102 protein-coding genes and 1 tRNA gene are annotated in these 111,978 nt (G+C 62.4%); 38 read left to right on the forward strand and 65 right to left on the reverse strand.

Annotation, left to right across the window (positions count from 1 at the left end):
- Positions 1–115 precede the first annotated feature (115 nt).
- From PCO31010_RS24365 to PCO31010_RS24420, 12 genes are all read right to left on the reverse strand, one after another.
- Complete coding sequence (locus PCO31010_RS24365; protein WP_150666538.1) at positions 116–1,171, reverse strand: porin; 1,056 nt, start codon at positions 1,169–1,171, stop codon at positions 116–118.
- A gap of 67 nt (positions 1,172–1,238) precedes the next feature.
- Positions 1,239–2,222 (reverse strand): XdhC family protein, encoded by a 984-nt coding sequence (locus PCO31010_RS24370; protein WP_150666539.1) that lies wholly within the window; start codon positions 2,220–2,222, stop codon positions 1,239–1,241.
- Positions 2,222–4,423, reverse strand: coding sequence for a xanthine dehydrogenase family protein molybdopterin-binding subunit (locus PCO31010_RS24375; protein ID WP_246184766.1), 2,202 nt, complete (start codon positions 4,421–4,423; stop codon positions 2,222–2,224). Before PCO31010_RS24375 ends, PCO31010_RS24370 begins: the two co-directional genes overlap by 1 nt.
- Before the next feature lie 76 nt (positions 4,424–4,499).
- Entirely contained in the window at positions 4,500–4,943 is a 444-nt protein-coding gene (locus tag PCO31010_RS24380; protein ID WP_150575938.1) for a (2Fe-2S)-binding protein, read from the reverse strand.
- Positions 4,944–5,220: 277 nt separating this feature from the next.
- Positions 5,221–6,162 (reverse strand): AraC family transcriptional regulator, encoded by a 942-nt coding sequence (locus PCO31010_RS24385; RefSeq protein WP_150666541.1) that lies wholly within the window; start codon positions 6,160–6,162, stop codon positions 5,221–5,223.
- 205 nt (positions 6,163–6,367) lie between these two features.
- The gene (locus PCO31010_RS24390; RefSeq protein ID WP_150666542.1) at positions 6,368–7,003 is read right to left on the reverse strand and encodes a HutD/Ves family protein; all 636 of its coding nucleotides are present in this window, start codon (positions 7,001–7,003) and stop codon (positions 6,368–6,370) included.
- A gap of 22 nt (positions 7,004–7,025) precedes the next feature.
- Positions 7,026–8,294 carry a glutamate-5-semialdehyde dehydrogenase gene (locus tag PCO31010_RS24395; RefSeq protein ID WP_150666543.1) on the reverse strand — a complete coding sequence of 423 codons (1,269 nt, stop codon included), beginning with the start codon at positions 8,292–8,294 and terminating at the stop codon, positions 7,026–7,028.
- A 91-nt stretch (positions 8,295–8,385) separates the two neighbouring features.
- Positions 8,386–9,465 (reverse strand): DNA polymerase III subunit delta, encoded by a 1,080-nt coding sequence (holA, locus tag PCO31010_RS24400; protein ID WP_150666544.1) that lies wholly within the window; start codon positions 9,463–9,465, stop codon positions 8,386–8,388.
- Between the two features lie 53 nt (positions 9,466–9,518).
- Positions 9,519–10,034, reverse strand: a complete 516-nt coding sequence (locus PCO31010_RS24405) for an LPS-assembly lipoprotein LptE (RefSeq protein ID WP_174985140.1) — start codon at positions 10,032–10,034, stop codon at positions 9,519–9,521.
- A gap of 110 nt (positions 10,035–10,144) precedes the next feature.
- Positions 10,145–12,736, reverse strand: a complete 2,592-nt coding sequence (leuS, locus tag PCO31010_RS24410) for a leucine--tRNA ligase (RefSeq protein ID WP_150666546.1) — start codon at positions 12,734–12,736, stop codon at positions 10,145–10,147.
- A gap of 326 nt (positions 12,737–13,062) precedes the next feature.
- The gene (dapB, locus tag PCO31010_RS24415) at positions 13,063–13,860 is read right to left on the reverse strand and encodes a 4-hydroxy-tetrahydrodipicolinate reductase (protein WP_039401415.1); all 798 of its coding nucleotides are present in this window, start codon (positions 13,858–13,860) and stop codon (positions 13,063–13,065) included.
- A 42-nt stretch (positions 13,861–13,902) separates the two neighbouring features.
- A complete protein-coding gene (locus PCO31010_RS24420) occupies positions 13,903–14,538 on the reverse strand; it encodes an outer membrane protein assembly factor BamE (RefSeq protein ID WP_246184762.1) in 636 nt (211 codons plus the stop codon).
- A 249-nt stretch (positions 14,539–14,787) separates the two neighbouring features.
- Between PCO31010_RS24420 and fur the strand changes: the two genes are divergently transcribed.
- Together fur and PCO31010_RS24430 are read left to right on the forward strand one after the other, a co-directional pair.
- Positions 14,788–15,219 carry a ferric iron uptake transcriptional regulator gene (fur, locus tag PCO31010_RS24425; RefSeq protein WP_039393197.1) on the forward strand — a complete coding sequence of 144 codons (432 nt, stop codon included), beginning with the start codon at positions 14,788–14,790 and terminating at the stop codon, positions 15,217–15,219.
- A 171-nt stretch (positions 15,220–15,390) separates the two neighbouring features.
- On the forward strand, positions 15,391–16,245 hold the full coding sequence (locus PCO31010_RS24430; RefSeq protein WP_150666547.1) for a GumC domain-containing protein: 855 nt from the start codon (positions 15,391–15,393) through the stop codon (positions 16,243–16,245).
- Positions 16,246–16,356: 111 nt separating this feature from the next.
- Here PCO31010_RS24430 and gap read toward each other — a convergent pair whose 3' ends face one another.
- On the reverse strand, positions 16,357–17,367 hold the full coding sequence (gene gap, locus PCO31010_RS24435; protein ID WP_150666548.1) for a type I glyceraldehyde-3-phosphate dehydrogenase: 1,011 nt from the start codon (positions 17,365–17,367) through the stop codon (positions 16,357–16,359).
- 28 nt (positions 17,368–17,395) lie between these two features.
- Positions 17,396–19,408, reverse strand: coding sequence for a transketolase (tkt, locus tag PCO31010_RS24440; RefSeq protein WP_150666549.1), 2,013 nt, complete (start codon positions 19,406–19,408; stop codon positions 17,396–17,398).
- A 197-nt stretch (positions 19,409–19,605) separates the two neighbouring features.
- Between tkt and PCO31010_RS24445 the strand changes: the two genes are divergently transcribed.
- The 4 genes from PCO31010_RS24445 to PCO31010_RS24460 all read left to right on the forward strand — a co-directional run bounded on the left by PCO31010_RS24445 (position 19,606) and on the right by PCO31010_RS24460 (position 22,633).
- Positions 19,606–20,556 carry a spermine/spermidine synthase domain-containing protein gene (locus PCO31010_RS24445; RefSeq protein WP_150666550.1) on the forward strand — a complete coding sequence of 317 codons (951 nt, stop codon included), beginning with the start codon at positions 19,606–19,608 and terminating at the stop codon, positions 20,554–20,556.
- A gap of 119 nt (positions 20,557–20,675) precedes the next feature.
- Complete coding sequence (locus PCO31010_RS24450; RefSeq protein ID WP_150666551.1) at positions 20,676–21,098, forward strand: VOC family protein; 423 nt, start codon at positions 20,676–20,678, stop codon at positions 21,096–21,098.
- Positions 21,099–21,212: 114 nt separating this feature from the next.
- Complete coding sequence (locus PCO31010_RS24455) at positions 21,213–21,950, forward strand: 16S rRNA (uracil(1498)-N(3))-methyltransferase (RefSeq protein ID WP_150666552.1); 738 nt, start codon at positions 21,213–21,215, stop codon at positions 21,948–21,950.
- A 50-nt stretch (positions 21,951–22,000) separates the two neighbouring features.
- The gene (locus PCO31010_RS24460; RefSeq protein WP_150666553.1) at positions 22,001–22,633 is read left to right on the forward strand and encodes a YidB family protein; all 633 of its coding nucleotides are present in this window, start codon (positions 22,001–22,003) and stop codon (positions 22,631–22,633) included.
- A 128-nt stretch (positions 22,634–22,761) separates the two neighbouring features.
- Here the strand turns inward: PCO31010_RS24460 and PCO31010_RS24465 are convergent, their stop codons facing one another.
- From PCO31010_RS24465 to PCO31010_RS24475, 3 genes are all read right to left on the reverse strand, one after another.
- A complete protein-coding gene (locus PCO31010_RS24465) occupies positions 22,762–23,310 on the reverse strand; it encodes a barstar family protein (RefSeq protein WP_039393221.1) in 549 nt (182 codons plus the stop codon).
- 7 nt (positions 23,311–23,317) lie between these two features.
- On the reverse strand, positions 23,318–23,713 hold the full coding sequence (locus tag PCO31010_RS24470; protein WP_150662207.1) for a guanyl-specific ribonuclease: 396 nt from the start codon (positions 23,711–23,713) through the stop codon (positions 23,318–23,320).
- A 359-nt stretch (positions 23,714–24,072) separates the two neighbouring features.
- A complete protein-coding gene (locus PCO31010_RS24475; protein ID WP_150666554.1) occupies positions 24,073–26,376 on the reverse strand; it encodes an NADP-dependent malic enzyme in 2,304 nt (767 codons plus the stop codon).
- A 329-nt stretch (positions 26,377–26,705) separates the two neighbouring features.
- On the opposite strand from PCO31010_RS24475, the gene thiL reads away from it, so the two are divergent.
- From thiL to PCO31010_RS24490, 3 genes are read left to right on the forward strand one after another with little or no spacing between them, the layout of a single operon-like run.
- Entirely contained in the window at positions 26,706–27,707 is a 1,002-nt protein-coding gene (gene thiL / locus PCO31010_RS24480) for a thiamine-phosphate kinase (protein WP_150666555.1), read from the forward strand.
- The gene (locus PCO31010_RS24485; RefSeq protein WP_150666556.1) at positions 27,704–28,225 is read left to right on the forward strand and encodes a phosphatidylglycerophosphatase A family protein; all 522 of its coding nucleotides are present in this window, start codon (positions 27,704–27,706) and stop codon (positions 28,223–28,225) included. The genes thiL and PCO31010_RS24485 overlap by 4 nt, the downstream gene beginning before the upstream one ends.
- Positions 28,226–28,245: 20 nt before the next feature.
- The gene (locus tag PCO31010_RS24490) at positions 28,246–28,749 is read left to right on the forward strand and encodes a CinA family protein (protein WP_150666557.1); all 504 of its coding nucleotides are present in this window, start codon (positions 28,246–28,248) and stop codon (positions 28,747–28,749) included.
- Between the two features lie 111 nt (positions 28,750–28,860).
- On the opposite strand, the gene pyrF is transcribed toward PCO31010_RS24490, so the two are convergent.
- Entirely contained in the window at positions 28,861–29,673 is an 813-nt protein-coding gene (gene pyrF, locus PCO31010_RS24495; RefSeq protein WP_150666558.1) for an orotidine-5'-phosphate decarboxylase, read from the reverse strand.
- A 161-nt stretch (positions 29,674–29,834) separates the two neighbouring features.
- On the reverse strand, positions 29,835–30,797 hold the full coding sequence (gene corA / locus PCO31010_RS24500; protein ID WP_150666559.1) for a magnesium/cobalt transporter CorA: 963 nt from the start codon (positions 30,795–30,797) through the stop codon (positions 29,835–29,837).
- Between the two features lie 338 nt (positions 30,798–31,135).
- On the opposite strand from corA, the gene PCO31010_RS24505 reads away from it, so the two are divergent.
- The gene (locus tag PCO31010_RS24505) at positions 31,136–32,011 is read left to right on the forward strand and encodes a mechanosensitive ion channel family protein (RefSeq protein ID WP_150666560.1); all 876 of its coding nucleotides are present in this window, start codon (positions 31,136–31,138) and stop codon (positions 32,009–32,011) included.
- Between the two features lie 64 nt (positions 32,012–32,075).
- Here PCO31010_RS24505 and mtgA read toward each other — a convergent pair whose 3' ends face one another.
- The 7 genes from mtgA to mpl all read right to left on the reverse strand — a co-directional run bounded on the left by mtgA (position 32,076) and on the right by mpl (position 40,096).
- The gene (gene mtgA / locus PCO31010_RS24510) at positions 32,076–32,834 is read right to left on the reverse strand and encodes a monofunctional biosynthetic peptidoglycan transglycosylase (RefSeq protein WP_150666561.1); all 759 of its coding nucleotides are present in this window, start codon (positions 32,832–32,834) and stop codon (positions 32,076–32,078) included.
- An 8-nt stretch (positions 32,835–32,842) separates the two neighbouring features.
- Positions 32,843–33,715, reverse strand: coding sequence for a shikimate dehydrogenase (gene aroE / locus PCO31010_RS24515; RefSeq protein ID WP_150666562.1), 873 nt, complete (start codon positions 33,713–33,715; stop codon positions 32,843–32,845).
- Positions 33,716–33,801: 86 nt separating this feature from the next.
- Positions 33,802–34,698 carry a lipid A hydroxylase LpxO gene (gene lpxO, locus PCO31010_RS24520; RefSeq protein WP_150666563.1) on the reverse strand — a complete coding sequence of 299 codons (897 nt, stop codon included), beginning with the start codon at positions 34,696–34,698 and terminating at the stop codon, positions 33,802–33,804.
- Between the two features lie 108 nt (positions 34,699–34,806).
- Complete coding sequence (locus PCO31010_RS24525) at positions 34,807–35,766, reverse strand: energy transducer TonB (RefSeq protein ID WP_246184763.1); 960 nt, start codon at positions 35,764–35,766, stop codon at positions 34,807–34,809.
- Positions 35,760–37,964 (reverse strand): ribonuclease catalytic domain-containing protein, encoded by a 2,205-nt coding sequence (locus PCO31010_RS24530; RefSeq protein WP_150666564.1) that lies wholly within the window; start codon positions 37,962–37,964, stop codon positions 35,760–35,762. The genes PCO31010_RS24525 and PCO31010_RS24530 overlap by 7 nt, the downstream gene beginning before the upstream one ends.
- Before the next feature lie 77 nt (positions 37,965–38,041).
- Entirely contained in the window at positions 38,042–38,653 is a 612-nt protein-coding gene (locus tag PCO31010_RS24535) for a YqiA/YcfP family alpha/beta fold hydrolase (protein ID WP_150666565.1), read from the reverse strand.
- A gap of 60 nt (positions 38,654–38,713) precedes the next feature.
- The gene (gene mpl, locus PCO31010_RS24540; RefSeq protein ID WP_150666566.1) at positions 38,714–40,096 is read right to left on the reverse strand and encodes a UDP-N-acetylmuramate:L-alanyl-gamma-D-glutamyl-meso-diaminopimelate ligase; all 1,383 of its coding nucleotides are present in this window, start codon (positions 40,094–40,096) and stop codon (positions 38,714–38,716) included.
- A gap of 119 nt (positions 40,097–40,215) precedes the next feature.
- Here mpl and PCO31010_RS24545 point away from each other — a divergent pair, with 119 nt between their 5' ends.
- The 10 genes from PCO31010_RS24545 (at position 40,216) to PCO31010_RS24590 (ending at position 48,416) form a co-directional block, all read left to right on the forward strand.
- Positions 40,216–40,872, forward strand: a complete 657-nt coding sequence (locus PCO31010_RS24545) for a UDP-N-acetylmuramate--alanine ligase (RefSeq protein WP_150666567.1) — start codon at positions 40,216–40,218, stop codon at positions 40,870–40,872.
- A 143-nt stretch (positions 40,873–41,015) separates the two neighbouring features.
- Positions 41,016–41,540, forward strand: coding sequence for a TlpA family protein disulfide reductase (locus PCO31010_RS24550; RefSeq protein WP_150666568.1), 525 nt, complete (start codon positions 41,016–41,018; stop codon positions 41,538–41,540).
- Positions 41,541–41,686: 146 nt separating this feature from the next.
- Positions 41,687–42,133, forward strand: a complete 447-nt coding sequence (gene aroQ, locus PCO31010_RS24555; protein ID WP_039393255.1) for a type II 3-dehydroquinate dehydratase — start codon at positions 41,687–41,689, stop codon at positions 42,131–42,133.
- 70 nt (positions 42,134–42,203) lie between these two features.
- Entirely contained in the window at positions 42,204–42,665 is a 462-nt protein-coding gene (accB, locus tag PCO31010_RS24560) for an acetyl-CoA carboxylase biotin carboxyl carrier protein (protein WP_039393257.1), read from the forward strand.
- 97 nt (positions 42,666–42,762) lie between these two features.
- Entirely contained in the window at positions 42,763–44,124 is a 1,362-nt protein-coding gene (gene accC, locus PCO31010_RS24565) for an acetyl-CoA carboxylase biotin carboxylase subunit (RefSeq protein ID WP_150575909.1), read from the forward strand.
- Between the two features lie 27 nt (positions 44,125–44,151).
- Positions 44,152–45,057 carry a 50S ribosomal protein L11 methyltransferase gene (gene prmA / locus PCO31010_RS24570; protein WP_150666569.1) on the forward strand — a complete coding sequence of 302 codons (906 nt, stop codon included), beginning with the start codon at positions 44,152–44,154 and terminating at the stop codon, positions 45,055–45,057.
- A gap of 69 nt (positions 45,058–45,126) precedes the next feature.
- Positions 45,127–46,197 carry a DUF3426 domain-containing protein gene (locus PCO31010_RS24575; RefSeq protein WP_150666570.1) on the forward strand — a complete coding sequence of 357 codons (1,071 nt, stop codon included), beginning with the start codon at positions 45,127–45,129 and terminating at the stop codon, positions 46,195–46,197.
- 32 nt (positions 46,198–46,229) lie between these two features.
- Positions 46,230–46,730 (forward strand): thiol peroxidase, encoded by a 501-nt coding sequence (tpx, locus tag PCO31010_RS24580; RefSeq protein WP_150666571.1) that lies wholly within the window; start codon positions 46,230–46,232, stop codon positions 46,728–46,730.
- Positions 46,731–46,981: 251 nt separating this feature from the next.
- Positions 46,982–47,917: a carbohydrate kinase family protein gene (locus tag PCO31010_RS24585; RefSeq protein WP_039393270.1), complete on the forward strand. Its 936-nt coding sequence runs from the start codon at positions 46,982–46,984 to the stop codon at positions 47,915–47,917.
- Between the two features lie 19 nt (positions 47,918–47,936).
- The gene (locus PCO31010_RS24590; protein WP_150666572.1) at positions 47,937–48,416 is read left to right on the forward strand and encodes an outer membrane lipoprotein; all 480 of its coding nucleotides are present in this window, start codon (positions 47,937–47,939) and stop codon (positions 48,414–48,416) included.
- Positions 48,417–48,581: 165 nt separating this feature from the next.
- Here the strand turns inward: PCO31010_RS24590 and PCO31010_RS24595 are convergent, their stop codons facing one another.
- The 3 genes from PCO31010_RS24595 to PCO31010_RS24605 all read right to left on the reverse strand — a co-directional run bounded on the left by PCO31010_RS24595 (position 48,582) and on the right by PCO31010_RS24605 (position 51,160).
- On the reverse strand, positions 48,582–49,220 hold the full coding sequence (locus PCO31010_RS24595) for a histone H1-like DNA-binding protein (RefSeq protein WP_150666573.1): 639 nt from the start codon (positions 49,218–49,220) through the stop codon (positions 48,582–48,584).
- A 24-nt stretch (positions 49,221–49,244) separates the two neighbouring features.
- On the reverse strand, positions 49,245–49,550 hold the full coding sequence (locus tag PCO31010_RS24600) for a hypothetical protein (protein WP_150575904.1): 306 nt from the start codon (positions 49,548–49,550) through the stop codon (positions 49,245–49,247).
- Positions 49,551–50,017: 467 nt separating this feature from the next.
- Entirely contained in the window at positions 50,018–51,160 is a 1,143-nt protein-coding gene (locus PCO31010_RS24605) for a ribonucleotide-diphosphate reductase subunit beta (protein ID WP_150666574.1), read from the reverse strand.
- 589 nt (positions 51,161–51,749) lie between these two features.
- On the opposite strand from PCO31010_RS24605, the gene PCO31010_RS24610 reads away from it, so the two are divergent.
- Complete coding sequence (locus tag PCO31010_RS24610; protein WP_150666575.1) at positions 51,750–52,712, forward strand: aldose epimerase family protein; 963 nt, start codon at positions 51,750–51,752, stop codon at positions 52,710–52,712.
- Between the two features lie 115 nt (positions 52,713–52,827).
- Here PCO31010_RS24610 and PCO31010_RS24615 read toward each other — a convergent pair whose 3' ends face one another.
- The 5 genes from PCO31010_RS24615 to PCO31010_RS24635 form a co-directional block, all read right to left on the reverse strand.
- Positions 52,828–55,779: a ribonucleoside-diphosphate reductase subunit alpha gene (locus PCO31010_RS24615; RefSeq protein WP_150666576.1), complete on the reverse strand. Its 2,952-nt coding sequence runs from the start codon at positions 55,777–55,779 to the stop codon at positions 52,828–52,830.
- A gap of 374 nt (positions 55,780–56,153) precedes the next feature.
- Positions 56,154–56,753 carry a 1,6-anhydro-N-acetylmuramyl-L-alanine amidase AmpD gene (gene ampD, locus PCO31010_RS24620; RefSeq protein ID WP_150666577.1) on the reverse strand — a complete coding sequence of 200 codons (600 nt, stop codon included), beginning with the start codon at positions 56,751–56,753 and terminating at the stop codon, positions 56,154–56,156.
- A 507-nt stretch (positions 56,754–57,260) separates the two neighbouring features.
- Entirely contained in the window at positions 57,261–57,773 is a 513-nt protein-coding gene (locus PCO31010_RS24625; RefSeq protein ID WP_150666612.1) for a DUF1269 domain-containing protein, read from the reverse strand.
- A 231-nt stretch (positions 57,774–58,004) separates the two neighbouring features.
- Positions 58,005–58,301 (reverse strand): PP0621 family protein, encoded by a 297-nt coding sequence (locus tag PCO31010_RS24630; protein ID WP_039393289.1) that lies wholly within the window; start codon positions 58,299–58,301, stop codon positions 58,005–58,007.
- 6 nt (positions 58,302–58,307) lie between these two features.
- Positions 58,308–59,192 carry a cytochrome C assembly family protein gene (locus tag PCO31010_RS24635; RefSeq protein ID WP_039393291.1) on the reverse strand — a complete coding sequence of 295 codons (885 nt, stop codon included), beginning with the start codon at positions 59,190–59,192 and terminating at the stop codon, positions 58,308–58,310.
- A gap of 111 nt (positions 59,193–59,303) precedes the next feature.
- Here PCO31010_RS24635 and ffh point away from each other — a divergent pair, with 111 nt between their 5' ends.
- Positions 59,304–60,668 carry a signal recognition particle protein gene (gene ffh, locus PCO31010_RS24640; RefSeq protein ID WP_150666578.1) on the forward strand — a complete coding sequence of 455 codons (1,365 nt, stop codon included), beginning with the start codon at positions 59,304–59,306 and terminating at the stop codon, positions 60,666–60,668.
- Positions 60,669–60,775: 107 nt separating this feature from the next.
- Positions 60,776–61,324, forward strand: coding sequence for a hypoxanthine-guanine phosphoribosyltransferase (locus PCO31010_RS24645; RefSeq protein ID WP_046289850.1), 549 nt, complete (start codon positions 60,776–60,778; stop codon positions 61,322–61,324).
- A gap of 114 nt (positions 61,325–61,438) precedes the next feature.
- Here the strand turns inward: PCO31010_RS24645 and PCO31010_RS24650 are convergent, their stop codons facing one another.
- The gene (locus PCO31010_RS24650) at positions 61,439–62,032 is read right to left on the reverse strand and encodes a MarC family protein (RefSeq protein ID WP_150666579.1); all 594 of its coding nucleotides are present in this window, start codon (positions 62,030–62,032) and stop codon (positions 61,439–61,441) included.
- A gap of 147 nt (positions 62,033–62,179) precedes the next feature.
- Positions 62,180–63,919 (reverse strand): proline--tRNA ligase, encoded by a 1,740-nt coding sequence (locus tag PCO31010_RS24655; protein ID WP_150666580.1) that lies wholly within the window; start codon positions 63,917–63,919, stop codon positions 62,180–62,182.
- Between the two features lie 226 nt (positions 63,920–64,145).
- Between PCO31010_RS24655 and PCO31010_RS24660 the strand changes: the two genes are divergently transcribed.
- Complete coding sequence (locus PCO31010_RS24660) at positions 64,146–64,832, forward strand: RNA pyrophosphohydrolase (RefSeq protein WP_150666581.1); 687 nt, start codon at positions 64,146–64,148, stop codon at positions 64,830–64,832.
- 85 nt (positions 64,833–64,917) lie between these two features.
- Entirely contained in the window at positions 64,918–65,493 is a 576-nt protein-coding gene (locus PCO31010_RS24665; RefSeq protein WP_150666582.1) for a CNP1-like family protein, read from the forward strand.
- A 110-nt stretch (positions 65,494–65,603) separates the two neighbouring features.
- Here PCO31010_RS24665 and proB read toward each other — a convergent pair whose 3' ends face one another.
- The 4 genes from proB to rplU all read right to left on the reverse strand — a co-directional run bounded on the left by proB (position 65,604) and on the right by rplU (position 68,800).
- Positions 65,604–66,737, reverse strand: a complete 1,134-nt coding sequence (gene proB / locus PCO31010_RS24670) for a glutamate 5-kinase (RefSeq protein WP_150666583.1) — start codon at positions 66,735–66,737, stop codon at positions 65,604–65,606.
- A 184-nt stretch (positions 66,738–66,921) separates the two neighbouring features.
- Positions 66,922–68,052, reverse strand: a complete 1,131-nt coding sequence (gene cgtA, locus PCO31010_RS24675; RefSeq protein ID WP_150666584.1) for an Obg family GTPase CgtA — start codon at positions 68,050–68,052, stop codon at positions 66,922–66,924.
- Positions 68,053–68,199: 147 nt separating this feature from the next.
- The gene (gene rpmA, locus PCO31010_RS24680) at positions 68,200–68,460 is read right to left on the reverse strand and encodes a 50S ribosomal protein L27 (RefSeq protein WP_039393311.1); all 261 of its coding nucleotides are present in this window, start codon (positions 68,458–68,460) and stop codon (positions 68,200–68,202) included.
- 28 nt (positions 68,461–68,488) lie between these two features.
- Complete coding sequence (gene rplU / locus PCO31010_RS24685; RefSeq protein ID WP_039393314.1) at positions 68,489–68,800, reverse strand: 50S ribosomal protein L21; 312 nt, start codon at positions 68,798–68,800, stop codon at positions 68,489–68,491.
- Positions 68,801–69,127: 327 nt separating this feature from the next.
- Between rplU and PCO31010_RS24690 the strand changes: the two genes are divergently transcribed.
- Together PCO31010_RS24690 and PCO31010_RS24695 are read left to right on the forward strand one after the other, a co-directional pair.
- Entirely contained in the window at positions 69,128–70,057 is a 930-nt protein-coding gene (locus PCO31010_RS24690) for a polyprenyl synthetase family protein (protein WP_233327767.1), read from the forward strand.
- A 19-nt stretch (positions 70,058–70,076) separates the two neighbouring features.
- Positions 70,077–70,153, forward strand: a tRNA-Pro gene (locus PCO31010_RS24695).
- 190 nt (positions 70,154–70,343) lie between these two features.
- Here PCO31010_RS24695 and PCO31010_RS27105 read toward each other — a convergent pair.
- Entirely contained in the window at positions 70,344–70,469 is a 126-nt protein-coding gene (locus PCO31010_RS27105) for a hypothetical protein (protein WP_257125707.1), read from the reverse strand.
- On the opposite strand from PCO31010_RS27105, the gene PCO31010_RS24700 reads away from it, so the two are divergent.
- The 7 genes from PCO31010_RS24700 (at position 70,468) to yacG (ending at position 76,880) form a co-directional block, all read left to right on the forward strand.
- Complete coding sequence (locus PCO31010_RS24700; RefSeq protein ID WP_246184764.1) at positions 70,468–71,673, forward strand: HlyC/CorC family transporter; 1,206 nt, start codon at positions 70,468–70,470, stop codon at positions 71,671–71,673. The two genes, PCO31010_RS27105 and PCO31010_RS24700, sit on opposite strands and share 2 nt — an antisense overlap.
- 141 nt (positions 71,674–71,814) lie before the next feature.
- A complete protein-coding gene (locus PCO31010_RS24705; RefSeq protein ID WP_150666586.1) occupies positions 71,815–72,969 on the forward strand; it encodes a GspE/PulE family protein in 1,155 nt (384 codons plus the stop codon).
- Between the two features lie 86 nt (positions 72,970–73,055).
- A complete protein-coding gene (locus tag PCO31010_RS24710; RefSeq protein WP_174985143.1) occupies positions 73,056–74,282 on the forward strand; it encodes a type II secretion system F family protein in 1,227 nt (408 codons plus the stop codon).
- Positions 74,279–75,139: a prepilin peptidase gene (locus tag PCO31010_RS24715; RefSeq protein WP_150666588.1), complete on the forward strand. Its 861-nt coding sequence runs from the start codon at positions 74,279–74,281 to the stop codon at positions 75,137–75,139. Before PCO31010_RS24710 ends, PCO31010_RS24715 begins: the two co-directional genes overlap by 4 nt.
- The gene (gene coaE / locus PCO31010_RS24720; protein WP_150666589.1) at positions 75,136–75,750 is read left to right on the forward strand and encodes a dephospho-CoA kinase; all 615 of its coding nucleotides are present in this window, start codon (positions 75,136–75,138) and stop codon (positions 75,748–75,750) included. The genes PCO31010_RS24715 and coaE overlap by 4 nt, the downstream gene beginning before the upstream one ends.
- Before the next feature lie 175 nt (positions 75,751–75,925).
- Positions 75,926–76,681: a cell division protein ZapD gene (zapD, locus tag PCO31010_RS24725; protein WP_039393327.1), complete on the forward strand. Its 756-nt coding sequence runs from the start codon at positions 75,926–75,928 to the stop codon at positions 76,679–76,681.
- A gap of 4 nt (positions 76,682–76,685) precedes the next feature.
- Positions 76,686–76,880 carry a DNA gyrase inhibitor YacG gene (gene yacG, locus PCO31010_RS24730; protein ID WP_150666590.1) on the forward strand — a complete coding sequence of 65 codons (195 nt, stop codon included), beginning with the start codon at positions 76,686–76,688 and terminating at the stop codon, positions 76,878–76,880.
- Between the two features lie 136 nt (positions 76,881–77,016).
- Here yacG and PCO31010_RS24735 read toward each other — a convergent pair whose 3' ends face one another.
- The 4 genes from PCO31010_RS24735 to secA all read right to left on the reverse strand — a co-directional run bounded on the left by PCO31010_RS24735 (position 77,017) and on the right by secA (position 82,885).
- Positions 77,017–77,451 carry an NUDIX domain-containing protein gene (locus PCO31010_RS24735; RefSeq protein ID WP_150666591.1) on the reverse strand — a complete coding sequence of 145 codons (435 nt, stop codon included), beginning with the start codon at positions 77,449–77,451 and terminating at the stop codon, positions 77,017–77,019.
- 79 nt (positions 77,452–77,530) lie between these two features.
- Entirely contained in the window at positions 77,531–78,412 is an 882-nt protein-coding gene (locus PCO31010_RS24740; RefSeq protein WP_046289863.1) for an ATP-binding protein, read from the reverse strand.
- Between the two features lie 251 nt (positions 78,413–78,663).
- Positions 78,664–79,893, reverse strand: a complete 1,230-nt coding sequence (gene argJ, locus PCO31010_RS24745; RefSeq protein ID WP_039393336.1) for a bifunctional glutamate N-acetyltransferase/amino-acid acetyltransferase ArgJ — start codon at positions 79,891–79,893, stop codon at positions 78,664–78,666.
- Between the two features lie 181 nt (positions 79,894–80,074).
- Positions 80,075–82,885, reverse strand: a complete 2,811-nt coding sequence (gene secA, locus PCO31010_RS24750; RefSeq protein WP_150666592.1) for a preprotein translocase subunit SecA — start codon at positions 82,883–82,885, stop codon at positions 80,075–80,077.
- 305 nt (positions 82,886–83,190) lie between these two features.
- Here secA and PCO31010_RS24755 point away from each other — a divergent pair, with 305 nt between their 5' ends.
- Positions 83,191–83,658, forward strand: coding sequence for a DciA family protein (locus PCO31010_RS24755; RefSeq protein WP_150666593.1), 468 nt, complete (start codon positions 83,191–83,193; stop codon positions 83,656–83,658).
- 115 nt (positions 83,659–83,773) lie between these two features.
- On the opposite strand, the gene lpxC is transcribed toward PCO31010_RS24755, so the two are convergent.
- From lpxC to coq7, 17 genes are all read right to left on the reverse strand, one after another.
- Positions 83,774–84,688, reverse strand: coding sequence for a UDP-3-O-acyl-N-acetylglucosamine deacetylase (lpxC, locus tag PCO31010_RS24760; protein ID WP_150666594.1), 915 nt, complete (start codon positions 84,686–84,688; stop codon positions 83,774–83,776).
- 559 nt (positions 84,689–85,247) lie between these two features.
- Positions 85,248–86,438: a cell division protein FtsZ gene (ftsZ, locus tag PCO31010_RS24765; RefSeq protein ID WP_150666595.1), complete on the reverse strand. Its 1,191-nt coding sequence runs from the start codon at positions 86,436–86,438 to the stop codon at positions 85,248–85,250.
- A gap of 117 nt (positions 86,439–86,555) precedes the next feature.
- Entirely contained in the window at positions 86,556–87,788 is a 1,233-nt protein-coding gene (gene ftsA, locus PCO31010_RS24770; RefSeq protein WP_010806905.1) for a cell division protein FtsA, read from the reverse strand.
- A gap of 22 nt (positions 87,789–87,810) precedes the next feature.
- Positions 87,811–88,644: a cell division protein FtsQ/DivIB gene (locus PCO31010_RS24775; RefSeq protein WP_150666596.1), complete on the reverse strand. Its 834-nt coding sequence runs from the start codon at positions 88,642–88,644 to the stop codon at positions 87,811–87,813.
- 47 nt (positions 88,645–88,691) lie between these two features.
- Entirely contained in the window at positions 88,692–89,675 is a 984-nt protein-coding gene (locus PCO31010_RS24780; RefSeq protein WP_150666597.1) for a D-alanine--D-alanine ligase, read from the reverse strand.
- A 1-nt stretch (position 89,676) separates the two neighbouring features.
- Positions 89,677–91,086 carry a UDP-N-acetylmuramate--L-alanine ligase gene (gene murC, locus PCO31010_RS24785; RefSeq protein ID WP_150575877.1) on the reverse strand — a complete coding sequence of 470 codons (1,410 nt, stop codon included), beginning with the start codon at positions 91,084–91,086 and terminating at the stop codon, positions 89,677–89,679.
- A 1-nt stretch (position 91,087) separates the two neighbouring features.
- The gene (gene murG, locus PCO31010_RS24790) at positions 91,088–92,191 is read right to left on the reverse strand and encodes an undecaprenyldiphospho-muramoylpentapeptide beta-N-acetylglucosaminyltransferase (protein WP_150666598.1); all 1,104 of its coding nucleotides are present in this window, start codon (positions 92,189–92,191) and stop codon (positions 91,088–91,090) included.
- Positions 92,188–93,456 (reverse strand): putative lipid II flippase FtsW, encoded by a 1,269-nt coding sequence (gene ftsW / locus PCO31010_RS24795; protein WP_150666599.1) that lies wholly within the window; start codon positions 93,454–93,456, stop codon positions 92,188–92,190. The genes murG and ftsW overlap by 4 nt, the downstream gene beginning before the upstream one ends.
- Complete coding sequence (gene murD, locus PCO31010_RS24800; protein WP_150666600.1) at positions 93,453–94,979, reverse strand: UDP-N-acetylmuramoyl-L-alanine--D-glutamate ligase; 1,527 nt, start codon at positions 94,977–94,979, stop codon at positions 93,453–93,455. Before murD ends, ftsW begins: the two co-directional genes overlap by 4 nt.
- 209 nt (positions 94,980–95,188) lie before the next feature.
- Positions 95,189–96,358, reverse strand: coding sequence for a phospho-N-acetylmuramoyl-pentapeptide-transferase (gene mraY, locus PCO31010_RS24805; protein ID WP_150666601.1), 1,170 nt, complete (start codon positions 96,356–96,358; stop codon positions 95,189–95,191).
- A 15-nt stretch (positions 96,359–96,373) separates the two neighbouring features.
- Complete coding sequence (locus PCO31010_RS24810) at positions 96,374–97,798, reverse strand: UDP-N-acetylmuramoyl-tripeptide--D-alanyl-D-alanine ligase (RefSeq protein ID WP_246184765.1); 1,425 nt, start codon at positions 97,796–97,798, stop codon at positions 96,374–96,376.
- Positions 97,795–99,333, reverse strand: coding sequence for a UDP-N-acetylmuramoyl-L-alanyl-D-glutamate--2,6-diaminopimelate ligase (locus PCO31010_RS24815; protein WP_150666614.1), 1,539 nt, complete (start codon positions 99,331–99,333; stop codon positions 97,795–97,797). The genes PCO31010_RS24810 and PCO31010_RS24815 overlap by 4 nt, the downstream gene beginning before the upstream one ends.
- A 32-nt stretch (positions 99,334–99,365) precedes the next feature.
- Positions 99,366–101,141 (reverse strand): peptidoglycan D,D-transpeptidase FtsI family protein, encoded by a 1,776-nt coding sequence (locus PCO31010_RS24820; RefSeq protein ID WP_150666602.1) that lies wholly within the window; start codon positions 101,139–101,141, stop codon positions 99,366–99,368.
- Positions 101,138–101,482 (reverse strand): cell division protein FtsL, encoded by a 345-nt coding sequence (ftsL, locus tag PCO31010_RS24825; protein ID WP_150666603.1) that lies wholly within the window; start codon positions 101,480–101,482, stop codon positions 101,138–101,140. Before ftsL ends, PCO31010_RS24820 begins: the two co-directional genes overlap by 4 nt.
- Positions 101,479–102,432, reverse strand: coding sequence for a 16S rRNA (cytosine(1402)-N(4))-methyltransferase RsmH (rsmH, locus tag PCO31010_RS24830; protein WP_150666604.1), 954 nt, complete (start codon positions 102,430–102,432; stop codon positions 101,479–101,481). The genes ftsL and rsmH overlap by 4 nt, the downstream gene beginning before the upstream one ends.
- Before the next feature lie 22 nt (positions 102,433–102,454).
- Positions 102,455–102,883, reverse strand: coding sequence for a division/cell wall cluster transcriptional repressor MraZ (gene mraZ / locus PCO31010_RS24835; RefSeq protein WP_010806918.1), 429 nt, complete (start codon positions 102,881–102,883; stop codon positions 102,455–102,457).
- A 420-nt stretch (positions 102,884–103,303) separates the two neighbouring features.
- A complete protein-coding gene (coq7, locus tag PCO31010_RS24840) occupies positions 103,304–103,951 on the reverse strand; it encodes a 2-polyprenyl-3-methyl-6-methoxy-1,4-benzoquinone monooxygenase (RefSeq protein WP_150666605.1) in 648 nt (215 codons plus the stop codon).
- A 318-nt stretch (positions 103,952–104,269) separates the two neighbouring features.
- Between coq7 and PCO31010_RS24845 the strand changes: the two genes are divergently transcribed.
- Positions 104,270–105,427: a porin gene (locus PCO31010_RS24845; protein WP_150666606.1), complete on the forward strand. Its 1,158-nt coding sequence runs from the start codon at positions 104,270–104,272 to the stop codon at positions 105,425–105,427.
- A 184-nt stretch (positions 105,428–105,611) separates the two neighbouring features.
- A complete protein-coding gene (locus PCO31010_RS24850) occupies positions 105,612–106,091 on the forward strand; it encodes a MarR family winged helix-turn-helix transcriptional regulator (protein WP_039393362.1) in 480 nt (159 codons plus the stop codon).
- 37 nt (positions 106,092–106,128) lie between these two features.
- Here the strand turns inward: PCO31010_RS24850 and PCO31010_RS24855 are convergent, their stop codons facing one another.
- Complete coding sequence (locus PCO31010_RS24855; RefSeq protein WP_150666607.1) at positions 106,129–107,262, reverse strand: aminopeptidase; 1,134 nt, start codon at positions 107,260–107,262, stop codon at positions 106,129–106,131.
- Positions 107,263–107,336: 74 nt separating this feature from the next.
- Positions 107,337–109,412, reverse strand: a complete 2,076-nt coding sequence (locus PCO31010_RS24860) for a molybdopterin-containing oxidoreductase family protein (protein WP_150666608.1) — start codon at positions 109,410–109,412, stop codon at positions 107,337–107,339.
- Between the two features lie 214 nt (positions 109,413–109,626).
- Between PCO31010_RS24860 and PCO31010_RS24865 the strand changes: the two genes are divergently transcribed.
- A complete protein-coding gene (locus tag PCO31010_RS24865) occupies positions 109,627–110,823 on the forward strand; it encodes a M20 aminoacylase family protein (protein WP_150666615.1) in 1,197 nt (398 codons plus the stop codon).
- Positions 110,824–110,909: 86 nt separating this feature from the next.
- Here the strand turns inward: PCO31010_RS24865 and PCO31010_RS24870 are convergent, their stop codons facing one another.
- Entirely contained in the window at positions 110,910–111,752 is an 843-nt protein-coding gene (locus PCO31010_RS24870; RefSeq protein ID WP_150666609.1) for a DUF3047 domain-containing protein, read from the reverse strand.
- Positions 111,753–111,978 lie beyond the last annotated feature (226 nt).

Genomic DNA, 111,978 nt, shown 5'->3' on the forward strand with positions numbered 1-111,978 from the left:
TCCTCGCCCCATTCGGGGCGCTGAGAAGCAACTTTACCTCTAGTTTTGACCTGTTCGGATATTCCGGGGACACGTCATTTCGGTGCCCTTTTTTCTTTGCGCGGCAGGCGTCGGATCAGAAGTAGTGCGACAGCCCCACTGCCACGCCGAGCTGATTGCTACCCGGCACGATGCTCATACCGTAACCGGTCACACCCAGATTCGAGCCGTTCTGATTACGCGAGAAGCCGACTTCGGCAAACAGCTGCGTGCGCTTGGAGAGCAGATATGCCGCGTTCGCCGCCAGCAGATACGGATGCTGATTCGTCGACGTGATGTTGTTGTAGAAGATCGCGCCCGAGAGAATCACCTCCGTCACCGGACGATACTGCAACCCGGCGAAGTACAACTCGTTGCGGGCGGCCACCCCCGGCACATTGCTCTGATACCACTGATAACCGACGTAGGGTTTGAAGTTGCCGATCGCGTAACTCGCACCGGCGGCCACGCGTTGTGTCGTGTTGCCCTGCGTTGCGATGGCCGTGCCCTGCTGCTGGTCGTACACGAGTGAGACATTCAACGGCCCGTTGGCGTACCCTACCGACACGCTGTATTCCTTGCCCACGCGCCACTCGCCCGGCACCTGTCCGCCGTTGGCGATGGTGGCGTCGTAGCCCGTCGAGAACAACCCCGCGACCTTGAAGCCGTTGAAGTTGCCCGCGTACTTGATCGAGTTATCCGCCTTACCCGCGAACTGCGCGTCGAGTGCGGGCAACGCGTAGCTGTAATAGCCGAGCGGGTCGAGTTCGAGGAACGCGTCATAAATCAGATTCTTCTGACGGCCAACGGTCAGCGCGCCCCATTCGTTCTGCAACCCCACGTAGGCCTGACGACCGAACATCCGCCCGCCCTGCTGCAACACACCGTTGTTGAGGTTGAAGCCGGACTCCAGCTGCATGATGGCCTTGAGGCCGCCGCCGAGATCTTCCGATCCCTTGAAGCCGAAGCGATTCTGCACCTGCGATCCGTTGCTCGCGCGCACGACCGATTGTTTGCTGCCGTTCGCGCCGACACCGGCGTTGCTGAGATATTCGACGCTATTGTCGAGAATCCCGTAGATCTGCAACCCGTCCGCCTTGACGCCGCCTGCCGCGAGCGTCAGTGCCATTGCCATCCAAACCTTGCGTTTCATGACATTCCCTTATTTATATTGGACTACGAATTACATTTGAAACACCGATTGCAAGTACGGCACACTCTCACGCCGCCCTGTCACATGGATGCACCTCGGCCCCATGCCTGACACCATTACGTAACGCCGTCATCTGCGCCAGAATCGCCAGCGCAATCTCGGGCGGCGTGCGCGAGCCGAGCGGCAAGCCAACGGGCCCGTGCAATCGTGCGATCTGCGTGGTGGTCAGATCGAACATCGCCAGCCGTTCGCGCCGCGACGCCTGATTGCGATGCGAGCCGATCGCACCGACATAGAACGCCTCCGACTTCAGCGCTTCGAGCAGCGCCATGTCGTCGAGTTTGGGATCGTGTGTGAGGGCCACGATGGCCGTATTGCCGTCGGGACGCAGGCGCACGATGAGGTCGTCCGGCATCTCCTTCGTGCGCGTGACGTGCGCATGTGTCTCATGCTCGGTGTCATGAATATCGCGTGGGTCGCAGATCACGATCTGATAGCCGAGCGGCAATGCCATGTGCACGAGATGCTGCGTCAGTTGTCCGTCGCCGATCACGATGATTCGCCAGCGTGGCCCGAACGGAACCGACAGCCGGGTCGGCGTATAGGCGAACGCCGCCGGTTGACCGACGCCATGCACGCGCGCCTGCCCGGTGCGCAAATCGAGTTCGCGAACCCCGAGACGTCCGGCCGCGATGGCCGAGCGCATGGCGTCGAGTTCGCTGCGCGGCGTGACGCATTCGACGACGAGTTCCAGCGTGCCGCCGCACGGCAGCCCGAACCGGTGCGCTTCGTCGGCACTGAGGCCGTACGTCTGCACATGCGGACGCAATCCCGGGCGAAAGCCGCCCGCAACCTTCGCGAGCAGATCGTCCTCGATGCAACCGCCCGAGACCGATCCGGCGACGCGTCCGCGCGGGGTGAGCGCCATCATCGCGCCGACCGGCCGCGGTGCCGAGCCCCAGGTGCGGGCGACGGTCGCGAGCAGCACGTCGTCGCCCTGCGACTGCCAGTGCGCGATGGCGTCCAGCACCTCGGCATCGACGCCGTCCATTACCCTTGCCCCTTGCCGATATCGTCAACCGTGGCCGCCCGACTCAGCGCGCGCGCTTCGGTCACCGTTTGCGGCAGCGGCATCGAACGCGGTCGCACGCCCGTCGCGCGACGGATTGCCTGCGCGACCGCCGGTGCCATCGGCGGCAGCGACACTTCGCCACAGCCTTGCGGCGGACGATCGCTCGGCAGAATCACCGTCTCGACTTTCGGCATCTCCGTGAGATACAGCAGCGGGTAGTCGCCGAAATTGCTCTGTTCGACGCCACCCTTCGCGAACGTGATCTGACTCTTGAACGTGTTCGTCAACGCGAACCCGATACCACCTTCGATGTTCGCGCGGATGAGGTTCGGATTGATCGCGCGACCGCAGTCGACGCCGCACACCACGCGTTCGACCTTGAAGCGATCGCCCACGACACGCAGCTCCACCGCCACGGCGACATACGTCGAGAACGCTGCGCCGCGTCCCGTGTAAGTGCAATAGCCGAAGCCACGATGCACGCCCGCTTTCGCCTTCGTCCGCCATCCGGCCGCCCTCTCCGTCTCTTCGACAACACGTGTAGCGAGCGGATCGTGCTTGAGCAAACGCTTGCGATACTCAATCGACTCGACGCCTGCGGCGTCCGCCATCTCGTCGATGAAGCTTTCGAGAAAGAACACGCTCGATGTCGAGCCGACCGAGCGCATGAAGCTCACGGGAATATTCGGCTGCGGCACGTCGATGCCTTCGACGCGCAGATTCGGCACGGCGTAGACCAGGTCGTACAGGCCGTCGAGCATGGTCTCGTCGTAACCCGCCTTCTCGTAGTGATCCTTCTTGATGACGTTGTACATCGACTGCCCGGCCACGCGCAGGTGCATGGCTTTGGGCAGGCCATCGTCACCGAGCACGGCCTGAAAGCGTCCCGATGCGCAGGGCCTATAGAAGCCGTGACGGATATCGTCCTCGCGCGAGCGGATCACTTTGACGGGACGCCCCACGGCCGCCGACGCCACCGCCGCATGAATCACGAAGTCAGGCACGTACTTGCGTCCGAAGCTACCGCCAAGGAACGTCGTATGGACCGTGACCTTCTCAGGCGGCAGCTTGAAGATGCCGCCCAGCGCCCAGCGCACTTTGTCCTGTCCCTGAATCGGGCCCCACACTTCGATCTCGCCTTTGTCGCGACGCACGTGCACGGTGGCGTTCACCGGCTCCATCGTCGCGTGGACGATGTACGGCGTGTGGTATTCGCCCGTCACCACTTTGCCGCCTGCGGCGATCAGTGCGGGGGCGTCGCCGATGTTCGTGGCGACACCGCCCTTCGCTTTGACGAGTGCCTCGCGGCGCTGCGACAGGATCGTCGTGCTGTCGGCTGCGGGACCGGCTTTCCATTCGACGTCGAGCGCGTCGCAGGCTTTCTTCGCACGCCAGTAATCGTCGGCCACGACGATGACAGCGTCCTTCGCCAGCACCACATCGTGCACGCCTTTGCGTGTCTTGATCTCGTCGCGATTGCGCACGGATACCGGTGTGCCGCCTGACGTCGGGGCCATGAGAATGGCACCGATGAGCATGTCCGGTACCTTCACGTCGATGCCGAAGACAGCCGAGCCGTCGACCTTCGATGGCGTATCCAGACGAGAGACGGCTTTGCCGATCAGCGAATGTGCGGCCTCGTTCTTCAGACGCGGATGCGGATTGAGGGGCTGCTTTGCCGCCTCAGCCACCAGCTCGCCATAGCCAAGCGAACGGCCCGACTGCGGATGCATCACACGACCGTCGCGCGTCACGCAGTTGGTCGTGCGAACGCCGAACCGGCGAGCCGCAACCGCGACGAGCGCCTCGCGCGCCTGCGCTCCGGCAATCCGCAGTCGCTCGTAGAACAGCGTCGCCGACATCGACGCGCCGACGAACTGTTGTAACGCTTCGTTCGCGGCGGCCGTGCGGTACGCGTCGCGTGCAGTCACGAACTCGACGCGCACGCGTCGCCAGTCGGCGTCCAGTTCGTCCGCCAACACTTGCGGCAAGCCCGTGTACACGCCCTGCCCGACTTCGCACTGCGAGAGTCCGAGCACCGTCGTGCCGTCGGCGTCGATGCGAATCCAGTCGTTGATCTCGACGAGATGGCCGTCTCCTGCTTCGGCAGCGCGGACCTCAGGGCTTGTCAGCCACGACGCGGAAATGGGGATCAGCAGGCTGCCAGCGGCGAGCGACATGCCCTTGAGCCACTGGCGGCGCGACGACGAAGCGGGCGCCGTGAGGGACGTGTCGTTCACGGAGGATGCCGTGCGCTCAGCGCTTTGCTGCGTCATGGATCGCCTCCCGGATGCGGTGATAGGTCGCGCAACGGCAGAGGTTGGTCATCGCCTCGTCGATCTGCGCGTCGGTCGGATGCGGATGCTTGTCGAGCAGTGCGGCAGCCGCCATCACCATGCCGGACTGGCAGTAGCCACACTGCGGCACGTCTTTGGCTATCCACGCCTGCTGGATCGGATGCGAGCGCGCGGGCGACAACGCTTCGATGGTCGTAATGCGCTTGCCTGCGACGGCGGAGACCGGCAACACGCACGTGCGCGTGGCCACGCCTTCGAGGTGCACGGTGCACGCGCCGCACGCCCCGATGCCGCATCCGTACTTCGTTCCGGTCAGCCCCGCGGCATCGCGGATGACCCACAGCAAAGGCGTGTCGTCCTCTCCGTCGAAGACGAAAGGTCGCCCGTTGAGTTGGAATTCCATTGACTCTCCCGTTGTGACTGCCGTGTGCGACGGTGACGCTCGCAGCACGGGCAGATGGCGAGTGAATTCTCACAACGAGGAAATTGCCGGACAACGGCCGCCCGGCCCGAAAAGGATGCCGTTCGTCCAGAGACGGGAAAACCCTTGTGCAACCGTCGATCTCACACAGACGTCGATCCCCGGCAGCCGTCAGCCGCATGCAGACGTCATGCACAACGCGCGCAAACGGCGCGCGCGACGGAACGCATTAAAGGGAGGAAGAAGCGACTACTGCGGCCTAATGACCCAGTTCGCAGCTGCGCAGGTACTCGCGCGGCGGCAAGCCGTAGCATCGGCGAAAGGCGCGTGTGAAGGCCTTTTCCGAGGCGTAACCGACCGCCTCCGCGACATCGGAGATCCGCGCGCCTGCACCCGACAGATGCTCCGCCGCCAGGTACATGCGATGGGTGGTGAGGTAGGTCATCGGCGATTCGCCGACGAGCTCGCGAAAACGCAGACAGAACTTCGAGCGCGACATGCCCGCGATGGCGGCGAGTTGCTCGACCGTCCACGAGCGCTGCGGCGTTTCGTGCATGGATGCGATGGCGCGCCCCAGTTGCGGATCGGTCATGCCGCGCAGCCAGTGGGTGCTGGCGCTGCCGCAGGCTTCGAGATACGCCCGCAGGATCTGCACGAACAAGACGTCGGCCAGGCGTGCTACGACAACTCGCCATCCCGCACCTCGCTGCATCGACGCTTCGATAAATCCCGCGATGGTGTTCGTCAGCAACGCGGGCACGGCCGGGTCGCCTGCGCGAATATGGATCAGGGGCGGCAGCGACGCCAGTAGCGGGTTGCGCAGCCGGTCGCGGAACATCACCACGCCGGTGTAGAGATCGCTGACGGGACCGTCCCCGCCCGCACGGAACGCCAGCGGCGTGTCCAGACGCGGCTCGATGCCCTGCGCCGACATCATCTCCTCGAAGACTATCGGCGGTTCGTCCGGTGACGAACACATCACGTGCTCGTGCCCATGCGGCAACAGCACGCAGTCGCCCGGCTCGACACGCACCGGTGTCATGCCCGCCACGATCAGGTAGAACGGCGCTCCCATCGCCATGCGAAACGGTGCGCCGTCGAGCGCCGGTTTGCGCAGCGACCACGGCGCACCGAACGTGAAGCGGCCAGTGACGACCGCGTCCGCGCGCAAGTCGCTCAGCACGTCGCTTAGCGGATCCATCGCGCCCTGCCTCGCGCAGGATGATCGTTTCGTCGTTTCATGGGTGGAACTTCGATTTATATATGAATTACGTCGAAGTATGCCGTTTTACTGCGCGGAAAAATATCGGGTTTGACCTGAGGGCGGTCGAGATGGGTGAAATACGGGGAAGGGACACCGAAATGGGCCCGTGCGGTCGAGCCTTCGACGCACAGGCCGCTGACGCTCAGCGACGGGCGAGCGTCGTCAGGAAGACATCGGTCGAGGGTGCGCCAGCGCGCAGTTCGCAGACGTGAGTCGCGTCGAAAGCTTCGGTGGCGTTCATTTCGTCGAGACGAAGGGCATGGCCTGCGCAGACGCTCACCGTCCGGCCGTCATGGAACGTCACATGCACTTGTCCATGCGCGCAGTAGAGGAACGCGAGCGCGTCGGCCGTTACAGGCAGCGCCCACGTCAGCGCATCGCCGTCGAGACGATGTTGCGTCAGCGTGTGCTGCCAGCCGTCGCGTCGCGTCATGACGTTGAAGTCGTCGATGGGCACGCCGTCCGCCTCAAGCGCCGGTGTGCTGCTCACCGCGAGTTCTCCGCCGAAAGCATACGGCGCCGTGCGTGTCGTCAGCGTGACGTCCGGACGCCCTTCCACATTGAGCGTCAGCGTGCCGCCGCGAACGATCGCCAGCGACCGGTCGATGCCCGCGAACACCGAGAACGGTCCGGGTACGGCGACCGTCGCCGTGCTGATACGCCAGTCGAAGCCGTCTTCGCCGGGGCGACGCGCCACCGCCAGTTCCGTCGTCACGCCCTGACCGTTCTTCCACGGCATCTTCAGAAAATCGGCCGGGCCGAGTGCTTGCAGTTTCATGCGACTACGCCTTCGTTCGCGATCATTGACGCACTTCGCCGTGTCCGAACACGACGTACTTCAGACTCGTCAGCCCTTCGAGGCCGACCGGGCCGCGTGCGTGCAGTTTGTCGTTGGAGATGCCGATCTCCGCGCCCAGACCGAATTCGAAACCGTCGGCAAAACGCGTGCTGGCGTTAATCATCACGCTCGCCGAATCGACCTCGCGCAGGAATTGCATGGCGTCGGAGTAGTTCTCCGTCACGATGGCGTCGGTGTGGTGCGAGCCGTAACGGTTGATGTGGGCGATGGCGGGTGCCATGCCGTCGACGATCTTGATCGCCAACACCGGCGCGAGATATTCCGTCGACCAGTCTTCCTCGGTCGCAGCCATCGCGCCGCTCACACCGGCTGCGGTCAGTGCGGCGAGCGTACGTTCGCAACCGCGCAGCTCGACCTGCTTGCTCTGGAACATGCGGGCGATGGCAGGCAGTTGATCGATGGCCTGCTGATCGACGAGCAATGTCTCCATCGTGTTGCACGTACCGTAGCGATGCGTCTTGGCGTTCTCGCAGATCGCGAGTGCCTTGACCGGGTCGGCGCGGCCGTCGACATAGACGTGGCAGATGCCGTCGAGATGCTTGATCATCGGCACGCGCGCGTCCTGCATCAGGCGCGCGATCAGGCTCTTCCCGCCGCGCGGCACGATCACGTCGACATACTCGGTCATGGTGATGAGTTCGCCCACCGCAGCGCGGTCCGGCGTGCTCACGACTTGCACGGCGTCGCCGGGCAGGCCCGTGGACGCGAGCGCCTGAGCGATAAGCGCCGCCAGCGCCGTGTTGCTTTCAATGGCTTCCGAGCCGCCGCGCAGAATGGTGGCGTTGCCCGACTTGAGGCACAGCGCCGCAGCGTCGATGGTGACGTTCGGACGTGACTCGTAAATGATGCCGATCACGCCTAGCGGTACGCGCATCTGACCGACCTGAATGCCGCTCGGTTGCACACGCACGTTGCTGATCTCTCCGATGGGATCGGACAGCCCGGCAATCTGGCGCAGGCCTTCGATCATGGTGCGCAACGCCTTGTCCGACAGCGTAAGACGGTCGATGAAGGCGGCGTCCTGGCCATTGGCGCGCGCGCGCTCGAGGTCGCGACGGTTCACGTCCTGCAACTTCGCGCCGTCGCGTTCGATGGCGTCGGCAATGGCGAGCAAGGCGCGGTTCTTGGCGGCAGTGTCGGCACGCGCCATGGCGCGCGATGCTTCGCGGGCGCGCTGGCCCAGCGATTGCATGTAGGCTTTGATGTCCATATCGTGGTTCTGAGAATTCGGGATATCGAGATGTCAGGATGCCGGGCGCGGTGAGCGGCATTGCCGCCGTGGCCGGACGCGTTGAGCGATTTTAGGCGTGTGCTGGGCGCGCGGCGCGAGTGGCGCGCGCCACCGGCGGTCGCTCACCGGCGAGCAGCAGGCCGAGTTGCAGCATGCCGTCCCACGGATCGCTTGGCAGACCTTCAGCGCGCAGACCCTTGACCTGACGATCCAGACGCGCTGCTAGTTGCAAGGCTTGCGCGAGCATCGGGGCCGTGACACGCCCCACGGCCTGCTCCATCAGCCGTTCACGCGGGCCCCAGACCCGGTATTCGCGTAGCAGCACACCAAGCGGTTTGCCCGACGCCATGCCGCGAGTGATCTTGGCGAGCGTGCGCACCTCTTCGGTGAGCGCCCACAGCACGAGCGGCGCAGCCTCGCCTTCTCCGCGCAGCCCGTCGAGCATGCGCACCAGCCGCGCAACATCGCCCGAGAGCACCGCTTCGCTGAGCTTGAAAACATCGTAACGCGCCACATTGAGCACGGCATCCTGCACCTGCTCGAACGCGAGCGCGCCCGCCGGGTACAGCAAACCGAGCTTCTGAATTTCCTGATGCGCCGCGAGCAGATTGCCTTCGACGCGATCGGCAATGAATTGCAGGACACGTCGTCCCGGCTCACCGGCTTCGACCCGTTGCCCTTGAGCGGAAAGACGCTGCGCAATCCAGTCAGGCAAACGCGCACGATCGACCGGATCGACCTTGACCGTCACACCGGCCCGGTCGAGTGACGTGAACCAATCGGATTTGCTTGCCGTGGCGTCGAGCCGGGGCAGCGTAATGATGGTCAGCACATCGCTGTTGGCCGCGTCGGCGTGCGCCTTGAGCGCCGCACCGCCGTCCTTGCCCGGCTTGCCGCCGGGGATGCGCAACTCGATGAGCTTTTTGTCGCCGAACAGCGACATCGACTGTCCTGCGTTGGCGAGCGCGCCCCAATCGAAGCTGCGCTCGACGCTGAGTACGTCGCGTTCGGTATAGCCGCCCGCACGCGCCGCTGCACGCACGCGGTCCACCGCCTCCTGCACGAGCAGGCTCTCGTCGCCGTAGATCGTGTAGATCGGCGAGAGCGTCTTGGCGAGGTGCGCGTCGAGCGCGTCGGGGCGCAATTGCATGGCGGCGGTGTGGCTTTCCTTAACGGACGTCTGTAGTGCTGCGGGTCCGGTGATTACTCTTCCGGCTTCGCTTCCGGCATGGATTTCACAGCTTCCATACGGCGGATGATCTGATCGACGGCGTCCTTCTGCATGTCGCGATTGAGCAAAGCCGCTTCGGTGTCGCGTGCGGTCGTCTCGTTATCGCTGTAGGGCAGGTTACGCACCAGGCGGATCGTGGTCAGCGGAATGATCGGCCGACCGTCCGGCGTCACGAGCTGGAACGTATAGGCGCTGCGCATTTCGTACTCGCGCGCCTGACCGTTCGAATCCAGACTCACGGCCGTACGCGTGTTCGTGATGTTCACGATCTCCAGTCGCGCATCGGCATCCTTCGGCTCGGTCACAACAACCGTGCCCTTGCTGCCGTAGCGGATGTAGCGCGAAATATCGACCGACATCTGACCGCCGCCCGAAATGTACAGACGATGGAATGCGTACTCGCTCGCGCCGCGCAGCTGGAAGCCGCACGCCGACAACGTCAGTGCGCAACCCAGCAGCGCGATCCAGCCGAAAATCCTGCGCGTCACACCGACGCCTCGTAGCCCGGAAGTCATTTGCACGTGATGTGCCCTCTTCTCACCAAACGTCATCAACCGACTGGGGCGGCAACCACCGCCCCCGCATTCTCTGATCGCGCTCAGACCACCACGTTCACCAGACGGCCCGGCACGACGATCACCTTCTTCACCGGCTTGCCTTCGCCGAACTTGGCGGTCATTTCGTGTGCGAGCGCGGCTTGTTCGATGGCTTCGCGCGAAGCGTCCTTCGCCACGCGCACCGCGCCACGCACCTTGCCTGCCACTTGCAGCACGAGTTCGATTTCGTCCTGCACCAGTGCGGCCTCATCGACTTCCGGCCACGACGCGTCGAGCAGGTCGCCCGATTGCGCGGCATAGCCCAGTTCGACCCACAGACCGTGCGTGACGTGCGGCACCACCGGGTACAGCACGCGCAGCAGAATGCCGTAGCACTCGCGCACCGCGCCGGCACCCGCCGCGCCCTTGTCGCTCTCGATCGCGTTGAGCATCTTCATCGCTGCCGACACCACCGTGTTGTACTGCACGCGCTGGTAGTCGTAGTTGGCCTGCTTGAGCACGCTGTGAATCTCGAGACGCAGCGCCTGAGCGGCCGGATTGCTCGTATCGATGGCAGCATCCGTCTGACGCAGCAACGCCGCTTGCGACTGACCGAAGCCCCACAGACGACGCAGGAAGCGGCTCGCGCCTTCCACGCCCGCGCCCGACCATTCGAGTTGCTGCTCCGGCGGGGCCGCGAACATCACGAACAGACGCGCCGTATCGGCACCGTACTGATCGATCAGCGACTGCGGATCCACACCGTTGTTCTTCGACTTCGACATCTTCTCGATGCCGCCGAGCGTCACGTCTGCGCCGTCAGCCTTCGACGTGGCGCCCGCCGGGCGGCCCTTGTCGTCGAACTGCACCTGAACGTCGAGCGGGTTGAACCACGTCTTCTTGCCCGACGTGTCTTCGCGGTAGAACGTTTCGTTGAGCACCATGCCCTGCGTGAGCAGGTTCTGCGCCGGTTCCTTGAAGCTCACGAGGCCCAGATCGCGCATGACCTTGGTCCAGAAGCGCGAGTAGAGCAAGTGCAGAATCGCGTGCTCGATACCGCCGATGTACTGATCCATCGGCATCCAGTAATTGGTGCGCTCGTCGACCATGGTCTCGGCGTCCGGGCAGGCGTAGCGCGAGAAGTACCACGACGAATCCACGAACGTGTCCATCGTATCCGTCTCGCGACGTGCGGGCTTGCCGCACTTCGGGCAATCGCACTTGAGGAACGCTTCGGACTTGGCGAGCGGGTTGCCGGTGCCGTCCGGCACGAGGTCTTCCGGCAGCACCACCGGCAGATCCTTTTCCGGGACCGGCACAGCACCGCAGGTGTCGCAATGGATGATCGGGATCGGCGTGCCCCAGTAGCGCTGACGCGAGATGCCCCAGTCGCGCAGGCGGAACGTCACCTGCTTGTCGCCAGCGTCCTTCGCCTTGAGATCGGCGGCGATGGCATCGATGGCGGCCGCGAAGGCCAGACCGTCGTACTTGCCGCTATTGATCAGCGTGCCTTCCTTCTCGCCGTACCAGGCTTGCCAGGCGTCGGTCGAATACGTCTCGCCTTGCACGGCGACGACCTGCTTGATCGGCAGGTTGTACTTACGGGCGAACGCGAAGTCGCGCTCATCATGCGCCGGGACGCCCATCACAGCGCCTTCGCCGTAACCCATCAGCACGTAGTTGCCGATCCAGACTTCAACCTTGTCGCCCGTGAGCGGATGCGTGACGAAGAAGCCCGTCGGCATGCCCTTCTTTTCCATCGTGGCGATATCGGCCTCGGCCACGCCACCCTGCTTGCATTCGGCAATGAATGCCTGCAAGTCGGGGCGATCGGCCGCCAGACGCGTCGCCAGCGGGTGCTCGGCCGCGATTGCGGCGAAGGTCACGCCCATGATCGTGTCGGCGCGCGTGGTGAATACGCGCAGCAGCTTTTGCTCGCCGTCGAGTTCGTATGGGAAGCCGAAGTTCACGCCGAAGCTCTTGCCGATCCAGTTCTGTTGCATCACCTTCACGCGCTCGGGCCAGCCGAGGTCGTCCAGGTCGCCGAGCAATTCGTCGGCGTATTCGGTGATGCGCATGTAATACATCGGGATTTCGCGCTTCTCGACGAGCGCGCCCGAACGCCAGCCACGGCCGTCGATCACCTGCTCGTTGGCGAGCACGGTCTGATCGATCGGATCCCAGTTCACGGTGCCCGTCTTCAGATAGACGACGCCCTTCTCCAGCATCTTGAGGAACAGCCACTGGTTCCAGCGGTAATACTCGGGCTTGCAGGTGGCGACTTCGCGCGACCAGTCGATCGCGAGACCCATCGCCTGCATCTGCTTCTTCATGTAGTCGATGTTGTCGTACGTCCACTTGGCCGGCGGCACGCCGTTGGCCATAGCCGCGTTTTCCGCCGGCATGCCGAACGCATCCCAACCCATCGGCATCAGCACGTTATAGCCGCGCATGCGCATCTGACGGTACATCACGTCGTTGATGGTGTAGTTGCGCACGTGACCCATATGCAGCTTGCCCGACGGATACGGCAGCATCGAGACGCAATAGAATTTCTGTTTGTCCGCGCGCTCAGTGGTCTTGTAGGCATCGATCGCCTGCCAGTGAGACTGGGCGGAGGCTTCGACGTCGGCGGGAACGTATTTTTCTTGCATGATGGGTCGGCGGATAGGATTCGGCTCGGTGTCGGCCCGGCTGGTACGCGTCATCGGGATGCGCGGTACGCAGGAAATATGGGGCAGATCCGGGGAAAACGATGATTATAACGCCGCCGGAAGTGGATTCGGCGTGACGTTGGCGAGGGGATGTGACCTTTGCGTCACTTTCGCTTCCGATCCGGCAGGTCTGTCGTATGACCGCCGGTGGAGCGCGCCGCCATGGCGGCATCCGGGACCGGCCTGCGGTGCCTGAGTCTGTACAAGCTGACGCCCTTGGCGCACTCAGGCCAGCACCGCTGGCCGCCCGGTGGAACCTATGCCGATCAACGTAGGCCCAGCACGTCCTGCATGTCGAACAGACCGGTCTTGTGCTGTGCGAGGAAACGCGCCGCACGCAGCGAACCTTGCGCGTACGAGAGGCGGCTCGACGACTTGTGCGTGATTTCGATACGCTCGCCGATCCCGGCGAACAGCACTGTGTGATCGCCGACGATATCGCCCCCGCGCACCGTCGCGAAACCGATCGTCGACGGATCGCGTTCGCCGGTCACGCCTTCACGGCCATAGATCGCACATTCCTTCAAATCGCGGCCCAGCGCTTCGGCCACCACTTCGCCCATGCGCAGCGCCGTGCCCGACGGGGCATCGACCTTGTGGCGATGATGGGCTTCGATGATCTCGATGTCATAGCCGGTATTGAGGATTTTCGCGGCGATTTCGAGCAGCTTGAACGTCGCATTCACGCCCACGCTCATGTTCGGCGCGAACACGACGGCGACCTGTTCCGCGCCCTTTGCCAGAAGTGCCTTGTCTTCTTCCGAGAAACCGGTCGTGCCGACGATCATCTTCACGCCGTGCTTTTGCGCGGCCGCCAGATGCATCAGCGTGCCTTCCGGGCGCGTAAAGTCGATCAGGTATTCGGCATTGGCCAGAGCAGCGTCGAGATCGGCGGTGATCTTCACGCCGGTGTCGCGGCCGAGGAACGCGCCAGCGTCGATACCGAGCGCCGGGCTGCCTTCACGGTCGAGTGCGCCGACCAGTTCGGCGTCGTCTGCCGCGAGCACGGTTTCGATCAGCATCCGGCCCATACGGCCGGAGGCCCCTGCAATCGCAATCTTCATCATGGTGAGTCTTTCGTCGTCTTTCTACCGGCTTTCAGCCGCTTACTGGGGCATCGAGAAGAGACCGCCACCGGAGGTCACGCGCGGCGACGGGACCAGTCCCGTGCCCGAGGCCGTGCCGGCCGGGCTGGGCGTACTGGTGCTCGATGCCGGCGTGCTCGGTTGCGCCGTCGGTGCGGGCTTGGCTGCGGCCGCAACATTGGCGGCGGCATCCGTCGAGACGGTCGCCACATCGGTCGGTGCAGGTGCTGCCGTCGGTGCCGTTGCGGCGGCGTCCGGCGACGGTGCGGCGGCTTCGGCAGCCGCAGCGCTCGCCGTCGACGGTGCAGGCGCATCCGTCTTCACGGTCTTGCCCTTCTGGCCGTCGATTTCCTGCACCAGCTGGTACTCGGTCGGCAGATTTTCGCCGCCTTCCCAACGTGCCAGCGTGTCGCCTTCGAAGTACACCTTCAGGTGACGTTCCTGAACGATCGACGCGTTGCCGCGCTTGAAGTAGAAGACGTAATCCCAGCGATTCGCATGGAAGATGTCGGCCAGCAGCGGCGTACCGAGCAACTGGCGGACCTGATCGCGCGTCATGCCTGCCTTGAGCTGCTCATAGGCTTCCTTCGAGACGAAGTTGCCCTGAACGATGTTAATTCGATACGGCGTGACCACGCCGATGACCTTGTCGGTCATGCTGTCATACGTCGAGCAGCCAGCCAGGGCAAGGAATGCCGCGGCTGCGCAGACGGAGAACGGAAGGGAGAGATAACGACGCAAATCTGACTCGCTTTCAAAAAGATCGAACTTGAATCCGGCACGCCGGGCGCGCCGCCACATCGCCCCCGTTGACGGCACAACCGTCCCGTTTGCCCCGGTTTGCGCCCGGGCAAGGCAAAAAGGCATTATTATTGGGGCTGTATTGTACTCTAGGGACGTAGAGCGATGCCGAATCCCGCCGATTTGAAAAATATCGGACTGAAAGCCACGCTTCCGCGCCTCAAGATTCTGGAAATCTTCCAGAACAGTGAGGTGCGCCACTTGACCGCTGAAGACGTATATCGTCATCTGCTCGGAGAAAATCTCGATATCGGCCTGGCCACGGTTTACCGTGTCCTGACCCAGTTCGAGCAAGCCGGGCTATTGTCGCGCAGCAACTTTGAATCCGGCAAGGCCGTTTTCGAACTCAACGAAGGCCATCACCACGATCACCTCGTGTGCATGGACTGCGGACGCGTCGAGGAATTCTTCGATGCCGAGATCGAACGCCGCCAGAAGCTGATCGCCAAGGAGCGCGGCTTCGCACTCCAGGAGCATTCGCTGGCCATGTACGGCAGTTGCACGAAGGATCCGTGCCCCCACCGTCAAAAAAATTAAAAAGAAGTTTGTCAAAATGCCCTCTTTTCGAGGGCATTTTCGGATTTCGCCCTTTCCTTGCATCTTTTGAACCAAGCGCTGCCGCCCACCGTCGTAGCATAGCGGCCGCATTTTTTTCGAATAGAACGCTTTTCGCACACGCGCAATCTCGCAGCACGGCCACACCCTCCTATGAACCACGAAGAGATGCCCACTGATATGGCACAAAGCGAAGAAAACGATGTTTCCCTCGCAGATGTTTGGAGATTTATCCGCGAAAACCTGAAGCCGATTCTTGGCCTGGCGGTAATTGGCACGGTGCTTGGCATCGGCAGCACGTTTGTCGTTCAGAAGCAGTGGGAAGGCAAAGTTACGCTTCAGGTCGGCCGGTCGGCCGGCTCGCCGGTGGCAGGCCCGGACGGCCCGCTCATCGAATCGGTTCAGCAGACGGTCGGTCGCGTGCTGCTCAGCGCATTTCGCGATGGCGTTGCCGGGGAAGTCTATCCGCAATTGAAGGCGAACACAGATGCGCTGCACAAGACCGTCGTCTGGAAAAACCTCAAGGCACGGATGGTGACCGGTACCGTCTATGTCGAAATCTCGGCACGCGGCACATCGATCGAACAGGCGGAACAAGCCCTTCAGCTCGCGTCTAACCAGATCATCACCGAGCACGCAGCAATCCTCGACCGTGCGCGAACCCTGCCCAAGCAGCAGCTCGGCGTGATCGACGCAGCGATTGAAGCCAACACCAAGGCGCAGGCAGATCTGAATACTGCGTTGGCCAATTCGAAGAATACGGATTCCGTCATGGCGCTGAGCGCGCTGCAGAGCAGCCGCGCTGAACGTGCAACGCTCAATGACAGCCGATATCGCGTGTCGCAGCTCCTCGCACCGGATCAGTCGTACAACACGCGCATCGTCAGTGCGATCCGTGTGGACGAAGAACCTGCCTTCCCTCGCAAGGTGTTCTTCGGTCTCGGCGGCCTGGCCCTGGGCGTGATCGCCGGTGTTATTGTCGGCCTGTCGCGCAAGCGCAGCACCTGAGTCGCAAGCCAAGGTACGGGGACTGGCAATGCCACGCTCCGCACATCCGGCACGCCAATAAAAAAGCCGCTGTCTCCCGACAGCGGCTTTTTTGACTTCTGATACCGGCGATTACTTCGCAGCCATCAGCGCGACGGTCGTGTCGAGCATGCGGTTCGAGAAGCCCCACTCGTTGTCGTACCACGAGCTGACCTTCACCAGACGACCCGACACCTTCGTCAGCGTGCCGTCGAAGTTCGACGACGCCGGGTTGTGGTTGAAGTCGACCGACACCAGCGGTGCCGTGTTGTACGTAGCGATGGCCTTCAGCGGGCCTTCGGCGGCTTCCTTCAGGATCGCGTTGACTTCATCGACCGTCGTGTCGCGCTTAGCGATGAACGACAGGTCAACGATCGACACGTTGATCGTCGGGACGCGAATGGCGTAGCCGTCGAGCTTGCCGTTGAGTTCCGGCAGCACCAGGCCGACGGCGGAAGCTGCACCCGTCTTCGTCGGGATCATGCTCATCGTGGCCGAACGGGCGCGACGCAGGTCTTCGTGATAGACGTCCGTCAGCACCTGGTCGTTCGTGTAGGCGTGAACGGTCGTCATCAGGCCCGTTTCCAGACCGATCTTGTCGTGCAGCGGCTTGACCAGCGGTGCCAGGCAGTTCGTGGTGCACGAAGCGTTCGAGATGACCGTGTCGGTCGACTTGAGCACACCTTCGTTCACGCCGAACACGACCGTCGCGTCTACATCCTTGCCGCCCGGGGCCGAGATGATGACCTTCTTCGCACCGCCCTTCAGGTGAGCGCTGGCCTTTTCCTTCGTGGTGAAGAAGCCGGTGCACTCGAGCACGACGTCGACGTTCAGCTCGCCCCACGGCAGTTCGGCCGGGTTGCGGTTGGCCAGCACGCGGATCTTGTCGCCGTTGACGATCATGAAGTCGCCATCGACGGACACGGTGCCCGGGAACTTGCCGTGCGCCGTGTCGTATTGCGTGAGGTGGGCGTTCGTCTGTGCATTGCCGAGATCGTTGATGGCAACGATTTCGATGTCGTGCTTCTTGCCACCTTCGTAGTGGGCACGCAGTACGTTGCGGCCGATACGGCCGTAGCCGTTAATAGCGACGCGAATGGTCATGGGGGTATCTCCGTAAGGTCTAACGAAATCAGCCAAGCACGGACTTTGCCGTCGCGACCACATGGTCGACGGTGAAGCCGAAGTGTTTGAACAGCACGCCGGCCGGAGCCGACTCGCCAAAGGTATCGATGCCGACCACGCCGCCTTCCAGGCCGACGTACTTATGCCAGAAAGCCGTCACGCCGGCTTCCACGGCCACACGCGGCACGCCGCGCGGCAGCACGCTCTCGCGGTAGGCCTTGTCCTGACGATCGAACACATTGGTCGACGGCATGGACACGACACGTGCGGCAATCCCTTCGGCCGCCAGCGCTTCGGCGCCCTTGAGCGCCAGATCCATTTCCGAGCCGGTCGCGATCAGGATGATCTGCGGATTGGCTACGTCGCGCAGCACGTAGCCGCCACGACGGATATCGGCGATCTGCGCATCGCTGCGCGAGACGAACGGCAAATTCTGACGGCTCAGCACCAGGCTCGACGGACCGTCGTGACGCTCCACCGCAGCCACCCAAGCAGCCGCCGTTTCCGTCGTATCGCACGGACGCCACAGATCCATTTGCGGAATCAGGCGCAGGCTCGAGACATGCTCGATCGACTGGTGCGTCGGGCCGTCTTCGCCCAGACCGATCGAATCGTGCGTGAACACGAAGATCGAACGCAGCTTCATGAGCGCCGCCATACGCAGCGCATTGCGGCTGTAGTCGGAGAAGGTCAGGAACGTGCCGCCGAACGGGATGTAACCACCGTGCAGCGCAATGCCGTTCATGATGGCGCTCATGCCGAACTCGCGCACACCATAGTTGATGTGATTGCCGAACTGCACGCCGTCTGCATTGGCGCGTACCGCCTTGCTGGCCTTCCAGTTCGTGAGGTTCGAGCCGGTCAGGTCGGCCGAGCCGCCAAGGAATTCCGGCAGCACCGCAGCGAGCCCTTCGATGGCGAGTTGCGACGCCTTACGCGTTGCTACCGTCTCGGCCTTTTCATTGGTCTTGGCGATGAGGGCGGCAGCGGCCGCCTTAAAGTCGCCGGGCAGTTCGCCCTTCATGCGGCGCTCGAACTCGGCAGCTTCCGCCGGGAACTGGCCACGATAGGCAGCGAAACGTTCGTTCCACGCGGCTTCGGCCTTCTGACCGGCCGCCTTGGCGTCCCATGCGGCATAGACGTCGGCCGGCACTTCGAACGGCGGCAGATTCCAGCCGAGCGCGGCGCGCGTCGCGGCGATTTCATCGGCACCCAGCGGCGCGCCGTGCACGTCGTGACCGCCTTCCTTGTTCGGTGCACCCTTGCCGATCAGCGTCTTGCAGCAGATCAGCGTCGGGCGATCGGACTTCTTGGCTTGCGCGATAGCCGCGTCGACCGCATCGGCGTTATGACCGTCGATACCGCGAATCACGTTCCAGCCATAGGCTTCGAAACGCTTCGGCGTATCGTCGGCAAACCAGTATTCGACGTCGCCATCGATCGAGATGCCGTTGTCGTCGTACAGCGCGATGAGCTTGTTCAGACGCAGCGTGCCCGCGAGCGAGCAGGCTTCGTGCGAGATGCCTTCCATCAGGCAGCCATCGCCGAGGAACGCATACGTATAGTGATCGACGATGTCGTTGCCCGGACGGTTGAATTCCTTGGCGAGCAGCGCTTCGGCGAGTGCGAAACCGACAGCATTCGTGATGCCCTGACCCAGCGGGCCCGTGGTCGTCTCGACGCCCGGCGTGATGCCCACTTCCGGGTGACCCGGCGTCTTGCTGTGCAGTTGGCGGAAGTGCTTGAGCTCTTCGATCGGCAGATCGTAACCCGTCAGATGCAACAACGAGTAGATCAGCATCGAGCCGTGGCCGTTCGACAGCACGAAGCGGTCGCGGTCGGCCCAATGCGGATTGGTGGGGTTGTGCTTGAGATGGCGGCCCCACAGAGCGACCGCGATATCGGCCATGCCCATGGGCGCGCCAGGGTGACCGGAGTTGGCCTGTTGGACCGCATCCATGGAAAGGACGCGAATAGCAGAGGCCATCAGCGCAGCCGTAGCAGGAGAGGAGTTCGTCATGGTGACCAGCCGGAAGAGCGGGCGTGCCCCGTTGCCGCGAGCTGCCGCGCGAAATTCAAATGCGGGAAAAGACCAAGATTTTACCAGAATCGCCCCCTGCCCGGGTCGTTCACGGCGAACTTCCTCAACCGGCGGGAACGTGGAATCATGCGAAGAAGTGATGCGATCGCCACAAATTAGAGGAAGTTGTCTTGCCAATGCCCGAAAAACACGACACCTCCGCCAGCCAACCCGACACCCCAGCGGGCTCGTCCGCCAAGCTGACAACGTCTTACGGGGCACCGCTCGGGCCGTGGGCGGGCTATACGTTCGCCGCGATGCCGGTGTACGCCACAACGTCACCTCATCAGCACATCGAGATCGTGGATTTGCCTGCCTTCGGCGAACTCGGGCGGGCCTATCGGCTCGATGGCCGCTTCATGGCGTCGCTGGCCGACGCCCACATCTGTCATGAGTGCATGGTGCATCCGCTGCTGCTCGCGCACGGCAACGCGCAACGCGTGCTGATCCTCGGCGGCGGGGACGGCGGCTCTGCGCGTGAAGCGTTGCGGCATGTCAGCGTGCGGGAAGTGGTCGTCGCCGAACTCGACGCGCAAGTGCCCGACGCCATCCTTCGACACATGCCCGCGCTGGCCGACGGCGCGTTCGACGACCCTCGCACCACGCTCGTCATCGGCGACGCACGGGATCTTGTCGACGCAGCACTGGCGAGCGGCGAACACTTCGACGCCATCGTCTTCGATCTCACGGAAGCCGACGGCGATGCGGCGTCGCTGCACGATGCCGCATTCTTCGCGAAAGTCCGCGACTTACTTGGTCCTCGCGGGGGCATCGCCCTGCAACTGGGGGCACCGTGGTTTGAAGGCGCGCAAGTGCGTCGCATGCTGGACGCGCTGCATTCGGTGTTCGCCTGCGTCTTGCCGATGACCGCTTATGTGCCGCTCTACGGTACGCAATGGGCGCTTGCGATGGCCAGTAATTCACTTACCGTGACCGATTTCAATGCGCTGACGACGAATCCATCGGCAACAGCGCTCCAGGGCGTGCGCCACTATTCGCCCGCCCGTCACGCTGCGCTCTTCGATATCCCGCCGGAGCTGAGTGCCGTCCTTGGCGCCATGACTCGTTACAGCACCGATCGGGGGTGATCCCACACGCCATCGCGCGCAACGGATGAAGCGGATACGCGTTCCTTGTATATTGGGAACTTGCCAAGACCGTCGGACACCCATCGATTTCGCGCCGACGGCCCCAACGGAGCAAAACCATGTCCGATCCCCGCCCATCCCACGTGCCGTGGCTCACGCCGTATCTGACCGTTCGCGATGCGCGTGCGGCCGCCACGTTCTACGAGCAGGCCTTCGGCTTTTCCGTGCATGACATGGTGGACGACGACGGCGCGGTGATGCACGTCGAAATGTTCTATCAGGGACAACTGATCCTGATGTTCGCCCCCGAAGGTGCGTTCGCGACGACCGCGCGCACGCCGCGTACCTCGGGTGTCGAAGCGCCGCAGAGCTTCTATGTCTACACGGAAGATGTCGACGCGCTCTACGCACGCGCGACCGCCGCCGGCGCCAAGGGACTGATGCTGCCGAGCGACCAGTTCTGGGGCGATCGCTTCTGCCAGTTGGAAGACCCGGACGGTTATCGTTGGGGTTTCGCCCGGCCCGTCGCCCCTCGCAGTTGAAGCGACTCCCGCGCGTCGCAACGCCGGGCGTCGGGGCACGTTGGGGTATGCTTCGATCCCCGACGCCAACACCGGCTGCCATTCCACCCTCCTCACCCACGCCTTCTCGCCCGAATGCCTCGCTTTTTCATCGATGCGCCGCTGCACGCCGACGCCCTCCTCGACCTCCCGGACACCGTTGTTCGCCACGTCCAGGTCCTGCGCCTGAAGACAGGCGACACGCTCACGCTATTCAATGGCACGGGCGGTGAATATCCAGCGGTACTGACGACGCTGGAAAAGCGTCACGCGACGGCACAACTCGGTGAGCACGACCCTCGTGAAGCTGAGCCACCCTATCGCATTACGTTGGCGCAAGGCATCGCAGGCGGCGACAAGATGGACTGGCTCATCGAGAAGGCCATCGAACTCGGCGTGACGGAAATTCAGCCGCTCGCGACGGAGCGTTCGGTCATTCGCCTCGAAGGCGAGCGCGCCGCCAAACGCGTCGCGCACTGGCAAGCGCTCGTGCAAGCCGCGTGCGAACAGTGCGGACGAAATCGGGTGCCGAAGGTGCTACCGATCCGTCCGATTACGGCGTGGCTCGGTGACCGGGATGTCATAAAGAGTGACGGATGGCGTGTGCTATTGTCACCTAGAGCGGACAGCGGATTCGATTCGCTGCCGCTGGACGCGCCGTCCGCGCCTGGCGTTCTGCTCTTCGGCCCCGAAGGTGGGCTGGCACCTCAGGAGGAAGCGCTTGCACGGCAGGTCGGATTTTCGGCCATCCGTCTTGGCGAACGCATTCTTCGGACCGAAACGGCGGGCATGGCTGTCCTCGCTGCGTTGGCCGCTCGCTGGGGCGGATGGTAAGCATCGATGATTCGAGAAAACGGCCTCACAAGCCTTAAGGAGTAATCGTCATGGGTATCCTCGACAACATTCTCGGTGGTGGGTCCGGCAATCAGGCCGGTGGCGGCGGTTTCAGCACGAAGACCATGTTGCTGATGGGCTTGCTGGCGATGATTGCCAGCCGCTCGGGTGGCGCTCAGGGTCAAGGTGGTGAAGGCGGTGGTTTGCTCGGCGGCCTCGGCGGCGCCCTTGGCGGCATGCTCGGTGGCGGCGCGGCAGGCGGTGCCGGTGGGGCGGGCGGTCTGGGTGGTTTGCTCGGCGGACTACTCGGCGGCGCGCAGTCGTCGGCGGCAGGTGCACCGGGGGCGCCGGAGGGCGGTCTGCTGGGACAACTCGGTGGATTGGGCGGACTCGCCCAGGTTCTGAACCAGGGGGGTCTCGGCGAAGCCGTTAACTCATGGGTCGGCACGGGCGCCAATCAGGCGGTCAACGCCGATCAGGTCACGCAAGCGCTCGGCCCCGGCGGTCAGTTGCAGCAATTGGCAAGCTCGGCGGGTGTCTCGGAAAGCGAAGCAGCGCAGGAGTTGTCGGATCTGCTGCCCAAGGTCGTCAACCAGTTGACGCCGAACGGCTCGCTACCGCAAGGCTCGCTGGATCTGGCTTCGCTGGCCCAGCAGTTCCTCGGTGGCAACCACACCGGCTGATTCACAACGATCGGCCGGAAATGAAAAAAGGTCCGCAGTGCGGACCTTTTTTCTTGCGTGTCGTCTACGGAAACCACGAAAAGCCTACTGATATTCGCGGACGTTTCGCGTCAGACGATACGTGAGCCTTAGGCAAACGAGTAGAAAACGCGGAAACTCACGCGACGCTCGCTCCAGAACTCGGCGGTATCGCGGAACACTTCCAGCAGAGTCTCGCGGCCATCTTTGTCGAACTTGGTGACGACCGGCAAGCCTTCCAGCACGACGACAAACCCGGGTTGCGGCCCGCAGTGGGCGACCAGATCGGTCAGACAATCATGCAACGCGTCGTAGTTCTTTCCGAAATGCTTCGGGAACAGGAACGATGTGGCGATCGTCTCCAGCACTTCCGCCTTGCTTTGTGCATGCGAACAATTGGCATAGAGGAAGTGCTGTCCGAGGCGCTCGGCCTCTGCCGCCAGTTCCGGCACGCGGAATGCACGGATCGACTGCACGATGTTCGGCCTCACGGCCTGGAAAAGACTCATATCTCCCTCTTCCGATAGGCTACGGCGATGGCCGGCCCGCGCGACAGCATGCAGGCCCAGCACCTGCTTGAACAAGTTGCCCTCGCCCGCACCGAATGGATCTGCCATAAGATCTTTCCCGCGTTCTTGTGCGAAAACCGGCTCACTCATACTGCTGTCATTCCCTTATTCGTCTAAAGCTGTTGTAGTGGTCTTGGGTGTAGTAACACGGCTCGACCGCACGTTGGTTACCGCCACAGATGATGCGCCTGGCACCTCTATTGCGGGCACCGGGAGTCGGCACCGTATATTCATGGTAATAGCCACGCGGCATTTTGGGCAGGCGCTTTTCGTAGTTCCCGAACGTGATGCCATCTTTGGCATAGGGAAACGGCCCGCCCTGGGCAATCAGCGTCAGCGTGCGCTGCGCTTCGCGAGGTAACTCGGCAACGGAGACCGTTGCTGTTTGATCCGTGACGTATGGCGCGGTTTCGCGCGCCACAGCGTTAGCCCCCAGAAAGACACTTCCCGCCGCAGTCAGTGCCACGATGCTCCGGTGAAGCCAACGTGCCATTGTCATAGCTAGCTGTCGCCCGGCGCGGCTTTGCGCTACCGGCCCGTTCTGGTGGGTGAAGCCGTAAGATTATCGCTATTGGTCATCAGAATCAATGTCGGCTTACATTTTGCAACCAAACTACTCAACAAATTCACGAAAATACAGGGATTTTCACGACAGTAAGCACACACATTGAGATATACGATGCCAAAAAATGCATCACCCGGATAACAAAACGCCGCGCCCCGAGGGGTGCGGCGTTTCATTCTTACGTCGGTTAACCGGGACGAAACCGCAGCGAACCACCGGGCGCTGACGTCAAATCTGTTGCCTCGGTCAGCGCCGCCGGCTTCGCCCGCTCAATCCGTTACGTAGGCTCAGTGCCCCTGTTGTTGCGCAGCCGCATCGGCCACGACCAGCGCCGCCATATTGATAATGCGACGCACCGTCGCCGATTCGGTCAGGATGTGCACCGGTTTGGCCGCGCCCAGCAGAATCGGCCCGATCGCCACGTTGTTACCGGCAGCGGTCTTGAGCAGATTGTAGGCAATGTTGGCGGCGTCGATATTCGGCATCACCAGCAGGTTGGCCGCACCGGTCAGCGTCGAATCCGGCATGATGCGCGCGCGCAGCTCCGGGTCCAATGCGCAGTCACCGTGCATTTCGCCATCAACCTCCAGTTCTGGTGCACGCTCCTGCAGAATTGCCAGCGTTTCGCGCATCTTGCGTGCGCAATTCGCATCGCTCGTACCGAAGTTCGAATGCGACAGGAGCGCGACCTTCGGCTGGATGCCGAAACGACGGATCTCGTCGGCCGCCATCAGCGTGATTTCAGCCAGTTGCTCCGCCGTCGGGTCCTGGTTGATGTGGGTATCGACCAGGAAGAGTTGACGATTCGGCAGCACCAGCGCGTTCATCGCGCCATAGACGTTGCCGCCTTCACGCTTACCGATGACACGGTCGATAAAGTGCAAGTGACGTCCCGGCGTCGAGACCGTGCCGCAGATCATGCCATCGGCTTCGCCCTTGCTCACCAGCATGGCCGCGATCAGCGTCGTGCGGCGACGCATTTCCACGCGCGCGTAGGACGCCGTGACGCCCTTGCGATTCGTCAGACGGTGATACGTCTCCCAGTAATCGCGATAGCGCTCATCGTGTTCCGGATTGACCACGGTGAAGTCGACGCCCGGCGTGAGGCGCAGACCGTACTGCTGAATGCGATGTTCGATCACGGCCGGACGACCCACGAGCACCGGCGTTGCGACGCGCTCATCCACGAGCACTTGCACGGCGCGCAGCACGCGCTCCTCTTCGCCCTCGGCAAAGGCAATGCGCTTCTTATCGGCCGGCACACTGCGCGCCACCGAGAACAGCGGCTTCATCAGACCGCCGCTGTGATACACAAATTGCTGAAGCGACTGCGAATAGGTGTCGATGTCCGCCAGCGGACGCGTTGCCACGCCGGCCGCCATCGCGGCTTGCGCCACTGCGGTGGCGACCTTCACCAACAGACGCGGATCGAAAGGCTTCGGAATCAGGTATTCCGGGCCGAACGACAGGTTCTTGATGCCGTACGCCGAAGCCACGATATCGCTCTGCTCCTGACGCGCCAGCTCGGCGAGCGCGTTCACGGCCGCAATTTCCATCGAGCGCGTGATCGTCGTCGCACCGACGTCGATGGCGCCACGGAAAATGAACGGGAAGCACAGCACGTTGTTGACCTGGTTCGGATAGTCCGTGCGGCCCGTCGCCATCACGCAATCCGGACGCACTTCCTTCGCCAGCTCCGGCGTGATTTCCGGATTCGGGTTAGCCAGCGCAAAGATCAGCGGCTTATCGGCCATCGTCTTCACCATTTCCGGCTTCAGCACACCGGCGGCCGACAGTCCGAGGAACACGTCGGCACCACCGATCACATCAGCCAGACCGCGGGCTTCCGTCTTCTGCGAGAAGCGGATCTTCTCGGGGTCCATCAGTTCGGTACGCCCTTCGTACACAACCCCGGCCAGATCCGTCACCCAGATGTTCTCGATAGGCAGCCCCATGTCCACGAGCAGATCCAGACAGGCGAGTGCCGCCGCACCTGCGCCCGACGTCACGACCTTGACCGACGCCAGGTCCTTGTTGACGACCTTCAACCCGTTGATAAGCGCCGCCGCCACCACGATGGCCGTGCCGTGCTGATCGTCGTGGAAGACCGGAATCTTCATGCGCTCACGCAGCTTGCGCTCCACGATGAAGCACTCCGGTGCCTTGATGTCTTCGAGGTTGATCGCGCCAAACGTCGGTTCGAGCGCCGCGATGATGTCGACCAGCTTCTCCGGGTCCTTCTCCGCGATTTCGATGTCGAACACGTCGATGTTGGCGAACTTCTTGAACAGCACGCCCTTGCCTTCCATCACCGGCTTCGACGCCAGCGGCCCGATATCGCCAAGGCCCAGCACGGCCGTACCGTTCGTGATCACGCCGACCAGATTGCCGCGCGCCGTGTAGCGCGAAGCGTTGAGCGGATCTACAACGATTTCCTCACACGCGGCTGCGACGCCCGGCGAGTAAGCCAGCGCCAGATCGCGCTGGTTGAGCAACTGCTTGGTCGGCGCGATAGCGATTTTGCCGGGGGTGGGAAATTCGTGATACTCGAGCGCAGCTTCGCGCAGTTTCGGATCGATCGGCGTGGGCATGAGGGGAAGCTCTTGGCGAACAGGAGGGTCAAATTTTCAGTGCGAATTGTAGCCCTATTTATTCACGTCATTTATGCAAAAAACGGATAACGGCCACGCTCGCAATGAAGCAATTCCAGGCTGATAGTGGCGAATATTCTGTGCAAACTCAACGTTGCATTGCACCATTAGGTGCGTTTTCGGATAACGGATGAAAAACTATTAGGGTGTTGTCCGAGACCGGCATGAGAAGGCGTCTGAAAACGGGACCCAAGCCCGTTTGCTCACTTGGGAAAGCGGTCACGGCCTCTTAGAATAGGGGTTTGCGTCGTATCACTGCCTCGTTGCCCATGACTTCACATCCCGCCGCCTCGTCATCGTTGTCCGAGTTTTCTCTGATCGACCGCTTCTTTGCCGGAGCGACGCATCAGGGCGAGCATGTGACGCTCGGCATCGGCGACGACTGTGCTCTGCTGCGCCCGCCCGCGGGTGAACAACTGGCGATCTCGACTGACATGCTTGTGGAAGGTCGCCATTTTTTTGCGGACGTCGATCCCCGCGCGCTCGGCCACAAGACGCTCGCCGTGAACCTTTCGGATCTGGCCGCGATGGGCGCACGACCGCTGGGTTTCACGCTGGCGCTTGCGTTGCCCGACAGCGATCCGGCATGGCTCGGGCCGTTTGCACAAGGTCTCGCCGAACTGGCGGACCGTTACGCTTGCCCGCTCGTCGGCGGCGACACGACACGCGGCCCGCGCAATCTCTGCGTAACAGTCTTTGGCAGCGTGCCCGGCGCACAGGCGCTACGTCGGGACGCCGCGCAACCGGGGGACGACATCTGGGTCTCCGGCACGCTTGGCGATGCGCGCCTCGCGCTCGGGGCGCTGCGCGGCGAATGGTCCTTGCAGGACAGTGAACTCGCGCTCGCCCGCCGGGCGATGGATTGGCCGGAACCGCAAGTGAAGCTCGGGCTGGCATTGCGGGGCGTTGCGCGCTCCGCACTGGACATCTCGGACGGCCTGATCGGTGACCTCGGGCATATTCTCGAACGATCCTCGATGAGCGCAAGAATCGATGTCGATGCGCTCCCACGCTCGGACTTGCTCGGCACGCAGTCCTCTGACATTCAGCGGCTGTGCACGCTCGCAGGAGGAGACGACTACCAGCTTTGTTTCTGCGCCGATGCCACACAACGTGGGCGAATCGAGACGATCGGCGACGAACTCGGGATACGCGTCACTCGTATCGGTACAATAGCGATTCCCGACGCGCGCCGAACGATACTGCATCTCCATGACAATACAGGCGCGAGCGTCGCTGCCGATTTCAAAAGTTTCGACCATTTCCAATGAGCACTGATCAAACGGCCGCCGTCAATTCGGGCAGCGGCCCGCGCCGGCCGAACTCGCGTTTCCTGCTGTCGCACCCCGCACATTTGTTTTCGCTCGGCTTCGGCACGGGCTTGTCGTCGTTCGCACCGGGCACGGTAGGAACGCTTTTCGGCTGGGCCTCATATCTGGTGCTGAACCTGTATCTGACGGTGACGGGCTGGGCGGTGCTGATCGCCGCCTCCATCATCGGCGGCATCTGGATCTGCAGCTTTACCGCACGCAAGCTTGGTGTGCAAGACCCGAGCGCCGTCGTGTGGGATGAGATCGTCGCGTTCTGGATTGTGTTGCTGCTCATCACGCCCGCGAGCTTCGTCGGTCAACTGGTCGCGTTCGTGCTGTTCCGCTTCTTCGATGCAGTCAAGCCGCCGCCGATCAGCTACTTCGACCGGACCGTCAAGGGTGGTCTCGGCATCATGCTGGACGATCTGGTCGCCGCATTCTGCACGTTGCTCGTCATTGCGCTCTGGCGCTCGATCTGAATTTTTGAAGGCGTCACCCCGTGGTTTCCGAACAAAATCTTCTGGCCCAATTGTCGGTGAAAGTCGGCAACCGTCTGCGCGATGAGCGCCTGATGCTGGTAACGGCCGAATCGTGCACCGGCGGTCTCGTCGCTGCTGCCATCACCGATATTTCCGGGAGCAGCAACTGGTTCGAGCGTGGCTTCGTGACGTATTCGAATCAGGCCAAGTCCGAGATGATCGGCGTGCCGCCCGAGTTGATCGACAAGCATGGTGCGGTGAGTGAGCCCGTCGCCCGTGCCATGGCGGAAGGCGCGCTGCTCAACAGTCGCGCCCAAATTTCGCTGTCGATCACAGGCGTCGCCGGTCCCGGCGGCGGAACGGCCGACAAGCCGGTGGGGATGGTCTGCTTCGGCTGGAGCAATCGTGTCACCACCATCGTCGAGACAAAGCACTTCAAGGGCGACCGCACGCAGGTGCGCAGTCAGGCGGCGCAATACGCGCTGCGCGGCGTGATCGAGTTGCTCGACAAGGGCGAAGCGTAATTCAACGCAGCCAATAAAAAAAACAGCGCCCGCGAATTCGCGAGGCGCTGTTTTTGTTGGTGCGCGAAGATCGATTCGTCAGACACCGATCTCGCCTTGTTCGGCGACGGTTCAGCGATACGCGTTGATGCTGTCGCGCGTCTTCTGTGCGGCGGCAGCGGCAGCGGCGGCGAAGTCCTCGTCGCGGCCCGCGTAAATGATGGCACGCGACGAATTGATCATCATGCCTGCGCCATTGGCGGTACGGCCCGCGGTCACCGTCGCTTCGACGTCGCCGCCTTGCGCACCAACGCCCGGAATCAGCAGCGGCATGTCGCCGACGATGCTACGCACAGTGGCGATCTCCGCCGGGAACGTGGCGCCAACGACCAGGCCAATCTGACCGCTCGTGTTCCACGGCCCTGCCGCCAGTCGTGCCACCGTCTGATACAGCGGCTTACCGTCGACATCCAGGAATTGCAGATCGCTGCCGCCGGGGTTCGACGTCCGGCACAGGACGATCACGCCCTTGTCGGGATGCGCAAGATACGGCTCCAGCGAATCGAAGCCCATGTACGGGTTCACCGTGACGGCGTCCGCGCGATAACGCTCGAACGCTTCGCGCGCGTATTGCTCGGCGGTGCTGCCGATATCGCCGCGCTTGGCGTCGAGAATCACCGGCAGGCCCGGATGATCGGCGTGGATGTGCGCGATCAGTTGTTCGAGCTGATCTTCGGCGCGATGCGCAGCGAAATAAGCGATCTGTGGCTTGAAGGCGCTGGCATAGGGGGCGGTCGCGTCCACGATCTGACGGCAGAACTCGAAAATCGCGTCCGGTTTGCCTTGCAGATGCGCAGGGAAACGCGACGGTTCGGGGTCAAGGCCGACACACAGCAGGGAGTTGTTGCGCGTCCAGGCGGCGTTGAGAGCTTCGGTGAATGTCATGACGGGTTCCGGCGGGGTTCCGGCGGTGGTAATCCGACGGAGAGTGATTCGAGTCTGGTTCGATCCAGCAAGGCCGCCATTTTACCTGCTCGGCGGCGTGTCCCTTGCGGACCTTCCGAAAACCAGCGTTGCACTGGCCTTCGCAAAACGTCACGCGAGCATCAATCCAGCCAGCCGCGATAGCGGAAATACAGGAACGGCGCGATGGCTGACACGATCATCAGACCCAGTGCGAACGGGTAGCCGACATCCCATCGTAACTCCGGCATCATCTGGAAGTTCATGCCGTAAATACTGGCGATCAGCGTCGGCGGCAGGAAAGCAACGGCGGCCACCGAAAAGATCTTGATGATCTTATTCTGGTTGATGTTGATGAAGCCGATGGTGGCGTCCATCAGGAAGTTGATCTTGTCGAACAGGTAAGCGGTGTGATTATCGAGCGACTCGATATCGCGCATGATCTGCTTGCCTTCCTGATATTGCTCGTCCTTCAGCATGCGGGCGCGCATGAGGAACGACACCGCCCGTCGCGTATCCATGACGTTGCGGCGAATGCGCCCGTTCAAGTCTTCCTGCGCGGCAACGCTCTCGAGTGCCTTGGCGGCGTCCGCATCGGTGAGGTTTTTGCCCAGCACCCGCTTGCTGACCTCTTCGAGTGCGGCATATACCCCTTCGAGCGAATCGGCCGAATATTCGGCGTCGGTCGAGTAAAGGTCGAGCAGCACATCCATGGCATCGCGCACAGAACCGGGACGAATGCGCGCACGCATGCGCACCAGTCGAAATACCGGCAAATCTTCGTCGTGCACGGAAATCAGCAGATCCTTGACCACCACGAATGCAACAGGCACGTTACGCGACTGCTCTTCGTCGTCGAGCAGAAAATCGGTGCGGATGTGCAAGACGCCGTCATCGTCTTCGTAATATCGCGCCGAAGCCTCGATATCCGTTACTTCGTCACGCGAGGGCAGCTTGACCTTGTAGGCCTCTTCGACCCAGCGGCGTTCCTCTTCGGATTCGCTGTGGAGGTCGACCCAGACCGGCGAAACGCTGGCCAGATCGCTGGGATGGTCACAAGTCACCTGTTGCAGGCGGCCATGATGGATGACGAAGGCATTGATCAAACGGGGTTCTCCCTGCTACAAGGCGACGCCAGTGTAGCAGCCGCGCCACAGTCACGCCAATGGCGGCACACCGGTCGCCACAACACGCTCTGCGCCCCCTGTCGGCCAGCACCGGAATCGTTCGTAGGAATATTCTTAAAGTCCGCGAATTCACACGATTCGACGGCGTTCACTGGCAAGCTCAGCGAACCAATCCACGCACTTCGCGTCAACTTTGATATCGACGCATTTGTCGGCACGCATTCATTGGCGTCCATCTCGGCGCTTTCATCGACGCTTTCATCGACGTTTTTTTGCTGTTTCTCGCGGAAACGTCACCGGACAGGGAGAAATCAACCATGGCGGAAGTTACTACCCCGCTCACGTCTTTCGACGCCGTGACAGGTTTTCTGGCGGCCAACGCCGTGCACTACGGCCTGTCGTTCCTGCAAGCTGTGCTGATTCTGCTGGTCGGCTTCTGGGTCGCGAAGCGCTTGTCCCGCTTCGTTCACAAGACGCTCAGCCGCTCGCCGCATTTCGACGCCACACTCAAACCGCTGATCGAGTCAGTGGTGCTGTGGTCCGTGCGCATCATCACGATCATCGCGGTACTGGCACAGTTCGGCGTGCAGACGGCGAGCATCATTGCCGTCCTCGGCGCGGCGGGTTTGGCCATCGGTCTGGCACTGCAAGGCACGTTGCAGAACATTGCTGCGGGCACGATGCTGCTGGTGCTGCGTCCGTTCCGCAATGGTGACTATGTGACGGCCGGGTCCACCGTGGCGGGCACCGTCGAAGAGATCGGTCTGTTCACGACGACACTCACGAATGCCGATGGCATTTACGTCTGCGTGCCGAACAACCAAATCTGGGGACAGCCGATCACGAACTACAGCCGCAACGCGACCCGTCGAATGGAAATCACGGTGGGCATTGCGCTGGACGACGACCTCGACGCCGCGATGAGCGCGTTGCGCCAACACGTGTCGGACGATCAGCGTGTGCTCGACAAGCCCGCGCCCGAAATCATGGTCAAGCAGGTCAGCGACAGCGCCGTGATCGTGAACGTGCGGGTCTGGTCGTTGCTGGGCAACTACTGGGGTCTGTATTGGGATCTGCAACGTAACGTGAAGGAGACGGTCGAGGGCGTCGGTTGCTCACTGCCTTATCCGACGCGCACCGTCATGCAGGTGCCCACGCAAACCATCCCGGACGCGGCACAGCCGCGACATTGATCGCATCCGACCGATCGCGATGGGGCGGCCACCGCTGGACATCAGTAGCAATCGGTAGCAATTGCTACTGCGGCAACTCCGCCGCCCCCATCCGACGCGCAATCACCCCGGCGCGTTGCGAGAGATACGGGGAATTGCGATGCGTATCGAAGTAGCGCGGACGCGGCAACATGACCGCGAGCCGTGCAGCCTGCCACGGCGAGAGCTTCGACGCCGGAATCCCGTAGTAGTATCGCGCCGCAGCCTCCGCGCCGAACACGCCCTCGCCCCACTCCACCGAATTCAGATAGATCTCGAAGATGCGCTGCTTGTCCATCCAGAACTCAAGCATCCAGGTGATGGTAAATTCCTCGGCCTTGCGCAGGTAACTCTTCTCGCTCGACAGAAACAGATTCTTCGCCAGTTGCTGCGAGATGGTCGAGCCGCCTGCCACGATGCGTCCCTTCTTCTGATTCTTCTCCCACGCACCGAGCATCGCGTCGATTTCGTAACCGTCGTGATTGACGAAGTTGGCGTCTTCGCTAGCGATGATCGCGCGCTTCAGATTGCGCGAAATCTGGTCGTACGACACCCATTCGTGTCGAAGTGTCGCTTTCGGATCCGTCTCATGAAGCCGCGCTTCGGCGGCACGCATGAATGCCGTCGATTGCGGATTGAAGCGCACCCACCAGCCGATTTGCAGGAAGTAGTACAGCTGCGTCGCCAGCACGCCCACGATCAGCAGTGTGATGAAGTAGCCCGCCCATTGCCACGGCCCCCAGGCGCGTTTGCGACGGGTGCCGTTAGCGCGGGAAGTCCGGGATGTATGTCGCTGGGCAACCATCGGCACGATCAGCTTTTGGCGTTGAGCCGGGCACGCAGCGCTGCGCGCACAACGTCGGTCGACGGTCGCACACCGCGCCACACGGCAAACGCTTCGGCCGCCTGCTCGACGAGCATGCCCAGCCCGTCCGACGCCTTCGCCGCGCCGGAGGCCAACGCGTGCGTCATGAAGACCGTCGGCTGCGCCCCGTACATCATGTCGTACGCGAGCGAACCCGTGGCATAGGCAAGCGCAGGCAACGGCGGGACTTCGCCCTGGAGGCTGCCGGCCGTGGCGTTGATGACGACGTCGAATCCGGCGGGAACGGCATCCCAGCCACCACCGCCCAACGTCACGTTGTGACGTGCGGCCGCATCGGCAAACCGGGCGACCAGTTCATCGGCACGCGTCGCCGTGCGATTCGCGACAAAGAGCGCCGCCGGCTTCGCCTCGATCAGCGGCAGCATCGCGCCACGCGACGCGCCACCTGCACCCAGTAGCAACACACGGCGCCCGGCGAGCGTCACACCGAGCGGGCCTTCGATGTCGCGCACCAGACCGACGCCATCCGTGTTGTCGCCGGTGATGCCTTGCGCGTCGAATACCAGTGTGTTGACGGCCCCCGCCGCTTGCGCGCGTTCGGTGAGCCGATCCGCCAATGCATGGGCTTCCAGTTTGAACGGAACGGTGACGTTGGCCCCGCGCGCACCTTGTTCGATGAACGTGCGTACCGTGGCGGCAAACGCGTCGAGCGGTGCAAGCAGACGCTCGTAGACGAGTCGTTGCCCCGTCTCACGCGCAAACTCGGCGTGAATGAAAGGCGACTGGCTATGTTCGACAGGATGACCGATCACGGCGTAGCGATCGGTGGGCAAATCCCCGGCAGGCGTTTGGTTTGTCATCGTTTTCAAAGACGCGGCGCCTGGCTTTCGCTCAGGCGCCGCTGATATTCATGCAGCAGGTCATCGGCCGATACGGCGTCAGGCCGTCACCAGAGAATCCATAGCAGGATGCCTCCGAACAACGCCCATTTCACCGCATAGTACACGCTACGGTTCCACGCCTTCAGACGTTTGCCGACGATGCGAATCGAGTAAATATACTTGAACACCTTGTTCAAGCCACCGGTACGGTCGCCCGCGTCGTTCGGCGACGCTGCTGCGCCCACCAGATGACGGCCGAACCAACGGTTGATGGCCTGCGTCCAGCGGTACTTCATCGGACGCTCGACATCGCAAAACAGAATGATGCGATTCTGGCCGCTCTGGTTCTCGGCGTAGTGAATATACGTCTCATCGAACATCACGCCTTCACCATCGCGCCAACTATAACGTTGACCGTCGACATCGATGTAACAACGGTCGTCGTTCGGCGTGACCAGCCCGAGGTGATAGCGCAGCGAACCGGCGTACGGATCGCGGTGACGCACCAATCGGCTGCCATGCGGCAATTCTGCAAACATCGCCGCCTTGATCGTCGGAATCTTGCGCACGAGGTCGGTTGTGACCGGACACAGCGCTTTGGCGGACGGATGCGATTCGTCATACCACTTCAGATAGAACCGCTTCCAACCGCTTTTGAAGAACGAATTGAAGCCGACATCGTTGTACTTGTCGGACGCTTTGATACGGCTCGCGTCGAGTAACGACATCGCTTCGGCACGAATCGCTTCCCAGTTCTGACGCAATGGCTCCAGTTCAGGGAAATTGTCGGACTTCAGATAAGGCGTCGTAGGTACACGCGAAAAGGTGTACATAAAGACGTTCAGCGGTGACAGGAACGTCGAATGGTCGGACAGTTGGCGGAAAAATTTATGGCGAACCTTACCGCGGAAATGCACATACACAGCACAAGCAGCAATGATCGCCAGAACAATCCATTTCATGGCGGACTTTTCGAGATCGGGAAAACCCAGCGATTATAGAAATTTCTGAAAAGTTTCACCGACCACGATCCCAACGGGATAGCGGTCCGCTGCGGCCACACCGACGTGCTATTGCGGGTTGCCCTGCGCCGGTGCAGTGAGCGTTTGCGCCTGCACGCCCTGACGGGTAAATGTCATTCGCGTGACGATTTCGAGGATGTCATAACGCTGCCTCATCTCGGACGAGAAGTCGCCAAACGGCGCGCTGGCCTGCACGATCGCGACTGCGCGTCGATCCAGATCCCGATTGCCGGAACTGCGAGTCACCTCCACGCCGACGACGTTCCAACCGTCCTTGTGGTACCCCAGCCCGCCCCGTTGATTCACATTGAGCGTGACGATCAGCTCACCGTACAACCGGTCGTTGCCGATTTGCGGAAAGTGCTCAGTTCCGTAGCGCTCGATACGATGACGCAAACCATCGAAGTATCTGGCATACGCGACTTCGCGCGTGTTCGCCGTCACCTGACCGCGCTTGGGGCGTGTCTGATAGGCGCGCAGTTGCTTGTCGATTTCCGCCTGCAAGCGTGCGATCTGCTGGTCGACCGTCTGGTCGTCGAGTCCATGACCGCGCTGCGGCGTGTCCGCGCGATTGCGCTGCGCTTCAGGCGTGGTCGCGTACTGACTGCGTAGCTGCGAAAGCAGCTTCTCCTGCATCGCTTCAAGGTCACTCACATTGCGCTGGACCTGTGCGACGGGGGCACCATCGCGCTCGACGGCCTGCGACGGCAGTGGCGACGTGGCGCGCTCGCCGTCATGCTCCCCGCCACCGACAAGATTGGCCTGTGCGAGCGCCGTCGCTTTGTCCGGTGCGTTGGCCGACTTCGCGTTGACGAGGACGACTTCGAGGGGCGTATCTGCGCTGTGCAACCGGAAACTGTCGGGCGCAACGAAATGGACGGCCAGCGCGAGCAAATGCACCACCGCCGAAAAAATCAGGCCGGTGGCGAGCGGGTGCTCGCGCATCAGCGACCAGCCGCGACGTCGCGCCGCGGCCAGATCGCCGGAGGGTAAAGCCGGTTTCAGCACGCGGGGCTGGCCGAAGCGTCGTGCGCCCCTGCTGCCATGAGCGCAGCGGCCATCGGCGACCCGGCGTCGGACGCCGCGACCGAGTCATCGCCCCGGGCGGACACGGTGTCGCCATCGTCAGCGGCACCTTCGGCAGCCCCCGCCGCACCGAGATCGCCGTCAGACGACTCAGACGATTCGGACGAGTCGGAGCCTTCACCACCATCGGCACCGTCAGCACCACCGCTCTCGCCACCCTCGCCACCCTCTCCACCGTCACCGGCACCGCCGTCACCTTCGTCGTCATCATCCGCGAGTTCGGTCTGGCTCGCGCCGAGCACCTGCGAGATGCGCACCGAAATACTGAGTGTGACGACGTCGAACGACAGCACGTCGAGCATGATCTGCGTGCCACGCGCATGCAATCCGAGTCCCGGCACGATGAGCGTGAGGGGGATGTCGTTCAGACGAACGGTATCGCCCTTGAGCACACTCGCCTGCACCTGCGACTTGTTCTCCTGAATCAGCCAGCGCATGCACCAGTAGCGCTCCATGCGGCTCTGATGTTCGCCATAGGCCGCGTACGCCGCCTCGAAGCTCGACACCGTTGCATAGAGATCGGCATCTTTCGGCTTGAACGGCGCGGCCAGTTTGGCCGTCACGCCGTGGCGCACGCAGGCGATCAGTTGCCACTGGTTCACAAGGTCGACATAGCGACGCAGCGGCGACGTGCTCCACGCGTACTGCTCGACACCCAGCCCTTCGTGCGGGGCGGGCGACGTCTGCATACGCGTGCGGTTCACGCCGTATGCACGTTGTGCGCGGTAGATGCCCGGCACGCCGCATTCGGCCAGAAGGCGCCCCCAGCGGCTGTTCGCGAGAATCGCCATTTCGGCGACGATCAGATCGAGCGGCGCGCCACGCAGACGCTGCTTGATCGTGACGTGCTCGCCGTCGACGTAAAAATTGAAGTCGGTCTTGTTCTGCACTTCCGGACGCAGACCGTAGCCCACACGCGCAGCCTGACGCTTGTCGTACAGCGATTGCGCAAACGGCCACAGCAGACGCAGCTCTTCCTTGTGCGGATAGTCGCCGCTGCCATCGGCCAGCGTTTCTGCCGTGATGATGGCGTCGAGTTCGTTGTGGCGCAGGTTGGCGGAAATCGGCACGAGTTCTGCGCGCGTCTCGGTCGTCACGATCTCATACGTGTCGGCCTTGACCACGACATACAGCGACAGGGCCGGACGCGCGCCCCCTTCGGCGAGCGTATAAGTCTCGACCACCGAATCGGGCAGCATCGTGATCTTCTCGCCGGGCGAATAGACCGTCGACAGACGCACGCGGGCGATCTCGTCGATGGCGTCGCCGCGCGTGATGCCCAGCGCTGGTGCCGCAATGTGGATACCCACGCGCAGCAGACCGTCCGGCAGCAATTGCACCGAAAGAGCGTCGTCGATTTCGGTCGTCGTCGAATCGTCGATCGAGAACGCTTGCACGTCGGCCAACGGCAGATCGTCGGACGGCAGCGGCGTCGGCCCCACATCGGGGAAGCCGGTACCGCGCGGGAAATGTTCGTAGAGGAACGCGGCCTCGTGATAGGCGCGCGGCGACGCAATGCCACCACACGCCAGCATGACCTCGGCGTGGGTCTTGCCCAACGCAATGGCAGCCGCATCGAGCGCCTTCCATTCAAGCGCGTTCTTATCGGGACGGAACAGCAGTTGCAGCTCCTTGCCCTTGAACGCGTCCGGCAGCGAGCCGGCGATCATCTGATCGGCGTACGACTGCTGCAACTCCGCTTGCTGTTGCTTGCGCGCCAGTCCGGCCAGTGCGGCCTCAAGCTGTTCCTGCGCGGCGCGCTGATACTGACCGCGGCCTTTGCGACGGAAATAGATCGGCGACGCCTGCAAGGCCAACGCCAGCCCGGCCTGCTGCGCGACGCTCGCGCCCTCCCCGAAGTACTCGGCTGCGAGCACGGGAAACGCGAATTCGTCAGCCGGCGCGCACTCCCACAGGAAACTCATATCGATATCCTGTGCGGCAGCCTGGGCCTGCGCGATCAACTCGGCGGGCGTGGGCGACTCGAAACGTAGCAGAACGTCGCGTCCCTTGATCTTGCTGCGACGCCCGCCAGGCAACTCCACCTGATACGACTCGCCCTGCTGCGACAACACCGTGCCAGCCTTGAAGCCGCCGGATTCCTCAAAAAAAATGTTCATGAAACAGCCATCGATCGCAATAGGCGATATTGTAGCCCGCCAAACTACGGCGGTTTAGGACAGAACGGGGTAACGCGTCATTCGCCCGCGAACGGGCTTGCTGCGTCAGGCGAAGGTGGTACGTCGATGCCGGCGAAACGCAGCACGTCGTCCATATAGTTAGCGAAATCGGAAATCCCGTGGTCGCTCCCCTCGATCAGCGTGAGCTTCGCCCCCGGAAATTTCGCCACCATGTCGCGATAATCCAGTGTCTGGTCGCCGGTCGCGGCCACCAGGTAATAGCGCTCGGGGCGGGTAATCTGTGCCACGTCGATCATGCGGAGTTCGTCCAGATGGCGCGGTTCGACGACGATGGAACCACCGCCGTGCCACATCGGCTGCTCGCCGAGCCATTTACCGAGATCGTCATACGGACGCGTCGCCGGATTGAGCAGCACGGCGCGGCAACCCAGCTTTTCTGCGAGATACGTCGCGTAGTAGCCACCCAGCGAGCTACCCACGATGGTCAGCTCGTCGGGGCTCACGCCGGTCAGCAGGCGTTGCGCATCGACAACGGCGGCGAGCGGCGACGGCGGCAACTGCGGGCACGCCCAGTCGTGCCCCAGACCGAGCCGGTGCATACGGGCAGCCATCAACTGCGCCTTAAATGAACGCGGCGACGAACGGAAGCCGTGCAAATAGAGAATCATGGGAGCCCCGATAAAACCAAGTCAGTGTGCGCAAGCCACGTGTAACCGGCTTAGGCGCGCTCAGGCGCGCGCCGCCAGCGCATCAAGCAATTTCTGATGAATGCCGCCAAAGCCACCGTTACTCATCACCACGATCTGGTCACCCGGCTGCGCGGCTGCGCTCACTGCACGCACCAGCCCGTCGATGTCGCTGAACGCCTGAGCACGCGCGCCTAACGGGGCAAGCGCTTCAGTCAGATTCCAGCCGAGCGAATCCTTGCCGGACGGTGCGCCATAGCCGAACACCAGATCGGCATCGGCCAGACTCGCGGGCAGTTGTGCCTTCATCACGCCGAGCTTCATCGTGTTGGAGCGCGGTTCGAGCACCGCCAGAATGCGGGCCTTGCCCGCGCGGCGACGCAGGCCGGCCAACGTCGTCTGAATAGCGGTCGGATGATGGGCGAAGTCGTCGTAGACGGTCACGCCGGCGGCTTCACCGCGCACTTCCATACGGCGCTTCACGTTCTGGAACTTGCCCAGCGACGCGGCCCCCTGCTCCGGCGGCACGCCCACGTGACGTGCGGCAGCCAGTGCGGCGAGCGCATTCATCCGGTTGTGTTCGCCCTGAAGCGCCCATTTCACTTCCCCCGCAGCCTTCGGACCCTGATGGACCCAGAACGCCTCTTGCCCCGCAGCCAGCGTTTCGTTGGCCTCGGCCACGTGCCAGCCGTCTGCCACGCCGAAGCGTTCGACTTCGCTCCAGCAGCCGCGCGTCAGCACGCGCTCCAGCGCCGGTTCGCGACCGTTCACGATCAGACGGCCCTGCCCGGGGACAGTACGCACAAGATGATGGAATTGCGTCTCGATTGCCGTCAGATCCGGGAAGATGTCGGCGTGATCGAACTCCAGATTGTTCAGGATGGCGGTGCGCGGGTGGTAATGGACGAACTTCGAGCGCTTGTCGAAGAACGCGGTGTCGTACTCGTCCGCCTCGATGACGAAGAAATCGCTGTCGGTCAGCCGCGCCGAAATACCGAAGTTCATCGGCACGCCGCCGACGAGGAAGCCCGGGTTGTACCCGGCGTCTTCGAGAATCCACGCCAGCATCGACGTCGTGGTCGTCTTGCCGTGCGTACCGGCCACCGCCAGCACCCACTTCTTCGACAGCACGTGCTCGCCGAGCCATTGCGGGCCGGAGGTGTAAGGCAGATTCCGGTTCAGGATCTCCTCCATCAGCGGATTGCCGCGCGACACGACGTTGCCGATCACGAACAGGTCAGGCTCCAGCGAGACCTGGTCAGCGTCGAACCCTTCGATCAGGCGAATGCCCTGCGCCTCGAGCTGAGTGCTCATCGGCGGATAGACGTTGGCGTCGCAACCCGTGACGGTGTGACCGGCCTGACGCGCGAGGACTGCCAGTCCGCCCATGAACGTGCCGCAGATGCCAAGAATATGAATATGCATGGATGGGGAGCGTGGTGAGGACGGGCCGAACCCGTGCGGGAAATGGGAGTGCAGAGAAGCCAGGGGCTCCATTGTACCTGTCACGTGAACCGCAATGCCTTTCGGGTATCATCGTTTGCATGACACGCAAATCCTGGACCGACGCCCAACGTCTGCGCGAAGAAATCGCGCTGGCGGCCGCTCGCCTTATCGCCGAAGAGGGGGCCGACTACGCCTCCGCGAAGCGCAAAGCGGCCAAGCAGGTAACGGGCGAATCGCGAATTGCTGGCGAGTTACTGCCTGATAACGACCAGATCGAAGCGGAAGTCCGGGAGTACGTGCAAATGTTCCTCTCCGATACGCAACCCGCCGAGCTGGCGCACCTGCGTCAGGTCGCACTGACCGTGATGACAGAGCTGGCGCGTTACCGCCCGTTCATCACCGGTGCGGTCTATAACGGTACGGCCACTGCGCTATCCGATATCTACTTGCAGGCTTTTTGCGACAACCCCAAGGAAGTGGCCATCGACTTGCTGAACCGGGGCATCGACTACGAAGTCTCTGAAAGCCGCCATTTCAATGGCCGGGGGATGGTCGAGACGTTGAGTTTTCTGTGGCGCGAACGTCGTCAGCAGGGCGAACCTGCGGGCGTCCATCTATCGCTCTATTCGATGGACGACATGCGCGGCGCGCTCAAAGCATCCGACGGCAATGGCCGTCCGGTCCGGGTCGACGCCGACGGGCTGCGGGCGCTGATCGCGCAGGCCGATGCCGTCAGCCATGCACCGAGTCATTGAGCGGATCGTAGGCTGACGCGCATTCACAGCAAAATCACGGCACAATCACGACGAAATCACGACAAAATCGCCACTAATTCTTCGCAATTACCGTTCGTCTTTCGTTTACCGTCTTATCCCGGCACTTCCGCCTTCTATCCATCATGGCAAAACGCATCGTTATTCTGGTGATTCTGGCTCTCGTCGGGCTGGCAGGCGGATTCTGGCTCGGCCACCGCAACCAGCCGGCACCGAGCGCTTCGGACGCCGCCGTCGCTCAACTGCTCGCTACCCGCCTGCCCGACCTGAAGGGCAACGATCAGGCCATCTCTCAATGGAAGGGGAAGACGCTGGTGGTGAACTTCTGGGCGCCGTGGTGCGGGCCGTGCGTCGAGGAAATGCCCGATTTGCAGGCGCTCTCTGCCGAGTTCGGAACGAAAAACGTGCAATTTGTCGGCATCGGTATCGATACGGCTCAGAACATGATTGCGTTCGAGCAAAAGGTGAAAGTGGACTATCCGCTGCTCGTGGCAGGTTATGCCGGTACGGACCTGGCCCGCGCACTCGGCAACAAGGCGGGCGCATTGCCCTTTACTGTCGTCGTCGATCCGCAGGGCCGCGTGCATTATGAGAAGCTGGGCCGCATTACGTCGGACGAGGTCCGCACTGCGCTCAAACCACTCATCTGACCCTAACACGGTGGGAGGGGGATCCCGCGAAGCCCCGCCGGACGTGACCGGCGGTCCTCCGAGGGGCAGTCCCTATTTCGCCCCACTGGACAAAATCCACCAACTGGCGTTTAATTGCGCCCAATTTCGTGAAATTTGATTCGCCGATGCCTCACCGCATTCTCGTGCTCCACGGCCCCAACCTGAACCTGCTCGGTACTCGCGAGCCGGAGGTGTACGGTCGCACGACGCTGGCCGACATCGACTCCGCCCTTGTGGCGCAGGCCCAGACGGCGGGTGCCGAGGTGGCGACATTCCAAAGCAATCACGAAGGCGCACTGGTTGACCGGATTCAGGCGGCGCGCGGTGAGTCGATCGACTTCATCGTCATCAACCCGGCGGCCTACACCCACACGAGCGTGGCAATTCGCGACGCGTTGGCCGGGGTAGGCATCCCGTTCGTCGAAGTTCACCTCTCGAACGTTCATGCGCGCGAAGCCTTCCGGCATCACTCGTACTTTTCCGATATTGCGCAAGGTGTGATCTGCGGCCTGGGCTGGCGCGGGTATACCTACGCACTCGATTTTGCCCTGCGGCGACTCGCCGGCGGGTAGTCCTCTCACACCCCATTTCCTCTCGCGGGACGTTGCGCCCGCGTCGATACAGAATCAAGGAGCTTCCTTCATGGATTTGCGCAAACTCAAGACGTTGATCGACCTCGTGGCCGAATCGGGTATTTCCGAACTCGAAGTCACCGAAGGCGAAGGCAAGGTCCGCATCGTCAAGGCACCGCCGCAAGTGATCGCCGCCCCGATGCAGATGGCCATGCCGGCCGCCATGCCGCAAGTCGCTGCGCAAGCTCCCGTCGGATCGCCCGCCGCCGCAGCGCCTGCTGCACCGGCACTGCCGCAAGGCCACATTGTGACGTCGCCGATGGTCGGTACGTTCTACCGCGCCCCGTCGCCGGGTGCCGATCCGTTCGCGCAAGTCGGCGACTCGGTCAAGGAAGGCCAGACGCTGTGCATCATCGAAGCGATGAAGCTGCTCAACGAGATCGAGTCGGACAAGGCCGGCGTGATCAAGGAAATCCTCGTCGAGAACGGTCAGGCCGTGGAATACGGTCAACCGCTGTTCGTGATCGGCTAATGCCGGTTGTCGGACGCTCCGCCCGCAGCCTTCGGCCGCGTGGCGACATGAAGCGTCCGGCCCCGCTCCTCTCCCCTTACGGGCAGGACTGCACATAATGTTTGAAAAAATTCTCATCGCCAACCGCGGCGAAATCGCTCTGCGCGTCCAGCGCGCGTGCCGCGAGATGGGCATCAAGACCGTCGTGGTCTATTCCGAAGCCGACAAGGAAGCGAAGTACGTCAAGCTCGCCGACGAAGCGGTCTGTATCGGTCCGGCTCCCTCGCCGCTGAGCTATCTGAACATGCCTGCGCTGATCAGCGCGGCGGAAGTGACGGACGCCCAGGCGATTCACCCGGGTTACGGCTTCCTCTCCGAAAATGCCGACTTCGCCGAGCGCGTCGAGCAATCGGGCTTCACGTTCATCGGTCCGCGCCCCGAAACCATTCGCCTGATGGGCGACAAGGTGTCGGCCAAGCAGACGATGATCAAGACCGGCGTGCCGTGCGTGCCGGGCTCTGAAGGCGCGTTGCCCGACGATCCGAAGGAAATCGTGCGCATTGCACGTCAGGTCGGTTATCCGGTGATTATCAAGGCAGCAGGCGGCGGCGGTGGTCGCGGCATGCGCGTGGTGCACACGGAAGCGGCGCTCGTGAACGCGGTCAACATGACGCGCGAAGAAGCCGGTCGTGCCTTCGGCAACCCGGAAGTCTATATGGAGAAGTTCCTCGAGAACCCGCGCCATATCGAAATCCAGATTCTCGCCGACAAGCACAAGCAAGCGATCTGGCTGGGTGAGCGCGACTGCTCCATGCAGCGTCGTCACCAGAAGGTGATCGAAGAAGCTACGGCACCGCTGATCCCGCGTCGTCTGATCGAGCGCATTGGCGATCGTTGCGCCGACGCGTGCAAGAAGATGGGCTACGTCGGTGCCGGTACGTTCGAGTTCCTGTACGAGAACGGCGAGTTCTACTTCATCGAAATGAACACGCGTGTGCAGGTTGAACACCCGGTCACGGAGATGATCACGGGCGTCGACATCGTTCAGGAGCAGATTCGCATCGCGGCTGGTGAAAAGCTCGCCTACCGTCAGCGCGACATCGAGTTCCGTGGCCACGCCATCGAATGCCGTATCAACGCCGAAGATCCGTTCAAGTTCACGCCGTCGCCGGGTCGCATCACCGCCTGGCATATGCCGGGTGGCCCCGGCATCCGCGTCGACACGCACGCTTATAACGGCTACTTCGTGCCGCCGAACTACGACTCGATGATCGGCAAGCTGATCGCTTACGGCGCAACGCGCGAGCAGGCGATCCGCCGCATGCGCGTGGCCCTGTCGGAAATCGTGGTCGAAGGTATCCAGACGAACATCCCGTTGCACCGGGAACTGATGCTCGACGCCAAGTTCGTCGAAGGCGGCACGAGCATTCACTATCTGGAACACAAGCTGGCGCAGAAGTCTGCCGTCGGCGGCAATTAAGTCGTTAATTCGTAGGAATCACTCGCTATGTATCGCGAACTCGTCGTAGAAGTTGCCCGCGCCCAGGCCGAGGCCCTGTCAGACGCCCTGCTCGATCTGGGCGTGCTGTCGGTCTCCGTGGAAGACGCGGATGCCGACACGCCCGACGAGCAACCGATGTTCGGCGAGCCGGGTCTGACCCCGCCGGACACTGCGTGGCAACGCTCGCGCGTGGTCGCGCTGGTGGGGGAAGATCAGGACGCCGCCGTGCTGCTCGCGGCGGCAGTCAATGAATTGGGACTCGCCGAGTCGCCTGCCTTCACATTGCGTGACGTGGAGGAACAGGACTGGGTGCGTCTGACGCAATCGCAGTTCGAGCCGATGCAGATCGGCCAGCGGATCTGGGTCGTGCCGTCGTGGCACGACGCACCCGACACCGACGCCCTCATCCTCGAACTCGACCCTGGTCTGGCCTTCGGCACCGGTAGCCATCCGACAACGCGCCTTTGCATGGAGTGGCTCGAACAGCACGTGCAGACGGGTCAGTCGTTGCTCGACTATGGGTGCGGCTCGGGCATCCTGGCGATTCTCGCGCGCAAGTGCGGCGCCGATCCGGTCATCGGTATCGACATCGATCCGCAAGCCGTCGAATCCGCCCGCTACAACAGCGAACGCAATCACGCGCAGGTCGAATACGGTTTGCCCGACGATCTGCGTGACGGTCAGTTCAACATCGTGGTCGCCAATATTCTGTCGAATCCGCTCAAGCTGCTCGCGTCGATGTTGACGTCTCGTGTGGCCCCGGGTGGACGGCTCGCGCTGTCCGGCGTGCTGGAACGACAGGCCGATGAGGTGATCGCCGCCTACGCGCCCTATATGAAGATGTCGGTCTGGCGCGCTCACGACGGCTGGGTCTGCCTGCACGGGCAGGCTGCCACCGGGTCCGTAGATTAACCGCCCGCCCGCCGCGCTGCCGCACGCGATGCGCCCGATGCGACGAGTCCAACGAGTCCCCCGAGCCTCATGACCCAGTCCTCGCGCGTTCTCGCTACCCGCTGCCCTCACTGCCACACCGTTTTTCGCGTTGTCGCGGATCAGCTCAAGCTGCGCGACGGCCTCGTGCGTTGCGGCCACTGCCGTGAGGTGTTCGACGGACGCGCGTATCTCTGTGATCCGCCAGCCGAGGACACCCCGCCCGCATCCTCATCACCCGGCGCGACGCCGGACGCTGCGTCGGCAACCTCAACGGCAACACGCCCCTCCACGCATGAAGGTGCATCGTCATCTTCACCGTTCTCACCGTCTTCAACGTCCTCATCGTCCGCAGCCATCAGCGAAAAGCCGGTGCCGGAGATGCTGACGCCCACGGCCATCGCCGCGCTGCTCGGCTCGCCCGACGAAAGCCGCGCGCAGATGCAGCACGGCCCGGGCCGTTATATGGACGACGACGATCCGACGGTGCTTACCGCGCCGACGGCCTCGCCTTCCTTACGCGCGGAAACGCACCCCCGTTCCACCGTCGCGGACAAGCGCCCCGGCGCGGCGCGCGTGATCTGGCGCGTGCTCATGACGTTGGCCGTCATCGCGCTGCTCTGCCAATGGGCATGGATCGAGCGTGCTGCGCTCGTCGACCGTATACCGGCATTGCACGGCGTGTTCGCCGCGATCGGCCGTCCGATGCACGTGGCGGTCGGGCTGCCGCGCCAGCCGGACATGATCCAGATTTCGAGCGTGACGTTGGTGACCGACGCCATCGGCAGCAACGACGACAGCGGCGTCGCGTCGGCAGCTACCGCCAGCGACGCTTCCGCAGCACCTGCCGACGCCCCGACCGACAGCGTACCGATGACGCTCACCGTCTTCGTACGCAACGAAGCCGACTATGCACTGGCCTGGCCGTCGCTCGAACTGACGCTCTCGGATATCGACGGAAAGCCGGTCGTGCGTCGCGTTTTTTCAGCGAACGACTACGTAACCGGGGCAACCCTGCGCGATGCCGGTCTGGCACCACGCAGCGAACGCACGATTCGGTTACGATTGTCGGCGCAGGCAGCGCTAGCCAGTAATTACCGGGTGCTCGCGTTCTATCCCTGATAGCGCTGTTGCACTCAACCTAGGAGATATAGATGTCCCAAGTCACGCTCGGGGGCAACCCCATCGAAGTCGACGGCCAGTTCCCGCAAAAGGGTCAGACCGCACCGGCGCTGAAGCTGGTCAACGCAAAACTGGCAGACGTCACGCTCGACGACTTCGCTGGCAAGCGCAAAGTCCTCAACATCGTGCCGAGCCTCGACACGCCGACGTGCGCTACGTCGACCCGCAAGTTCAACGAAGCCGCCGGCAAGCTCGACAACACCGTCGTGCTCGTGATCTCGGCTGACCTGCCGTTCGCAATGAGCCGCTTCTGCGCCACCGAAGGTCTGAACAACGTCGTCACGCTCTCGACCATGCGCGGTCGCGAGTTCCTCAAGGACTACGGTGTTGCCATCACGACCGGCCCGCTCGCCGGTGTGTCGGCACGTGCTGTAGTCGTGCTCGACGCCGACAACCGCGTCGTGCACTCGGAGCTGGTGCCGGAAATCAAGAACGAACCGAATTACGACGCTGCGCTCGCCGCACTGTCCTGATCCGATCGCTGAAAATCGACTTGCCTTAATCGAGGGCTCATTGTTGGCTGGTATAAATCACCCGACATAAACCGTCTTTCATAGGCGAGTCGAACCGCATTTGCAGCATACGCAGTCTTTGTCTTACCCGAGCCGGTGCCGCCAATGCGCCGGCGCGTTTTTGTCCAGCGGCCCAAGACAGCGCGACTGGTCATCACCGTCTGCCGTCTTCTGCTGGCGCTCCCCCGCTTACTTTTCGCAAGGACTTTCCCGTGACTACCGTGATCTGCGGCTCGCTGGCCTACGACAACATCATGACGTTCGAAGGTCGCTTCGGCGAGCACATCCTGCCTGATCAGGTGCACATCCTGAACGTCAGCTTCCTCGTGCCGACAATGCGTCGCAACTTCGGCGGCTGCGCCGGCAACATCGGCTACAGCCTGCATCTGCTGGGTGGCTCGCCGGTCGTCATGGCGACGGTCGGTGAAGATGGCGCCGCGTACCTTGAGCGCTTCCAGTCGCTCGGTATGACGACGGAGTTCGTGCGCACGGTCACGGACAGCATGACGGCCAATGCGATGATCACCACCGATCTGGACAACAACCAGATCACCGCCTTTCACCCGGGGGCGATGATGTTCTCGTCGCGTAACCGCGTGGCCGATGCAAAGGGCGCCACGCTCGGCATCGTCGCACCGGACGCCTCGGACGCCATGCTCACGCACGCCGAAGGTTTCGCCGCTGCGGGCGTGCCGTTCATGTTCGATCCGGGTCAGGGCCTGCCGATTCTGTCGCCTGAGGCACTGCGTCGCATGGTGGAACTTGCCACGTATCTGGCGGTCAACGACTACGAAGCCAAGCTCCTCTGCACGAAGACCGGATGGTCGATGGAAGATCTCCAGTCGCGTGTCGAGGCACTTGTCGTCACGCGCGGAGAACACGGGGCCCAGATCTTCGCCGGCGGCAAGCAACACGACATTCCTGCCGTGCCCGCCAAGCGTGTCGTCGACCCGACCGGATGCGGCGACGCGTTCCGTGGCGGTTTGCTGTATGGCATCGAAAAGGGCCTCGACTGGCCGACGACCGGCCGCCTGGCCAGCCTGATGGGTTCGCTCAAGATTGCCGAGCAGGGTCCGCAGACGTATGCACCGACGCGCTCGGAAATCGAAGCGCAATATGAAGAAGCGTTCGGCCACCGCTTCGAATGATTTGACGAAAGGCATAACGATGGCACGACTCACCACACCGCTAATCATCCTCGCCGCTGCGGCGTCGCTCACACTGTCCGCCTGCACGGCGTTCGGCCCGAGCAACTCGGCAAGCGTCTACAACAGCCGTCAGGCGCAACGCGAACAGGTCGTGCGAATGGGCACGGTCGAATCGGTGCGTCCGGTCACGATCGATAGCAGCAACGGTGACCCGGGCATTCTGGGCATCGCCGGTGGCGGCGCGCTCGGCGCCATTGGCGGCAGCGCCATCGGTGGCGGTCGCGGTTCGATTGCGACGGGCATCGTCGGGGGTATTCTCGGTGCGGTGGCCGGTCAGGCCATCGAGAGCCGCGTGAGCAAGAAGGCCGGTCTCGAGATCACCGTGCGTCTGGACAACGGTGAATTGCGCGCGATTACTCAGGATGCCGACGAGGCATTCCAGCCGGGTCAGCGCGTGCGCCTGCTCTCGAGCGGCGGCGTGACGCGTGTAACGCACTAAGGCGACACGTCACACCGAAAAAATGGGCGACTTCGGGTCGCCCATTTTTGTTTGGCCATGAAAAAACCCGCTGTGACGATCACTCATCACAGCGGGTTTCGGACCGGGTAGGCCTACCCGATCAGAAGACACCTAAGTGCCTTGGTTCCTGCATCGGCACTCGGATTACGGACGGCTGCCGGTCGGGAACGGCCATGCCGCTGCCGGGTTCAGTGCCGTCTTCGGTGCAGCAGCGGGTGCTGCGGCCGGAGCAGCAGCAGGCTTAGCGGCAACCTTCTTGACGGCCGGCTTCTTCGCAGCAGGCTTCTTCGCGGCAGGCTTCGCAGCGGCCTTCTTCGCAGCAGGCTTAGCAGCAGCCTTCTTTGCAGCAGGCTTCTTGGCAGCAGCCTTCTTCGCAGCCGGCTTCTTGGCAGCAACTGCCTTCTTCGCGGCCGGCTTCTTGGCAGCAACCTTCTTCACCGCTGCTTTCTTGGCGGCCGGCTTCTTGGCGGCAACCTTCTTCACTGCTGCCTTCTTGGCAACCGGCTTCTTGGCGGCAACCTTCTTCACCGCTGCCTTCTTGGCGACCGGCTTCTTAGCGGCAACCTTCTTCACCGCTGCCTTCTTGGCGACCGGCTTCTTGGCGGCAACCTTCTTTGCTGCCGGCTTCTTAGCGGCAACAGCCTTCTTCGCTACCGGCTTCTTGGCAGCGACAGCCTTCTTCGCTACCGGCTTCTTGGCGGCGGCCTTCTTTGCAACGGGCTTCTTGGCGACAGCTTTCTTAGCCGCCGGCTTCTTGGCAACAGCCTTCTTAATCGTAGCCATGACAAAACTCCTTAACGTGAGAGATCACTCAAACGAAACTACCTGAGAAGGAAACCCGACCACCGTGCGGGAACCGCCGGCGAGCGGGCTATTCATCGGCGTACGCATCGAACTACGACCGCTTACGCTAATGAATTCGGCGCTGCGCGCATGACGCTGACCGTATGTGGTCACGCGCGCAAAAAAATTGCCGGCGACATTGCCGCCAGCAATTCGATTGTCTTGAGAAAGGGGGATCGCCAGATTCTTCGGGGGGTAGCTTGCCTGTCCCGTCATCGGGATGGAGGAGATTGCGATAGCGGATAAGCGATACAGCTTGCTATGCACCAAGGTTTTTACGCTCCGTAACTACCAGCTCTCTGTCGCGGGAGGAAAGCAGTGAGTGCTTTCGTGTGTTCATCGAGACTGCAATTTATTTGAGCGAATAATAATTCTTTTGTGATGCGATGTTAATACTTTGTGCGTAAAAAAGCGCACATCAATCGTAACGAAGAAGTCAATCTGTTGTATTTGATGCACATCACACTCGCATGTCGATGCGTGCGATGCGTGTGTTCGATGTCTTCGACGTGCTCTGCTGTGTCTTCGACATGCGCTTCACTGCAATCTCTGAAGCGATCTCCGAAGCCAACTTCGAAGCGAGAACTTCAACGTGCGAGTGAGGATGATGTGTGTGACCGACGCCTCTTCTTCGTCTTCTCTTGCATCAGTCACGCGTGCCGGGCACGCACACACCACCCTCTCGAAACCCGCATGGATGCTCGCTTTGCGCGACGCATCCATTTTTCACTCAATGCTTAGTCCCAGCTCAGTGCGCCACCGGTCTGGTACTCGATCACTCGCGTTTCGAAGAAGTTTCGTTCCTTCTTCAGGTCGATCATTTCGCTCATCCACGGGAACGGATTCTCTTCGTTCGGGTAGAGCGCTTCGAGACCGATCTGTGCGCAACGACGATTCGCGATGAAGCGCAGGTAGCTCTTGAACATGCCCGCGTTCAGACCGAGCACGCCGCGCGGCATCGTGTCTTCTGCGTAGCGATACTCAAGCTCGACTGCCTTCTTGAACAGCTCGCGAATCTCTTCGCGGAATTCCGGCGTCCACAGATTCGGGTTTTCCAGCTTCACCTGGTTGATCAGGTCGATGCCGAAGTTGCAGTGCATCGACTCGTCGCGCAGGATGTACTGATACTGCTCCGCAGCACCGGTCATCTTGTTCTGACGGCCCAGCGCCAGAATCTGCGTGAAGCCCACGTAGAAGAACAGACCTTCCATGATGCAGGCGAACACGATCAGCGAACGCAGCAGCTTCTGGTCAGCTTCCTGCGTACCTGTCTTGAACGACGGATCGGCCACCACTTCAATGAACGGCAGAAGGAATTCGTCCTTGTCGCGGATCGACGCCACTTCGTGATACGCGTTGAAGATCTCGGCTTCGTCCAGACCCAGGCTTTCGACGATGTACTGATAGGCGTGCGTGTGGATCGCTTCTTCAAACGCCTGACGCAGCAGGAACTGACGGCACTCCGGCGCAGTGATGTGGCGATAGGTGCCCAACACGATATTGTTCGCGGCAAGCGAGTCGGCCGTCACGAAGAAGCCGAGGTTGCGCTTGATGATGCGGCGCTCGTCTTCGGTCAGACCGTTCGGGTCCTTCCACAAGGCGATGTCGCGCGACATGTTGATTTCCTGCGGCATCCAGTGGTTCGCGCAACCGGCAAGGTACTTTTCCCAGGCCCACTTGTACTTGAACGGCACCAGTTGGTTCACGTCCGTCGTGCCGTTGATCACGCGCTTGTCCGAGGCGCTCACGCGGCGCGTCGACTGCGAGGCGATCGTGTGCGGCGCGTCGTCTTGCGTGCCCAGAATGTTCGATGCAGGCGCAGCCGGTGCTGCGGCAGGTGCCGGTTTGGCGGTAGAGGTCTCTTCTTCCCAGTTCAGCATAGGGTCTCGGTCCGTTCAGGTTGATGCGAAACACGTTTGGTACGCGTATCGCCGAAGTGACAGATCAGCCGTTCGCGCACGAAGGCCGACGAAAAAATTGCGATATTGCTGCCGTCAATCAGAGGACGACGACGAAAAATCCGCGAGTGGCAATGCTTGGTATTGGGGGTAAAGCAGATTCGCTTTCGCGCTAATTTGAATGACAACGTCGATGATGACTCCGGTCCCGAGGCTGCAATCTTTGTCTTGCAACATCATGATCTCCCGACGTCGATCGAATGACTCCAATTTAGCACAATACCGTCACGCATTCCAGTCCATCGACACCATATATTGTGTCGTGTCATGCCGCCACCACAATACCTAGTGTTTGCGAGCATACCGTCGTCACGTGACGCGCGGCCTTGCGGGACCGGCATCTTGCCACGAAACGACGCCGCACGACAGCGTTTGCAGTGCATCAAAATGACGCGCGGCCGCATTGGCGTATCCTGTGCGGCAAGCGCCAGAGCGTCGCGGACCGGAACACAAGATTGCGGCGCGCGCCACTGCCACCACCTCCCCGGCGCCAACGAAGGAGATACTGACGATGACATCCCCACGCGCCGACGGCGCACAGGCCCCGGCCAACGAACCGGGTCCGACACCGCTCACCCTCACCCCCGGCAAACCGATCCGCCTCGCCAGAGGTGCGCTCATCGCCGAAGTGCAGCCGGGTTGCGGCGCGCGCCTGTCGCGTCTGGCGCGTCGCGACACCCGCGGCGACCTGTTCGACTACCTCGTACCGCTCGGCAATGAGCCATTTTCCTCGGACGAATGGCCCAAGGCCGGTGCGTTCCCAATGCTGCCGTATACCAATATGTTGCGCGACGACACGCTGCACTGGCGCGGTAGCACCATCACCGTTCACGAGACGCCCGCCACGTCGAGTTCGTTGCATGGCTGGGGGCTGCGACGCGCGTGGGAGGTCGTCGACGAAAGCACGCATTGCTGCGTGCTGCAACTCGACAGCCCCGCGCAGCCCGAATGGCCCTGGCACTATCAGGCGTACCTTTCGGTGACGCTCGACGAGCAAGGCGTCGACATGCAGCTCTCGCTCACCAACCTCTCGGCGCAGGACATGCCCGCAGGGCTCGGCCTGCACCCGTACTTTCGCTGGCCCGCCGGCGCGCGCGTGGCGTTCGAGTCCGAGGCGCTGTGGCGCTCGCCGTCGGAGGACATTCGCTGGCCGAGCGAGCAACGCGTGCACGTCGGGCAGATGGAAGTGGTGTCGGTCGGCGGTGGCCTGGATACGGGCGGACGTTCGACCTGGTTTGCCGAAGTCCCCACCGAGTCGGGACGCTTCGACGCCCGCATCGACTACGCTGGCGGGCTGCGCAGCGCCACCGTGCGTAGCGACGATGCGACCTGGCTCGTCCTGCACTCGCCCGCTGGCCGCCCCTATCTCTGTCTGGAGCCGTCGACGCATCGCGTGGGCGAGTTCGACACCGACCACGTAGTGCTCGCTCACGGTCAGACGCTCGATCTGTCGATGCGCATCGATCTGGCCTGATCCGAAAACACACGTTAGCCGCAGCCAAAGAAAAACCCCGTCGCCCTTTCGGATCGACGGGGTTTTCCCGAAGACGCGAGCCGCATGTGACATGCGGCACCGCATCACAAACAACTTACTGGCAAGCCTCGCACTCTTCGAAGCCCGGGTCGCCCGGACGCATCGTGCAGACGGCGCCTTCGGCTTCCGGCATCGGCTGCGCCAGCGGCGAGGTCGGCTCGGCCGAGAAGCCACCCGACACGCCACCCGAGCTCGGCACTGCGTTCAGTGCGCCGTGGCTGACCGTCGACTTCTCGACGTGCGTTGCGGCCATCGTACGGAGGTAGTACGTGGTCTTCAGTGCACGCGTCCAGGCCAGCTTGTACGTCTCGTCAAGCTTCTTGCCCGACGCACCCGCCATATAGATGTTGAGCGACTGCGCCTGATCGATCCACTTCTGACGACGCGACGCTGCTTCGACCAGCCACTTCGGCTCAACTTCGAACGCCGTGGCGTAGATCTCGCGCAGGTCGGCCGGCACACGGTCGATACGGGCAAGCGAACCGTCGAAGTACTTCAGGTCGGCGACCATCACTTCGTCCCACAGACCGCGGGCCTTCAGGTCACGCACCAGGTACTCGTTGACCACCGTGAATTCGCCCGACAGGTTCGACTTCACGTACAGGTTCTGGAACGTCGGTTCGATACAGGCCGACACGCCGATGATGTTCGAGATGGTGGCCGTCGGAGCGATAGCCACGCAGTTCGAGTTGCGCATACCGTGCGCGGCAATGTGCTTGCGCAGGCTGTCCCACTCGAGCGTGCTCGACAGATCGACGTCGACGTAACCGCCGCGCTCTTCCATCAGGAGCTTGAGCGAGTCCTGCGGCAGGATGCCGCGATCCCACAGCGAGCCCTTGTACGACGAGTACTGACCGCGTTCCTTCGCCAGCTCGGTCGACGCCCAGTAAGCGTAGTAGCAAACCGCTTCCATCGAACGGTCGGCGAACTCGACGGCGGCGTTCGATGCGTACGGCGTGCGCAGCAGGTGCAGGCAGTCCTGGAAGCCCATGATGCCCATGCCCACCGGACGGTGATGCAGGTTCGAGTTGCGCGCCTTCGCCACCGCGTAGTAGTTGATGTCGATGACGTTGTCGAGCATGCGCATCGCCACGCGAATAGTGCGTTGCAGCTTCTCGTGATCCAGCTCGTAACCGTTGGCCGTCTGCTTCAGGTGAGCCACGAGGTTCACCGAGCCGAGGTTACACACGGCGATTTCCGTCTCGCTCGTGTTGAGCGTGATTTCCGTGCACAGGTTCGACGAGTGCACCACGCCCACGTGTTGCTGCGGCGAGCGGATGTTGCACGGGTCCTTGAACGTGATCCACGGATGGCCGGTTTCGAACAGCATGCCCAGCATCTTGCGCCACAGCGCTTGTGCGGGCACCTTCTTGAACAGCTTGATCTCGCCGCGTGCGGCCTTCTCTTCGTAAGCCGTGTAAGCCTGTTCGAACGCGCGGCCGTACTTGTCGTGCAGATCCGGGCAGGTCGACGGCGAGAACAGCGTCCACTCCGCACCTTCCATCACGCGCTTCATGAACAGATCGGGAATCCAGTTCGCCGTGTTCATGTCGTGCGTACGGCGACGATCGTCACCCGTGTTCTTGCGCAGTTCCAGGAATTCTTCGATGTCCAGGTGCCACGTTTCCAGGTAGGCGCAGACCGCGCCCTTGCGCTTGCCACCCTGGTTCACGGCTACGGCCGTGTCGTTGACCACCTTGAGGAACGGCACCACGCCCTGGCTCTTTCCGTTCGTGCCCTTGATGTGCGAGCCGAGTGCGCGAACCTGCGTCCAGTCGTTGCCCAGACCACCGGCGAACTTCGACAGCAGTGCGTTTTCCTTGAGCGCTTCGTAAATGCCTTCCAGATCGTCCGAGACGGTCGTCAGATAGCACGACGAGAGCTGCGAGCGACGCGTGCCCGAGTTGAACAGCGTCGGCGTGGAGCTCATGAAGTCGAAGCTCGACAGGATCTGATAGAACTCGATCGCACGCGCTTCGCGCTCGACTTCGTTCAGTGCCAGACCCATGGCCACACGCATGTAGAACGCCTGCGGCATTTCGATGCGATGGCTATCGATATGCAGGAAGTAGCGGTCGTACAGCGTTTGCAGGCCGAGGTAGTTGAATTGCAGGTCGCGGTTGGCGTCGAGCGCGGCGGCCAGCTTGCCCAGATCGAACGAGAGCAGTTGCTCGTCGAGCAGTTCGGCGTCAACGCCTTGCTTGATGAAACGCGGGAAGTATTCGATGTAACGCGCAGCCATCTGGCCCTGCGGCACTTCTTCGCCGAGGATTTCGCGGCGGATCGTGTGCATCAGGATACGTGCGGTGACCTGGCTGTATGCCGGTTCCTTCTCGATCAGGGTACGCGAGGCGAGGATCGCCGAATCGTAGACCTGCGACAGCGGCACGCCGTCGTACAGGTTCTTGATGGTCTCGGCCAGAATCGGCTCGGCGGTGACTTCACTGCCGAGATTGTCGCAGGCTGCGTTCACCACGCCGCGCAGTGCCGCCATGTCGAGCGGGCGCGTCACACCGTTGTCGGTGACATTGAGCACCGGGGCGTCGGGCGTTGCCGCCTCTTGCGTGGTCTCGCCAGCGTGAGCGCGCTCTTGCGAACGCTTCTCGCGGTACAGCACATAGGCGCGGGCGACGTTGTGCTCGCCTTCACGCATCAGCGCGAGTTCGACCTGATCCTGAATGTCTTCGATGTGGAACGTACCGCCGTTCGGGCGGCTGCGCACCAATGCGCGCACGACGTTTTCCGTCAACTGTTCCACGAGCTCGCGTACGCGCGCCGAAGCCGCACCCTGACCGCCGTTCACTGCCAGGAATGCCTTGGTCACGGCGATTGCGATCTTCGACGGCTCGAAACCCACCACCGTGCCGTTGCGTCGGATCACTTTGAAGTCGGCGTTGGTTGCCGGCTCGAATGCGCCCGTCGTCTGGGGCGCCGACGCACCCGTGCCACTGCCAGCGTTCGCGGCGGGCGTCGGGTTCGGGCGGGTGAGGTTTTCGTTAGTCTGCATGTAAAAACTCCCGTTCCAATGAGATGGTGCTGTTAGCGCACTTCCACCAGCAATACTGAGTACTGAAGTCGGCAAAAATGCGCCCTGGGGGCGCCGATGGAGCGAAGTGCTGAACACCGCACGACCGACGGACGGCCAAGGGTTCGAGGTGTCCGCTGCACGGCTTTGCTGCTGTGCCGCCCCACAAAACGCCGCAGGACAAGCACGGTATTGATGGATCTTGCTTCCCGGTCACTGACCACTATATGTAGTGGTTGGGGGCCGGATTGGCACTAAGTATAGTGGAGATGACGCACTCCGCAAACTCAAAAATTTCATTCCCGGGAAGGCCCGTCGGGTCTTCGTGTCAAGCAAAACCTGCCACCCGGTGAGGGTTAATCTGCCTTCTGAAACGGCAGCGCCTCCGGCGCCAGCGCGGCCATCCGACGCAGCCGTTGCCACTCGAAGTGCGGCCCCGGGTCCGTCTTCCGACCAGGTGCTATATCGGCATGTCCGGCCACGGCTTGAATCGGATAATGCTCACGCAAAACACGCGTAAGCGCCGCCAATGTCGCGTACTGCGCCGCCGTGAAAGGTACGTCGTCCGTCCCTTCCAATTCGACGCCGATCGAGAAATCGTTGCAGCGCGTGCGTCCCTCGAACGACGACGCCCCCGCATGCCACGCCCGCGCATCGCACGACACGTACTGTTGCAACGCACCATCGCGACGCACCAGAAAATGCGACGACACGTGCACGCCGCGAATCTCGTCGAAGAACGGATGCGCATCGTGATCGAGCCGGTTCTGGAAGAACGCCGGAATCTCGTCGCCGCCGAATTGCCCCGGCGGCAGCGAGATGTTGTGGACCACGAGCAAACCGATGGGCATACCCGGCGGACGCACGTCAAAGTTCGGCGACGGCAGGCGCTCTGCCTGCCGCACCCATCCTTCGGCGTCGAGTGTGAGCGCGGGCAGTTTGTCCGGTGCGTTCATGCGTCACCTCGCGAACGCGCGGCCGCGACGTCGACGCCGCTGCGCCACCCGAATCGACGCGTCGATGGAGACGATCGAACAGATAGCAGCGGGGCAAACGACCGGAGCGAAACGTTAGGGGACGCAGATGACTGGAGCATGACGGGCACAACGAACTCCCGTAGAGCGAGGGGTGGCATTGTAGCCCACTTGGCGTGACGTCGCCGGTGACCGGCCCGGTCGGGAAGTCCGCCGCGAGGCAGGCGAAGTCCCAGTGTCGTGTGGGACTTCGTCCGAAACAAGTCGAAAAATAAAAAGGAAATTCCCAAAGAAGAAGCCCCTCGCCTGACCTGGCCGAGAGGCTTCCGTGGGCGTGTCCACGCCCGGGGATGGCACCGCTCTCGTGTCATACAACACGGACACCATCCCGCGCCGCTCACAGGTGCGACGCTAATGGCCGTTGCCGGCCGGTAAAACGCGTTGGCACTCGCAATAACGTCACTGTCCTTGGTCTCCCTCCGTTCGATTTCAGGGGAACGCCGGAATCGCGGCCTCGATGCCCTCCATATGGGCTTCGGGGTGATGCTCCTTGAGCATCTCGCGAATCTCCTCGACGCGGCTCTCGCGCACATCCACCATCAGCAGGATCATGCCGCGCTCCAGCGGTTCACGAAACGTCTTGAGTCGCGAGTTAGGCACCGAGACACCGATCATGCTCGACACCCATGCGCCGAACAGCGCGCCGAGCGGTGCCGTCACGATCATCAACTCCCATTGGGGACGTGTGCCCACGATGGGGAAAAACGCCGCGACTGCACCGACTGCCAGACCACAGAAGCCGCCGATCACGAGCCCGGCTTCGGCGCCGTGCACGATATCGGAAGTCTGTAGCAGGTTAGCCTCGTGCAGTCCCTCCAGGTCCATTTCGTCACGTGCCATAAAGTGGATGTGACGCTCCTCGATCCGGGCGAGCAACAGATCGCTCATCGTGCGCTGGGCACTGGCCAGATCGGGAAGAAGGAAATACATCCGTCTGCGCATTAGCATGTTGCGCCCTCCTGTCGTCGCCCCGTCCGCCTGTAAGACCGTTTCGACACAGCTCGACGAATGGGGTCGGTTACTGTGTTTTAGTGCATGCGACAGGCATGCGCAAGCCGGTGCAGGCCGTGAGCGGCGATGCAAAGCGTTCGCAGGGACTCAGGGGATCGGGCGAGATGAGCAGAGATGTGCAGGGATGCGCGATCGCTGCGCGGACGGGCCGCGCAGCAGGACTCAGACGCGGTGTTCGCGCGCGAGGTAGGCGTCGCGATGCGCGGTGCTGCAAAAGTGTTTGCCGCCAGCGCCCGACAACGATTCGCTTTCGGGAAGATAGGTATCGCACTCGCTGCAACGCACCATGCGCTCGGCGGGCGGCAGCGATTGCTGGGTCGTGGTCTGGCCACCATTGCCCTGCGGCGTGCGCATGCGCTCATTTCGTTGGGGGCCTTCGGAATTGCGCTTACGCTCGTTGTGACGCATCCACCACGTCCCGGCAATAAGGAGCAACAGTAACAGCAGGATATTGCGCATCGCGCTTCAAGTCTCCGTCATGCGATGCAGCACCACCTCAAGCACGAAGCGAGAACCGACATACGCCAGCAACAGCGCCACGAACGACGCCAGAACCCAACGCAGCGCGACCTTGCCGCGCCACCCGTAAAAATGCCGCCCCAGCAGCACCGCGCCGAACATCAGCCACGACACCACCGCGAACACGGTCTTATGATCGATGCGCACCGCGCGCCCGAAGAGTGCCTCGGAGAACATCACGCCGGAGATCAGCGTCAGCGTAAGCAGTACGAACCCTGCGCCGATCAGACGGAACAGCAGCTTCTCCATCGTAAGCAGCGGCGGCAGCGTCTCAAGCCAGCGCGAGAGCCAGCCCGTCGCCTCGTTGCTGCGCGACGGATGCAGTTGCCGCTCGGCATAGATCATCAGCAATGCGTGCAACGCCGCCAGCGCGAACAGACCGTAGGCCATGTTGGCGATGATGAAGTGCGCCTTGAACACCGGATTGGCGGCAAATCCCAGAATGCGCACGTCCGGAAAGATCATCGGCAACAGACACGCGACAGCTGCCACGGGTGTGACCATCAGTCGCAGGCTCTCGAGCGGGAAAAAGAAACTCTCGATCCAGTAGATGCCGACCGAAAGCCACAACATGGCCGAGAGCATGTACGCGAAACCGAAGTGCATGCTGTCGGCGCGGAAGATCGTCTGATGCAGCAACACCCCGTGCAGCACGAGCGCGGCGAACAGCGAAAGCTGCATCGGCCAGCGCGAGGGCGTGCCCGTGACGGGCGCAGGCGCGACTTGTCCGCCCGCGAGTGCGAGCGCGGCGTCGCGCCGGTATCCTTGCCACGAACAAACCGCCAACCCGGCGTAGAGGATGGCGGTCAGCGCATACAGTAAAATAGTCATGTTTGAAGTTTACACCAGCCCATGAGGGGCGCGCTGCCGTGCTTGCCACCGCCGTCTACGGCCCGGGGGGCGGGCAACCGAGGCCGCTGAAGGTCTTACAGGATACGTTTCATGCTCGACAATCTCACTACGCGCCTTGCCAAAGTCGTCAAGACCCTGCGCGGCGAAGCCCGGCTGACCGAAGCCAACACGCAGGAAATGCTGCGCGAAGTGCGCCTCGCCCTGCTCGAGGCCGACGTCGCCCTGCCGGTGGTGCGCGATTTCATCGCCAAGGTGAAGGAAAAGGCCCTCGGTGAGGAAGTCATTTCCAGCCTGTCGCCCGGCCAGGCACTCGTCGGCGTGGTGCAGCGCGAACTGACCGCGCTGATGGGCGGCGACTACGAAGGCCGTGCCGCCGAACTCAATCTCGCCACTACCCCGCCTGCCATCATCCTGATGGCCGGTTTGCAGGGTGCAGGTAAGACGACGACCGTCGGTAAGCTCGCCAAGCTGCTGCGCGCCCAGAAGAAGAAAGTCCTCACGGTTTCCACCGACGTCTACCGCCCCGCCGCTATCGCCCAGTTGGAGACGGTCACGAAGCAGGTCGACGCCGACTTCTTCCCGTCGCAACCCGACCAGAAGCCGGTCGATATCGCCCGCGCCGCCGTGGACTGGGCACGTCGCCATCACCATGAAGTGCTGCTCGTCGATACGGCCGGCCGTCTGGGTATTGACGAAGCGATGATGCAGGAAATTAGTGCCCTGCACGCTGAGCTGAAACCGATCGAAACGCTGTTCGTCGTCGACGCCATGCTCGGCCAGGACGCCGTGAACACCGCCCGCGCCTTCAACGACGCGCTGCCGCTCACCGGCGTGGTGCTCACCAAGCTCGACGGCGATTCGCGCGGCGGTGCGGCGCTGTCGGTGCGTCACGTCACGGGCAAGCCGATCAAGTTCGTCGGTGTCGGCGAAAAGCTCGACGGCCTCGAAGTCTTCTACCCGGATCGCATGGCGAACCGGATTCTCGGCATGGGCGACATTCTCGCGCTCGTCGAGGAAGCCCAACGCGGCGTTGACGTTCAGGCCGCGCAAAAGCTCGCCGACAAGGTCAAGAAGGGTGGCGACTTCGATCTGAACGACTTCAAGGCGCAGATCGGCCAGATGAAGAAGATGGGCGGCCTGTCGTCGCTCATGGACAAGCTGCCGGCCCAATTCCAGGCCGCCGCCAGCCAGACCAATATGGATCAGGCCGAGAAGCAGGTGCGCCGCATGGAAGGCATCATCAACTCGATGACGCCCGCCGAGCGCGCCAAGCCGGAACTGATCAAGGCGAGCCGCAAGCGCCGTATCGCCGCCGGTGCGGGCGTTCAGGTGCAGGAAGTCAACCGCATGCTGAATCAGTACGATCAGATGCGCACGATGATGAAGAAACTCAAAGGCGGTGGCATGATGAAGATGATGCGCAGCATGAAGGGCATGATGCCCGGCATGCGCTGATTGAGACTCATCCGGTCGCGGTCCGGTCTGAACTACGGGCTTTCCGTATATACTCCGGGCCGCACATAGCGAAACCCCCGCAACACCGTTCCACAGGGTCGCCCCATATGAACCGCGAAGAAGCGCTCGAAGTATTCCGTAATTCCGAAGAAATCGTCTCCGCAGACGAGGTCAACCGGTCCGTCGACACCATGGCCAAAGCCATCAAGGCCGCCGTCGGCGACGACTTCCCGATGGTGCTGTCGGTCATGGGCGGCGCGGCCGTCTTCACCGGCATGCTGTTGCCGCGCCTCGACTTCCCGCTCGAATTCGACTACATCCACCTCTCGCGCTACAACAACACCACCACCGGTGGTGCGATGCAGTGGCGCGTCGCGCCGCGCGACTCGGTGCGCGACCGCGTGGTGCTCGTGCTCGACGACATTCTCGACGAAGGTGCGACGATGGCCGCGATTCGCGACCGCATTCTCGAAATGGGCGCATCGAAGTTCTACAGCGCCGTGTTGTGCGAGAAGATCCTGACAAAGGAGAAGCCGTCGCATCCGGATTTCTGCGGCTTCACCGTGCCGGATCGCTACGTCTTCGGCTGCGGCATGGACGCCAAGGGATACTGGCGCAACCTGCCTGCGATTCGCGCGCTGACGACGCCGCGCTAATCGGAATGCAACATCGTCGCCGGATTCGTCCCGCGACAAATAAGAAAGGGGCCTGTTCGCACAAGGCCCCTTTTCTTTTGTGTCGCCCGGCAGCGCCAGCCGCCTGAGCCAGCGTCAGAACTGGTGGACGAAAACTTTCACGCCCTTCAGGATCATCTCGACCGAGATCGCCACCAGAATCAGCCCCATCAGCCGTTCGAACGCCGCCACAACCCGCGAGCCCAACCATCGCTCGATACGGTCGGCAAGCAACAGCACCACCGCGCACACGGCCATCGTCACGCTGAGCGCGGTAATCCATTCGAGCATGCGACCCGGTTGCTGCGAGACGAGCAGCATGACGGTCGCGAGGGCCGACGGCCCGGCCAGCGCCGGAATCGCAAGCGGGACAATCAACGGCTCACCAGCATCCGGCAGCGAGCCGTGGTCCGGACGCGGAAAGATCATCCGCAGCGCGATCAGGAACAGCACGATACCGCCCGCGAGCTGCAACGACAGGTCGGTGAGACTCATCATGCGCAGGAATCGCTCGCCCACCAGCATGAACAACAACAGGATCGCGAACGCGATCAAGACCTCACGAACGATCACGCGTGGCCGTCGGCCCGCTGGCACGTTCTTCAGTGCATTCACGAAAATGGGGATGTTGCCGAACGGATCGGTAATCAGCAGCAACAGCACGGTGGCCGACGCGAACGTGTATTCCATACAGACGACGCCTTCAGATATGACAACGGCAGCCGCCGGGGCGACTGCCGTCAGGTAATGCGTTTGTGCCGATACGAGGCGCGCGAGACCTGAGCATCGTGCGGCGCGCTACCGGCAATTACCGGCAACGCGTCGCATGTCACTCGATCAGACCGCCTTGGCGGCGCGCACCTTGCCGGTGACGACTTCCGCCACCGAGGCGGCGTCGAGCAACTGGGCTTCCGTGTCGCGACGGCCCTGATACTCGATCTTGCCTTCCTTCAGGCCACGGTCGCCGATCACCACGCGATGCGGCACGCCGATCAGCTCCCAGTCCGCGAACATCACACCCGGACGCTCGCCACGGTCATCGAGAATCACGTCGACGCCAGCGGCCACCAGGTCTTCGTACAGCTTGTCGGCGGCAGCCCTCACGGCGTCGCTACGGTCGTAACCCATCGGGCACAGCACCACTTCGAACGGCGCAATCGATTCCGGCCAGATGATGCCGCGCTCGTCGAAGTTCTGCTCGATGGCCGCGCCGAGAATACGCGTGATGCCAATGCCGTAGCAGCCCATCTCCATCGGCGCCGGCTTGCCGTTCTCGTCGAGGAACGTGGCGTTCATCGCCTCCGAATACTTCGTCCCCAACTGGAACACGTGACCGACTTCGATGCCACGGCACAGGGCGATCTCGCCCTTGCCGTCCGGCGAGGCGTCGCCCGGCACGATGTTGCGCAGATCGGCGACGATTTCCGGTTCCGGCAGATCGCGGCCCCAGTTCACACCGGTGATGTGGAAGTCCTTCTCGTTCGCCCCCACCACGAAGTCGCTCATGTGCGCGACGCTGCGATCGACCACGAGCTTGACCGGCTTCTTCGTGCCGATCGGGCCCAGATAGCCCGGCGGCGTGCCGAACCATTCGACAATCTCGGCTTCGCTTGCGAAGCGCAGTTCGCCCAGCCCCGGCACCTTGCTCGCCTTGATCTCGTTGAGCTCGTGATCGCCACGCAGCAACAGCAGCCAAACCTGCGTGCCGGTGTCTTTGCTGTCGGTGGCCAGCACGATCGACTTGACGGTGCGTGCCAGCGGGATCGAGAGCAGCTCGGCCACGGCTTCGCACTTGGCCTTGCCCGGCGTCGCGGTCTTGGTCATGGCTTCGGCAGCGGCCGGACGCTCACCTTGCGGCGGCAGCGCTTCGGCCATCTCGACGTTGGCCGCATAGTCCGACGTCGGGCAGTAGGCAATGGCGTCTTCACCGGTCTCGGCGATCACGTGGAATTCGTGCGAGCCCGAGCCGCCGATGGAGCCGTTGTCGGCCACCACAGCGCGGAACTCCAGACCCAGGCGCGTGAAGATGCGCACGTAGGCGTCGAACATCTTTTGATACGACACTTGCAGGCCCGCGCGGTCCTTATCGAAGGAGTAGGCGTCCTTCATGATGAATTCGCGGCCACGCATCACGCCGAAACGCGGACGAATTTCGTCGCGGAACTTCGTCTGCACCTGATAGAAGTTCACCGGCAGTTGACGATAGCTCTTGATCTCGCGGCGAGCGATATCCGTCACCACTTCCTCGTGGGTCGGGCCGACGACGAAATCGCGGTCGTGACGATCTTTCAGGCGGAGCAGTTCCGGGCCGTACTTCTCCCAGCGACCCGACTCCTGCCAGAGTTCGGCCGGTTGCACGGCTGGCATGAGCAGTTCCAGCGCACCGGCGCGGTTCATTTCTTCACGGACGATGGCTTCGACCTTGCGGATCGAGCGCAGGCCGATCGGCAGGTAATCGTAGATGCCGCCGGCAACGCGGCGAATCATGCCGGCGCGCATCATCAGCTTGTGGCTGACGATTTCGGCGTCGGCGGGAGCTTCCTTGAGGGTGCCGATGAAGAAACGAGAGGCTTTCATGCAGATTTCCGGAAAAAATAGGGTCAACGGCGCACGCGACGGTTCGGTCTGATGCAGGGAAGCGGGGCCGGGACGATGCGGATTGACGCCGTGCGCCATCCTCGCACCCCCTGAGACACCCGCCGGCCGTACGCGCCGCCCCGGTTACCCGAGCCGCCGCCGGCCGCCGCGCCGGTGATTATCTGTTTATAATCGAAGCAATTTTAAAGGATTCAGGGGTGGTTGTATGCTGGACCGTGAAGGCTTTCGCCCGAACGTCGGCATCATCCTCTTAAACGCACGCAATGAAGTGTTCTGGGGCAAGCGGCTGGGCGAGCACTCCTGGCAGTTCCCGCAAGGCGGCATCAAGTACGGCGAAACGCCAGAACAGGCCATGTTCCGAGAATTGCACGAGGAAACCGGGCTAAAGCCAGAACACGTCAAAATCATCGGTCGCACACGCGACTGGCTGCGTTACGAGGTGCCGGACAAGTTCATCAAACGCGAAGTGCGCGGACATTACCGGGGCCAGAAGCAGATCTGGTTCCTGCTGCGCATGGTCGGACGCGACTGCGATATCTGCTTGCGCGCAACCGATCATCCCGAGTTCGACGCCTGGCGTTGGAACGAATACTGGGTGCCGCTCGACGCCGTGATCGAATTCAAGCGCGATGTGTATCAGCTCGCCCTGAACGAACTCTCGCGTTATCTGCGACGCTCGGCTGCACGCGCCCAGCAGGACCGGCGACGGTTTCCGCGCGCCGGTGCCCGGGTCGGCGAAATGCCACCGGGGGCTACGGATGCGTCGCACGAGCAGGAGGACAGCTACGGCGGCGGCAATTGTGGCGACAGTGACGGCAGCGACACCGCCGATCCTGCCGCCAACACCGGCACTGCCGACAGTGCCGACCTTCAGCACCGCCGGGGGCACTGAACCAGGCGGCTGACGGCCTGTCTCAACACCGGACGCGGGCACGGTTGCCCGCGTCGGCTTTTTTTGATCTCTCGACCACACTCCCATGCGTCCTTCGATTGCCCGCCGCGCCCCGCGCCTGGCCACGCTTGTCTCTCTGGCCGCTCTGGCGCTGATCGCCGCCTGCAGCAGCGTGTCCCAGCCCGTTCAGGACTTTGACGAATACATGGCGCAGCAGGAAGCCGCCAAGGGCAAGTGGAAGGAGGCGGAATACAAGATGCCGACGGCCGCGCCGCAAGACGCCGATCTGATCAGCTTCTCGACGCTGCCGAACGCCACGCTCGACTATGCCGTCGACGCGAAGTCCATCGAAGTCACCCGGGAAGACGGCGTGGTGCGCTACATCGCGGTGATCCGCAGCAAGAGCGGTGCGCGCAACGTGTCGTACGAGGGCATCCACTGCTCGTCGTTCGAATCTCGCTTGTACGCGACCGGCCGTCCAGACGGCACGTGGGCACCGGCGCGCAACAGCGAATGGCGTCCGATCAAGCCGTACGGCTCGACCGCGTATCAGGGCATTCTGTACCGCGACTTCCTCTGCCAGGACAAGACGCCCTACGGCTCCGCCAAGGACATCGTCCAGAACCTGCGCTATCCGACGACGCCCGCCGCCTATCGCTAAGTCTGTGCCGGACCGACGCCGCCGCCTCGACGGCGTCATGACGCAAAAAAACGCCGGTCACGTATCACGTGCCGGCGTTTTTCGCATCTGACGGTCTGCGCGGATGCGGATCAGCGCAGGATCAGGTTGTCGCGGTGAATCAGTTCGGGCTCGTTCGCAAAGCCCAGCACCTGTTCGATGTCGCTGCTCGGGTGACGACGAATGAGGCGCGCCTCCGAGGCACTGTAGTTGGATAGGCCGCGCGCGACCTCATGGCCCGTCTCGTCGACACATGAGATAACTTCACCTCGCGCAAACGTCCCTTCGACGTCGATCACGCCGATCGGCAGCAGGCTCTTGCCCTCTTCCATCAGCTTCTTGCACGCGCCCGCATCGATCACCACACGACCGCGCACCTGAAGGTGATCGGCCATCCATTGCTTGCGGGCCGTCAGGACCGCCGTGCGCGCCACGAGTTGCGTGCCAATGGCTTCACCACCGGCCAGACGCACCAGTACGTCCGCTTCGCGACCCGACGCGATCACGGTATGTGCGCCGCTCGTCGCTGCGCGTTTAGCCGCCAGAATCTTCGTCAGCATGCCACCACGACCGATGTTCGTGCCCGCACCGCCCGCCATCGCTTCGAGGCGCTCATCCCCGGCTTCGGCTTCGTGCACAAACTCGGCATCGGGGTCTTTGCGCGGATCGGCCGTGTAGAGGCCCGACTGGTCGGTCAGAATGACGAGCGCGTCGCCGTCGATCAGATTCGTGACCAGTGCGCCGAGCGTGTCGTTGTCGCCGAACTTGATTTCGTCGGTCACGACCGTGTCGTTCTCGTTGATGATCGGCACCACCCCCAGACGCAGCAGCGTGAGCAGCGTCGTGCGCGCGTTCAGATAGCGTTCGCGGTCGGCCAGATCGGCGTGCGTGAGAAGAATCTGTGCGGTGCGCACGCCATGCTCGGCGAAACGCGTCTCGTAGACTTGCGCGAGGCCCATCTGACCGACGGCGGCAGCCGCCTGCAATTCGTCGATGGCCTTCGGGCGCTTGGCCCAGCCCAGACGCTGCATCCCCTCCGCAATCGCGCCCGAACTCACGAGCACGACCTGCTTTGGCGGACGTCCGTCGCCCCCGTGCCGCAACGCGGCGATCTGCTGCGCCCAACGCGCAATGGCGACATCATCCAGCCCGCGACCGTCGTTGGTCACGAGACTGGAGCCCACTTTCACCACGAGCCGCTTGGCATCGGCGATGACCGAACGCATGGACCTGGATTCTCCTGCGGATGTATTGGGAAGACGAGACCACCGTGCCCGGGACGATGCCGCGCGTGCGGATCGTCTCTCATTGGGCCACAGCAGCCGGATCGCTGGCGTTGGCGCAAGGCCCGGGACCTGATGACGTTCTATACCTTACGACGTCAGCGCCAGCGTTTGAGTGATGTGGAGTTTACGCCTTTGGCGTGTCGTCCGTTGGGATTTGTGGTGCGGCGTCGGCGGGCGGCGTGGCGCTACCTGCGCGGAAACGCGGATCGGCGGCGGCGTCTTCGATCGCTTCTTCGACCGCGCCACGCTGCTGGTACAGATACTCCTGCACCGCCAGACACAACTTCTCGCAACCTTCGCCCGTCAGTGCGGAGATTTCGAAGGTCGGGCCGCTCCAGCCGTAACGCTCCTTGAAGTCGGCGACGCGCGCTTCACGCTCCGCCTCAGGCACCATGTCGACCTTGTTGAGCACCAGCCAACGCGGCTTCTGGAACAGCTCCTCGTCGTACTTCTGCAATTCGAGGACGATGGCTTTCGCGTCCGCCACCGGATCGACGCCTTCGTCGAACGGTGCGATGTCCACGATGTGCAGCAACAGACCGGTGCGCTGCAAGTGACGCAGGAACTGGTGGCCGAGGCCTGCCCCTTCGGCAGCGCCTTCGATCAGCCCCGGAATATCGGCGATCACGAAGCTACGGCCCGGCGCCGTGCGCACGACACCCAGATTGGGGTGCAACGTCGTGAACGGATAGTCTGCAACCTTCGGACGCGCGTTCGACACCGACGAGATAAACGTCGACTTGCCCGCATTGGGCATGCCGAGCAGGCCGACGTCCGCGAGCACCTTCAGCTCAAGCTGGAGCATGCGGCGCTCACCGGGCTTGCCGGGCGTCGTCTGACGCGGTGCGCGGTTCGTGCTCGATTTGAAATGGATGTTGCCCAGACCGCCTGCACCGCCCTGCGCGAGGATCACTTCCTGACCGTGTTCGGTCAGATCGGCGATGGTCTCGCCCGTGTCCATGTCAGTAATGATGGTGCCCACCGGCATACGCAGCGTGATATCGTCGCCGCCCTTGCCGTAGCAGTCCGAACCGCGACCGCGCTCACCGTCCTTCGCCAGATGCTTCTTCGAATAACGGTAGTCGATCAGGGTGTTGATGTTGCGATCCGCCACGGCGAGCACGCTGCCGCCACGACCGCCGTCGCCGCCGTCAGGTCCGCCGAACGGCACGAATTTCTCACGGCGCATCGATGCCGAGCCGTTGCCGCCGTCCCCGGCGATCACCTCGATTCGCGCTGCGTCAATGAATTTCATGTGGGTCCGTCCCGCTTAATGACCGTCCGCAGACGATCCAGAATACTGTTCGATGATCCACGCCGCGCGGCATCCAGTGCGCGCTGGCGGGAGAAACAAAAAAGGCTCCGCATGGAAGCGGAGCCTTTTGGTGGCAAAAGGCTTAGCTTACGCTGCCGCTACCACGCTAACCACTTGCTTCTTCGCTGCGCCCTTGACGGCGAACTGCACATGGCCATCGGCCAGTGCAAACAGCGTGTGGTCCTTACCGATACCGACGTTTTCGCCGGCATGCATACGAGTACCGCGTTGGCGAACGATGATGCCGCCAGCCAGGATTGCCTGACCGCCGTACACCTTCACGCCGAGGCGCTTCGACTCGGAATCGCGGCCGTTACGGGACGATCCGCCTGCTTTTTTGTGTGCCATGACTTAACTCCTTACCTAGCTCGATCGATTAGCCGTTGATGCTGTCGATACGCAGCTCGGTGTAGTTTTGGCGATGGCCTTGACGCTTTTGGTAGTGCTTGCGACGGCGCATCTTGAAAATCTTCACCTTGGGGTGACGACCCTGGGCGACAACGGTAGCCTTGACGGAAGCCCCAGTGACCAACGGCGCACCGAACTTAATCGATTCGCCCTCGCCAACGGCGAGAACCTGGTCAATGGTGATTTCAGCGCCAATGTCAGCCGGTATCTGTTCTACTTTGAGCTTTTCGCCAGCAGCAACCTTATATTGCTTACCGCCGGTTTTTATGACCGCGTACATTGTTGAACCTCACTCATAAACAAGAGAATTCTCGTGCAGACCGAGGGTCCCGAAAGGACTCCACCTACCGGTCGAACGCCCCCGCCGCAGCCCGCTTTCCGAAGTATTTTCGGACGCGGCGCAACGAATGCACGCACGAAAACGGGGAATTATACAGACTTTCTCCTTTTGCGTCAAAGACTTCCGTAACTCCAGTCATTCCGCGGCCCTGGTGCCCGAAAGTCGCCGCGCCCACTATATAATTTGGGGCGAATTTTTCCTCACCCGAGCCTTGTCTTGACTGCTTCGACTTCTGCCCAGAACGTACTGGCCGCCATCACCGACGACATGAAAGCCGTCGATACGCTTATCCGCCATCGGCTGGCCTCCGAGGTGGTCCTGATCAATCAGATCTCGGAATACATCATCAATTCGGGCGGCAAGCGGCTACGCCCTGCATTGCTGCTGCTGGTCTCCGGCGCGCTGGGCGTGACATCGCCCGCCCGCTACGAGCTGGCGGCCGTCATCGAATTCATCCACACCTCGACGCTGCTGCACGACGACGTCGTCGACGAGTCCGATCTGCGCCGCGGCAAGCAGACTGCCAATGCGCTGTTCGGCAATGCGGCGTCGGTGCTGGTCGGCGACTTCCTGTATTCGCGTTCGTTCGAGATGATGGTGAGCGTGGACAACATGCGCGTGATGCAGATCCTCGCGCGTGCGACCAACGTCATCGCCGAAGGGGAAGTGCTTCAGTTGCTGAACATGCACGACCCCGATGTGGACGAGGCGCGCTACCTTCAGGTCATCAAGTACAAGACAGCCACGCTGTTCGAAGCAGCGACGCAACTGGCGGCGGTGCTCGCCAACGCCGATGCGCAGACCGAAGCCGCCGTCTGCGAATACGGCGGCCGTCTGGGCACTGCCTTCCAATTGATGGACGACTGGCTCGACTACGCCGGCGACACCGATGCGATGGGCAAGAACGCTGGCGACGACCTGCGCGAAGGCAAACCGACGCTGCCGCTGATTCACGTTCTGCAACACGGCACGGAAGAAGAGCGCGCGCTCGTACGCGAAGCCATCGAGAATGGCGGCACCGACAAGTTCGAGCCGATCCTCGCCGCGATCAAGCGCACGGGTGCGCTCGACTACACGCTCGCACGTGCTCAGGAAGAGGCAGATGCTGCCGCACGAATTATTTCTACACTCCCCTCTTCCCATTATAAAAATAGCCTGCTAGAATTATGTTCTTACTCGATAGCGCGACGCACTTAGCGAAGTAGCAGTATCGAAGCGGGGTGTAGCTTAGCCTGGTAGAGCGCTACGTTCGGGACGTAGAGGCCGGAGGTTCGAATCCTCTCACCCCGACCAGGATTTACTTTGCTCTCAAGCAAAGCAAAAAAACCGACGGACTTGTCCGTCGGTTTTTTTATTTCTACTGCCGGATACATTCGCTACGTCCGCCCCATCGAAAAGTCGGCAGTCCGTCACATCCCTCCGATGAGATGTCGGCGTCTGGCTACGCAGCAAACCTTCCAATCCCCTCTGATATAGTGGCGACTCATTGCCACCGCCCGCGCTTAGCCGCCCCAAAACGCTTGGACGCCTTGCCCTTATGGGCGCAGATCTGCGCCGTCGCCTTCCTGATCATCTGCTCGGGATTCTTTTCCATTTCCGAGACGAGCATGATGGCGCTCAACCGCCATCGACTGAAGCACCTCGTACGCATGAACGTACACGGCGCGCGCGCGACACAGGGATTGCTCTCTCGCACGGAAGACCTGCTCTCGACCATTCTCGTCGGCAATAACGTCATCAACACGGTCGTGCCGGTGCTCACCACGTCCATCGCGGTGCGCTACTTCGGCAACGACGCCATCACGCTGTCGATCGCGACAGCAATGATCGCGCTGCTCATCATCATCTTCGCTGAGATCGGACCGAAGATCGTCGGCGCGACTTACCCCGACCGCATCGCCCTTTCCGTCAGCACGCCGCTCAAACCGATCGTGACGGCAGCGAAGCCGCTCGTGTGGGTGCTCAACACGTTCGTGCGCGGCATGCTGCGCGTGCTGCGCATCGATACGCGCACTGCGGCGAGCGAGACGCGCCTGACCACCGAAGAACTGCGCACCATCGTGCTCGAAGCTGGCAACTACATGCCGACTAAGCCACGTAGCGTGCTGCTCAATCTGCTCGATCTCGAGAACATCGCAGTCGACGACGTGATGGTGCCGCGCGCGCGCATCGAAGCGCTCGATATCTCAGCGCCCCTCGACACGATCCTCTCGCAACTCGAAACCTGTTATCACAACAAGCTACCCGTCTATGACGGCGACATCGATCGCATCGTCGGCATTCTGCCGGTGCGCCGTACGCTCTCCGCGTTGCGTCACCCGGACGATCTCACAGTCGATACGTTGCGCGCGTTGCTCGTCGAACCGTATTTCATTCCGAGCGATACCCCCGCGCTGCGACAGTTGCAGTACTTCCAGGAAAACCATCGACGCGTGGGACTCGTGGTCAACGAGTACGGCGAAGTCGAAGGGCTGGTGACGACCGAGGACATCATCGAGGAACTCATCGGCGAGTTCACGACGAGCGTACCGGGTGCCGGCGGCAGCCGTTCGGGGTGGACGGCGGACGACGATTGTCTGGTCGGCGGTGGCGTGGGTCTTCGCGATCTGAACCGGCGACTGGGACTGCATCTGCCGACCGACGGGCCGAAGACACTCAACGGCCTGATTCTCGAAGTGCTGCGCGAAATTCCCGAAGCGTCCGTCAGTCTCGAGATCGACGGCGTGCGTATGGAAATCGTGCAGATCGATAACCAGGCGATCAAAACGGTACGCCTGTTCAAACCGACGGCGCGGGCCGCGCATCACGACTAAAGCTACGCGAACGACGTGAGGCGATCACGTCGTAGCCGTTCACTGCCCGTCACCTACCGCTATTTTTCAGGTTATTCCGATTGAGATACCGCAAGGATTTGACGAGACTGAAGCCTCACCCAGCTCTCGCCGAATCCTGTCATGCCGCGTCAATCCATCGCCTCCGACGACGCCCTGCCGTCCACCACGCCACTGCAACGCCTTGAGCGAATACTGAGCGAAGCGATTCGTGCAGGCGCTTCCGATATCCATTTCGAACCGATGGCGCAGCGCTTTCGGGTACGCCTGCGTATCGATGGCCGCTTGCAAGAGCATGACGACGTTCCGCTGACAGCGCGCGACATGTTGGTCTCGCGTCTGAAGGTGCTCGCGAATCTCGACATCGCACAAAAGCGCTTGCCTCAAGACGGACGCATGGTGTGGCGCGAAGCGGGCGAACCGGTCGAGTGCCGCGTGAGTGCGCTCCCCACCCTGCACGGCGAGAAACTGGTGGTGCGCCTGCTCGATGGCGCGAAAGTCCCCCTCTCGCTTGAAGGTCTCGGTTATTCGCCGGTGCAATACCTCGCGCTCACGCAGGCGATTGCCCGGCCGCACGGCCTCATCTTGCTGACAGGCCCGACGGGCAGCGGCAAGACCGTATCGCTCTATAGTTGCCTGCGACGTCTGAACGATGCGTCGCGCAACATCGTCACCATCGAAGATCCGGTGGAAATTCGCCTGGCCGGTATCACGCAGGTCAATCTCAACGAACGCGCCGGTCTCGACTTTGCAACGGCCTTACGTGCGTTTCTGCGTCAGGATCCAGACGTCCTCGTCGTGGGCGAAATTCGCGATGCACGGACCGCCGAAATCGCCATACAGGCCGCGCAGACCGGTCACCTTGTGTTTGCCACCGTTCACGCCAACGACGCGCCAAGCACGCTCGCGCGGCTGTTCGATCTCGGCGTCGCCCCGTTCAATCTGTCGTCGACGTTGCTGCTGGTCAGCGCACAGCGCCTGCTCAGGCGACGATGCCCGGCCGGGTGCGAGCCGTCCGGCACAACGAAGACGGCAACGAACCGCACGGACACCTGCATGCGCTGTCACGGCACCGGTTTTACAGGGCGCATCGGCGCGTTTCAGGTGATGCCGATCAGCGCCACGCAGGCGATCAACATTGCACAGGCACGCAGTCCGCACGAGCTGGCGGCGCAGGCGCGCAGCGAAGGCGTCATGACGCTAAGAGAAGCCGGGTTGTGGCATGTCGATGCAGGCGCTGTCGCTCAGGAGGATGTCGATGCGACGCTGCCCGCTTGATGCCACTGAGATGCGAACGACGACACAAAGCATGCGCCACTGCCCCGCCAATGGCGACCACCGATCATGTCGGGCGTAGGTGCCGCATGACGACATCGACACATTTGCAGCGATGGCGATGGCAAGGCCGCGACGCCGACGGACGGCGTCTTCACGGAGCCGTGATCGCTCACGGCGAGGCAGCCGCCCGACTGGCGTTGCGACATCGGCATCCGCAGTTGGCCGTCACACAACTGCGTCCGCAGCGCCGCCACTCATCTGCCGCACGCACACGCCCAGCAGACGCGACCGACCTCGTGCGACGTCTTGCGACATTGCTCGGCGCAGGCGTGCCACTGAGCGCCGCCCTCGACGTGCTCGCCAGAGGTGCGCACACACGCGGCCTCAAACGGCTGGCCGCCACCATCGCCGAGGATGTCGCCCTCGGACATCCGCTCGCGCAGGCGATGGCGCATGCCAGCCGTCGGTTCAGCAGCGTCGATTGTCAGTTGATCGCGGCGGGCGAACTGAGCGGCCAGCTCGGCCCGACGCTGGCAAGGCTGAGCGCACAGTACGATCACTTGCAAAGCGTTCGCGACAAACTTCAACGCGCACTCGCCTATCCGCTGACCGTATTGGCGGTGGCCATCGCCGTCGTCATCGCGCTCCTGCAATGGGTGATTCCGGAGTTCGAACGGCTATTCGCGAGTGCTGCCGGCGGTGGCGTGCCGTTGCCGCCGTTGACCCGCTGGCTCATCGACGCCTCACGCGCGTCGCTCGACAACGGTCACTGGGTGCTGGCGAGCACAGGCGCCGCCGGACTGGTCGTCGCTGCGGGATTGCGGCGAAGTCTATCGCTGCGACGTCATCGCGACCGGCTGTTGCTGCGGCTACCCGGCGTAGGCAAGATTCTTCGGATGATGAGCGCCGCGCGATGGGCCAGAACCCTCGGCACGCTCCTTGACGCCGGCGTCGCACTGCCCGACGCCATGGACGCCGCCGCCAGCGCTTGCGGCAATCTCGTGATGCAGCGATCGGCGCACGACGTGCATCGCAAAGTGGCCCGGGGCGAGCGTCTGGCGACGGCATTGGAGGGCGACGAACACTGGCCGCTGGCCGTGGCGCAACTGGTCGTCATTGGAGAGGAATCGGGTACACTCGGGCGCATGCTCAATCAGGCCGCCGGCCTGCTCGACGAGGAAGCGTCTCATGCGCTGGTCAGTACCTGCGCAACGCTAGAACCCATGATGATTACGTTGCTCGGCCTGCTGATCGGCGGCATGGTCCTCGCCATGTACCTGCCGATGTTCCAACTCGGATACGGTGTCGCATGAACGCCATGAATGGCTACGCCGAGCTGCTTCTCGTCGACTGGCTCGCGCAACTCTCTCCCCACTGGCGTCTCGCATTGTTTGCGGTTTCCGGCGTGATTGCCGGACTGCTCATCGATGTCGTCGTGCGACGGGTGCCTGCCGCCATCGAGCGCGCATGGCTCGAAGAATTGCAGGCCGCCGAAAGCTCGGACACCCACGCCCTGCCTGCCGCATCCCCCCAGCTCTCCCCCCTTGCGCTTGCCTCGACCAGCGAGATGTCGGGCGTCGGCGCGGTCAACCTGCCCGTCGCACTGTCCGACCCCGCACCGTCGCGCCGATGGCAACTCGCGCTGCTCAGCGGCGTGCTGAGTGTCGCCATCTCCTGGCGCTTTGGGCCGACATGGCAGAGCGTCGGCGCGCTCGGACTTGTCTGGGCGCTGATCGCCCTTGCCTACATCGATCACGACACGCAGCTGCTGCCTGACATCCTCACGCTCCCACTGCTTTGGGCCGGATTGCTTTGTAACCTCGGTCATTGGTTTGCCAGCCTGCCGTCGGCCGTCATCGGCGCGGCAGCGGGCTACATGAGTCTCTGGGCGATGTATTGGGTGTACTGGTGGATACGACGTCGTGAAGGGATGGGATTCGGCGACTTCAAACTTTTCGCGGCGCTTGGTGCGTGGTTCGGCTGGACGGCGCTACCGCAAATTCTGCTCGTCGCGTGCGTGCTCGCTATTGTCATTGCGGGCAGCGCATGGCTGATGGGACGCTTACGCGGCGATCAGATGTTTCCTTTCGGCGCGTTTCTTGCGGCCGCAGGTGTCGTCACGCTCTTCGGTGGCGACAGCCTCATGCTCTGGATCGGAGGAACTCCATGACTTACGCCATCGGCCTAACCGGCGGCATCGGTAGCGGCAAGACGACCGTCGCCAATCTGTTTGCCACGCATGGCATCGCCATCATCGATACCGACGCCATCGCGCACAGCATCACCGCCCCGGGCGGTGCGGCGATGCCCGCGATCCGCCGGGACTTCGGCGATGCCTTCGTTGCACCTGACGGCTCACTCGACCGTGCGCGCATGCGCGAAGCGGTGTTCTCGGACAACGCCGCAAAAGCCCGTTTGGAGGCAATCACCCATCCGCTCATACGCACGGAGTGCGAGCGTGCTGCGGCCGAAGCCGAAGGGCCCTATCTGATTTTCGTCGTGCCGTTGTTAGTCGAGTCCGGCACATGGCGCGAGCGGGTGCAGCGCATCCTCGTTGTCGATTGCACCGAGGAGACGCAGATTGCTCGCGTCATGTCGCGCAATCGGTTCACACGCGAGCAGGTGAAGGCCATCATGGCACGTCAGGCGTCACGGGCGCAGCGACTCGCCGTGGCGGACGACATCATCGACAACGACACGCAGCAGGCACCGCTCGCCCCCCAGGTCGACCGTCTGCACGCGGCCTATCTTCAGTTCGCCAGACAGACCGGCGGCGAGTGATTTCGCGTCACGGCACATCGGAATACCGATGTCTGGAGGTATGTCGGGAGGCATTTCATGCAGGTGTCTTGCATTCGGTGCCCAATTGAGCGCCCACTCGCGTTGCAACCCGACAGATTCCCGCATTAGAATGTCGCCATTACGCTGAAAAGCGCCAACTTTTGGGCCAACGCGCTTGATCCTGTACGAATATCCGCTCAACGAACGCATTCGCACGCTGCTTCGGCTAGAAGAGCTGTTCGGGCGCTTTGCCTTTTTCGTCGGACAGGATCAGCCGCTCGATCATCACGCGGCCCTGATCACGATGTTCGAGATTGCCGACATCGCCGGTCGCACCGATCTGAAGAACGAGCTGGTCAAGGAACTCGACCGGCAACGTCAGACGCTGCAGACCTATCGCGGCAATCCCGATATCGCCTCCGACGCGCTCGAACAATTCATCGGCGAAGTCGAGCTGGCCATCGCGAACCTCAACCAGATTCCCGGCAAACCCGGCCAGCACCTGAACGACAACGAGTGGCTTGCCAGCATTCGCAGCCGTTCGGTCATTCCGGGTGGCACCTGCCGTTTCGATCTGCCGTCGTATTACGCCTGGCGTCACAACGATGCCGAGCAGCGCCGTCACGACATCGATAAGTGGATCGGCCCGCTGTTCCCGATTCGCGATGCCATCAGCATCGTGCTGGGGCTGGCGCGCGAGTCCGGCCATGCCAGCAAGGCGATGGCGCAGCAGGGCAGCTATCAGCAGATGCTCACCGGCCGCGTCTATCAACTGATGCAGGTGCGTGTCGCCGCCGACCTTCGCGTCATTCCGGAGGCCAGCGCCAACAAGTACATGCTATGGGTGCGCTTCACGACGCAGGACGGCGATCTGAAGCCGCGTCCGGTCGACAGCGACGTGCCGTTCCTGCTCACCCTCTGCAATTTGTAAGCCAATGACGAGCGTCGTGAACTGCCCGACCTGCGGCAAGAAAGTCGTCTGGAGTCCGCAAGCCAAATTCCGCCCGTTCTGCTCGGAACGCTGCAAGCAGATCGATATGGGTGCGTGGGCGGCGGAGAAGTACACCATCCCGTCCGAATCGCCGGAAGATCCCTCTCAGGAATCGCCGCTCGACCCGACACAACGCTAAGTGCTGACGGACGCGCACCGGGCGCCATAGAAAAAGCCGTTTCGACATCCATCGAAACGGCTTTTTTGCATTTCCAGGTTCAGCGGAACTGACCCGCATTCGCCTCGCCTCCGCCCTCGGAGGCGTCATACATGCGTCAGGAGCGCTGCGCCAATTCCTCGGCGAGCCACGACAGCGGCGGCAACGCAGCGGGTAGCAACGGCTCCACGCTCACCGGCGGATGCTCCCACGCGAGGGCCTGCCCTTCCTTGCCATGCGGCTCGCCCTGCCATGCCGTCACCTTGCAGAAGTGCAGACGCACATACGCATGCGGGTAGTCGTGTTCGAGGACGCGCCACGGCGCGCAGCGCTCGACCGTGACCCCCAATTCTTCGTGCAGCTCGCGAGCGAGCGCCGCCGCCACCGACTCGCCCGCTTCGAGCTTGCCGCCCGGGAACTCCCAGTAACCGGCGTACGGCTTGCCCTCGGGACGCTGCCCAAGTAGCACCGCGCCATCCGGGCGCACCATGACGCCAACGGCCACTTCCGTGACCGGACGCCCGTCCGGCGCCGTTCGTTTCGAATCTGTCATATCGCTACGCATTGCTGAATTTCGGGATCGGGCAAACCGCGGTCCGGGGCATCCCCGGACAACGCCTTCCGCCCAATCGTTACGATGCCTGTGCCGCGCCTCGCTGCTTGCCCGCCCAATCGCGCGCAAACTGGAATGCCACACGGCCCGAGCGCGAACCGCGCTCCAATGCCCAGATCAGCGCTTCCTGACGCGCGCTTTCCGTCTGATCTGCCGGCACGCCGAAGTGTTGCAGCCAGTGGCCGACGATCGTCAGGTAGTCGTCCTGCTTGAACGGGTAGAAACTCACCCACAGGCCGAAGCGCTCGGACAGCGAGATCTTCTCTTCGATCACTTCGCCCGGATGAATCTCGCCGTCGTCGGTGTGACGATAGCTCTCGTTGTCCTTCATGTACTCCGGCAACAGGTGACGGCGGTTGGACGTCGCGTAAATCAGCACGTTGTCCGACTGCGCGGCCACTGAACCGTCGAGCGCCACCTTGAGCGCCTTGTAACCCGATTCGCCGTCTTCGAACGACAGGTCGTCGCAGAACACGACGAAGCGTTCCGGACGTTGCGAAATCAAGTCGACGATGTCGCCCAGATCGGTCAGGTCGTCCTTGTCGACTTCGATCAGACGCAGCCCTTCCGACGCGTATTGATTCAGACAAGCCTTGATCAGCGACGACTTGCCGGTGCCGCGTGCGCCGGTCAGCAGCACGTTATTGGCCGGTTCGCCACGCACGAACTGACGCGTGTTTTGCTCGATCAGCGCCTTCTGACGTTCGATGTTCTGCAGGTCGCTTAGCGTAATGGAGGAGACGTGCGCGACGGGCTGCAGAAACCCGCGGCCCTGCTTCTTGCGCCAGCGAAACGCCGTGGCGACGCTCCAGTCGATCTCAGGGGTCGCCGGGGGCAGCATTGCCTCCAGCCGGGCCAGCACGCCTTCTGCGCGCGTCAGGAACTGTTCCAGTTTGTCCATGCTTCGATATCCCCGCGCCGCTCATGGGCGCTCATGTCGATGCTTCGAGGTGTTGTCGTTTCCCTTCGCTGTGCGCCGCGGTGCTTTTGCCACCCGTCCGGCAGTCCAAACGTTGTTTCCGATGGACTCGCGTGCTTCGCTCATTCACTTCCACCGGCACATGGCCGACGCCGGTCAGGCATCGGTGCCATGCGCCGACGGCCCTCGCCTCCTGTGGGAGGCCTAGACCTTCAGGGCCGTCGCGTCGGGTCTCAGGAGCGGTAATCCGCGTTGATGCTCACGTAGTCGTGCGAGAGATCGCACGTCCACAGCGTAGCGGCCGCGTCGCCGCGACCCAGCACTACGCGTACCGTAATTTCGCTTTGCTTCATCACGCGCTGACCGTCCTCTTCGCGATAGTCAGCGTTGCGGCCACCGGCGCGCGCCACCAGCACATCGTCGAGATACAGGTCGATCTTGCTGACGTCGAGGTCATTCACGCCCGCATAGCCGATGGCGGCCAGAATACGGCCCAGATTCGGATCGGATGCGAAGAACGCGGTCTTCACCAGCGGCGAATGGCCGATGGCATAAGCGATCTGACGGCACTCGGCCACGTCACGGCCACCTTCGACCGTCACGGTGATGAACTTGGTCGCGCCTTCGCCGTCGCGCACGATCAGTTGCGCCAGCTCTTGCGAGATCGACAGCAGCGCGTCGCGCAAGGCAGCGAACGCCGGGGTGTCCGTGCTGGCGATTTCCGGCAGTTCGGTCTGGCCCGTAGCGGCCACGATGAACGAATCGTTAGTGGAGGTATCGCCGTCGATGGTGATGGCGTTGAACGAGCGGTCGGCCACGTACTTCACCAGCGCGTCGAGCACCGGTTGTGCCACACGGGCGTTCGTGCCCACGAAGCCGAGCATGGTGGCCATGTTCGGCTTGATCATGCCCGCGCCCTTGCTCACCCCCGTCATCACGATCGTCTGGCCGTCGATCACGATCTGACGCGAGGCAGCCTTCGGCAGCGTGTCGGTCGTCATGATCGATTGTGCGGCTTCGAACCAGTGCGCCGGGGCAAGATTGGCGATGGCCTGCGGCAGACCGGCGACCAGACGGTCGACCGGCAGCGGCTCGAGAATCACGCCCGTCGAGAACGGCAGGATCTGGTTGCTCGAGACCGACAGCAGCTTGGCAAGCGCGTCGCAGGTCGCGCGCGTGGCCAGCATGCCCGGCTCGCCGGTGCCCGCATTGGCGTTACCCGTATTGACGACGAGCGCGCGGATACCCGCATGGGCGGCCAGATGTTCCTTGCACACCGTCACCGGGGCGGCGCAGAAGCGATTGGTCGTGAAAACGCCCGATACCGTGCTGCCGGCAGCCAGTCGCATGACCAGCACGTCCTTGCGGTTCGGTTTGCGGATATTGGCTTCGGCCCAGCCCAGTTCGACGCCCGGAACGGCGTGCAGTTGGGAGGCTTCGATCGAGGGGAAATTGACGGCCATGGGGGTTCGCCCGCGAGAGGTAAGGGTTCAAGCACCCGCCCTGGCGATGTCGGCACGACAGCCCGACGGGGCGGCGGTTGATCGGTGCGGCCGGTTTCGGGGCTTTGCGAACCCTCAAAAACCGGCGCTACAAATGACGCGGCGCCGATAAAGTGTCGGCGCCGCGTCGATCGTTCACATCTTAAGACAGTTTGCCGTGGCAGTGCTTGAATTTCTTGCCACTGCCGCACGGGCACGGGTCGTTGCGTCCGACCTTCGGCAGCATGTCGGCGCCAGCAGCTGCACCGGCTACGCCCGCAGCACCTGCTGCCTGGGCGAGTGCCGCGACCACCGGGCGACCGGCATCTTCGTCTACTTCGCCTTCGCCGCCCACGGTTTCGAGTTCGTCATGCTTGAACTCGATGTTCACCAGACCGCCTGCGTTGTCGTCGAGCGACTCCGTGGCTTGCTCAAGCTCTTCCTGCGACTGGATGCGCACGTTCATGATGACGCGCGTGACTTCCAGCTTGATGGTCTCGAGCAACTGCGCGAACAGTTCGAACGCTTCGCGCTTGTATTCCTGCTTCGGATTCTTCTGAGCGTAACCGCGCAGATGGATACCCTGACGCAGGTGATCCAGCGCCGCCAGATGCTCGCGCCAGTTCGAATCCACGCTTTGCAGCATGACCGAACGCTCGAAGCCCGAGAACGACTCGCGGCCGACCAGATCGACCTTCGCGGCATACGACGCTTCGGCCGCATCCATGACTTCCTTGAGGATGTCTTCGTCGTCGATCTCTTCTGCGCCTTCGATACGCGATTGCAGCGGCAGATCGAGCTGCCACTCTTCGCGCAGCGTCGTCTCCAGACCCTTCAGGTCCCACTGCTCTTCCACGGTGCCGACCGGCACGTAGTTGCGCACCAGATCCTCGAACACGCTCTGACGCATGCCTGCAATCGTTTCCGACACGTCCTGCGCTTCGAGCAGTTCGTTACGCTGCTGATAGATCACCTTACGCTGATCGTTCGCAACGTCGTCGTACTCCAGCAGTTGCTTACGCACGTCGAAGTTACGGGCTTCGACCTTGCGCTGCGCCGACTCGATCGAACGCGTGACGATACCCGCTTCGATAGCCTCGCCTTCCGGCATCTTCAGACGATCCATGATCGCGCGCACACGGTCGCCCGCGAAAATGCGCAGCAGCGGATCTTCCAGCGACAGATAGAAGCGCGACGAACCCGGATCGCCCTGACGACCCGAACGGCCGCGCAGCTGGTTGTCGATACGACGCGACTCGTGACGCTCGGTGCCGATGATGTGCAGACCGCCTGCGGTCTTCACCTGCTCGTGCAACCCTTGCCACTCGTCCTGCAACTGCTGGATGCGGGCGGCCTTGTCGGCGTCCGACAGGCTTTCGTCGGCTTCGATGAAACCGGATTGCTTCTCGACGTTGCCACCCAGCACGATGTCGGTACCGCGACCGGCCATGTTGGTCGCGATGGTGATCACGCCCGGACGGCCCGCCTGCGCCACGATCTCGGCTTCGCGCTGGTGCTGCTTGGCGTTGAGCACCTGATGCGGCAGCTTTTCACGCGTGAGCAGTTGCGAGAGGTATTCGGATGTTTCGATCGACGTCGTGCCCACCAGCACCGGCTGGCCGCGCTCGACGCAATCGCGAATGTCCTTGATGACAGCGTCGTACTTTTCCTTCGCCGTCTTGTAGATCTGATCCTGACGGTCGATCCGCTTCGGCTGACGATTCGTCGGGATCACCACCGTCTCGAGACGGTAGATTTCGTTGAATTCGAACGCTTCGGTATCCGCCGTACCCGTCATGCCCGAGAGCTTGGCGTACATGCGGAAGTAGTTCTGGAACGTGATCGAGGCGAGCGTCTGGTTCTCGTGCTGGATCTTGACGCGTTCCTTCGCTTCCACGGCCTGATGCAGGCCTTCGGACCAGCGACGACCAGCCATCAGACGGCCCGTGAATTCGTCGACGATCACGATCTCGTCGTTCTGCACCACGTAATGCTGGTCCTTGTGGAACAGCGTGTGCGCGCGCAATGCGGCGTACACGTGGTGCATGAGCGTGATGTTTTGCGGCGCGTACAGGCTGTCGCCCTCGGCGATCATGCCCCACTCGGCGAGCAATTGCTCCGCCTTCTCATGGCCGCGCTCGGTCAGGAATACCTGACGACCCTTCTCGTCGAGCGTGTAGTCGCCCGGCACTTCGACGCCCGTACCATCGGACTTCTCTTCGCCGATCTGACGCTCGAGCATCGCCGGCAGGCGATCCATCTTCACGTACAGTTCGGTGTGATCTTCAGCCTGACCGGAGATGATCAGCGGCGTGCGGGCTTCGTCGATCAGGATCGAGTCCACTTCGTCGACGATTGCGTAGTTGAGCGTACGCTGCACCCGCTGCTCGGTCTCGTAGACCATGTTGTCGCGCAGGTAGTCGAAGCCGAACTCGTTGTTCGTGCCGTACGTGATGTCGGCCGCGTAAGCACCTTGCTTCTGGTCGTGCGGCATCTGCGACAGGTTGATACCCACCGACAGACCCAGGAAGTTGTACAGACGCGCCATCCACTCGGCGTCACGCTGTGCCAGGTAGTCGTTGACGGTCACAACGTGCACGCCTTTGCCCGAAAGCGCATTCAGGTAGGCGGGCAGCGTGGCGACGAGCGTCTTGCCCTCGCCCGTGCGCATTTCGGCGATCTTGCCGTAGTGCAGCACCATGCCGCCGATCAGTTGAACGTCGAAGTGACGCATCTTGAGGACGCGCTTGCCCGCCTCGCGGCACACGGCAAAGGCTTCGACGAGCAACGAATCCACGCTCGCCCCCTGGGCGATACGTTGCTTGAATTCCTCAGTCTTGCCGCGCAGTTGCTCATCGCTCAGTTGGGCGATTTGCGGCTCGAGGGCGTTAATCGCCGTGACGGTTTTCTGGTACTGCTTGATGAGCCGCTGGTTGCGGCTGCCAAATACTTTTTTAAGAAGACCGGGAATCATCGGATCACTGGTTAGGGCGGCAAATGTCGTTCGCAATCGCGCAGTCTGTCGTCTGACGGAAAACCTTACCCCGGAGTTGTGCCCCATGAGTAACGATCCGCCCGAGCGTCTGCGCGCTGCGGGTCACCGGTGTTTGGCACGTTAGCCGCACGCCGGTTCGATACCTGTACTGAAAAATGGATTCTAGCATGCTGACGTGGCACCTCCCGAAGGCACCCAACGTCAACAAACCGGGGCTTTCAGGGGGCGGGACGAGGCGACGCCCGATGGCGGGGTAAAATATGCGGTGACTTCTGTCTCATCATATGAAACGACCCAAAGCACCTCGCGTTGCCCGCCCTCTGACCGACCTGTTATCCGCATCCGACGGTGCCGGATCGCTGCTGGTCGCCGCCGAACAACTCGGCCGTCTGGAGCGTGACGTTCACGCGCTGTTGCCCGCCGCTCTCAGCGGCAGCGTGAGGCTTGCGCCGCCGCGTGAAGGGGCGCTCGTCTTCCTGGTGAGCAATAACGCGCTGGCGGCGCGTCTGCGTCAGCAAACGCCATCGCTGATCGACGGACTGGCGACACGCGGATGGCTCATCCGCTCGATCAAGATCCGAGTGAGCATCGCCACGCCCGAGCCTCAGAAGCCCCCCAAGGAGGCCCTGCTGTCGCGTCAGGGGCTCGTGAGCCTGCGCGATCTGCGCGACGCCCTGGAGCCGTCTCCGCTGCGCGACGCGCTCGCGCGGCTCGTCGCCCGTCACTCTTACGGCGGTACGCGCAAACCCTGAACATCCCTCGCAATTGCAAACGCCGATTTAGCTCGCGCGTCAAATAAAAAAGCGCCGGATCACCGGCGCTTTCTTTTTGTTACATCCCGTCATGCAGCATGACGGTTTGCGTCGCTTACGCGAACTGTGTCTGCGGTTCGAACTGGAAGCCGCGCGGGGCGTCTTCTGCGCGCTCGAACGTGACGATTTCGTACGCTTCCTGTGCGAGAAGCTCGCGCAGCAGCTGGTTGTTCAAACCGTGGCCCGACTTGTACGCCGTGTACGAAGCCAGCAGCGGGTGGCCGATCACATACAGGTCGCCGATCGCGTCGAGCATCTTGTGCTTCACGAACTCGTCGTCGTAGCGCAGCCCGTCGTTGTTCAGGATGCGGTACTCGTCGAGCACAATCGCGTTGTCCATGCTGCCGCCGCGCGCAAGCCCCAGCTCACGCAGCATTTCGACTTCATGCGCGAAACCGAACGTGCGCGCACGCGCGATTTCCTTCGCGTAGGACGTTTCAGCGAAATCGACCTCAAGCGCCTGGCCCGTGCGATCCACGGCCGGGTGACGGAAGTCGATGGTGAACTTGAGTTTGAAGCCGTCGTACGGATCGAGACGGGCAAGCTTGTCGCCTTCGCGAATCTCGACCGGCTTCGTCACGCGGATGAATTTCTTGGCAGCGGCCTGCTCTTCGATGCCCGCCGACTGGATCAGGAAAACGAACGTGGCAGCGCTACCGTCCATGATCGGAATTTCTTCGGCGGTGACGTCGACGTACAGATTGTCGATGCCCAGCCCTGCGCATGCCGACATCAGGTGTTCCACGGTGGACACCCGCGCACCATCCTTCTGCAACACCGACGCAAGACGCGTGTCGCCAATCGCCATCGCCGACGCCGGAATCTCTACAGGAGGATTCAGATCGGTACGGCAGAAGACAATGCCCGTATCGGGCGGCGCCGGACGCAGTGACAGCTCGACCTTGCGACCGGAGTGCAAGCCGATGCCGACTGTCTTGGCGATGGATTTGAGAGTGCGCTGCTTAAGCATGCTATTTATTAAAACTATCAGACGCTATGGATCATAGATCGAATTATATCAGATCGGCGCCTTCATCGCTGTGCCACAAACACAACGCTTCGTTACCAAACATTCCGGATGTTGCCTCATCGGATTGTCCCTCGCCTATATCGCGAGACGAAATGACGTATTTGCGAAAATCGGCTTTTTCATCTTAGACGTCAGGCCATAGACCTGCGCGCCCATAAATTTTTCGGGGCACCCCGGCCACTGCGACGGAGGCAAGCCGCAGCGGTCGGGGGGACAGATCCGCGAGACCGGGTCAGGGATCACGAACGCTTACCCGTAACGTCCGTCATCTGTGACGCGTCGATACCTTTTGCGACTCTGGTCGTCGCAACCACAAGGCATCTCGCGCATCACAACCTTGCGGTATCGTCCTTCGGACCCGTACCGGGGCGCGCCTTCCCCACGCCACACGGCATGGTAGTTGGAGCGACGGCGAATCCTCACGACGACCTGCGTAGGTCTCGCGATTCCCAAGGTGCGGCGGCGCCAGGCACTGGCACCCGGCCCGCGCGCAACCTTGTCAGTCGGCTTGCTTGCGCAGGAAGGCCGGGATGTCGTACGTGTCGACACCCTTTTCCTGCAGCGCAGCGACATGCGAAGCGGCGGTTTCACGCGTGCTGCGCCACACGGCCGGCGTATCGAGCGCGCCGTAGTCCGTACCGGCAGCCTGACCAACATTCGGCACGTGGCCGGTCGCGATCGGCATGTTGTCGGTACCGGTCTTGAGCAGCGTCATCGGTGCTGCGACCTTCTTCGAAACAGCACGGCCCAGGCCGGTTGCCACGACGGTCACGCGCAGTGCATCGCCCATCTTGTCGTCGTAGACGGTTCCGAAAATCACGGTCGCGTCTTCGGCGGCGTAGCTCTTGATGGTGTTCATCACCTCACGCGTTTCCGACAAGCGCAGCGAACGCGATGCCGTGATGTTCACCAGCACGCCACGCGCCCCCGACAGATCCACGCCTTCGAGCAGCGGGCTTGCCACGGCTTGCTCGGCGGCCAGACGCGCACGATCGACACCGGCAACCGTCGCCGTACCCATCATCGCCTTGCCTTGCTCGCCCATCACCGTCTTCACGTCTTCAAAGTCGACGTTCACCAGACCGTCGACGTTGATGATTTCGGCGATGCCGGCCACGGCGTTGTGCAGCACGTCGTCGGCGCATTGGAAGCACTTGTCCATCTCGGCATCGTCGCCCATGACTTCGAACAGCTTGTCATTGAGCACGACGATCAGCGAGTCGACGTTGTCTTCCAGTTCCTGCGCGCCCGTCTCGGCCACACGCATACGCTTGCCGCCTTCGAACTCGAACGGCTTGGACACCACGCCGACGGTCAGAATGCCCATTTCCTTGGCGATCTGCGCCACCACCGGTGCTGCGCCCGTGCCCGTACCGCCGCCCATACCAGCGGTGATGAACACCATGTGCGCGCCACGCAGGGCGTCGGCCACGCGCTCGCGCGCTTCTTCAGCGGCGGAGCGGCCCATTTCCGGCTTCGCGCCAGCACCCAGACCGGTCTTGCCGAGCTGAATGTTTACGCTGGCCTGCGAACGGCCCAGTGCCTGAGCGTCGGTGTTCATGGCGATGAATTCCACGCCTTGCACACCACGGTTGATCATGTGCTGGACGGCATTGCCGCCAGCGCCACCAACACCCACCACCTTGATGATGGTGCCGTTGGTTTCCGTTTCCAACATTTCGAAGTTCATAGCGCCTCCAGTGAATTAAAAGCAGATCCGGTACTGCGGGTCACGTGCCGCTCGGGTAAGCCGCGCGTGTTTTCAACACCGAATCCACACCCCTCAAAAACTCTGTAAAAAGACAACTTAAAAATTGCTGAAGAACCAGTCGCGCATCCGCGTCCACACCTGGTTCGCTTGCCCCGACTGCACGGCGACCTTGCGGCCGCGCATGCGTTGGGAACGTCCTTCGAGCAGCAGGCCCATCGCCGTGGCGTAGCGCGGGCTGCGCACCACGTCGGCCAGACCGCCTGCGTATTCCGGCACGCCGATGCGCACGGGCTTGAGGAAGATGTCCTCGCCCAGCTCGACCATGCCCGGCATCATTGCCGCACCGCCGGTGAGCACGATGCCCGAGGACAGCAGTTCTTCGTATCCCGACTCGCGCACCACTTGCTGCACGAGCGAGAACAGCTCTTCGACACGCGGCTCGATCACCGCGGCCAGCGCCTGACGCGAGAGCGTGCGCGGACCGCGCTCGCCCAGCCCCGGCACTTCGATCATTTCGTCCGGATCGGCCAACGACTGCTTGGCGATACCGTGCTGAATCTTGATGTCTTCCGCATCCGGCGTCGGCGTGCGAACGGCCATCGCGATATCGCTCGTGATCTGATCGCCTGCAATCGGAATCACGGCCGTGTGACGGATCGCCCCTTCGCTGAAGATCGCGATATCGGTCGTGCCGCCGCCGATATCGATCAGCACCACACCGAGTTCCTTCTCGTCTTCCGTGAGCACCGAGATGCTCGACGCCAGCGGTTGCAGAATCAGGTCGTTCACTTCGAGGCCGCAACGGCGCACGCACTTCACGATGTTCTGTGCCGCCGACACCGCGCCGGTCACGATATGCACCTTCACTTCGAGACGGATGCCGCTCATGCCGATCGGCTCGCGCACATCTTCCTGACCGTCGATGATGAATTCCTGCGTGAGGATATGCAGCACCTGCTGATCGGTCGGGATGTTGATCGCCTTGGCCGTTTCGATGACGCGCGCCACGTCGGCCTGCGTCACTTCCTTGTCCTTGATCGCCACCATGCCGCTCGAATTGAAGCTGCGGATGTGACTACCGGCGATGCCGGTGAATACGTTGGTGATCTTGCAGTCGGCCATCAGCTCCGCTTCTTCGAGCGCACGCTGAATGGACTGCACTGTCGCCTCAATGTTCACCACCACGCCCTTTTTCAGGCCGCGCGATTCACTCTGGCCGAGGCCGATGACTTCATAGCGGCCTTCAGGGCGCAGTTCGGCCACCACCGCCACGACTTTCGACGTGCCGATATCGAGGGCGACCAACAGATCCTTGTAATCTTTGCTCATAGCGTGTGTAAGTCCTGAAGTCTCACTGGCTTCGCTTTACCGGCGCGGCAGGTTTCGCTGCCGGCTTCTGCGAATCCCGCTTTTGCACGGGTGTCGCGGCAAGCTTCTTGGCCTGTTCTTCGCTCAAGAAACGCATGCCCGCGGCACGCACTGCAAAACCGTTCGGGTACCGCAGATCGGCATACTCGATCTGATTTCCCCAGCGTGCCGCTACCTGCGGATACGCCTGTACGAAGCGTCGGCTGCGCGTGGCGAGGGTCTCGGGGGTCCGCTCCCGTCCCAGCGCCAGTTGCACGCCCCCTGCGAGCCGCACGCCCCAGGCGTAGCGATTCGACAGCGTGACCGCTTCGGGTTTCATATTCAGCGGCGCGAACCACTTCACGAAGTCGTAGTACCGCGCCGTTACATCCTTCTCGCTGCCCGGCGGCCCCGCGAACTCCGGCAACTTCCCGTCGTCCTCGGCTTCCGCCAGATTGGCTGCGAACAACTCGCCATCCACACTCACCAGACGGCCGTCGTTCCACGTGGCCAGCGGTTTGTACTCCTCGATCGTCACCGCGAGCTGGTTCGGCCAGACACGCCGCACGCTCGCATGACGCACCCAAGGCACTGCTTCGAACGCCGCTCGCGTGGCGTCCAGATCGATCGTGAAGAAGTTGCCCTTCAGCCGCGAGACCGCATTCGCCCGCAAGGTCGGCCCGTTGATGTGGGACACGTCCCCATCGATCTGAATCGCCTTGAGCGTGAAAACCGGCCGCTGAATCAGCCAATGACCGCCCGCCGCGAGCGCCGCCAGCACGACGAGCGCGACGAGCACACTCGCAATGGCGTTGAGCAGGCGTACGTTGTGCCACATGGCGATTTGCTTTCCGTATCAGGGCGTTCTTCAACGCGTTCAATGTCTTACTCAGGTTTCCACTGCGCGTTCGGATGCAGATCGAGCGTCGCAGTTGCCAGAATTTCAACCACCAGGTCTTCGTACGACAGGCCCGCCGCGCGCGCCGAAATCGGCACCAGCGAGTGGCCGGTCATGCCCGGCGACGTATTGATCTCCAACAGGTACGGCTTGTTATCGCGCTTGCGCAGCATCACGTCGGCACGGGCCCAGCCACGGCAGCCGAGCACGAGGTAGGCGCGCAACACGAGGCGCTGCACCTCCTCTTGCAAGGACACCGACAACGGCGGCGGGCATTCGTAGCGCGTGTCGTCCTTGAAGTACTTGTTCTGGTAGTCGTAGTTCGCGTCCGGCGCGACGATGCGGATGACCGGCAGCGAGCGGGCGGCATTCGCGCCCTTCGTGCCCACGCCAAGCACCGGCACGGTCAGCTCGTCGCCGTCGATGAACTCTTCGGCGAGCACGTCCGGATCGAGCGCTACCGCCTTCTCGAACGCGGCCTTCAGCTGCGAGGCTTCCGTGACCTTCGTCAGACCGATGGTCGAGCCTTCGCGCGACGGCTTGACGATGAGCGGCAATCCGAGATCGCGCGCGACGGCATCGAAGTCGGTATCCGCATTCAGCATCGTGAAGCGCGGCGTCGGCAGCCCTTCGTTGATCCAGATGCGCTTGGTCATTTCCTTGTCCATCGCCAGCGCGGAAGCCAACACGCCACTGCCGGTGTACGGAATGCCCAGATGCTCCAGCGCGCCTTGCAGCGTGCCGTCTTCTCCATAGCGGCCATGCAGCGCGATGAACACGCGGTCGAACTTCTGCGCGGCGAGCGCGGCGAGATCGTTCATGCCCGTATCGAACGCATGCGCATCGACGCCGCGCGAGCGCAGCGCTTCGAGTACACCATTGCCCGAAATCAGCGAGATCTGACGCTCGGCCGAGCGCCCGCCCATCAGGACGCCAACCTTGCCGAAACGTTTCGGATCGAAAGCACTCACGTCAAACTCCTTGCTGAACTTGCAACTTGCCGGGCACCGCGCCGATGGAGCCGGCACCCATGGTGATTACGACGTCGCCCGCACGGGCAACTTGCAGAATGGCGTCGGGCAGTTGCGCAACGTCTTCCACGAAAACCGGTTCTACCTTGCCCGCGACACGCAAAGCGCGCGCCAGCGCACGACCGTCGGCAGCCACGATGGGCGCCTCACCGGCCGAATAGACTTCGCCGAGCACGACGGCATCCGCATCCGAGAGCACTTTCACGAAGTCCTCGAAGCAGTCGCGCGTGCGCGTGTACCGATGCGGCTGGAACGCCAGCACGATGCGACGACCGGGGAACGCACCACGCGCTGCCGCCAGCGTTGCCGCCATTTCGACCGGGTGATGGCCGTAATCGTCGATCAGCGTGAACGAACCGGTGCCACTGGACTTCGGCAGCGCGATTTCGCCATATCGCTGAAAACGTCGGCCCACGCCGTTAAATTCCGCCAGTGCCTGTTGAATCGCAGCGTCCGGCACTTCGAGTTCGGTCGCAATCGCAATCGCCGCCAGCGCATTGCGCACGTTGTGCTCGCCCGGAAGATTGAGCGTGATGTCGAGCGGCGCTGCGCCTGCACCGAACTTACGCAGCACGGTGAAACGCATCTGCCCGCCGTCTGCACGCACATCGATGGCGCGCACCTGCGCGTCGTCCGACAGGCCATAGCGCACGATCGGCTTCGACACGAACGGCAGAATCTCGCGCACGTTCGGATCGTCGACGCACAGCACGGCGATGCCGTAGAACGGCAGACGCTGCGTGAAGGCGACGAAGGACTGCTTCAGACGGGCGAAGTCATGCCCGTACGTATCCATGTGATCGGCATCGATGTTGGTGATGACTTCGATGACCGGATTCAGATTCAGGAACGAGGCGTCCGATTCGTCGGCCTCGACCACGATGAAATCGCCCGTGCCAAGTTTCGCGTTCGCACCGGCGCTGTTCAGTCGGCCGCCGATCACGAACGTCGGATCGAGTCCACCCTGCGCAAGTACGCTGGCGACGAGACTCGTCGTGGTCGTCTTGCCGTGCGTACCGGCAATGGCGACGCCCTGCTTCAGGCGCATGAGTTCCGCGAGCATCAGCGCGCGCGGCACGATCGGAATCTGACGTGCACGGCCTGCGAGCACTTCCGGGTTGTCCGCCGTGATGGCGGTGGAGACGACGATGGCGTCGGCCCCTTCGATATGTTCGGCAGCATGGCCGCGTGCAATGCGCGCGCCAAGACCGGCGAGACGCTGCGTGACCGCGTTGTCGCCGAGATCGGAGCCGCTCACCTGATAACCCAGGTTAAGCAACACCTCGGCAATGCCGCTCATGCCCGAGCCGCCAATGCCGACGAAGTGAATATGTTTGACGATGTGTTTCATTTCAATCCTTGGCCAGAGCCGCGCACACGCGCGCCACTTGTTCGGTGGCGTCCGGCTTGGCGAGCGCCCTGGCTTTCCCTCCCATCGCGAGCAGCGATTCGCGCGTCTGACGGCGCAGCCACTCGGCCAGGGTCTCGACCGACAGCTCGCGCTGATCGATCAGCGTTGCCGCGCCCTTGTCGGCGAGGAAACGCGCATTCGTTGTCTGGTGGTCGTCGACTGCGTGCGGGAACGGCACGAACAGTGCCGCCACGCCCGCCGCCGCCACTTCGGCCACCGTCATCGCGCCCGCGCGGCAGATCACCAGATCCGCCTCGGCATAGGCCGCGACCATGTTGTCGATGAACGGCAGTGCTTCGACCGTCACCCCCGCTGCGGCGTAATTCGCCTGCAACGTCTGAATATGTTTCACGCCCGCCTGATGCGTGACCTGCGGACGATCTTCGCGCGGCAGCTTCGCCAGCGCCTTCGGCACGATCTCGTTGAGCACCGTCGCGCCCAGACTTCCCCCGACGACCAGAATGCGCAGCGGTCCAGTGCGCGCGTTGTAGCGCTCGGCCGGTTCGGCCATCTCGTCGAAGTCGGCGCGAATCGGGTTGCCGACCCACTCGCCGCCCGGAATCGTGTCCGGGAACGCGAGCAACACCTTGTCCGCCACGCGCGCGAGCACCTTGTTCGCCATGCCCGCCACCGAGTTCTGCTCGTGCAGCACCAGCGGACGCCCCAGCAGCGACGCCATCATCCCCGCCGGGAACGTGATGTACCCGCCCATGCCAAGCACGACGTTCGGCTTCGCGCGACGAATCGCACCGATGCTCTGCCAGAACGCGCGCAGCAGATTGAGCGGCAGCAGAAACTTGGTCATCAAGCCTTTACCGCGCAACCCACCGAACTTCACGAACTCCATCGGAATGTCGTACTTCGGCACGAGCGTCGCTTCCATGCCGGTCGGGTTGCCGAGCCAGACTACGCGCCACCCCTGCACACGCAGGAAGTTGGCGACCGCGAGCCCCGGGAAGACGTGACCGCCCGTGCCGCCGGCCATGACCAGCAGCGTGCGTGTCTTCGTCTGCGGTGCCGGCATCGCGGTAGCGCGCTCGGTCATACCTTGCCTCCCCGCATCAGCACGCGGTTTTCGTAATCCACCCGCAACAAAATCGCCACGGCGATACAGTTGAGCAAGATGCCCGAGCCGCCGTAACTGACCAGCGGCAATGTCAGCCCCTTGGTCGGCAGCAGACCCAGATTCACGCCCATGTTGATGAACGTCTGCGCAGCCAGCCACACGCCCACGCCCTTGGCGAGCAACCCGGCGAACGTGCGCTCCAGCGCCAGCGCCTGACGTCCGATTTCGAACGCGCGGCGCACCAGCCAGTAAAAGAGCAGGATGACGACCAGCACACCGACGAACCCGAACTCCTCACCGATCACCGCGAGAATGAAATCGGTGTGCGCTTCGGGCAGGTAGTGCAATTTTTCGATGCTGCCGCCCAGTCCCACGCCGGTCCATTCGCCGCGTCCGAACGCGATGAGCGAGTGCGTCAGCTGATAAGCCTTGCCGAGGGCGTAGTCTTCGCGCCACGGATCGAGGTACGCAAAGATCCGCTCGCGACGCCACGGCGACAACCAGATCAGCATCGCGAACGTGCCGACCGCCGTGAGCGCCAGCCCCCCGAACAAGCGTCCGTTCACGCCGCCGAGGAACAGAATGCCCATGGCGATGGCCGCGACCACCATGAACGCGCCCATGTCCGGCTCGAGCAGCAGCAACATGCCGACGAACACGACCGCAATCCCCATCGGCAGGAAGCCCTTACCGAAGCTCTGCATGAACTCCTGCTTACGCACGGTGTAGTTCGCGGCGTACAGCGTGACGGCGAGCTTCATGATTTCGGACGGCTGAAGGTTCAGCACGCCAAACGGAATCCAGCGCTTCGACCCGTTCACGCCCTTGCCCACGTGCGGGATCAGCACGATGATCAGCAACAGCAGCGCCAGCAGGAAGAGCTTCGGCGCGAGCTTGTCCATCGTCTTGACCGGAATCCGGAAGGTGATGACCGCCGCGACCAGCCCGATCGTGAGCGACACGATGTGACGTCCGAGGAAGTGGAACGTCGAATAGCCGTTGTACTTCGGCGAGTCCGGCAACGCGACAGACGCCGAATAGACCATGATCAGACCGAGCGACAGCAGGGAGATCACCACCCACACGAGCGCGTGATCGTATTCGAGCATGCGCGAGCGCGTCGGCTTGATACCACTGAGTGTGCGGTTGGCCGCCGTGGTCGCAGCACCCGGCGCGTTGGCCGTGCCCGCGCCGGCGAAACCGGCCTGGCGCTTCTTGCTGAAGAACGACTTGATACGGTTCATAGCATCACCCCCGCGTCGGCGGCCAGATCAACCACGGTGTCGCGAAACACGTTTGCGCGATGCTCGTAGTTGCGGAACATGTCGAAGCTCGCGCAGGCCGGCGAGAGCAGCACGGCATCGCCGGGCTGCGCCAGACGGGCGGCTTCGCGTGTGGCGTCTTCCAGCGTCGCGGCGTCGATCAGATCGACGCCGGTGTCCGTGAGCGCTTCGCGCAGCAGCGGCGCGTCGCGACCGATCAGCAGAACCGCGCGCGCGTGATGCGCGACCGGATTGGCCAGCGGCGAGAAGTCCTGCCCCTTGCCGTCGCCGCCGAGAATCAGGAGCAGCTTCTTTTCGAGCCCCGTAATCGCCGCGACCGTCGCGCCGACGTTGGTGCCCTTGCTGTCGTCGTAGAACTCGACTTCGTTGATCGTAGCGACGAGCTGAACACGATGCGGCTCGCCCGGATACTCGCGCAGGCCGTGCAGCAGCTTGGCCAGCGGCAGATCGATCGCGCGCGCGAGTGCGAGCGCCGCCAGGGCGTTCGCCGCGTTGTGCTGACCGCGGATGCGCAACGCGTCAGCTGGCATCAGGCGTTTGCCCAGCACCTCGACGGTCGCTTCCGGCGTGCCGGCCTTACGACGCTTGGGCGCGGGCGGCGCGTCGTCGCGCGTGTAACCCTCGACCAGCCACCACATGCCGCCTTCCATCTCCAGACCGAAGTCGCCCACGGCGTCGGGCTTGCCCGTGCCGAAGGTCACCACGTTGGCTTCTGGCGACGCGAAGGCGATCACACGGGCGTCGTCGCGATTGAGCACGCGCACGGTGTTCTCACCGAAGATGCGTGCTTTGGCCCTGGCGTAGGCGTCCATATCGCCGTGCCAGTCCAGATGGTCTTGCGTGATATTGAGAACGGCCGCCGCATCGGGGGCGAGCGAATGCGTCGTCTCCAACTGGAAGCTGGAGAGTTCGAGGACCCAGACGTCGGGGAGCGTGGCGTCGGCGATGCACTCGCTCAGACGGTCGAGCGCCGACGGGCTGATGTTGCCCGCCACCGCCGTACGCTTGCCTGCGCGGCGGCACAGCAACCCGGTGAGACTCGTCGTCGTGGTCTTGCCGTTCGTGCCGGTAATCGCGAGCACCTTCGGCGCGTAACCGCTCGTCGACTGCATGTGACGCAAGGCCTGCGCGAAGAACTCGATTTCGCCCCACACCGGAACGCCGCGCTCGGCCGCCTCGGCCAGCAGCGCCGTCATGTCTTCGCCGAGCGGCGAGAGGCCCGGGCTGATGCCGATAAGTTCGATGTCGTCGAGCAACGCGTCGATCTGACCGGCGAATGCGCCGCCCACGAATTCGGCTTGCGGCGCGTCGATGCGCAGGGTCGCCACGTTCGGCGGTGTCTCCGACGACGCAAAGCGCGTGTCGGCTGCACGCACTCGGCAGCCGTAACGCGCGCACCAACGCGCCATCGCCAGGCCGGACTCTCCCAGACCCAGGATCAGGACACGCGGTTGCCAGGATTCACCAAACTTCTCGCCGAACACGTCGCTCTTTCCTTTATCGATTCAAACAACCTACGAATGCATCGCTTCAACGACACCGATCTACTGCTATCGGCGCGAGCGGCCTTACCTTTAATTCCACTTGCACGAAAGCGACTTCACAAATTTGCGAAGTCGCTATCTTGTGACTTCCTGCCAGCCACGTCTCGTCTTGTTTCGTCTCGTTACGTAGAGACACGCCGACAGCAGCGTCAGCGCAGCTTCAACGTCGACAAGCCGATCAGCACCAGCATCAGCGTGATGATCCAGAAACGGACCACCACCTGCGTTTCTTTCCATCCCGACAATTCGAAGTGGTGATGCAGCGGCGCCATCTTGAAGATGCGCCGCCCTTCGCCGTATCGCTTCTTGGTGTATTTGAACCAGGTGACCTGCAACATCACCGACAGCGTTTCCGCGACGAACACACCGCCCATCACGAACAGCACGACTTCCTGTCGCACGATCACGGCGACCGTGCCGAGCGCGCCGCCGAGTGCCAGTGCGCCCACGTCGCCCATGAACACCTGCGCCGGATGCGTGTTGAACCATAGGAACGCCAACCCCGCCCCCGACATCGCCGAACAGAACACGAGCAACTCGCCCGCGCCCGGTATGTGAGGGAACAGCAGGTACTTCGAGTACACGACGTTACCCATCACGTAAGCGAACACGCCGAGTGCCGCACCGACCAGCACGACTGGCATGATGACCAGCCCGTCGAGGCCGTCCGTGAGGTTAACGGCGTTGGACGAGCCGACGATGACAAAGTAGGTCAGCGCGATGAAACCAAACACGCCGAGCGGGTAGCTCATCGTCTTGAAGAACGGCACGATGAAGTCTGCTTTCGGCGGCAAATCGAGCGGGAAGCCGTTACGCACCCAGCTGATAAACAACTCGAAGACCTTCAGGTTGCTCGTCTCCGAGACGGAGAACGCCAGATAAATGGCGGCGAACAGACCGATGATCGATTGCCAGAAATACTTCTCGCGCGACGACATGCCGCGCGGGTCCTTGAAGACGACTTTCCGGTAATCGTCGATCCAGCCGATGATCCCGAAGCCCAGCGTGACCAGCAGCACGATCCAGATGAAACGGTTGCTCAGATCCGCCCAGAGCAGCGTGGCGACGGTAATGCCGATGAGAATCAGCACGCCGCCCATCGTGGGCGTACCCGACTTCACAAGGTGCGTCTGCGGGCCGTCGGTACGCACGGCCTGACCCACCTTCATCTCGGCGAGCTTGCGAATGACCATCGGCCCGAACGAGAGCCCGATCACCAGCGCCGTGAGGCTTGCCATCACGGCCCGAAACGTCAGGTAGTTGAACACGCGCAAATAGCTCGCATCCGCTTGCAGCCATTGCGCCAACGTCAGCAACATTCCATCAATCCTTTATCACTTGGCCGGGGCGTTGCCGCCCCCGCTTTCACTCGTCGCGCGCAACTGTTCGAGCACGCGCTCCATCCGCATAAAGCGGCTTCCCTTCACCAGCACCGTTGCCGGCGCACTCAACGTGGCGTTCAGCGTCGCTACGAGCGGCGCCACGTCGTTCACATCCGAAAAATGTTCACCGCCGTCGCCGAACGCGACAACGCTGGCCTGCGTCTGTTCACCCATCGCGAGCAGGCGATCGATACCGCGCTGTGCGGCGTATTCGCCCACTTCGCGGTGGAATGCGGGACCGTTGTCACCGACCTCGCCCATGTCGCCGAGCACCAGGACACGCGGTGCGGGCGTCTGCGCAAGTACGTCGATTGCGGCCAATACGGAATCGGGGTTCGCATTATAGGTGTCGTCGATCAGCGTGACACCTGCGAGCGGTCCCTTCGACAGCGTGGACACCTGAAGTCGGCCTTTGACGGCAGAGAAAGCTTCGAGTGCCCGCACGATCGAACCAATGTCCACGTGCGCACCCAGTGCGCAGGCGATCGCGGCCAGCGCGTTGCGTGCGTTGTGCTCGCCCAGCAGTGGGAGCGTGAGCGAGAACTCGCCAGCGGGCGAGGCCACGCGCAACACACGCGTTGCTACGTCGTACCGCCCCGACACGGCCGCACGCGCATCCAGCGCGAAGTCCAGTACGCGACGCTTGCCCGCCACCTCGCGCCACATCGGTGCGAATTCGCTCTCAGCCGGGAAGACGGCCACGCCGTCGCCGGGCAGCGCCGCCAGCACAGCCGAATGCTCTTCGGCCACGGCGGCCACGTTCACCATGAATTCCTGATGCTCGCGTTGCGCGTTGTTGATGACGGCCACCGTCGGCTGCGCGATCTTCGCCAGATACGCGGTCTCGCCCGGGTGATTCATGCCGAGTTCGAGCACCGCGAGCTTGTCGCCGTCTTTCAGACGGAACAGCGTCAGCGGCAGGCCGATGTCGTTGTTGAAGTTTCCGGCGGTCGCCAGACGTGCGTCCGCGCCCGCCGCCTCGGCGAAGATCGCCGAGATCATTTCCTTGACGGTCGTCTTGCCGTTGCTTCCCGTGACCGCGACGACCGGAATCGCGAAGCGGCGACGCCATGCGGCGGCCAGTTCGCCCAGCGCGATGCGCGTGTCGGGCACGATCAGCGCAGGTGTCTCGAAACCGTCCGGCACGTGGGTCGCGACCACGGCGGCTGCGCCTGCGCGCGCCACGTCGGCCAGAAAATCGTGTGCATCGAAACGCTCGCCCTTGAGCGCCACGAACAGATCGCCCGGCTGCACCGAACGGCTATCCGTCACGATGCGGGCAAACGCCGTCGACGGTGCGCCGGTGACGCGCGAATCCGTCACGGCAGCCTGTGCGTCGCTCAGTTGCCACATGAACTTTTGCATCGTCGGCGTCATTCGCCACCTCCGCGCACCGTGGTCGCACGCGCAGCGAGTGCCAGACGCGCGTGTTCCTGATCGGAGAACGGCCGCTTCTTACCCATGATTTCCTGTGTACTTTCGTGTCCCTTGCCCGCGATCAGCACGACGTCTGCGGCCTGCGCGCCGCGCACGGCCTGAAGAATCGCGCTTGCGCGGTCTTCGATGCGACGCGCGGCGTCCGGCTGCGCGAGACCGGCAGCGATCTGCGTCATGATCTCGGCGGGCACTTCGGTGCGCGGGTTGTCGCTCGTGAGCACGATGGCATCCGCCAGACGCTCGGCCACCGCCCCCATCTGCGGACGCTTGCCCGCATCCCGATCACCGCCGCAACCGAACACGCAGACGAGCTTGCCGCCGCGTGCTTGCGTGACCGGCCGCAGGGCGGCCAGCGTTTTGTCGAGTGCGTCGGGCGTATGGGCGTAATCGATCACCACCAGCGGTTGCCCCGGTTGTCCGATCTGCTCCATGCGGCCAGACACCGGCGCGAGCGTCGCAAGTCCGGCGATGGCGGCATCTTGCGCGACACCGGCGGCCAGCGCTGCGCCCAGCACGGCAAGGGCGTTGCTAATGTTGAACTCACCGATCAGCGGTACCGTCACTTGCTGGCTCTGATCGTCGATATGCAGTGTGAAGCGCGTGCCCGCAGTCGTGGCGCGAATGTCTTCCGCACGCAGCACGCGATTGCCATGTGCCGACGTCGCGGCGCCGTGAATGCCGTATTCGAAGACCGGTGTCTTGCCAGCCAGACGCGTCAGCAAACGCTGCCCCATCGCATCGTCGCGATTGATGACCGCCGCCTTCAGTCCCGGCCAGTCGAACAGGCGCGTCTTGGCCGCTTCGTACTCGGCCATCGTGCCGTGATAGTCGAGGTGGTCCTGCGTCAGGTTAGTGAACACCGCCACGTCGAACGCCACACCGTTCACGCGTCCCTGATACAAACCGTGCGACGACACCTCCATCGCGACCGCCGCAGCGCCTTGCGCGCGCAGATCCTCGAGGCTGTGTTGCAACTGGACGGCGTCGGGCGTGGTGAAGCCCGTCACGGTGAGATGACCGGGGAAGCCGCTGCCCAGCGTACCGATCACGGCGCTGCGCACGTTCGCCTTCGAGAGCAATTGCGCCAGCCATTGGCTGCACGACGTCTTGCCGTTGGTGCCCGTCACGCCGAACATCGTCATGCCGACGCTCGGCTCGCCGTACCACAGCGCCGCCAGCGGGCCTGCGAGCCAGTCGAGGCGCGCCACGCCAAACTGCGGCACGTTGGCGAGCGACGTAAGCGATGCGGGCCAGGTGAAATCGTCGCTCTGCCAGAGCACCGCAGCAGCACCGCGCTCGACGGCATCGGCAATGAAGCCACGACTGTCGGCACCCTTGACCGCGTAGGCGACGAACACATCTCCCGGCATCACGCGACGGCTATCCGCATGCAACGTGGCACCCGCCGCCACCGTGCGGCGCAGCCAGTCCCACGCCTGCGCGAGCGCGGCGCGATCGGTGGCATCCGCGACCATGGCGAACGTGGCGGGATTTTGCGGCGTCGGGGTCACGGTGCCCATGGCTCGCTCTCCTCCACCTTGTCGCTCACGACGAGCTTCGTCACCGGCGAATCCGGCACCACGTTCAGTGCCCGCAACGTCCCGCCCACAATCGACGCGAACGCCGGACCGGCAGCCACGCCACCGTAGTGAGAACCGCGACCCGGCTCATCAAGCGTGACCGCCACGATGATGCGCGGCTCGGACATCGGCGCCATGCCGACGAACGATGCGCGGTACTTGCTCTTGTCGTATCCCTTGCCCGATTGCTTGTAGGCCGTACCGGTCTTGCCGCCCACGCGATATCCGATCACCTGAGCGCGCGTGGCCGTGCCGCCGGGCGACGTCACCATTTCCAGCATCTTGCGCACTTCGCGTGCAGTCGCCGGAGAAATCACCGGCGTTCCCTTCACGGTACTGCCGTCCGTCTTATAGATGGAGATCGGCAGCAACTCGCCGTCATGGGCGAAGACGGTGTAAGCACGCGCCAGTTGAATCAGCGAGGCCGACAGCCCGTAGCCGTAACCCATCGTCGCCTGCTCGATCGGACGCCAGCTCTTGGCCGGACGCAGACGTCCCGCCACAGCCCCCGGGAAGCCGAGCTTCGGTGCCTGACCGAGGCCGACGCTGGTAAACATGTCCCACATGTCCTGCGGTTTCATCATCAGCGCGATCTTCGCCGTACCGATGTTGCTCGACTTCTGAATGACACCGGCCACCGTGAGCATGCCGTAGTCGTGGGTATCGGTAATGTTCGCGCCGAAGAAGTTGGCGCGGCCCGTGGTCATGACCGTCGACGTCGGCTTCACATAACCGTTTTCCATCGCAGCGGCGATGGTGATCGGCTTCATGATGGAACCGGGCTCGAAGGTGTCGGTGATGACGCGGTTGCGAAGCTGCGCGCCCGTCAGGTTCGTGCGGTTGTTGGGGTTGTACGTCGGCAGGTTGGCCAGCGCGAGCACCTCGCCCGTGCGCACGTCGAGCACCACAGCGCTGGCGGCTTTCGCGCCGGTGCGCTCCATGGCGTCCTTGAGTTCGCTGTAGGCGAGGAACTGGATCTTGCTATCGATCGAGAGCGTAATGTCGTGCCCGTCGCGCGGCTGCGCGAGGATGTCGATATCCTCGACCACGCGTCCCAGACGGTCCTTGATCACCCGGCGGCTGCCCGGCGTTGCCGCCAGATCCTTCTGCATCGACAGTTCGACGCCTTCCTGACCGATATCCTCGACGTTCGTAAAGCCGACCACGTGCGCCGCGATCTCGCCTTCCGGATAGAAGCGTTTGTACTCCTTGCGCTGATACACGCCAGGGATGTCGAGGTCTGCGACTTGCTTGGCTACGTCGGGCAGGACCTGACGCTTCACATAGACGAAGCTCTTTTCCTGATTGAATTTGCGACGCAGATCCGACTCGCTCATCTCGAGCAGCTTCGAGAGCTGACGCACCTGCTGCGTCGAGACGTCATCGGGCACGTCTTCCGGAATCGCCCAGATGGCCTTGACGGGCAGACTGGTGGCAAGCACCTGTCCGTTACGGTCGAACACTTTGCCGCGCGTGGCGGACATCTCCAGTGTGCGTTCGTAACGGCTCTCGCCCTGACGTTGATAGAAGGCGTTGCCCGGCCCCTGAATCCAGAAGGCACGCGCGACCAGCGACGCGAACGCGCCGAAGATCACGAAGACGAGCATCTTCGAGCGCCACATCGGCAGACGCACGGACAGGACCGGGCTGGCAGAGAACTGCACATCCTTGGTCTTGGCCTTAGCGTCCTTGCGGCGAATCATCGTTTGCCTCCGCTCGCAGGGGCGGACGCGGCGCTTGCGGTCGGCACCGGCACGTCCACCATCGCGCCCGTACTTCCGGCGGGTGCGGACAGATATTGCGTGCGGCCGGGCGAGACAGCCTGCATCTTCAGGTCGCTGCGCGCGACGCTCTCGATACGGGCGCTCTTGCTCTGCGCGCTCTGCTCATACTGGAGACGGTCCCAGTCCTGCAACAATTGATGCTCGAGCGCCTGCTCGCGGTTCAGTTCGACGAACGTGCCGCGCGCACGGTATTGCGCATTGATCAGGGAAAGGGCGCAGCCGATCAGCACTGCGAGCAGGAGGATATTGAGCCGGCTCATGTCGACACCCGCTCCATGACCCGCATGATCGCCGAGCGCGAACGAGCGTTCGCCTCCACCTCGGCGGCGGACGGCTTGATCTTGCGGCGGGCTTTGAAAGGCGGCTCTGGAATTTCGTGAGCGCGCAGCGGCACGCGGCGATCCACCGCCGGCGCGCTTGAGCGAGCCTGCATGAAGCGCTTCACGATCCGGTCTTCCAGTGAATGAAAGCTGATCGCCACGAGTCTGCCTCCCGTTTCGAGGACATCGGCCGCCACATCCAGTGCTATCTGCAAGTCCGCAAGCTCTTGATTGACGTGAATCCGTAGAGCCTGAAAGGTACGTGTTGCCGGGTCCTTGCCCTTCTCACGGGTTTTGACGGCGCCCGCCACGATCGCGGCAAGCTCGCGTGTACTGACGAGAGGCCCGAGGCGGTCGGCGTCTGCCCGGCGAGCAACAAGCGCCTTTGCAATCTGAAAAGCAAACCGTTCTTCCCCATAGTCCTTGATGACCTCCGTCATTTCTTCCAGCGTTGCCCGGGCCAGCCAATCGGCAGCCGACTCGCCGCGCGTGGGATCCATGCGCATATCGAGCGGACCGTCGGCCCGAAAACTGAATCCGCGCGCCGGGTCGTCGATTTGCGGCGACGACACGCCCAGGTCCAGCAAAACGCCCGACACCTTGTCGATACCGCGCCGGGCTAGCGCCTCGCGCAACGTCGCGAAGCTCTCGTGCTCAATCGAAAATCGCGGATCGGCAATCTTTGCCGCCTCCGCGATCGCTTGGGGATCCTTGTCGAATGCGATCAGCCTCCCCTGGGCACCCAGCCGCTCGAGCAGCCTGCGGCTGTGCCCGCCGCGGCCGAACGTGCCGTCGACGTAGACGCCATCGTCGCGCCACAGCAAGGCATCCACGGCCTCCTCTAGCAGGACCGTGCGGTGCTGCATTACCGTTTCCACCGCGTGCGCCATGCTCGTCGGACCACCTGATCTGTCAAAAAGTGAAGTTCTTCAGTGCTTCCGGCATGCCCTGCGCCATCGCCGCCTGTTCCTTGGCGGCATACGTCGCGGCATCCCAGAGTTCGAAATGACTGCCCATGCCCAGCAGCATGACTTCCTTGTCCATGCCCGCGGCGGCGCGCAATTCGGGCGCCACCAGGACACGGCCCGCCGAATCCATCTCGACGTCGGCTGCGTTGCCCAGGAAGATGCGTCGCCACCAGTGCGCGTCCATCGGCAGTGCGGCGATCTTGCCGCGGAAGATCTCCCATTCGGGACGCGGGAACAGCAGCAGACATCCATCCGGGTGCTTGGTGATCGTCACCTTGCCTTCAGCGTCGCCCTGAAGCACGTCACGGTGCCGGGCCGGAATCGACATCCGTCCCTTTGCATCCAGTGAAAGTGCCGAGGCTCCCTGAAACACATGCGCTCCCGTGAGGTTTCGTCTGCCTGCCCGTCATGCCGAAAGAGAAAGATTTTGTGCTCTACACCACACAAAAATACACTTTCTCACACTATTTCCCACTTTAGAGGAGAGTGTATGGGCGGTCAAGCGTTTCGCCCATTTTTCAGAGGGAATTTGGTAGTCAGAACAATGACTTAGCTCACTTTCCTAAAGTTGGAAAACGGAATTTTGTCAGGAAAATTAAAGACATAAGTGCGATAGTGAAAGTGGAACCTCATATTTTGAGCATCACTTCGCGCGAGGCCCGTCGGTACTGTCGATACGGCGTAGTGCGCGCTCACGCCGTGCCGACACCGTGGAAAACCGGCCGGCACGCACTTACACGAAGGGGATCGATGCAGGAGGCAGGGGGTCTTTCGGGGAGTTCTTGCGTACGCTCTATATATAGTAGGCCGTCGTCGTCATGACCTTTGCCGCTGCGCGCATGACGCGTTGGACCGGCGCTGGCAGCTCAATGCCACCGGCGTCACGCGCGGCCTGCCCGTGCTCGATCTCGTCCAGACGCATCTGATCGACGATGGCTCGCGAGCGCAGGTCGTGCGCAGGCAAGTCATCGAGATGGCTGTCCAGATGATGCTCGACCTGACGCTCGGTCTCGGACATAAAGCCGAGACTCACCTCGTCGCCGCACTTCCCGGCGACGAAGCCGATGGCAAAAGCGCCCGCGTACCACAGCGGATTAAGCAGACTGGGACGCGAGCCGAGCTCCGAGAGACGGTGCGCCGTCCATGCGAGGTGATCCTCTTCTTCCTTGCCCGCGTGCTCGAACGCCGTGCGCAACTCGGGGCGCTTCGTCGCCAGCTTCTGTGCCTGATACAGCGCTTGCGCACAAACCTCACCGACATGGTTCACGCGCATGAGGCCTGCAACGTGGCGCCGCTCTTGGGACGTCAATGCGTCGTCGCCTACGGGGGCGTCGCTATTTTCGGATTGGACTGGGACGGGAGTCGGACGGGACGCTTGCGTGACGCCTGCGATGGCACGCAGACCACGGTCAAGTTCGGAAATCAGACTGTCGGAGAACATCGTACTTTCAACTCACTTAAATCTTTCACAATGCGGAACGCAGGACGATAATTTCACGCCCGCGGCCAATGATACGCCCCTTTATCCGGCGCGCCTTGCGCGGGCGCAAACGCGCGAAATCCCCGCCAGATGCCGGTTTCCACGATGTTGCGTAAACGAAACAAAACCCGCCGCGAACCCGCGTAAAACCGGCCTTTTCCTTTGCCGCCTAAAGTGAATTTGTTACATTACGTCCAACTTCTCGCGAAGTTGATTAGCAAGGACGTTATCACTAGTGACCTTGTTAAACAAATCTCACAATCCTTTGGAGATCACTCAATGAAAAAGTCGCTTCTCGCTCTGGGTGTGCTCGGCGCATTCGCTGGCGCTGCTCACGCTCAAAGCAGCGTGACCCTGTACGGTATCATCGACGCTGGCCTGCAGTACGTCAGCAAGACTGGTGGCAACCTGGCTGGCACGGGTACCACGAACCACAACTTCCAGTTCGCCAACGGCAACCTGCAAGGTTCGCGTTGGGGCCTGAAGGGTGCTGAAGACCTCGGTGGCGGCCTGAAGGCGATCTTCGTCTTGGAAAACGGCTTCAACCTGGGTTCGGGCACGCTGGGCCAGAACAGCCGTATGTTCGGTCGTCAAGCCTACGTTGGTCTGAGCAGCGCAACGGCTGGTACGTTCACCATCGGTCGTCAGTACGACTCCGTGGTTGACTTCGTTGGCCCGTACGCTTCGGGTAGCCAATGGGCGACGTTCGCGGGCGCTCACCCGTTCGACAACGACAACCTGAACAACTCGTTCCGCGTCAACAACTCGGTCAAGTACACGACGATCAACTACGCTGGCTTCAGCGCCGGCGGTATGTATGGCTTCTCGAACTCGGCTAACAACGGTTCGACGGGTTCGGGCTTCGCCAACAACCGTGCTTACTCGTTCGGTCTGGGCTACGCTAACGGCCCGGTGTCGTTCGGTGCTGGTTACTTGATGCTGAGCGCACCGGCTGCTAACTCGACCGGCGTGATCAACAACGGTGGCGATGCAACGACCCCGATGACGCTCGGCGGCCTGGTTGCCAGCGACAAGGCATGGATCGCATCGGCAGGCGGTTCGTACGCCTTCGGTCCGGCCACGCTGGGTCTGGTCTACGCACACAGCGTGTACCAATACGTTGGTGGCGGCAGCTGGAAGTTCGACAACGCCGAACTGAACGCCAAGTACATGCTGACCCCGGCACTGCAACTGGGCGCTTCGTACACGTACACGTGGTCGACGCTTAACCTGACGGGCAGCAGCGTGTCGCCGAAGTACCACCAAGTCAACCTGGGCGTCGACTACTTCCTGTCGAAGCGCACGGACACGTACCTGGTTGGTCTGTGGCAACACGCCAACAACGACGCTCCTGGCGGCGCATCGTTGAACGGCCTGGGCTTCTCGAACAGCACGAACCAGTTCGCCGTTACGGCTGGCGTGCGTCACAAGTTCTAAGCTGACAGTTTCTGTCACTTAGGCTTTGGCGAAAGGGCACCTTCGGGTGCCCTTTTTTTATGCGTCAGCGGCACAAAGCATCCGCCCTTCGGTGCAATCGCCCAAGCCTCGTAACCGCCCTATCTTGACCCGGCGATTATTTCAAACCTAAAATTTCCATACTGTAAATTTTCCGCCATCGACCATGAGCCTCGCCGACTCCGATTCTCTCGATCTCGAAACGCGAGCCCACGATCGCGAGCACGACGCGCTGCGGCTTTGGCTGCGGCTGCTCACCTGCGCCAACCTGATCGAAACGGACATCCGCTCACGCCTTCGTCAGGAGTTTGACTGCACGCTTCCGCGCTTCGATTTGCTTGCGCAGCTCGATCGTCACCCGGAAGGACTGAAGATGGGAGAGCTCAGTAAGCGAATGATGGTGACTGGCGGCAACGTGACCGGCATCACCGATCAGTTGGAGAAAGAAGGCTGGGTGACGCGCGAGACCGTCGTGAATGACCGCCGCGCGTTTCTGATCAAACTGACGGCCCGTGGAAAGAAAGCCTTCTCCAATATGGCCCGCGCTCACGAACAATGGATCGAGCAACGCCTGGGCGCCTTGCCGGAAGATCAGCGGCAGCAGCTCTATCTGCTGCTCGGGGATTTAAAGTCGGTCATTTCGTAGCGATAGCGAAGTACCGCGAATGCATTTCGCGCACAGATCACCGCACAGCCTGCATCGGCGCGTCCAGTAGCGCTCGGGCGGTGGCGGCCGCTGGCGTACTGTCCAATGCGGCGAGCGTCGCATTTCGTTCAGCTTCCGGCCGTTTTGACATGGCTTTGACCGCCGCATAGAACCTTGGCAGGTCGTCATGCTCTTGCGCCAGCAGCGCCATAAACGCTGGCACCCACTGGTTATAGGTCGCGAACGATCCGATCTTGGCGTTGTTCAGATCCGTGGCAAACCATAGATCGAATCCCTTGTAACCGCCCCAGGACGTCTTCAGCGCGTCGTAATCCGCACGCATGCGATCGAACAGGGCATCCTTGCTCGCCACCTTTGCCGCGTCCGTTTCCGAACTGTCATACACGGCTTCGAGTCGTTTTCGATACCCATCGACCAATTTGCGGAACTGGCGACGATGCGCATCGTAACGGTCGTACTCCATCGCCGCGTCGGGGTGTGCGGCGAGCCAGCGCCGAACACCCACCGTCTCGACTGTCACAGCGAAGGACTCGTTAAACGCCGTATCTCCCCGGACAAACAGAATCTGATGCGCGAGCTCGTGGAAGATCATGCGCGCGACTTCCGCCCGCGGGAGGTAGATGAAGGTGTTTAGCAGCGGATCGTCAAAGTAGCCTAGCGTCGAATAGGCAGGGATTCCCGCGACGAACGTCTCCCATCCATCCCGGTGGAGTTCGGCCGCGTATGCTTCAGCAGACTCGCGCGAGTAATAGCCACGGTACTCGACGCAACCGACGACCAACAGGCACGACTCGTGAAGCTTCAGGGACAGGGCGGGCGCAGCGAAGACGTTGTACACAACGAATGGCCGCTTGAGATCGGCATAGCTGCGATAGCTGCCGTTATCCGGTTCACCGAGTGCCGAGACAGCGTAGCTGCGAATTTGCTCTGCCTCGATCAGCCGCGTGCGCAAACGCGGATCGATCGACGGATCGGCCAGCAAATCACTCACCGGCTGCGCTTCATGTAAGACCGTGAAGTGGCCGTTGATCGACTGCGCGTAGTAGCCGACCTGCGCGCAGCCGGGAAGCCCAATCGCCAGGGCTATCGTCACGGCGAGTCCCGCGCCCCGGGGGCCCCACCGCAGGAGCGTCGCAAGCAAGATCGGCATTGCTAGACTCCAGGGTGTTGATTCGAAAGGGACTCGGAACCGGCTTAGGACGGGCTTATGGAACGTCGTCGCCGTCAGACCGGTGCGACGTCGACCAGGCAATCGTAAAACGTCGGCGCCCGGCCAAGATCGGTGAGTTGCTGGCTAGTGACTTCGTTGGCGTTCTTTCCGTCCGGTGCGAGCTTCTTCCACCAGATCGATAGTCCGACGACAACGCCCTCTCGCGCTTTCTCCGTGACCCGAGCCTTGGCACTCAGCGTGCCCCGGTCGTTGAAAATGCGCACGTTCGCACCATCCGAAATGCCCCGTGGCGCAGCGTCTTCCGGGTGAATATCCAACGTGGGCTCTCCGACCGAAGCCCGAAGACTGTCGACGTTAACGAAGCTGGAATTCAGGAAGTTGCGCGCCGGCGGCGAAATCATGGCCAGCGGATAACGCTCGGCCAACTCCGGATTGCTGGCGACCGATTCGTACGGCGGCACCCAATCCGGTAGCGGATCGAATCCTTCTTCACGCATACGTTCGGAGTAGAACTCGCACTTGCCGGATGGCGTGTAAAACTGGCCATTCGCAAAGGGTGCCTCAGGCAGATCGTAGCGAATCCACCCATCACGTTTGAGCGTCGCCCAGTCACTGCCAGCCATGCGAGCATCGCTCCAGCGAATCGATTGCTCCGCCAATTGGTCGTCGGTGTCGGAAAAACACGACTCCTGCCATCCCATCCGCTTAGCCAGCAGACGGAAAATCTCCGAGTTCGGTTTCGACTCGCCGAGCGGCGCGATGGCAGGGTTATTCGCGAGCAGATACGTGTGCCCGTACGCCTTGTGAATGTCCAGATGCTCGAGCTGCGTGGTCGCTGGCAACACGAAGTCGGCGTAGTCTGCCGTGTCCGTCTGGAAGTGTTCGAGTACGACAGTAAAGAGATCTTCACGTCCGAAGCCAGCCGCCACCTTGCTCGACTCAGGCGCAACGGCCACCGGGTTGCTGTTGTACACCACCAGTGCCTCGATCTTCGGGCCGAAAACGTCGTCGCCCGGATGACACAACGCGTCACCGATGGCGCTCATATTGACGATGCGCGCCGGTTTGTCCTGACGCGCCCGCAGATCGGGACGTGCCTGCGCCACCGCATCCACCGGCGCATAGCCGGACGTAGACATCAGCAGCCCACCAGCCGGGTCTCGCCAAGCACCGATCAGCGCCGGGAGACAGGCCACTGCACGCGTTGCCTGACCACCGCCCTTCGCGCGCTGCATGCCGTAGTTGAGACGAATGGCGGCAGGCTTCGCACTGGCGTACTCACGAGCCAGCGTCGTCACCGTTTCTTCGGGAATGCCGCAAATCTCGGCGACACGCGCCGGCGTGTAGCGACGTACGCGATCCTTGAGCTCGCTGTAACCGACCGTGTGACGTGCGATGTACTCGTGATCGACCAGATCTTCCGCAATCAGCACGTGCATCATGCCCAGCGCCAACGCCGCATCGGTGCCCGGCAGCAGTGCGATGTGCTGATGGCACTTCTCAGCGGTGAGGGACCGGTAGGGATCGATGGCAATCAGCTTGGCACCCCGTCGCTTGGCTTCCTGCGCAATGGCCCAGAAGTGCACGCTCGACGTGATGGGATTACTCCCCCAGATGAGGATAAGTTTGCTATCGACGAAATGCTCGACATGCATGCCAACGCCAGCGCCATACGTATATCGAAGCCCTGCGGCCCCCGCGCTCGCGCAGATAGTGCGATCGAGATCGGATGCACCGATCTTGTTGAAGAAACGTGCGGCCATCGACTCGCCCTGCACGAAGCCCATCGTACCGGCGTAGCTGTAGGGCAGGATCGCTTCGGGCTCTCGGGCCGCAATGACGCCAAGGCGGGCGGCAATTTCATCGAGCGCTTCGTCCCAGCTCACCCGCATGAACTCGCCGCTGCCCTTCGGCCCAACGCGCTTGAGCGGGTGCAGCAGACGATCCGGGTGATAAGTTCGTTCAGTGTAACGAGAGACTTTCGTGCACAGGACGCCCTTGGTCGTCGGATGGTCCGCATCTCCCTGGACCTTAATCGCGACGCCGTTCTCCACCGTCACGTGCAGTGCGCACGTATCGGGACAGTCATGCGGGCATGCGGCCCGAACGACGTGGGTATTGGTCGTCATCAAACTACTCCTCTCTCTACCAAATTTCTGCGCTCGGGGACATTGGCGCGCTGGCGATATTGTATTACGTTCGCCCGCGGGCTGCCCCGCCGCACGGGCATTCGCGACTTTTTTCAGGCGTGTCCGACCGCTCGTTCGGACATTTCCGAGCGAGGTGCCAGACCTGCCCATTAGGGGTAAGATGAGCCATTGCGCTCCGCAGGAAACCCCCGTCATGAAGCTCATTCCAGAAATCGACGCCGCTCGCGGCGAAATCCAGACTATCCGACGTGACATCCACGCGCACCCCGAGCTGTGCTTCGAAGAGAAACGCACCTCCGACGTTGTCGCCGACACGTTGACCCAATGGGGCATCCCGATTCATCGGGGCCTCGGCAAGACAGGTCTCGTTGGCATCATCAAGAATGGCAGCAGCGACCGCGCGATCGGTCTGCGCGCCGACATGGACGCCCTCCCGATTCACGAAGCCAATACCTTCGAGCATGCCTCTCAGCATGAAGGGAAGATGCACGCCTGCGGGCATGACGGGCACACCGCCATGCTGCTTGCTGCAGCGCAATATCTGCAGAAGCACCGAAATTTCGATGGCACGGTCTACCTGATTTTCCAGCCCGCGGAAGAAGGTGGCGGTGGTGCACGGGAGATGATCAAGGACGGGCTGTTCGAACGTTTCCCGATGCAAGCGGTGTTCGGTATGCACAACTGGCCGGGCGTACCGACGGGGACCTTCGCCGTCACGCCTGGGCCGATGATGGCATCGAGCAACGAATTCAAGATTTCGATTCGCGGTAAGGGTACGCATGCCGGTATTCCGAACGCGGGGATCGATCCGGTGATTGCTGCTGTCCAGGTCGCTCAAGCGCTGCAGAGCATCATCACCCGCAATAAGCGTCCGATTGACGCAGCAGTGCTCTCGATCACTCAAATCCACGCTGGCGATACGACGAACGTTGTCCCTGATCTGGCATGGCTTGGCGGCACGATTCGCACGTTCTCTATCGAGGTCCTCGACCTGATTGAGACACGGCTTCGCGAGATTTCCGAGTTTGTGGCCAAGGGGCTCGGTTGCACAGCCGAAATCGAGTTTCACCGCAACTACCCGCCGACCATTAATGAGCCGGGCATGGCTGCGCTATGCGCCGATGTGATGCGGCAAGTGGTGGGGGACGAGAACGTCAATGACAAGGTCGAGCCCACGATGGGCGCGGAAGATTTCTCGTTCATGCTGCTCGAGAAGCCGGGTGCCTACGTTTTCATCGGGAATGGTGACGGAACGCACCGGGATAGCGGTCACGGCCTCGGTCCTTGCAACCTCCACAACGCCAGCTATGATTTCAACGATGATCTGCTGCCGCTCGGTGGCACCTATTGGGTCAAGCTGGTCGAGACGTATTTCGAGCGCAATAAGTGAGTAAGCGACGCTGATGTCTCAGCGCCCAACAAAAAGCCAGCAATGTGATTTGCTGGCTTTTTTGCTTTTGATGGTGCTATCAGCTGCTATTTTGCTGCTGTCGTCGTCGGAATACCATCTGCGTCCAAGTGGATATCACCGTACCACGCAGTGAACTTGGACTGCGTATTATCGCCGTCGCTCATGATGGCGATACCGATCAAACGGCCCGGCGGTTCGCCAAACGCCTTTTCATAATCCTTCGCGATATCGCGGGAATACGTCAGCCATTGGCCGAGGTTGCTCGTGCCACGCTCAACGACAACCGAACGGATACGGCCGGTGTACGGATTGGGCACCACGTCATTCACGGCGAGCTTGTCGTCACCCCACGTGTACATCAGCGTCGCAAATGGCAACTCCCTGCCGCTGACCATTCGGGCCAGCTCACGGTGCATGTGATCTTGCATGGAGAGTTTGCCTGCGTCTCCGTCGAAAGCGAGCGCAATGCGCAGCGGCGCGTCATCGTATCGCTTCGTACGTATATCCGCATTGACCGGCATGGCGTCTGTTCGCCAACGCCACGTCAATTTCGCACCGGGATACACGGGAATATCGAGCTTCTGCGCAATGCCGGAAGCCGACCCGTCAACGGTCGCTCGAATCACTGCGATTCCTTCGCTATCCGTGGTTTGCTCGTAGTGCGTCAGACGCTTATTACGGGTGACAAGATATGTTTCCCAGTGCGGAGGAAGCCCTTCAGGATCGACGGCCGCGGAGAGCGGTGCGATCTCTTCATGATGTGACAACGCAGTCGAGCCTGAAACGTGCGCCATCGCTGCATCGTGCGACGCACATCCACCGATACCGCCAATCGTGATGGCAGCACCCAAACTCGCCAACCCGACCTGCCACCGCGCGTAATGCTTAGTTCTATTCTGATCGACCACCCGTTTTACTCCCCGAACTTCCAACCCCGTGGCCGAATGCTAAGCGAGAAATGCGCGACGATCTACCCGGAATTTCACTTCGTGCTGACGTTACAACAACGCAGTAATGCACAAAGCGTCAACGCAAAGCAAAAACCCCTTGCTACGTATGTAGCAAGGGGTTTTTAAGGGGAGCCTGACGATTACCTACTTTCACACGGGTATCCGCACTATCATCGGCGTGGAG

Origin of the sequence: Pandoraea commovens, from assembly GCF_902459615.1 — a bacterium.
GTDB lineage: Bacteria > Pseudomonadota > Gammaproteobacteria > Burkholderiales > Burkholderiaceae > Pandoraea > Pandoraea commovens.

Bases quoted from the DNA above. Each gene is read 5' to 3' on its own strand.
- PCO31010_RS24845 (WP_150666606.1), top strand. From the start codon at position 104,270: ATGAAAAAGTCGCTTCTCGCTCTGGGTGTGCTCGGCGCATTCGCTGGC.
- PCO31010_RS24475 (WP_150666554.1), bottom strand. From the start codon at position 26,376: ATGCCCACGCCGATCGATCCGAAACTGCGCGAAGCTGCGCTCGAGTAT.
- PCO31010_RS24715 (WP_150666588.1), top strand. From the start codon at position 74,279: ATGAACGCCATGAATGGCTACGCCGAGCTGCTTCTCGTCGACTGGCTC.
- PCO31010_RS24365 (WP_150666538.1), bottom strand. From the start codon at position 1,171: ATGAAACGCAAGGTTTGGATGGCAATGGCACTGACGCTCGCGGCAGGC.
- PCO31010_RS24450 (WP_150666551.1), top strand. From the start codon at position 20,676: ATGTCCGATCCCCGCCCATCCCACGTGCCGTGGCTCACGCCGTATCTG.
- PCO31010_RS24700 (WP_246184764.1), top strand. From the start codon at position 70,468: ATGATGGCGCTCAACCGCCATCGACTGAAGCACCTCGTACGCATGAAC.
- PCO31010_RS24740 (WP_046289863.1), bottom strand. From the start codon at position 78,412: ATGGACAAACTGGAACAGTTCCTGACGCGCGCAGAAGGCGTGCTGGCC.
- PCO31010_RS24550 (WP_150666568.1), top strand. From the start codon at position 41,016: ATGGCAAAACGCATCGTTATTCTGGTGATTCTGGCTCTCGTCGGGCTG.
- PCO31010_RS24575 (WP_150666570.1), top strand. From the start codon at position 45,127: ATGACCCAGTCCTCGCGCGTTCTCGCTACCCGCTGCCCTCACTGCCAC.
- PCO31010_RS24465 (WP_039393221.1), bottom strand. From the start codon at position 23,310: ATGAGTGAGCCGGTTTTCGCACAAGAACGCGGGAAAGATCTTATGGCA.
- PCO31010_RS24810 (WP_246184765.1), bottom strand. From the start codon at position 97,798: ATGACGCCGACGATGCAAAAGTTCATGTGGCAACTGAGCGACGCACAG.
- holA (WP_150666544.1), bottom strand. From the start codon at position 9,465: ATGCAATTGCGCCCCGACGCGCTCGACGCGCACCTCGCCAAGACGCTC.
- PCO31010_RS24690 (WP_233327767.1), top strand. From the start codon at position 69,128: ATGAAAGCCGTCGATACGCTTATCCGCCATCGGCTGGCCTCCGAGGTG.
- proB (WP_150666583.1), bottom strand. From the start codon at position 66,737: ATGCGTTCGGTCATCGCCGATGCCAAGCGGCTCGTGGTGAAAGTGGGC.
- dapB (WP_039401415.1), bottom strand. From the start codon at position 13,860: ATGAAGATTGCGATTGCAGGGGCCTCCGGCCGTATGGGCCGGATGCTG.
- PCO31010_RS24850 (WP_039393362.1), top strand. From the start codon at position 105,612: ATGAGCCTCGCCGACTCCGATTCTCTCGATCTCGAAACGCGAGCCCAC.
- thiL (WP_150666555.1), top strand. From the start codon at position 26,706: ATGACTTCACATCCCGCCGCCTCGTCATCGTTGTCCGAGTTTTCTCTG.
- PCO31010_RS24735 (WP_150666591.1), bottom strand. From the start codon at position 77,451: ATGACAGATTCGAAACGAACGGCGCCGGACGGGCGTCCGGTCACGGAA.
- lpxC (WP_150666594.1), bottom strand. From the start codon at position 84,688: ATGCTTAAGCAGCGCACTCTCAAATCCATCGCCAAGACAGTCGGCATC.
- PCO31010_RS24455 (WP_150666552.1), top strand. From the start codon at position 21,213: ATGCCTCGCTTTTTCATCGATGCGCCGCTGCACGCCGACGCCCTCCTC.
- PCO31010_RS24535 (WP_150666565.1), bottom strand. From the start codon at position 38,653: ATGATTCTCTATTTGCACGGCTTCCGTTCGTCGCCGCGTTCATTTAAG.
- ftsW (WP_150666599.1), bottom strand. From the start codon at position 93,456: ATGAACCGTATCAAGTCGTTCTTCAGCAAGAAGCGCCAGGCCGGTTTC.
- PCO31010_RS24660 (WP_150666581.1), top strand. From the start codon at position 64,146: ATGCTGGACCGTGAAGGCTTTCGCCCGAACGTCGGCATCATCCTCTTA.
- PCO31010_RS24445 (WP_150666550.1), top strand. From the start codon at position 19,606: ATGCCCGAAAAACACGACACCTCCGCCAGCCAACCCGACACCCCAGCG.
- aroE (WP_150666562.1), bottom strand. From the start codon at position 33,715: ATGACAAACCAAACGCCTGCCGGGGATTTGCCCACCGATCGCTACGCC.
- ftsA (WP_010806905.1), bottom strand. From the start codon at position 87,788: ATGAGCAAAGATTACAAGGATCTGTTGGTCGCCCTCGATATCGGCACG.
- coaE (WP_150666589.1), top strand. From the start codon at position 75,136: ATGACTTACGCCATCGGCCTAACCGGCGGCATCGGTAGCGGCAAGACG.
- prmA (WP_150666569.1), top strand. From the start codon at position 44,152: ATGTATCGCGAACTCGTCGTAGAAGTTGCCCGCGCCCAGGCCGAGGCC.
- PCO31010_RS24775 (WP_150666596.1), bottom strand. From the start codon at position 88,644: ATGTGGCACAACGTACGCCTGCTCAACGCCATTGCGAGTGTGCTCGTC.
- accC (WP_150575909.1), top strand. From the start codon at position 42,763: ATGTTTGAAAAAATTCTCATCGCCAACCGCGGCGAAATCGCTCTGCGC.
- PCO31010_RS24395 (WP_150666543.1), bottom strand. From the start codon at position 8,294: ATGGACATCAAAGCCTACATGCAATCGCTGGGCCAGCGCGCCCGCGAA.
- gap (WP_150666548.1), bottom strand. From the start codon at position 17,367: ATGACCATTCGCGTCGCTATTAACGGCTACGGCCGTATCGGCCGCAAC.
- fur (WP_039393197.1), top strand. From the start codon at position 14,788: ATGCCGAATCCCGCCGATTTGAAAAATATCGGACTGAAAGCCACGCTT.
- PCO31010_RS24460 (WP_150666553.1), top strand. From the start codon at position 22,001: ATGGGTATCCTCGACAACATTCTCGGTGGTGGGTCCGGCAATCAGGCC.
- PCO31010_RS24755 (WP_150666593.1), top strand. From the start codon at position 83,191: ATGAAACGACCCAAAGCACCTCGCGTTGCCCGCCCTCTGACCGACCTG.
- PCO31010_RS24390 (WP_150666542.1), bottom strand. From the start codon at position 7,003: ATGAAACTGCAAGCACTCGGCCCGGCCGATTTTCTGAAGATGCCGTGG.
- tkt (WP_150666549.1), bottom strand. From the start codon at position 19,408: ATGACGAACTCCTCTCCTGCTACGGCTGCGCTGATGGCCTCTGCTATT.
- PCO31010_RS24590 (WP_150666572.1), top strand. From the start codon at position 47,937: ATGGCACGACTCACCACACCGCTAATCATCCTCGCCGCTGCGGCGTCG.
- mpl (WP_150666566.1), bottom strand. From the start codon at position 40,096: ATGCATATTCATATTCTTGGCATCTGCGGCACGTTCATGGGCGGACTG.
- mraY (WP_150666601.1), bottom strand. From the start codon at position 96,358: ATGTTGCTGACGTTGGCGCAATGGCTGCAAGCGGATGCGAGCTATTTG.
- murG (WP_150666598.1), bottom strand. From the start codon at position 92,191: ATGACCGAGCGCGCTACCGCGATGCCGGCACCGCAGACGAAGACACGC.
- ampD (WP_150666577.1), bottom strand. From the start codon at position 56,753: ATGAACGCACCGGACAAACTGCCCGCGCTCACACTCGACGCCGAAGGA.
- PCO31010_RS24385 (WP_150666541.1), bottom strand. From the start codon at position 6,162: ATGGATCCGCTAAGCGACGTGCTGAGCGACTTGCGCGCGGACGCGGTC.
- PCO31010_RS24630 (WP_039393289.1), bottom strand. From the start codon at position 58,301: ATGCGCAATATCCTGCTGTTACTGTTGCTCCTTATTGCCGGGACGTGG.
- PCO31010_RS24650 (WP_150666579.1), bottom strand. From the start codon at position 62,032: ATGGAATACACGTTCGCGTCGGCCACCGTGCTGTTGCTGCTGATTACC.
- rplU (WP_039393314.1), bottom strand. From the start codon at position 68,800: ATGTACGCGGTCATAAAAACCGGCGGTAAGCAATATAAGGTTGCTGCT.
- PCO31010_RS24595 (WP_150666573.1), bottom strand. From the start codon at position 49,220: ATGGCTACGATTAAGAAGGCTGTTGCCAAGAAGCCGGCGGCTAAGAAA.
- PCO31010_RS24530 (WP_150666564.1), bottom strand. From the start codon at position 37,964: ATGAACATTTTTTTTGAGGAATCCGGCGGCTTCAAGGCTGGCACGGTG.
- PCO31010_RS24860 (WP_150666608.1), bottom strand. From the start codon at position 109,412: ATGACGACCAATACCCACGTCGTTCGGGCCGCATGCCCGCATGACTGT.
- ftsZ (WP_150666595.1), bottom strand. From the start codon at position 86,438: ATGAACTTCGAAATGTTGGAAACGGAAACCAACGGCACCATCATCAAG.
- PCO31010_RS24505 (WP_150666560.1), top strand. From the start codon at position 31,136: ATGGCGGAAGTTACTACCCCGCTCACGTCTTTCGACGCCGTGACAGGT.
- PCO31010_RS24370 (WP_150666539.1), bottom strand. From the start codon at position 2,222: ATGGACGGCGTCGATGCCGAGGTGCTGGACGCCATCGCGCACTGGCAG.
- PCO31010_RS24380 (WP_150575938.1), bottom strand. From the start codon at position 4,943: ATGGAATTCCAACTCAACGGGCGACCTTTCGTCTTCGACGGAGAGGAC.
- accB (WP_039393257.1), top strand. From the start codon at position 42,204: ATGGATTTGCGCAAACTCAAGACGTTGATCGACCTCGTGGCCGAATCG.
- PCO31010_RS24470 (WP_150662207.1), bottom strand. From the start codon at position 23,713: ATGGCACGTTGGCTTCACCGGAGCATCGTGGCACTGACTGCGGCGGGA.
- coq7 (WP_150666605.1), bottom strand. From the start codon at position 103,951: ATGTTCTCCGACAGTCTGATTTCCGAACTTGACCGTGGTCTGCGTGCC.
- PCO31010_RS24430 (WP_150666547.1), top strand. From the start codon at position 15,391: ATGAACCACGAAGAGATGCCCACTGATATGGCACAAAGCGAAGAAAAC.
- mtgA (WP_150666561.1), bottom strand. From the start codon at position 32,834: ATGGTTGCCCAGCGACATACATCCCGGACTTCCCGCGCTAACGGCACC.
- PCO31010_RS24665 (WP_150666582.1), top strand. From the start codon at position 64,918: ATGCGTCCTTCGATTGCCCGCCGCGCCCCGCGCCTGGCCACGCTTGTC.
- PCO31010_RS24420 (WP_246184762.1), bottom strand. From the start codon at position 14,538: ATGACCGACAAGGTCATCGGCGTGGTCACGCCGTATCGAATTAACATC.
- ftsL (WP_150666603.1), bottom strand. From the start codon at position 101,482: ATGAGCCGGCTCAATATCCTCCTGCTCGCAGTGCTGATCGGCTGCGCC.
- secA (WP_150666592.1), bottom strand. From the start codon at position 82,885: ATGATTCCCGGTCTTCTTAAAAAAGTATTTGGCAGCCGCAACCAGCGG.
- PCO31010_RS24655 (WP_150666580.1), bottom strand. From the start codon at position 63,919: ATGAAAGCCTCTCGTTTCTTCATCGGCACCCTCAAGGAAGCTCCCGCC.
- rpmA (WP_039393311.1), bottom strand. From the start codon at position 68,460: ATGGCACACAAAAAAGCAGGCGGATCGTCCCGTAACGGCCGCGATTCC.
- aroQ (WP_039393255.1), top strand. From the start codon at position 41,687: ATGCCTCACCGCATTCTCGTGCTCCACGGCCCCAACCTGAACCTGCTC.
- PCO31010_RS24610 (WP_150666575.1), top strand. From the start codon at position 51,750: ATGACATCCCCACGCGCCGACGGCGCACAGGCCCCGGCCAACGAACCG.
- PCO31010_RS24645 (WP_046289850.1), top strand. From the start codon at position 60,776: ATGAACCGCGAAGAAGCGCTCGAAGTATTCCGTAATTCCGAAGAAATC.
- PCO31010_RS24485 (WP_150666556.1), top strand. From the start codon at position 27,704: ATGAGCACTGATCAAACGGCCGCCGTCAATTCGGGCAGCGGCCCGCGC.
- PCO31010_RS24710 (WP_174985143.1), top strand. From the start codon at position 73,056: ATGACGACATCGACACATTTGCAGCGATGGCGATGGCAAGGCCGCGAC.
- lpxO (WP_150666563.1), bottom strand. From the start codon at position 34,698: ATGAAATGGATTGTTCTGGCGATCATTGCTGCTTGTGCTGTGTATGTG.
- PCO31010_RS24705 (WP_150666586.1), top strand. From the start codon at position 71,815: ATGCCGCGTCAATCCATCGCCTCCGACGACGCCCTGCCGTCCACCACG.
- PCO31010_RS24635 (WP_039393291.1), bottom strand. From the start codon at position 59,192: ATGACTATTTTACTGTATGCGCTGACCGCCATCCTCTACGCCGGGTTG.
- rsmH (WP_150666604.1), bottom strand. From the start codon at position 102,432: ATGGCGCACGCGGTGGAAACGGTAATGCAGCACCGCACGGTCCTGCTA.
- PCO31010_RS24375 (WP_246184766.1), bottom strand. From the start codon at position 4,423: ATGTCGCTCGCCGCTGGCAGCCTGCTGATCCCCATTTCCGCGTCGTGG.
- leuS (WP_150666546.1), bottom strand. From the start codon at position 12,736: ATGCAAGAAAAATACGTTCCCGCCGACGTCGAAGCCTCCGCCCAGTCT.
- murC (WP_150575877.1), bottom strand. From the start codon at position 91,086: ATGAAACACATCGTCAAACATATTCACTTCGTCGGCATTGGCGGCTCG.
- yacG (WP_150666590.1), top strand. From the start codon at position 76,686: ATGACGAGCGTCGTGAACTGCCCGACCTGCGGCAAGAAAGTCGTCTGG.
- PCO31010_RS24820 (WP_150666602.1), bottom strand. From the start codon at position 101,141: ATGATTCGCCGCAAGGACGCTAAGGCCAAGACCAAGGATGTGCAGTTC.
- PCO31010_RS24605 (WP_150666574.1), bottom strand. From the start codon at position 51,160: ATGCTGAACTGGGAAGAAGAGACCTCTACCGCCAAACCGGCACCTGCC.
- argJ (WP_039393336.1), bottom strand. From the start codon at position 79,893: ATGGCCGTCAATTTCCCCTCGATCGAAGCCTCCCAACTGCACGCCGTT.
- cgtA (WP_150666584.1), bottom strand. From the start codon at position 68,052: ATGAAATTCATTGACGCAGCGCGAATCGAGGTGATCGCCGGGGACGGC.
- pyrF (WP_150666558.1), bottom strand. From the start codon at position 29,673: ATGACATTCACCGAAGCTCTCAACGCCGCCTGGACGCGCAACAACTCC.
- PCO31010_RS24625 (WP_150666612.1), bottom strand. From the start codon at position 57,773: ATGCGCAGACGGATGTATTTCCTTCTTCCCGATCTGGCCAGTGCCCAG.
- tpx (WP_150666571.1), top strand. From the start codon at position 46,230: ATGTCCCAAGTCACGCTCGGGGGCAACCCCATCGAAGTCGACGGCCAG.
- PCO31010_RS24865 (WP_150666615.1), top strand. From the start codon at position 109,627: ATGAAGCTCATTCCAGAAATCGACGCCGCTCGCGGCGAAATCCAGACT.
- PCO31010_RS24545 (WP_150666567.1), top strand. From the start codon at position 40,216: ATGACACGCAAATCCTGGACCGACGCCCAACGTCTGCGCGAAGAAATC.
- PCO31010_RS24615 (WP_150666576.1), bottom strand. From the start codon at position 55,779: ATGCAGACTAACGAAAACCTCACCCGCCCGAACCCGACGCCCGCCGCG.
- ffh (WP_150666578.1), top strand. From the start codon at position 59,304: ATGCTCGACAATCTCACTACGCGCCTTGCCAAAGTCGTCAAGACCCTG.
- PCO31010_RS27105 (WP_257125707.1), bottom strand. From the start codon at position 70,469: ATGCTCGTCTCGGAAATGGAAAAGAATCCCGAGCAGATGATCAGGAAG.
- PCO31010_RS24815 (WP_150666614.1), bottom strand. From the start codon at position 99,333: ATGGTCGCGGATGCCACCGATCGCGCCGCGCTCGCGCAGGCGTGGGAC.
- PCO31010_RS24855 (WP_150666607.1), bottom strand. From the start codon at position 107,262: ATGCCGATCTTGCTTGCGACGCTCCTGCGGTGGGGCCCCCGGGGCGCG.